The 113,918-nt window shown below is 61.4% G+C and carries 111 protein-coding genes (2 of these 111 cut by a window edge); 89 read left to right on the plus strand and 22 right to left on the minus strand.

From position 1 onward, the window contains the following. The 44 genes from flgJ to M2400_RS15660 form a co-directional block, all read left to right on the plus strand. Positions 1-115, plus strand: partial view of a flagellar assembly peptidoglycan hydrolase FlgJ gene (gene flgJ / locus M2400_RS15445; RefSeq protein WP_177043022.1) — the 3' end only. It extends 1,145 nt beyond the left edge of the window; only the last 115 of its 1,260 coding nucleotides appear in the window; the start codon falls outside the window, past its left edge; the stop codon is at positions 113-115. A 10-nt stretch (positions 116-125) separates the two neighbouring features. Next, positions 126-2,159, plus strand: coding sequence for a flagellar hook-associated protein FlgK (flgK, locus tag M2400_RS15450; RefSeq protein ID WP_259195959.1), 2,034 nt, complete (start codon positions 126-128; stop codon positions 2,157-2,159). 14 nt (positions 2,160-2,173) lie between these two features. After that, entirely contained in the window at positions 2,174-3,757 is a 1,584-nt protein-coding gene (locus tag M2400_RS15455; protein WP_259195958.1) for a flagellar hook-associated protein 3, read from the plus strand. A gap of 303 nt (positions 3,758-4,060) precedes the next feature. Continuing rightward, on the plus strand, positions 4,061-4,990 hold the full coding sequence (locus M2400_RS15460; RefSeq protein WP_259195957.1) for a ketoacyl-ACP synthase III: 930 nt from the start codon (positions 4,061-4,063) through the stop codon (positions 4,988-4,990). 268 nt (positions 4,991-5,258) lie between these two features. Next, on the plus strand, positions 5,259-6,707 hold the full coding sequence (locus tag M2400_RS15465; RefSeq protein ID WP_259195956.1) for a flagellin: 1,449 nt from the start codon (positions 5,259-5,261) through the stop codon (positions 6,705-6,707). A 75-nt stretch (positions 6,708-6,782) separates the two neighbouring features. Continuing rightward, positions 6,783-7,145: a flagellar protein FlaG gene (locus tag M2400_RS15470; protein WP_259195955.1), complete on the plus strand. Its 363-nt coding sequence runs from the start codon at positions 6,783-6,785 to the stop codon at positions 7,143-7,145. Positions 7,146-7,225: 80 nt separating this feature from the next. Continuing rightward, on the plus strand, positions 7,226-8,623 hold the full coding sequence (gene fliD, locus M2400_RS15475) for a flagellar filament capping protein FliD (protein ID WP_259195954.1): 1,398 nt from the start codon (positions 7,226-7,228) through the stop codon (positions 8,621-8,623). Positions 8,624-8,766: 143 nt separating this feature from the next. Then, positions 8,767-9,156, plus strand: coding sequence for a flagellar export chaperone FliS (gene fliS / locus M2400_RS15480; RefSeq protein ID WP_026077955.1), 390 nt, complete (start codon positions 8,767-8,769; stop codon positions 9,154-9,156). Positions 9,157-9,180: 24 nt separating this feature from the next. Continuing rightward, complete coding sequence (locus M2400_RS15485; RefSeq protein ID WP_259195953.1) at positions 9,181-9,477, plus strand: flagellar protein FliT; 297 nt, start codon at positions 9,181-9,183, stop codon at positions 9,475-9,477. A 171-nt stretch (positions 9,478-9,648) separates the two neighbouring features. After that, the gene (locus tag M2400_RS15490; protein ID WP_177043028.1) at positions 9,649-11,124 is read left to right on the plus strand and encodes a sigma-54 dependent transcriptional regulator; all 1,476 of its coding nucleotides are present in this window, start codon (positions 9,649-9,651) and stop codon (positions 11,122-11,124) included. Positions 11,125-11,234: 110 nt separating this feature from the next. Continuing rightward, positions 11,235-12,446: a PAS domain-containing sensor histidine kinase gene (locus M2400_RS15495; protein ID WP_259196046.1), complete on the plus strand. Its 1,212-nt coding sequence runs from the start codon at positions 11,235-11,237 to the stop codon at positions 12,444-12,446. 6 nt (positions 12,447-12,452) lie between these two features. Next, on the plus strand, positions 12,453-13,835 hold the full coding sequence (locus M2400_RS15500) for a sigma-54 dependent transcriptional regulator (protein ID WP_177131595.1): 1,383 nt from the start codon (positions 12,453-12,455) through the stop codon (positions 13,833-13,835). Positions 13,836-13,964: 129 nt separating this feature from the next. Continuing rightward, entirely contained in the window at positions 13,965-14,297 is a 333-nt protein-coding gene (gene fliE / locus M2400_RS15505) for a flagellar hook-basal body complex protein FliE (protein ID WP_010166049.1), read from the plus strand. Between the two features lie 14 nt (positions 14,298-14,311). Further along, positions 14,312-16,087, plus strand: coding sequence for a flagellar basal-body MS-ring/collar protein FliF (gene fliF / locus M2400_RS15510; RefSeq protein ID WP_010166051.1), 1,776 nt, complete (start codon positions 14,312-14,314; stop codon positions 16,085-16,087). Further along, positions 16,080-17,099, plus strand: coding sequence for a flagellar motor switch protein FliG (gene fliG / locus M2400_RS15515; RefSeq protein WP_177043031.1), 1,020 nt, complete (start codon positions 16,080-16,082; stop codon positions 17,097-17,099). Before fliF ends, fliG begins: the two co-directional genes overlap by 8 nt. Before the next feature lie 10 nt (positions 17,100-17,109). Then, entirely contained in the window at positions 17,110-17,874 is a 765-nt protein-coding gene (gene fliH / locus M2400_RS15520; RefSeq protein WP_259195952.1) for a flagellar assembly protein FliH, read from the plus strand. Continuing rightward, the gene (gene fliI / locus M2400_RS15525) at positions 17,864-19,222 is read left to right on the plus strand and encodes a flagellar protein export ATPase FliI (protein ID WP_087694334.1); all 1,359 of its coding nucleotides are present in this window, start codon (positions 17,864-17,866) and stop codon (positions 19,220-19,222) included. Before fliH ends, fliI begins: the two co-directional genes overlap by 11 nt. A gap of 3 nt (positions 19,223-19,225) precedes the next feature. Beyond that, positions 19,226-19,675, plus strand: a complete 450-nt coding sequence (gene fliJ / locus M2400_RS15530) for a flagellar export protein FliJ (RefSeq protein ID WP_008434833.1) — start codon at positions 19,226-19,228, stop codon at positions 19,673-19,675. A gap of 88 nt (positions 19,676-19,763) precedes the next feature. Further along, positions 19,764-20,069, plus strand: coding sequence for an STAS domain-containing protein (locus tag M2400_RS15535; protein ID WP_177043034.1), 306 nt, complete (start codon positions 19,764-19,766; stop codon positions 20,067-20,069). Continuing rightward, on the plus strand, positions 20,066-21,784 hold the full coding sequence (locus M2400_RS15540) for a fused response regulator/phosphatase (protein ID WP_259195950.1): 1,719 nt from the start codon (positions 20,066-20,068) through the stop codon (positions 21,782-21,784). The genes M2400_RS15535 and M2400_RS15540 overlap by 4 nt, the downstream gene beginning before the upstream one ends. Before the next feature lie 30 nt (positions 21,785-21,814). Further along, the gene (locus M2400_RS15545) at positions 21,815-22,162 is read left to right on the plus strand and encodes an Hpt domain-containing protein (RefSeq protein WP_177077272.1); all 348 of its coding nucleotides are present in this window, start codon (positions 21,815-21,817) and stop codon (positions 22,160-22,162) included. Between the two features lie 455 nt (positions 22,163-22,617). After that, positions 22,618-24,000 (plus strand): flagellar hook-length control protein FliK, encoded by a 1,383-nt coding sequence (locus M2400_RS15550; RefSeq protein ID WP_259195949.1) that lies wholly within the window; start codon positions 22,618-22,620, stop codon positions 23,998-24,000. Positions 24,001-24,255: 255 nt separating this feature from the next. After that, positions 24,256-24,756, plus strand: a complete 501-nt coding sequence (gene fliL, locus M2400_RS15555; RefSeq protein WP_177043038.1) for a flagellar basal body-associated protein FliL — start codon at positions 24,256-24,258, stop codon at positions 24,754-24,756. Between the two features lie 9 nt (positions 24,757-24,765). Further along, positions 24,766-25,734, plus strand: coding sequence for a flagellar motor switch protein FliM (fliM, locus tag M2400_RS15560; RefSeq protein ID WP_010166091.1), 969 nt, complete (start codon positions 24,766-24,768; stop codon positions 25,732-25,734). A gap of 34 nt (positions 25,735-25,768) precedes the next feature. Further along, the gene (fliN, locus tag M2400_RS15565; RefSeq protein ID WP_010166093.1) at positions 25,769-26,236 is read left to right on the plus strand and encodes a flagellar motor switch protein FliN; all 468 of its coding nucleotides are present in this window, start codon (positions 25,769-25,771) and stop codon (positions 26,234-26,236) included. 1 nt (position 26,237) lies between these two features. Further along, the gene (gene fliO, locus M2400_RS15570; protein ID WP_177077266.1) at positions 26,238-26,672 is read left to right on the plus strand and encodes a flagellar biosynthetic protein FliO; all 435 of its coding nucleotides are present in this window, start codon (positions 26,238-26,240) and stop codon (positions 26,670-26,672) included. Then, a complete protein-coding gene (fliP, locus tag M2400_RS15575; protein WP_003214554.1) occupies positions 26,672-27,415 on the plus strand; it encodes a flagellar type III secretion system pore protein FliP in 744 nt (247 codons plus the stop codon). Before fliO ends, fliP begins: the two co-directional genes overlap by 1 nt. Before the next feature lie 3 nt (positions 27,416-27,418). Further along, entirely contained in the window at positions 27,419-27,688 is a 270-nt protein-coding gene (gene fliQ / locus M2400_RS15580; protein WP_003214552.1) for a flagellar biosynthesis protein FliQ, read from the plus strand. Positions 27,689-27,701: 13 nt separating this feature from the next. Continuing rightward, positions 27,702-28,478, plus strand: coding sequence for a flagellar biosynthetic protein FliR (gene fliR, locus M2400_RS15585; protein ID WP_177113804.1), 777 nt, complete (start codon positions 27,702-27,704; stop codon positions 28,476-28,478). Positions 28,479-28,481: 3 nt separating this feature from the next. Further along, complete coding sequence (flhB, locus tag M2400_RS15590; protein ID WP_177043040.1) at positions 28,482-29,618, plus strand: flagellar biosynthesis protein FlhB; 1,137 nt, start codon at positions 28,482-28,484, stop codon at positions 29,616-29,618. Between the two features lie 536 nt (positions 29,619-30,154). Beyond that, on the plus strand, positions 30,155-32,269 hold the full coding sequence (gene flhA, locus M2400_RS15595) for a flagellar biosynthesis protein FlhA (protein WP_218170939.1): 2,115 nt from the start codon (positions 30,155-30,157) through the stop codon (positions 32,267-32,269). Between the two features lie 11 nt (positions 32,270-32,280). Next, positions 32,281-33,597: a flagellar biosynthesis protein FlhF gene (gene flhF / locus M2400_RS15600; RefSeq protein WP_177043042.1), complete on the plus strand. Its 1,317-nt coding sequence runs from the start codon at positions 32,281-32,283 to the stop codon at positions 33,595-33,597. A 106-nt stretch (positions 33,598-33,703) separates the two neighbouring features. Continuing rightward, positions 33,704-34,537, plus strand: coding sequence for a flagellar synthesis regulator FleN (gene fleN, locus M2400_RS15605; RefSeq protein WP_003192912.1), 834 nt, complete (start codon positions 33,704-33,706; stop codon positions 34,535-34,537). Then, complete coding sequence (gene fliA, locus M2400_RS15610; RefSeq protein WP_010166121.1) at positions 34,534-35,274, plus strand: RNA polymerase sigma factor FliA; 741 nt, start codon at positions 34,534-34,536, stop codon at positions 35,272-35,274. Before fleN ends, fliA begins: the two co-directional genes overlap by 4 nt. 170 nt (positions 35,275-35,444) lie before the next feature. Continuing rightward, complete coding sequence (locus M2400_RS15615; RefSeq protein WP_005790040.1) at positions 35,445-35,819, plus strand: chemotaxis response regulator CheY; 375 nt, start codon at positions 35,445-35,447, stop codon at positions 35,817-35,819. 18 nt (positions 35,820-35,837) lie between these two features. Continuing rightward, a complete protein-coding gene (locus M2400_RS15620) occupies positions 35,838-36,626 on the plus strand; it encodes a protein phosphatase CheZ (protein ID WP_177043043.1) in 789 nt (262 codons plus the stop codon). Positions 36,627-36,637: 11 nt separating this feature from the next. Next, complete coding sequence (locus M2400_RS15625; protein ID WP_259195947.1) at positions 36,638-38,863, plus strand: chemotaxis protein CheA; 2,226 nt, start codon at positions 36,638-36,640, stop codon at positions 38,861-38,863. Positions 38,864-38,912: 49 nt separating this feature from the next. Next, entirely contained in the window at positions 38,913-40,034 is a 1,122-nt protein-coding gene (locus M2400_RS15630; protein ID WP_177043045.1) for a chemotaxis response regulator protein-glutamate methylesterase, read from the plus strand. After that, positions 40,034-40,774: a flagellar motor protein gene (locus M2400_RS15635; protein ID WP_010166125.1), complete on the plus strand. Its 741-nt coding sequence runs from the start codon at positions 40,034-40,036 to the stop codon at positions 40,772-40,774. The genes M2400_RS15630 and M2400_RS15635 overlap by 1 nt, the downstream gene beginning before the upstream one ends. A gap of 208 nt (positions 40,775-40,982) precedes the next feature. Further along, positions 40,983-41,870, plus strand: coding sequence for a flagellar motor protein MotD (gene motD, locus M2400_RS15640; protein WP_177077260.1), 888 nt, complete (start codon positions 40,983-40,985; stop codon positions 41,868-41,870). Positions 41,871-41,921: 51 nt separating this feature from the next. Further along, a complete protein-coding gene (locus M2400_RS15645) occupies positions 41,922-42,710 on the plus strand; it encodes a ParA family protein (protein ID WP_003210643.1) in 789 nt (262 codons plus the stop codon). Positions 42,711-42,861: 151 nt separating this feature from the next. Then, entirely contained in the window at positions 42,862-43,674 is an 813-nt protein-coding gene (locus tag M2400_RS15650) for a CheW domain-containing protein (protein WP_177113612.1), read from the plus strand. Between the two features lie 72 nt (positions 43,675-43,746). After that, positions 43,747-44,232 carry a chemotaxis protein CheW gene (locus M2400_RS15655; RefSeq protein WP_003210641.1) on the plus strand — a complete coding sequence of 162 codons (486 nt, stop codon included), beginning with the start codon at positions 43,747-43,749 and terminating at the stop codon, positions 44,230-44,232. After that, positions 44,233-44,628: a DUF2802 domain-containing protein gene (locus tag M2400_RS15660; protein WP_177043048.1), complete on the plus strand. Its 396-nt coding sequence runs from the start codon at positions 44,233-44,235 to the stop codon at positions 44,626-44,628. It begins immediately after the preceding gene. 33 nt (positions 44,629-44,661) lie between these two features. On the opposite strand, the gene M2400_RS15665 is transcribed toward M2400_RS15660, so the two are convergent. After that, complete coding sequence (locus tag M2400_RS15665) at positions 44,662-45,825, minus strand: hypothetical protein (protein WP_177043049.1); 1,164 nt, start codon at positions 45,823-45,825, stop codon at positions 44,662-44,664. 82 nt (positions 45,826-45,907) lie between these two features. Next, on the minus strand, positions 45,908-46,291 hold the full coding sequence (locus M2400_RS15670) for a Rap1a/Tai family immunity protein (protein ID WP_259195945.1): 384 nt from the start codon (positions 46,289-46,291) through the stop codon (positions 45,908-45,910). Positions 46,292-46,538: 247 nt separating this feature from the next. Here M2400_RS15670 and M2400_RS15675 point away from each other — a divergent pair, with 247 nt between their 5' ends. Next, positions 46,539-46,808 (plus strand): hypothetical protein, encoded by a 270-nt coding sequence (locus tag M2400_RS15675; RefSeq protein ID WP_259195944.1) that lies wholly within the window; start codon positions 46,539-46,541, stop codon positions 46,806-46,808. Here the strand turns inward: M2400_RS15675 and M2400_RS15680 are convergent. Continuing rightward, positions 46,802-47,131 (minus strand): EscU/YscU/HrcU family type III secretion system export apparatus switch protein, encoded by a 330-nt coding sequence (locus M2400_RS15680; protein ID WP_259195943.1) that lies wholly within the window; start codon positions 47,129-47,131, stop codon positions 46,802-46,804. The two genes, M2400_RS15675 and M2400_RS15680, sit on opposite strands and share 7 nt — an antisense overlap. Further along, positions 47,128-48,711 carry a flagellar hook-length control protein FliK gene (locus M2400_RS15685; protein ID WP_259195941.1) on the minus strand — a complete coding sequence of 528 codons (1,584 nt, stop codon included), beginning with the start codon at positions 48,709-48,711 and terminating at the stop codon, positions 47,128-47,130. The genes M2400_RS15680 and M2400_RS15685 overlap by 4 nt, the downstream gene beginning before the upstream one ends. A gap of 198 nt (positions 48,712-48,909) precedes the next feature. Between M2400_RS15685 and ccmA the strand changes: the two genes are divergently transcribed. The 10 genes from ccmA (at position 48,910) to M2400_RS15735 (ending at position 56,262) form a co-directional block, all read left to right on the plus strand. Further along, on the plus strand, positions 48,910-49,545 hold the full coding sequence (gene ccmA, locus M2400_RS15690; protein WP_177043052.1) for a cytochrome c biogenesis heme-transporting ATPase CcmA: 636 nt from the start codon (positions 48,910-48,912) through the stop codon (positions 49,543-49,545). Beyond that, positions 49,542-50,210 (plus strand): heme exporter protein CcmB, encoded by a 669-nt coding sequence (gene ccmB, locus M2400_RS15695; RefSeq protein ID WP_003210635.1) that lies wholly within the window; start codon positions 49,542-49,544, stop codon positions 50,208-50,210. Before ccmA ends, ccmB begins: the two co-directional genes overlap by 4 nt. 82 nt (positions 50,211-50,292) lie before the next feature. After that, positions 50,293-51,048, plus strand: a complete 756-nt coding sequence (locus tag M2400_RS15700; RefSeq protein ID WP_008434790.1) for a heme ABC transporter permease — start codon at positions 50,293-50,295, stop codon at positions 51,046-51,048. Further along, positions 51,045-51,221, plus strand: coding sequence for a heme exporter protein CcmD (gene ccmD, locus M2400_RS15705; protein ID WP_008434788.1), 177 nt, complete (start codon positions 51,045-51,047; stop codon positions 51,219-51,221). Before M2400_RS15700 ends, ccmD begins: the two co-directional genes overlap by 4 nt. Continuing rightward, positions 51,218-51,673, plus strand: coding sequence for a cytochrome c maturation protein CcmE (gene ccmE, locus M2400_RS15710; RefSeq protein ID WP_008434786.1), 456 nt, complete (start codon positions 51,218-51,220; stop codon positions 51,671-51,673). The genes ccmD and ccmE overlap by 4 nt, the downstream gene beginning before the upstream one ends. 3 nt (positions 51,674-51,676) lie before the next feature. Beyond that, positions 51,677-53,665, plus strand: a complete 1,989-nt coding sequence (locus M2400_RS15715; RefSeq protein WP_177043053.1) for a heme lyase CcmF/NrfE family subunit — start codon at positions 51,677-51,679, stop codon at positions 53,663-53,665. Then, complete coding sequence (locus M2400_RS15720) at positions 53,662-54,198, plus strand: DsbE family thiol:disulfide interchange protein (protein ID WP_177043054.1); 537 nt, start codon at positions 53,662-53,664, stop codon at positions 54,196-54,198. Before M2400_RS15715 ends, M2400_RS15720 begins: the two co-directional genes overlap by 4 nt. Continuing rightward, positions 54,195-54,668 carry a cytochrome c-type biogenesis protein gene (locus M2400_RS15725; protein ID WP_177043055.1) on the plus strand — a complete coding sequence of 158 codons (474 nt, stop codon included), beginning with the start codon at positions 54,195-54,197 and terminating at the stop codon, positions 54,666-54,668. Before M2400_RS15720 ends, M2400_RS15725 begins: the two co-directional genes overlap by 4 nt. Beyond that, positions 54,661-55,854, plus strand: a complete 1,194-nt coding sequence (gene ccmI / locus M2400_RS15730) for a c-type cytochrome biogenesis protein CcmI (RefSeq protein ID WP_259195939.1) — start codon at positions 54,661-54,663, stop codon at positions 55,852-55,854. Before M2400_RS15725 ends, ccmI begins: the two co-directional genes overlap by 8 nt. A 15-nt stretch (positions 55,855-55,869) precedes the next feature. Next, complete coding sequence (locus tag M2400_RS15735; RefSeq protein ID WP_177043057.1) at positions 55,870-56,262, plus strand: hypothetical protein; 393 nt, start codon at positions 55,870-55,872, stop codon at positions 56,260-56,262. 195 nt (positions 56,263-56,457) lie between these two features. Here the strand turns inward: M2400_RS15735 and M2400_RS15740 are convergent, their stop codons facing one another. After that, positions 56,458-56,793, minus strand: a complete 336-nt coding sequence (locus M2400_RS15740) for a DUF6124 family protein (protein ID WP_259195936.1) — start codon at positions 56,791-56,793, stop codon at positions 56,458-56,460. Positions 56,794-57,727: 934 nt separating this feature from the next. Between M2400_RS15740 and phnC the strand changes: the two genes are divergently transcribed. The 16 genes from phnC (at position 57,728) to M2400_RS15820 (ending at position 74,187) form a co-directional block, all read left to right on the plus strand. Continuing rightward, a complete protein-coding gene (phnC, locus tag M2400_RS15745) occupies positions 57,728-58,561 on the plus strand; it encodes a phosphonate ABC transporter ATP-binding protein (RefSeq protein WP_259195934.1) in 834 nt (277 codons plus the stop codon). 32 nt (positions 58,562-58,593) lie between these two features. After that, a complete protein-coding gene (gene phnD / locus M2400_RS15750) occupies positions 58,594-59,595 on the plus strand; it encodes a phosphonate ABC transporter substrate-binding protein (protein WP_069552269.1) in 1,002 nt (333 codons plus the stop codon). A gap of 144 nt (positions 59,596-59,739) precedes the next feature. Then, positions 59,740-60,522 (plus strand): phosphonate ABC transporter, permease protein PhnE, encoded by a 783-nt coding sequence (gene phnE / locus M2400_RS15755; RefSeq protein ID WP_003210621.1) that lies wholly within the window; start codon positions 59,740-59,742, stop codon positions 60,520-60,522. Between the two features lie 36 nt (positions 60,523-60,558). Then, positions 60,559-61,263 carry a phosphonate metabolism transcriptional regulator PhnF gene (phnF, locus tag M2400_RS15760; protein ID WP_073636930.1) on the plus strand — a complete coding sequence of 235 codons (705 nt, stop codon included), beginning with the start codon at positions 60,559-60,561 and terminating at the stop codon, positions 61,261-61,263. A gap of 11 nt (positions 61,264-61,274) precedes the next feature. Further along, positions 61,275-61,712, plus strand: coding sequence for a phosphonate C-P lyase system protein PhnG (gene phnG, locus M2400_RS15765; RefSeq protein ID WP_053255197.1), 438 nt, complete (start codon positions 61,275-61,277; stop codon positions 61,710-61,712). Next, the gene (gene phnH, locus M2400_RS15770; RefSeq protein WP_177043062.1) at positions 61,712-62,302 is read left to right on the plus strand and encodes a phosphonate C-P lyase system protein PhnH; all 591 of its coding nucleotides are present in this window, start codon (positions 61,712-61,714) and stop codon (positions 62,300-62,302) included. The genes phnG and phnH overlap by 1 nt, the downstream gene beginning before the upstream one ends. Beyond that, positions 62,302-63,378: a carbon-phosphorus lyase complex subunit PhnI gene (locus tag M2400_RS15775; protein ID WP_259195932.1), complete on the plus strand. Its 1,077-nt coding sequence runs from the start codon at positions 62,302-62,304 to the stop codon at positions 63,376-63,378. Before phnH ends, M2400_RS15775 begins: the two co-directional genes overlap by 1 nt. After that, a complete protein-coding gene (locus M2400_RS15780; RefSeq protein WP_259195931.1) occupies positions 63,371-64,237 on the plus strand; it encodes an alpha-D-ribose 1-methylphosphonate 5-phosphate C-P-lyase PhnJ in 867 nt (288 codons plus the stop codon). The genes M2400_RS15775 and M2400_RS15780 overlap by 8 nt, the downstream gene beginning before the upstream one ends. Then, positions 64,234-65,046, plus strand: coding sequence for a phosphonate C-P lyase system protein PhnK (gene phnK / locus M2400_RS15785; protein WP_177043063.1), 813 nt, complete (start codon positions 64,234-64,236; stop codon positions 65,044-65,046). The genes M2400_RS15780 and phnK overlap by 4 nt, the downstream gene beginning before the upstream one ends. Continuing rightward, a complete protein-coding gene (gene phnL, locus M2400_RS15790; RefSeq protein ID WP_053255202.1) occupies positions 65,046-65,765 on the plus strand; it encodes a phosphonate C-P lyase system protein PhnL in 720 nt (239 codons plus the stop codon). Before phnK ends, phnL begins: the two co-directional genes overlap by 1 nt. After that, positions 65,755-66,903 carry an alpha-D-ribose 1-methylphosphonate 5-triphosphate diphosphatase gene (locus M2400_RS15795; RefSeq protein WP_177043064.1) on the plus strand — a complete coding sequence of 383 codons (1,149 nt, stop codon included), beginning with the start codon at positions 65,755-65,757 and terminating at the stop codon, positions 66,901-66,903. The genes phnL and M2400_RS15795 overlap by 11 nt, the downstream gene beginning before the upstream one ends. Continuing rightward, on the plus strand, positions 66,903-67,466 hold the full coding sequence (gene phnN / locus M2400_RS15800; protein WP_259195929.1) for a phosphonate metabolism protein/1,5-bisphosphokinase (PRPP-forming) PhnN: 564 nt from the start codon (positions 66,903-66,905) through the stop codon (positions 67,464-67,466). The genes M2400_RS15795 and phnN overlap by 1 nt, the downstream gene beginning before the upstream one ends. Then, positions 67,457-68,206: a phosphonate metabolism protein PhnP gene (phnP, locus tag M2400_RS15805; protein ID WP_177077232.1), complete on the plus strand. Its 750-nt coding sequence runs from the start codon at positions 67,457-67,459 to the stop codon at positions 68,204-68,206. Before phnN ends, phnP begins: the two co-directional genes overlap by 10 nt. Before the next feature lie 468 nt (positions 68,207-68,674). Continuing rightward, complete coding sequence (locus M2400_RS15810; protein WP_259195928.1) at positions 68,675-71,509, plus strand: M10 family metallopeptidase C-terminal domain-containing protein; 2,835 nt, start codon at positions 68,675-68,677, stop codon at positions 71,507-71,509. Positions 71,510-71,748: 239 nt separating this feature from the next. Then, positions 71,749-72,522 (plus strand): M10 family metallopeptidase C-terminal domain-containing protein, encoded by a 774-nt coding sequence (locus M2400_RS15815; protein ID WP_259195927.1) that lies wholly within the window; start codon positions 71,749-71,751, stop codon positions 72,520-72,522. Positions 72,523-72,699: 177 nt separating this feature from the next. Continuing rightward, on the plus strand, positions 72,700-74,187 hold the full coding sequence (locus tag M2400_RS15820) for a M57 family metalloprotease (RefSeq protein ID WP_259195926.1): 1,488 nt from the start codon (positions 72,700-72,702) through the stop codon (positions 74,185-74,187). A gap of 6 nt (positions 74,188-74,193) precedes the next feature. On the opposite strand, the gene M2400_RS15825 is transcribed toward M2400_RS15820, so the two are convergent. Beyond that, on the minus strand, positions 74,194-74,883 hold the full coding sequence (locus M2400_RS15825; RefSeq protein ID WP_259195925.1) for a helix-turn-helix transcriptional regulator: 690 nt from the start codon (positions 74,881-74,883) through the stop codon (positions 74,194-74,196). Between the two features lie 74 nt (positions 74,884-74,957). Here M2400_RS15825 and M2400_RS15830 point away from each other — a divergent pair, with 74 nt between their 5' ends. Continuing rightward, positions 74,958-76,067, plus strand: coding sequence for a cytochrome P450 (locus M2400_RS15830; RefSeq protein ID WP_259195924.1), 1,110 nt, complete (start codon positions 74,958-74,960; stop codon positions 76,065-76,067). Between the two features lie 3 nt (positions 76,068-76,070). Here the strand turns inward: M2400_RS15830 and M2400_RS15835 are convergent, their stop codons facing one another. Next, complete coding sequence (locus M2400_RS15835; RefSeq protein WP_259195923.1) at positions 76,071-76,949, minus strand: LysR family transcriptional regulator; 879 nt, start codon at positions 76,947-76,949, stop codon at positions 76,071-76,073. A gap of 217 nt (positions 76,950-77,166) precedes the next feature. Here M2400_RS15835 and M2400_RS15840 point away from each other — a divergent pair, with 217 nt between their 5' ends. Further along, a complete protein-coding gene (locus M2400_RS15840; protein ID WP_177087582.1) occupies positions 77,167-77,355 on the plus strand; it encodes a type II toxin-antitoxin system HicA family toxin in 189 nt (62 codons plus the stop codon). Positions 77,356-77,376: 21 nt separating this feature from the next. After that, entirely contained in the window at positions 77,377-77,781 is a 405-nt protein-coding gene (locus M2400_RS15845; protein ID WP_010166194.1) for a type II toxin-antitoxin system HicB family antitoxin, read from the plus strand. A 6-nt stretch (positions 77,782-77,787) separates the two neighbouring features. Here M2400_RS15845 and M2400_RS15850 read toward each other — a convergent pair whose 3' ends face one another. After that, a complete protein-coding gene (locus tag M2400_RS15850; RefSeq protein WP_169385930.1) occupies positions 77,788-78,984 on the minus strand; it encodes an MFS transporter in 1,197 nt (398 codons plus the stop codon). 177 nt (positions 78,985-79,161) lie between these two features. Between M2400_RS15850 and M2400_RS15855 the strand changes: the two genes are divergently transcribed. Next, positions 79,162-79,776 carry a DUF5666 domain-containing protein gene (locus tag M2400_RS15855; RefSeq protein WP_259195920.1) on the plus strand — a complete coding sequence of 205 codons (615 nt, stop codon included), beginning with the start codon at positions 79,162-79,164 and terminating at the stop codon, positions 79,774-79,776. Positions 79,777-79,946: 170 nt separating this feature from the next. Here the strand turns inward: M2400_RS15855 and M2400_RS15860 are convergent, their stop codons facing one another. The 8 genes from M2400_RS15860 to gcl form a co-directional block, all read right to left on the minus strand. Continuing rightward, positions 79,947-80,951: a sulfate ABC transporter substrate-binding protein gene (locus tag M2400_RS15860; RefSeq protein ID WP_063028168.1), complete on the minus strand. Its 1,005-nt coding sequence runs from the start codon at positions 80,949-80,951 to the stop codon at positions 79,947-79,949. 105 nt (positions 80,952-81,056) lie between these two features. Beyond that, positions 81,057-81,881: an ion transporter gene (locus M2400_RS15865; protein ID WP_177043074.1), complete on the minus strand. Its 825-nt coding sequence runs from the start codon at positions 81,879-81,881 to the stop codon at positions 81,057-81,059. Between the two features lie 31 nt (positions 81,882-81,912). Then, positions 81,913-82,788 carry an urea transporter gene (locus M2400_RS15870; protein ID WP_259199459.1) on the minus strand — a complete coding sequence of 292 codons (876 nt, stop codon included), beginning with the start codon at positions 82,786-82,788 and terminating at the stop codon, positions 81,913-81,915. A 121-nt stretch (positions 82,789-82,909) separates the two neighbouring features. Further along, positions 82,910-84,325, minus strand: coding sequence for a pyruvate kinase (gene pyk, locus M2400_RS15875; RefSeq protein WP_177043076.1), 1,416 nt, complete (start codon positions 84,323-84,325; stop codon positions 82,910-82,912). Next, complete coding sequence (locus M2400_RS15880; protein ID WP_259199433.1) at positions 84,315-85,610, minus strand: glycerate kinase; 1,296 nt, start codon at positions 85,608-85,610, stop codon at positions 84,315-84,317. The genes pyk and M2400_RS15880 overlap by 11 nt, the downstream gene beginning before the upstream one ends. 188 nt (positions 85,611-85,798) lie before the next feature. Further along, positions 85,799-86,689, minus strand: coding sequence for a 2-hydroxy-3-oxopropionate reductase (locus M2400_RS15885; protein WP_003210595.1), 891 nt, complete (start codon positions 86,687-86,689; stop codon positions 85,799-85,801). 164 nt (positions 86,690-86,853) lie between these two features. After that, positions 86,854-87,636 carry a hydroxypyruvate isomerase gene (hyi, locus tag M2400_RS15890; protein WP_177043078.1) on the minus strand — a complete coding sequence of 261 codons (783 nt, stop codon included), beginning with the start codon at positions 87,634-87,636 and terminating at the stop codon, positions 86,854-86,856. A 10-nt stretch (positions 87,637-87,646) separates the two neighbouring features. After that, positions 87,647-89,422 carry a glyoxylate carboligase gene (gene gcl, locus M2400_RS15895; protein ID WP_063028181.1) on the minus strand — a complete coding sequence of 592 codons (1,776 nt, stop codon included), beginning with the start codon at positions 89,420-89,422 and terminating at the stop codon, positions 87,647-87,649. Between the two features lie 267 nt (positions 89,423-89,689). On the opposite strand from gcl, the gene M2400_RS15900 reads away from it, so the two are divergent. Then, entirely contained in the window at positions 89,690-90,130 is a 441-nt protein-coding gene (locus M2400_RS15900) for a heme-binding protein (protein ID WP_177043080.1), read from the plus strand. Between the two features lie 115 nt (positions 90,131-90,245). On the opposite strand, the gene M2400_RS15905 is transcribed toward M2400_RS15900, so the two are convergent. Beyond that, complete coding sequence (locus M2400_RS15905; protein ID WP_177043081.1) at positions 90,246-90,704, minus strand: REP-associated tyrosine transposase; 459 nt, start codon at positions 90,702-90,704, stop codon at positions 90,246-90,248. A gap of 194 nt (positions 90,705-90,898) precedes the next feature. Then, a complete protein-coding gene (locus M2400_RS15910) occupies positions 90,899-91,504 on the minus strand; it encodes a TetR/AcrR family transcriptional regulator (protein ID WP_259199402.1) in 606 nt (201 codons plus the stop codon). A gap of 241 nt (positions 91,505-91,745) precedes the next feature. Between M2400_RS15910 and M2400_RS15915 the strand changes: the two genes are divergently transcribed. The 6 genes from M2400_RS15915 to M2400_RS15940 all read left to right on the plus strand — a co-directional run bounded on the left by M2400_RS15915 (position 91,746) and on the right by M2400_RS15940 (position 102,489). Continuing rightward, complete coding sequence (locus M2400_RS15915) at positions 91,746-92,873, plus strand: efflux RND transporter periplasmic adaptor subunit (RefSeq protein WP_177113573.1); 1,128 nt, start codon at positions 91,746-91,748, stop codon at positions 92,871-92,873. A 13-nt stretch (positions 92,874-92,886) separates the two neighbouring features. After that, a complete protein-coding gene (locus M2400_RS15920) occupies positions 92,887-95,949 on the plus strand; it encodes an efflux RND transporter permease subunit (protein ID WP_259199399.1) in 3,063 nt (1,020 codons plus the stop codon). A 5-nt stretch (positions 95,950-95,954) separates the two neighbouring features. Then, entirely contained in the window at positions 95,955-99,080 is a 3,126-nt protein-coding gene (locus M2400_RS15925) for an efflux RND transporter permease subunit (RefSeq protein WP_259199466.1), read from the plus strand. Further along, positions 99,077-100,498, plus strand: a complete 1,422-nt coding sequence (locus tag M2400_RS15930; RefSeq protein WP_259199397.1) for an efflux transporter outer membrane subunit — start codon at positions 99,077-99,079, stop codon at positions 100,496-100,498. The genes M2400_RS15925 and M2400_RS15930 overlap by 4 nt, the downstream gene beginning before the upstream one ends. A 67-nt stretch (positions 100,499-100,565) precedes the next feature. After that, positions 100,566-101,471, plus strand: coding sequence for a DUF808 domain-containing protein (locus tag M2400_RS15935; RefSeq protein ID WP_177043086.1), 906 nt, complete (start codon positions 100,566-100,568; stop codon positions 101,469-101,471). Between the two features lie 34 nt (positions 101,472-101,505). Continuing rightward, the gene (locus M2400_RS15940; RefSeq protein ID WP_259199382.1) at positions 101,506-102,489 is read left to right on the plus strand and encodes a GlxA family transcriptional regulator; all 984 of its coding nucleotides are present in this window, start codon (positions 101,506-101,508) and stop codon (positions 102,487-102,489) included. Positions 102,490-102,549: 60 nt separating this feature from the next. Here M2400_RS15940 and M2400_RS15945 read toward each other — a convergent pair whose 3' ends face one another. Further along, complete coding sequence (locus M2400_RS15945; protein ID WP_003210582.1) at positions 102,550-103,338, minus strand: VacJ family lipoprotein; 789 nt, start codon at positions 103,336-103,338, stop codon at positions 102,550-102,552. Further along, entirely contained in the window at positions 103,331-104,629 is a 1,299-nt protein-coding gene (locus M2400_RS15950) for a serine protein kinase PrkA (protein WP_010166231.1), read from the minus strand. Before M2400_RS15950 ends, M2400_RS15945 begins: the two co-directional genes overlap by 8 nt. A gap of 236 nt (positions 104,630-104,865) precedes the next feature. On the opposite strand from M2400_RS15950, the gene M2400_RS15955 reads away from it, so the two are divergent. Further along, positions 104,866-105,234, plus strand: coding sequence for a hypothetical protein (locus M2400_RS15955; RefSeq protein ID WP_259199378.1), 369 nt, complete (start codon positions 104,866-104,868; stop codon positions 105,232-105,234). An 88-nt stretch (positions 105,235-105,322) separates the two neighbouring features. Here the strand turns inward: M2400_RS15955 and M2400_RS15960 are convergent, their stop codons facing one another. Beyond that, positions 105,323-106,876, minus strand: a complete 1,554-nt coding sequence (locus M2400_RS15960) for a glycosyl hydrolase family 17 protein (RefSeq protein ID WP_259199375.1) — start codon at positions 106,874-106,876, stop codon at positions 105,323-105,325. Between the two features lie 331 nt (positions 106,877-107,207). On the opposite strand from M2400_RS15960, the gene M2400_RS15965 reads away from it, so the two are divergent. The 3 genes from M2400_RS15965 to M2400_RS15975 all read left to right on the plus strand — a co-directional run bounded on the left by M2400_RS15965 (position 107,208) and on the right by M2400_RS15975 (position 110,265). Beyond that, a complete protein-coding gene (locus tag M2400_RS15965; protein ID WP_177043089.1) occupies positions 107,208-108,059 on the plus strand; it encodes a glycine betaine ABC transporter substrate-binding protein in 852 nt (283 codons plus the stop codon). Between the two features lie 239 nt (positions 108,060-108,298). After that, on the plus strand, positions 108,299-108,610 hold the full coding sequence (locus M2400_RS15970; protein WP_076015221.1) for a DUF485 domain-containing protein: 312 nt from the start codon (positions 108,299-108,301) through the stop codon (positions 108,608-108,610). Next, complete coding sequence (locus M2400_RS15975) at positions 108,607-110,265, plus strand: cation acetate symporter (RefSeq protein ID WP_177043090.1); 1,659 nt, start codon at positions 108,607-108,609, stop codon at positions 110,263-110,265. The genes M2400_RS15970 and M2400_RS15975 overlap by 4 nt, the downstream gene beginning before the upstream one ends. Positions 110,266-110,426: 161 nt before the next feature. Here the strand turns inward: M2400_RS15975 and gltA are convergent, their stop codons facing one another. Then, positions 110,427-111,716, minus strand: a complete 1,290-nt coding sequence (gltA, locus tag M2400_RS15980) for a citrate synthase (RefSeq protein WP_003210575.1) — start codon at positions 111,714-111,716, stop codon at positions 110,427-110,429. Positions 111,717-112,079: 363 nt separating this feature from the next. Between gltA and sdhC the strand changes: the two genes are divergently transcribed. The 3 genes in view from sdhC to sdhA are tightly spaced (at most 3 nt apart) and all read left to right on the plus strand, a layout consistent with a single transcriptional unit that may run on beyond the window. Further along, positions 112,080-112,454, plus strand: coding sequence for a succinate dehydrogenase, cytochrome b556 subunit (gene sdhC / locus M2400_RS15985; RefSeq protein WP_008433998.1), 375 nt, complete (start codon positions 112,080-112,082; stop codon positions 112,452-112,454). After that, positions 112,448-112,816 carry a succinate dehydrogenase, hydrophobic membrane anchor protein gene (gene sdhD, locus M2400_RS15990; RefSeq protein WP_003210573.1) on the plus strand — a complete coding sequence of 123 codons (369 nt, stop codon included), beginning with the start codon at positions 112,448-112,450 and terminating at the stop codon, positions 112,814-112,816. The genes sdhC and sdhD overlap by 7 nt, the downstream gene beginning before the upstream one ends. Before the next feature lie 3 nt (positions 112,817-112,819). After that, positions 112,820-113,918: the 5' portion of a succinate dehydrogenase flavoprotein subunit gene (gene sdhA / locus M2400_RS15995; protein WP_063028200.1), read on the plus strand. Its footprint extends 677 nt past the window's final position; only the first 1,099 of its 1,776 coding nucleotides appear in the window; its start codon is at positions 112,820-112,822; its stop codon lies beyond the right edge, outside the window.

A 113,918-nucleotide genomic window follows, 5' to 3' on the forward strand; every position in this document is an offset into this window, starting at 1 on the left:
GCAAAAAGCCGGTTATGCAACCGACCCGGATTACGCCAGCAAGATTTCGCAGATTGCAAAAACGATGAACAGCTACCAGAACTACGCTGCCGCGGGCGCTTCCACTCATTTATAAGGTCTGAATCATGAGTTTGCTCAATATCGGGATGTCGGGGCTCAATGCCGCCCAAGGATCGTTGTCGGTCTTAAGTAACAACATCGCCAACGTCAACACCCCGGGATACTCGCGTCAGCAGACCACCCAGAACGCCAGTGCGTCGAATGCGTTCGGCGGCGTCTTCATCGGCACCGGTACAACCCTGGCGGATGTGCGCCGGGTGTACAACGACTACCTGAACACCGCTTACCAGAACAGCACCGCACTCAACAGTGATGCCAACGCCTACCTGGGCCAGGCCAGTGCGATCGACAAGACCCTGTCGGACAAGAGCACCGGCATGTCGGCCGTGCTCAGCGCCTTTTTTGCGTCTGTGCAGACCGCTGCGGCCACCCCAAGTGATGTGTCGGCCCGGCAACTGCTGGTGACCAGCGCCCAGACCTTGAGCAACCGTTTCAACGCGATTTCCTCGCAGTTGAACCAGCAGAAAGAAAGCATCAACGGCCAATTGAGCACCATGAGTGATCAGGTCAACAAACTGACCTCCTCGATTGCGTCCCTGAACAAACAGATCGCCCAGGCCCAGGGCACGGCGAGCGCCGCGCCTGCCAACCTGTTGGATGCGCGCACCGAAGCGGTCCGCTCGCTCAATGAGCTGATCGGTGTCACGGCCACTGAAAAGAACGGCCAGCTCAGTGTGACCACCGGTACCGGGCAATCACTGGTCGAAGGTGATATAGCCAACACCATTTCGGCAGTGCCGAGCAAGACCGACAACAGCCAGTACACCATCCAGATCAACATGGGCAGCACGTCCATGGACATCGGTTCGGTGGTGAGCGGTGGCAGCATTGGCGGCCTGATGCGCTATCGCAGCGATGTGCTGATGCCGGCCATCAATGACTTGGGTCGCCTGGCCATTGTCGCCTCCGATACCATCAACAACCAGTTGGGCCAGGGCCTGGACCTCAACGGTGATTTTGGGTCCTCGCTGTTCACCGATATCAACAGCGCCGCCGCCATTGCCCAGCGTAGCCAGGGCGCGGCGGGTAACAGCGCCGGCTCCGGCAACCTGAATGTGTCGATTGCCGACAGCAGCAAGCTGACCACCTACGACTACAAGGTCACGTTTACCAGTGGCAACCTGTACAACGTGACCCGGTCCGACGGCCAGTCCATGGGCTCGTTCGACACCAACACCACCCCGCCGCCGGTGATTGACGGTTTTACCCTGGCATTGAATGGCAATGGGCCGATGGCGGCCGGTGACAGCTTCAAGGTCAGCCCGACCAGTAATGGCGCCAGCGGAATCGGTGTTGATCTGACAGACCCGAATAAACTCGCGTTTGCCGCGCCATTGGCAGGTGTTGCCGGCAAGAACAGCGGTACCGGCACGTTCACGCCGCCGCAGTTGACTGTGCCGTTGGATATCCACGGCGGTGCCGATACCGCCCAATTGCGCACCGGGATCGAAAACTCGATGCCGGTGAAAATGGTGTTCGGCGATAAGGCCGCGGACGGCACCCAGCCGTACACCGTCAGCGATGCCCAGGGTAACCCGATCGGCAGCGGCAGCATCATCCCGGGCCAGGGCAACAAGATCACCATCAACGTGCCGATGCGCGATGCCACCGGCGCCGTGATCCCGGGCAAGAGCTTCAGTTTTGATACCACCGTTGGCGGCTCACCTGCCAAGGACGACAGCACCACGTTCTCCTTCAACAGTGGCGCGACCTCCGACGGCCGTAACGCCCAGTCGCTGCTGGACCTGCAAACCAAGTCAACCGTTGGCGTGACGGACGGCAACGGGGGCGTGAGCCTGGTCAGTGCCAACAGCCGCCTGGTGTCCCAAGTGGGTTCCAAGGCCGCCCAGGCCACTACCGACAGCACCGCTACCGGCGCGCTGCTGACCGCAAACAAGGCGGCTGCCAACTCGGTGTCCCAGGTCAACCTGGATGAAGAGGCGGGCGACATGATCAAATTCCAGCAGTACTACACCGCCTCGTCGCAGATCATCAAGGCGGCGCAGGAAACCTTCAGCACACTGATCAACGCACTTTAAGGGAGTCTGGGACGATGCGTATTTCGACACAGCAGTATTACGACACCAGCTCCAGCAAGTATCAGGATAACTATTCGAGCGTGGTGAAGGCCCAGGACCAGGCGAGTTCCGGGGTTCGGGTGCAGACGGCCGCGGATGATCCGGTGGCCGCCGCCCAGTTGCTGATGTTGCAACAGCAGAAAGACATGCTGGGGCAGTACAACACCAACATCACTACCTTGAATAACTCGCTGACCAACGAAGAAAGTGTGCTGCAAAGCATCAATACCGCTCTGCAGACAGCCCAGGGGTTGGCGCAGCAGGCCGGTAACATCGGCAAGAGCGATGACGATCGCAAGGCGCTTGCCGCCCAGGTCGGCGCGCTTGAGGACCAGGTGCTGGGGTTGCTCAACTCCAAGGACTCCAGCGGCAACTACATGTTCTCCGGTGCCAAGACCGATACGCCGCCGTACACTCGCAACAACGATGGCACCTACAGCTACCAGGGTGACGAGACGCCCCTGAGCCTGCAGATTTCGAACAACCTGTCGATCTCCATGGGCGATACCGGCAAGGCGCTGCTTGAGAGTTCATCCAACACCGGTCGCACCCAGGCCACGTTGCTGCCGCCTGCCGTGAATGACGGCACGGTGGGCATCTCGGCGGGCCTGATCACCTCCAGTACGGCGTTTGCCAAGAGCTTTTCCGATGGCCAGCCGTATAAGCTGACCTTCGCCAGCAGCACCCAGTACAGCGTGACCGACAAGGACGGCAACGATGTCACGTCGGAGATCACCGGCAACGGTACGTTCGACTCCACCAAGGAGGGCTCCTCCAGCATCAGCCTGCGGGGCGTCACGTTCGACATTCGGCTGAACCTCGGCAAGGACGTTGCGCCGGGCGCGGCTTCTGATGCGCTGGTAGCGGGCAAGGAATTCAGCCTGGCAACCAAGCCGGACAGCTTCAGTGTCTCGCGCACGGCCAGCAATGCGTCCACCGCGCAACTGACCGGTGGCAGCGTCACGGACCAGGCGGCGTATACCAACACCTTTCCCAACTCGGGAGCGGTGATCCGGTTCACCAGCGGCACCGATTACCAGGTGTTCGCCCAGCCGTACAGCGCCAACAGCAAGGCCATTGCCTCCGGGACCATGGCGGCCGGCGCGACGTCGATCACCACGGCCGGCGTGACTTTTGGGGTGAGCGGCACGCCGGGCGCCGGCGACCAGTTCTCGGTCGGTGCCACCAGCAACAAGAACATGAATGCCCTGGACACCTTGAGCCAGTTGCGCAAGGCCCTGGAAACCCCGGCAGACGGCAACCCGGTCGCCTTGAACAACCTCAAGGACGTGGTCGCCACCAGCATTGGCAACCTGGGCAACGCTTCGGCGCAGATCGACCAGGTGCGCGGCTCCATTGGTGCGCGCCAGAATGCGATAGATATACAGGACACGGAAAACACCAGCCTGGGCCTGGCCAACACCTCCACCATGTCGTCGCTGGCGAACGTTGATATGGGGCAGGCTGCCATTGACCTGACCTTGCAGCAGACCATGCTGCAGGCCTCGCAACTGGCGTTCGTGAAAATCTCCCAGTTGAGCCTGTTCAGCAAGATGTGATTTCTGCGGTTGCAAACCGGCGGCTCACCCTGGAAACGGGGTGGGCCGTTGTTGTTTTTGGCGCTTGTATGTCCCCGTGTTTCGCACAAAGCGCAGAAAATTGAGTGACCTGTGAGTCATAAAGCGCATCTTCACTGTATCGTGTGAAAAGGATAGGTCGTCGCCAGGTCTCTGCGAGGGCCTGCCGCCAAGGTATAAAGGCGGTTTTCGGCGAGTTTTTTGCGGGGTTATCCCCATTATTGTCAGCACCCGGCGACGTGTCTCGCGGGGTGTTCTCCAGCTATTTAGTATTGGGAAGCCACAATGATTGGCATAAAAAGCATCGCCAGTTACGTGCCGGCAGACGGGATTGATAACTACGCCCAGGGTGCCAAATTCGCCAAGGATGAAGAATTCATCATTGGCAAGATCGGGTCGGCGTTCCTGCCGCGCAAGGATGCCGCGCAGGAAACCTCCGACCTGTGCGTCGAGGCGGTCAACGCCTTGTTTGCCAACAACCCCGATTTGAAGCGCGAATCCATCGACGCGCTGATCGTCGTTACCCAGAACGGCGACGAAGAGGGTTTGCCTCACACCGCGGCCATCGTCCAGGACAAACTGGGCCTGCCGACGCACGTGGCGGCCTTTGATATTTCCCTGGGTTGCTCGGGCTACGTCTACGGCATCTATGCGATGAAGGGCTTCATGGAAGCCACCGGCCTGAAAAACGGCCTGTTGGTGACTGCCGACCCGTACTCGAAGATCGTCGACCCGGAAGACCGCAACACCACCATGCTGTTCGGCGATGCGGCTACCGCCACCTGGATGGGTGAAGATGCGCCGTGGCAGTTGGGCAAGTCCAAGTTCGGCACTGACGGTTCCGGTGCGCCGCACTTGAAGGTCAGCGATGGCGTGTTCTTCATGAACGGCCGCCAGGTGTTCAACTTCGCCTTGCTCAAGGTGCCGGCGCATTTGCACGAGCTGCTCAACGAATCGGATCTTGCGGCTGACGAGATTGACGCATTCTGCATTCACCAGGGCAGCGCGGCGATTGTCGACGCCGTGGCCCGGCGTTTTGAAGATGCACCGGTGGACAAGTTCATCAAGGACATGGTCGAGACCGGCAACACCGTGTCGTCGAGCATTCCGCTGCTGCTGGAAAAGCACATGCTCGACTCCACTTGGAAGCGCGTAGCCATCAGTGGTTTTGGTGTGGGCTTGTCCTGGGGTTCGGCGATTCTGCACCGCCCTTGAAGCTTTAAAGGCGCTGCACACAAAAACGCCCATGATCGAAAGATCATGGGCGTTTTTTATTTGGCGCCAGAAAACCCAGCATTTGCTGGGGTTTGGGCTATCGTAAATGCTTGAATTAAAAGGGGTGGCACGGTGCTAGTAAAAAAAATCAAAAAAGTCCTCAAGCAACCTGCTTTCACGACGATAACTATTACGAAGGTTCTCTAGGCCACACCCGGCGGTTGCCAGGGCCGGAAGCCGCAGTAAACAACCCCACGAGGATTTCGTCATGGCTTTAACAGTAAACACTAACCTTGCTTCGTTGAACGTTCAGAACAACCTGAACAAGGCTTCCGGCGCCCTGCAAACCTCCATGCAGCGTCTGTCCTCCGGCCTGCGTATCAACAGCGCCAAAGACGATGCGGCCGGCCTGCAAATCTCCAACCGTCTGACCAGCCAGATCAACGGCCTGGGCGTTGCAATCAAAAACGCCAACGACGGCAGCTCGATTGCTCAGACCGCTGAAGGCGCCATGCAGCAGTCCACCAACATCCTGCAAAGCATGCGTACCCTGGCTCTGCAATCCGCCAACGGCTCGCCAAGCGCTGAAGACCGTAAGTCGAACCAGGCTCAATACGCAGCACTGACTGCTGAATTGACCCGTATCGCTACCACCACCACCTTCGGTGGCAAGAACCTGCTGGACGGTTCTTTCGGTACCACTTCGTTCCAGGTCGGCGCCAACGCCAACCAGACCATCGACATGAGCATCGGTAACGTTGCAGCCAACAACATTGGTTCGCAGCAGCTGAAATCGGTAGGCGTTCCGCCAAGCGCTGCTGGCGTTGTTGGCGGCCCGATCACCGTTACCGGTGGCGGCCAGAGCACCACCGTAACCATCGCTCCTAGTGCTTCTGCCAAGCAGATTGCTGCTCAAATGAACGGCGCTGTCGGTGGCCTGGCTGCAACTGCCAGCACCATTGCCCAGTTCACCGTTGACGACGCTGCCATTGCTGCTGCAACGCCTGCCAGCGCCAACTTCACCCTGAAAGTAGGCTCCGGTACTGCGGTCCAGTTCACTGGCGTGACCAGTGCTTCCGACCTGGCTGACCAACTGAAGTCCAACGCTGCCAAGCTGGGCATCACCGTTAACTACGATTCGACCACTCAAGCCCTGTCGGTCAAGTCCGATACCGGTGAGAACCTGACCTTCAACGCTGGCGACGCCGGTGCTGTTGCCGGTATCAAGGTTGCGACCCTGGATGGTAGCGGTGTTGCCGGTACTGCCGTTGCTCTGGACGCTGGTCCGATCATCGCCACTGGTGCAGTTTCGCTGAACTCCTCCAGCAGCTACTCGCTGAGCGGCACTGGTGTGGCTGGTATCTTCGCAGCAACCGGTACCAACGCTGCCAACTCCACCAAAACCACCGTCAACAACACTGACATCACCACTGCTGCCAACGCACAGAACTCGATCGACGTGATCACCCAGGCGATCTCGGACATCGACTCCCAGCGTGCCGGCCTCGGTGCTGTACAAAACCGTTTCGACAACACCGTTGCCAACCTGCAGAGCATCTCGGACAACTCCAGCGCCGCTCGCGGTCAGATCCAGGACGTTGACTACGCTGCTGAAACTGCTCAGTTGACCAAGCAACAAACCCTGCAACAGGCTTCCACTGCGATCCTGTCCCAGGCCAACCAACTGCCATCCGCTGTACTGAAGCTGCTTCAGTAATAGCCATCGGTAGATGAATGACGGAAGGGCGCGTTTACGTGCCCTTTTGTCTTTTGCGTGATGAGGAGATTGGACATGGACATGAGCGTCAAGTTGAACCTGTCTTATCCTGCTGCCCCAACGCCACAGAGTGCGCCTGCGCCTGTGACTGCCGACGCGCAGACCCCCAAGGTCGACGCAACCGTCGCAGCAGTAAAGCCCAAGCAGGAAACGAAACCGGATGACCTGGAAAAGGCCGTCAAGGATATTCGCGAATTCGTCCAGGCTGCCCAGCGCAAACTGGATTTCACCATCGATGACTCCACCCATCAGGTGGTGGTCAAAGTCATTGCGACCGAAAGCGGCGAAGTCATTCGCCAGATCCCTTCGGAAACCGCATTGAAACTCGCACAAAGTCTTCACGACGCCAGCAGCTTGTTGTTTGACGCCAAAGTCTGAGCTGGCATGAATTTTGTTGCTGTAGCTGCTTGAGGCGCCGTCCGTCAAGAAAGCGCCAGCCCCGTATCAGGAGAAACATCATGGGTGATATATCCGTCAGCGGCCCGGTCACGGGCATTGACACCCAGTCTATCGTTACGGCCTTGGTGAACGCTGAGCAGGCGCCCAAGCAGTCGCAGATCAACAAGCAGACGCAGACGCAGACCGCCCAGTTGTCCTCGATTGGCAAGATTCAAGCGGCTCTGGATGCGTTCCGCGGTGCCATGGACACCATGGCCAAGGACGCCAGTATCGGCGGCCTGACGGCAGCGACCTCGGATGCCAGTGTTTCCACCGTCACTTTGGGCGCGGGTGCCTCCACGGGTAGCTACCAATTGGTGGTCACTCAATTGGCAACGGCCTCGAAGATTGCTACCACGACGTTCGCGGGTGGGGCCAATAGCGTCGTCAATAAAGGTTCTACCGCGACGACCCTGGAGATTTCCCAGTCGGGTCAGAGTTATGGGGTCAGCGTTGCACCGGGCGCGACGTTGCAACAAGTGCGTGACTCGATCAACGCGCAATACAGCAGCGCAGGCCTGAGTGCCAACATCCTGACTGACGCCACCGGTTCGCGCCTGGTCGTGACGTCGTCCAATACCGGCGCCGGCACGGACATTACCCTTGGCGGTAATACCGGCCTGGAAACCGGCACTACGGTCGTCAACGGCCCACCGGTCAATGCGAAATACACCATCGACGGTACCGCCCAGGAATCCAAGAGCAATACCCTGACCGAAGCGATCAGTGGCGTGAGTATCAAGTTGACTGCCGTGTCGCCTTTGCCCACGGGGCAGACAGGAGACGCCAATCGGACAGCCTCGACCATCAGCGTCACGCGCAGCACCGACACCCTCAAGAGTTCGGTAAAGGGTTTTGTCGACACCTATAACGCCTTGATCACCGCGATGAACACGGAGACCGCCGTCACCACCAACGCGGACGGTTCCACCACGGCGGCTGCGCTGACCGGCGATTCCACGCTGCGCGGCCTGCAGACCGCCGTGCGTACTCAGTTGAACGCATTGGCGGGCACTGGCACGCTGAAGTCCCTGGCCCAGTTTGGTGTGAACACTGACCAGACAACCGGCAAGCTGAGCATCGACGACAAGCTGTTCGGTGCGGCTATCTTGACCAACCCCACCGACATCGGCGGTATCTTCAACGGTGACAATGGCCTGCTGGCGCGTATGAAAACCGCGACCGACAGCTATGCAGTGACCAACACCGGCGTCCTGGCTACACGTTCTTCGACTCTGTCGGCAAACCTCAAGGACCTGCAAAACCAGCAGGACACCCTGACCGCGCGCATGGCCGCCCTGAAGACCAGCCTGACGGCCAAATACACCACGATGAACAGCCTGGTGGCACAGCTCACCGCTCAACGCTCCAGCGTAATGACCACCCTCGACGCGCTGAACAATCCCAAGACCACCTGATCCTCGGTGAGGTCGCCCGCTGAAGTGAAGGCTTTAGCGGGCGCGACCTCCAGCAGACCGCCGGCTTAAAGTTTTTTGCGACGCCGTCGACATATTGGTCAGAGCCCATTCTTTTTAGCTGTTGCCTGTCACGAGGTAGAAACATGAATCCCATGAGAGCCCTTCGCCAATACCAGAAGGTCAATTCCCATGCCCAGGTCTCCGAGGCTAGCCCGCACCGTCTGGTTCAAATGCTGATGGAAGGCGCGCTGGACCGCATGGCCCAGGCCAAGGGCGCCATGGCTCGTGGCGATATCGCGCAAAAGGGCCTGTTGCTGGGCAAGGCGATCGATATTTTGATTGGTTTGCGTGACGGCCTGAACCCGGAAAAAACCGATGATCCGGCCGCCTTGCAGCAATTGGATAACCTGTACGCCTACATGACCACGCGTTTGCTCGAAGCCAATACCAAGAGCGATGTCGCGATGATCGACGAAGTAGCCGGCTTGATGATTACACTCAAGGAAGGCTGGGACGGTATTGCAACACTGTAGGCCTGCTGGCCTGAGGAAGATGTTATGAGTCACGCCCTGCAACGGATTGACGAGACCCGCGAAGCCTTGATGGACGCATTGGCCGCACGTAACTGGGACGCCATTGGCGAACTGGACCTGGGGTGTCGTGCAGTGATTGATGAGGCGCTGGTGAACGCGCCGGTGGACGAGGATGCCCTGCGGGAAAAACTTGAGAGCCTGCTGGCGGTGTATCAGCAGCTGCTTGAGGTGACGACCGGGGAGCGTCAGGCGATTTTCGAGGAGATGTCGCAGATCAACCGAGCGGAAAGCGCGTCAAAGGTTTACCATCTGTTCGGCTGAAGGCTCAGTTAATCCGAACAAAGCGCGTCATAAATTTGACTGTGCACGATTTTTTGACTTAACTAGTGCTATTTTCAGACGTCAGAAAGCTGTAGCGCAGAAAATGCCTACAGCTCTTCTAGATTGCCCCAGCTCGAGGGCATTAAGTTTTACTAGGGAAGTTGCTATTGCATGTGGCGTGAAACCAAAATTCTGCTGATCGATGACGATAGCGTTCGGCGCCGCGATCTGGCGGTGATCCTGAATTTTCTTGGCGAAGAAAATCTACCCTGCGGCAGCCATGACTGGCAGCAGGCGGTCAGCTCTTTGTCGTCGAGCCGTGAAGTCATTTGTGTGCTGATCGGGACGGTAAACGCTCCTGGCGCATTGCTGGGCTTGTTAAAGACACTGTCAACCTGGGATGAGTTCCTTCCGGTGTTGCTGATGGGCGATATTTCTTCTGTGGACCTTCCGGAAGATCAGCGCCGCCGTGTTCTTTCCACCCTCGAAATGCCCCCCAGCTACAGCAAATTGCTCGACTCCCTGCACCGTGCCCAGGTCTACCGCGAGATGTATGACCAGGCCCGCGAGCGCGGTCGTCACCGCGAACCCAACCTGTTCCGCAGCCTCGTCGGCACCAGCCGTGCCATCCAGCACGTGCGCCAGATGATGCAGCAAGTGGCCGACACCGACGCCAGCGTGCTGATCCTCGGCGAGTCCGGTACCGGCAAGGAAGTGGTCGCGCGCAACCTGCATTACCATTCCAAGCGTCGCGACGGGCCCTTTGTGCCGGTCAACTGCGGGGCGATCCCGGCAGAGCTTTTGGAAAGCGAATTGTTCGGCCACGAGAAGGGCGCCTTTACCGGGGCGATCACCAGCCGTGCCGGGCGCTTTGAGCTGGCCAACGGCGGCACCCTGTTCCTCGACGAAATCGGCGACATGCCACTGCCGATGCAGGTCAAGCTGCTGCGAGTCCTGCAGGAGCGTACCTTCGAGCGTGTGGGCAGCAACAAGACCCAAAGCGTTGACGTGCGCATCATTGCTGCCACCCACAAAAACCTCGAAAGCATGATCGAGGTCGGCAGCTTCCGCGAAGACCTGTACTACCGCCTCAATGTATTCCCGATCGAAATGGCGCCCCTGCGTGAGCGCGTCGAAGACATCCCGCTGCTGATGAACGAACTGATCTCGCGCATGGAACACGAAAAGCGCGGCTCGATCCGTTTCAACTCGGCGGCGATCATGTCCCTGTGCCGCCACGGCTGGCCGGGCAACGTCCGTGAGCTGGCCAACCTGGTGGAGCGCATGGCGATCATGCACCCGTACGGGGTGATTGGCGTGGTCGAGCTGCCGAAGAAATTCCGCTACGTCGACGACGAAGACGAGCAGTTGGTGGACAGCCTGCGCAGCGACCTGGAAGAGCGCGTGGCCATCAACGGCCATACGCCGGACTTCGGTTCAACCGCCATGCTGCCGCCGGAAGGCCTGGACTTGAAGGACTACCTCGGCAGTCTCGAGCAAGGCCTGATCCAGCAGGCGCTCGACGACGCCAATGGCATCGTCGCCCGTGCCGCCGAACGCCTGCGCATCCGCCGTACCACCCTGGTGGAAAAGATGCGCAAGTACGGCATGAGCCGAAAAGAAGGTGATGAACAGGCGGATGATTGACGCCTGTTTTTCAAGCCGCTGAATTTTCAGCGGTTTTTTTTCGGCACGGGTATTGCTACAGCACTCGCAACGTTCCGTTTAACTGACGGTCAGCCAAGCGAGAGAGCATGATGCCCCACGCCGCCCAACTATCTTCGGTCCCCGACACTCAGGGGCCCGCCCCCTCCGTGGAACAGATCAGCCGCCTTGGACTTGAGCAGGCGTTTTCCCTGTTCAACCAGATGTCCAGCCAGTTGACTGACTCCTACAGCCTGTTGGAAGCGCGGGTGTCCGAGCTTAAAGGCGAGTTGGCGGTGGTCAGCGCCCAGCGCATGGAAGAGCTGGCCGAAAAAGAGCGCCTGGCCAACCGTCTGCAAAACCTCCTCGACCTGTTGCCCGGTGGCGTCATCGTCATCGACGACCAGGGCCGTGTGCGCGAAGCCAACCCGGCAGCCTGCGACATGCTGGGCCTGCCGCTGGAAGGCGAGTTGTGGCGTGAGGTCATCACCCGCTGCTTCGCGCCGCGAGAAGACGACGGCCACGAAATCTCCCTCAAGGACGGGCGCCGCCTGTCCATCGCCACCCGCTCCCTGGATGCCGAGCCCGGCCAGTTGGTGCTGCTCAACGACCTGACCGAAACCCGTCACCTGCAAGACCAACTGGCACGCCATGAGCGCTTGTCATCGCTGGGGCGGATGGTTGCTTCTCTGGCGCATCAGATTCGTACGCCGTTGTCCGCCGCGCTGATTTACGCCAGTCATTTGACTGATGAGCAATTGCCGGTCGCCACTCACCAGCGTTTTGCCGGTCGCCTCAAGGAGCGCCTGCATGAACTGGAGCACCAGGTTCGCGACATGCTGGTGTTTGCCCGTGGCGAATTGCCGCTGACCGACCGCGTCACCCCGGCCGCGTTGATGCAATCGCTGCAAGCTGCTGCCGCCACCCACATCCAGGAAGCGTCAGTCCGTTGGCAGTGCGACAGCCATCACGGCGAGTTGCTGTGCAACCGCGACACCCTGGTGGGCGCGCTGCTCAACCTGATCGAAAACGCGACCCAGGCCAGTGGCCCCGGGGCGCGGCTCAAAGTGCACCTGTATAACCGCGGCGACACCCTGCGCCTGGGTATCAGCGACAGCGGTAGCGGGATTGATCCGGTGGTGCTGCAACGCCTGGGCGAGCCTTTTTTCACCACCAAAACCAACGGTACCGGCCTGGGCCTGACCGTGGTCAAGGCCGTCGCCCGTGCACATCAGGGAGAATTGCAGCTGCGTTCCCGGTTGGGTCGCGGCACGTGCGCGATGATCACGCTGCCGCTGTTTTCATGCGCTGTCGGCGCGGAGTAAAAGGTCATGGCTATCAAGGTTCTATTGGTTGAAGACGATCGCGCCCTGCGTGAAGCATTGGCTGACACGCTGTTGCTGGCGGGCCATGACTACCGGGCGGTCGGTTCTGCCGAAGAGGCCTTGGACGCGGTAGAGCAGGAGTCCTTCAGCCTGGTGGTCAGTGACGTGAACATGCCGGGCATGGACGGCCACCAGTTGCTCGGCCTGTTGCGTGCACGCCAGCCGCAGTTGCCGGTGCTGTTGATGACCGCCCACGGTGCGGTGGAGCGTGCCGTCGACGCGATGCGCCAGGGCGCGGCGGATTACCTGGTCAAACCCTTCGAGCCCAAAGCCTTGATCGAACTGGTTGCCCGGCATGCCCTGGGCACCCTGGGCGTTGCCGACGGCGAAGGCCCGATCGCCTTCGAACCGGCCAGTGCGCAACTGTTGGAGCTGGCGGCCCGTGTTGCCCGCAGCGATTCCACGGTGTTGATCTCCGGCGAATCCGGCACCGGCAAGGAAGTGCTGGCGCGCTACATTCACCAGCAATCCCACCGTGCCAGCCAGCCGTTCATTGCGATCAACTGCGCGGCCATCCCCGACAACATGCTCGAAGCCACCTTGTTCGGCCATGAGAAAGGCTCGTTCACCGGTGCCATCGCAGCCCAGGCCGGCAAGTTCGAACAGGCGGACGGCGGTACCATCCTGCTGGACGAAATTTCCGAAATGCCCCTGGGCCTGCAAGCCAAATTGCTGCGGGTATTGCAGGAGCGCGAAGTGGAGCGGGTGGGCGCGCGCAAGCCGATCCAGCTGGACATCCGCGTGGTCGCCACCACCAACCGCGACCTGGCGGGCGAAGTGGCGGCGGGGCGCTTCCGTGAGGATCTGTTCTACCGGCTCTCGGTATTCCCGCTGGCCTGGCGCCCGTTGCGCGAGCGCCCGGCCGACATCATCCCGCTGGCCGAGCGCCTGCTGAGCAAACACGTCAATAAAATGAAGCATGCCCAGGCGCGCCTGTCGGCCGACGCTCAGGCCTGCCTGATCAGCTACCCATGGCCCGGCAACGTGCGGGAACTGGACAATGCGATCCAGCGGGCGTTGATTTTGCAGCAGGGCGGTTTGATCCAGCCTCAGGATTTCTGCCTGGCCATGGGCACAGGCGGCGCGCCGCTCCCCACGCTGGCGACCGCGCCGCACGCTGAAGCCGTGCCTGCCGAGTCCGCCGGTGCCTTGGGCGACGACCTGCGCCGCCGCGAATTCCAGATGATCATCGACACCCTGCGCTCCGAGCGCGGCCGCCGCAAAGAGGCCGCCGAGCGCCTGGGCATCAGCCCGCGCACCTTGCGCTACAAGCTGGCACAGATGCGCGATGCCGGGATGGACGTGGAAGCCTACCTCTACGCCACTTGAGAATTCTCGAAGCCGACAGGGTTAGTCGCCTTTTCTTACGAATTGCCACGGAGCTGGCACCCTTGTTGCTACCACCCCAGTAACCGTTGCGTAGTGTCAAAAAATTGCGGGTCGTCGGAGAGAACGTTCATGAGCCAAGGTGTTGAATTCAATCGGTTGATGTTGGATATGCGGTCCATGCAAATGGATGCCATGTCTCAACCGAAATCCGCCGCGCAAGCCGTACCGGAATTGGGCCAGAGCAGCTTTGCCGACATGCTCGGCCAGGCCATCAACAAGGTCAGCGATACCCAGCAGGCTTCCAATCAGTTGGCGACTGCCTTCGAGATCGGCAAAAGCGGCGTGGACCTCACCGACGTGATGGTCGCCTCGCAAAAAGCCAGCGTTTCATTCCAGGCCTTGACCCAGGTGCGCAACAAGCTGGTTCAAGCCTATCAAGACATCATGCAGATGCCGGTTTAAGGACGATTTGAGTCATGGCAGAAGCAGTCGTGGATAACGCACCCGCCAAGGCAGACGGCAAGCCGCCGCTGTTTGGCCTGTCGTTCCTGGAAAACCTCTCCGAGATGACCATGCTGCGTCAGGTGGGCCTGATGGTCGGCCTGGCTGCCAGCGTGGCGATTGGTTTTGCCGTGGTGCTGTGGTCCCAGCAACCGGATTACCGCCCGTTGTACGGTAGCCTGGCGGGCATGGATTCCAAGCAGATCATGGAAACCCTGGCGGCAGCAGATATTGCCTACACCGTCGAACCGAATTCCGGCGCCTTGTTGGTCAAGGCTGATGACGTGGCTCGGGCGCGGATGAAACTGGCGGCAGCCGGTGTCACCCCGTCCGACGCCAATATCGGCTTTGAGATCCTCGACAAGGACCAGGGCCTGGGCACCAGCCAGTTCATGGAAGCCACCCGCTACCGTCGTGGCCTGGAAGGCGAACTGGCGCGCACTATTTCCGCGTTGAACAACGTCAAGGGTGCCCGCGTGCACCTGGCGATTCCGAAAAGCTCGGTGTTTGTGCGCGACGAGCGCAAGCCCAGCGCCTCGGTACTGGTGGAACTGTTTGCCGGCCGCTCCCTGGAGCCTGGCCAGGTATTGGCGATCATCAACCTGGTGGCCACCAGCGTTCCCGAATTGAGCAAGTCGCAAATCACCGTGGTCGACCAGAAGGGCAACCTGTTGTCCGACATGGCAGAGAACTCCTCGCTGACCATGGCCGGCAAGCAGTTCGACTACAGCCGTCGCATGGAAAGCATGCTGACCCAGCGCGTGCACAACATCCTGCAACCGGTGTTGGGTAATGATCGCTACAAGGCTGAAGTGTCGGCCGACGTGGATTTCAGCGCGGTCGAATCGACCTCCGAGCAGTTCAACCCGGACCAGCCGGCCCTGCGCAGCGAGCAGTCGACCACCGAACAACGCACCGCCAGCAATGGCCCGCAAGGCGTGCCGGGTGCCCTGAGCAACCAGCCGCCAACCCCGGCTACCGCCCCGCAAACCACCGGTGGCGCTGCCGCTACCGCAGGCGCAGTGCAACCTGGCCAGCCGCTGCTGGACGCCAACGGCCAGCAGATCATGGACCCGGCCACCGGCCAGCCGATGCTGGCGCCGTACCCGGCCGACAAGCGTCAACAATCCACCAAGAACTTCGAACTTGACCGTTCCATCAGCCACACCAAACAGCAGCAGGGCCGGATCAATCGCCTGTCGGTGTCGGTGGTGGTGGATGACCAGGTCAAGGTCAACGCCGCTGACGGCGCCGTCACCCGTGCACCGTGGAGCGCCGATGAATTGGCGCGCTTCACTCGCCTGGTACAGGACGCGGTGGGCTTCGATGCCAGCCGTGGCGACAGCGTCAGCGTGATCAACATGCCGTTCTCCGCCGAGCGTGGCGAAGTCATCGCCGAGGCAGCGTTCTATACTCAGCCGTGGTTCTGGGACATCGTCAAGCAAGTGCTGGGTGTGCTGTTTATCCTGGTGCTGGTGTTCGGCGTGCTGCGTCCGGTACTCAACAACATCACCGGCCATGGCAAAAAACAGCTGGCCCTGGCCGGTGGCGACGTCGAGTTGGGTGGCATGGGCGGTCTCGATGGCGAACTGGCCAACGACCGCGTGAGCCTTGGTGGCCCGCAAAGCATTCTGTTGCCGAGCCCGAGCGAGGGTTATGACGCTCAGTTGAACGCAATCAAGAGCCTGGTGGCCGAAGACCCGGGTCGTGTGGCCCAGGTCGTGAAAGAGTGGATTAACGCAGATGAGTGATGCTCGAGTCGCCGTAGCCAAACTCTCCCGGGTCGACAAAGCCGCCGTGCTGTTGCTGTCCCTTGGGGAAACCGATGCAGCCCAAGTGCTGCGCCACATGGGCCCCAAAGAGGTTCAGCGGGTGGGCGTGGCCATGGCGCAGATGCGCAATGTGCACCGCGAGCAGGTCGAGCAGGTGATGAGTGAGTTCGTCGAGATCGTCGGCGACCAGACCAGCCTGGGCGTCGGCTCCGACAGCTACATTCGCAAGATGCTCACCTCGGCCCTTGGCGAAGACAAGGCCAACGGCCTGATCGACCGCATCCTGCTGGGTGGCAACACCAGCGGCCTCGACAGCCTCAAATGGATGGAACCGCGGGCCGTGGCCGACGTGATCCGCTACGAACACCCACAGATCCAGGCGATCGTGGTGGCGTATCTCGACCCCGACCAGGCCGGTGAAGTGCTTGGCCATTTCGACCACAAGGTGCGCCTGGACATCATCCTGCGCGTTTCGTCGCTGAACACTGTGCAGCCGGCGGCCTTGAAAGAATTGAACACGATTCTCGAGAAGCAGTTCTCGGGCAATTCCAACGCTTCGCGTACCACGTTGGGCGGCATCAAGCGTGCGGCCGACATCATGAACTTCCTCGACAGTTCGGTAGAAGGCCAGTTGATGGACTCGATCCGCGAGATCGACGACAGCCTGTCGGTGCAGATCGAAGACCTGATGTTCGTGTTCAACAACCTCTCCGATGTCGACGACCGTGGCATCCAGGCGTTGCTGCGCGAGGTCTCCTCCGACGTGCTGGTGCTGGCCCTCAAAGGCTCCGACGAAGGCGTCAAGGAAAAGATCTTCAAGAACATGTCCAAGCGGGCTTCCGAACTGCTGCGCGACGACCTCGAGGCCAAGGGCCCAGTGCGCGTCAGCGACGTGGAAACCGCGCAGAAAGAAATCCTCACCATTGCCCGCCGTATGGCCGAAGCCGGAGAAATCGTTCTCGGCGGGAAGGGCGGCGAAGAAATGATTTAAGGCGCCGCGTATGTCGAACAAAGATGAGACGCCCAGCGATCTGATTCGCGCACGGGACGTCGGAGGGTTCGACGTCTGGTCGCTGCCCAGTTTCGACCCGCATCGCCCGGAGCCTGAGCCCGAGCCGGTAGAAGAGCCCCCGGCCGAGATGGAAGAGGTGCCGCTGGAAGAAGTCCAGCCACTGACCCTGGAAGAGCTGGAAAGCATTCGCCAGGAAGCCTACAACGAAGGCTTTTCCACCGGCGAGAAAGACGGTTTTCGCAGCACCACGCTGAAGGTTCGCCAGGAAGCCGAGGCGGCGCTCAGCGTCAAGCTCGCCAGCCTGGAAACCCTGATGGGCAGCCTGTTCGATCCGATTGCCGAGCAGGATTCGCAGATCGAAAAAGCCATGGTCGGGCTGGTGGAGCACATCACCCGCCAGGTGATCCAGCGCGAGCTGGCCCTGGACTCCACGCAAATCGAAGGTGTGATGCGCGAAGCGCTCAAGCTGCTGCCCCTGGGCGTCGGCAACGTGCGGCTGTACATCAACCCCCAGGATTTCGAACAGGTCAAAGCCCTGCGCGAGCGCCATGAAGAAACCTGGCGCATCGTCGAAGACGCCGCGCTGCTGCCCGGTGGTTGCCGGGTGGAGACCGAACACAGCCGCATCGACGCCACGGTAGAGACGCGCATCACCCAGATCATGGCCAAGCTGTTCGACCAGTTGCACGAGCAGGCACTGCACCCCGCAGAGCCGGACTTGCGCGTCGAACTGGACGCCCCCGATGCGCCTTGATCGCACCAGCTTCGCCAAGCGCCTGGGTGGCTATGCCGAAGTCACCGAGTTGCCGGGCCAGCCGATCCTGGAGGGCCGCCTGCTGCGCATGGTCGGCCTGACCCTGGAAGCCGAAGGCCTGCGCGCCGCCATGGGCAGCCGCTGCATGGTGATCAACGACGACAGCTACCACCCGGTGCAGGTCGAAGCCGAAGTGATGGGCTTCTCCGGCAGCAAAGTATTCCTGATGCCCGTCGGCAGTGTTGCCGGGATTGCCCCCGGTGCCCGTGTGGTGCCACTGGCCGACACCGGCCGCCTGCCCATGGGCATGAGCATGCTCGGCCGCGTGCTGGATGGCGCCGGTCGCGCCCTCGACGGCAAGGGCGGGATGAAGGCCGAAGACTGGGTGCCCATGGACGGCCCGACCATCAACCCGCTCAAGCGCAACCCTATCAGCGTGCCGCTGGACGTGGGCATTCGCAGCATCAACGGTTTATTGACGGTGGGTCGCGGCCAGCGCCTGGGCCTGTTCGCCGGTACCGGCGTGGGTAAGTCAGTGTTGCTGGGCATGATGACGCGCTTTACCGAGGCCGACATCATCGTGGTAGGGCTGATCGGCGAGCGGGGCCGCGAGGTGAAGGAATTCATCGAGCACAGCCTGGGCGAAGAAGGCCTCAAGCGTTCCGTCGTGGTCGCCTCACCGGCGGATGATGCGCCGCTGATGCGCCTGCGTGCCGCGATGTACTGCACACGCATCGCCGAATATTTTCGCGACAAGGGCAAGAACGTCCTGTTGCTGATGGACTCCCTGACCCGTTTCGCCCAGGCCCAGCGGGAAATCGCCCTGGCCATCGGCGAGCCGCCGGCCACCAAGGGCTATCCGCCGTCGGTGTTCGCCAAGCTGCCCAAGCTGGTGGAACGGGCCGGTAATGCCGAGGCCGGTGGGGGTTCGATCACCGCGTTCTACACCGTGCTGTCGGAAGGCGATGACCAGCAAGACCCGATTGCCGACTCGGCGCGGGGCGTACTCGACGGGCACATCGTGCTGTCCCGACGCTTGGCCGAGGAGGGGCACTACCCGGCCATCGACATCGAAGCCTCCATCAGCCGGGTGATGCCGTCGGTGGTCACCCCTGAGCACATGATGCGCGCGCAGCAGTTCAAGCAGCTGTGGTCGCGCTATCAACAGAGCCGCGACCTGATCAGCGTGGGCGCCTACGTGGCCGGCGGTGATCGCGAGACTGATCTTGCGATCGCCTTGCAACCGCAACTGGTGACCTACCTGCGCCAGGGCCTCAACGACAAGATCAGCATGGGTGAAAGCGAGGCGCACCTGGGCACCATTTTCGCGCCGGCGCCGGGCGGATAAGCCATGGCCAACACCCGCGCCGCACGCCTTGCCCCGGTGGTGGACATGGCCGAAAAAGCCGAAAAGACCGCCGTCCAGCGCCTGGGTTACTTCCAGGGCCAGGTTCGCCTGGCGGAAAGCAAGCTGGGTGACCTGGAGCGCTTTCGCGGCGAGTATCAGCAGCAGTGGATCGAGCGCGGCAGCAAGGGCGTCTCCGGTCAATGGCTGATGGGTTACCAGGGCTTTCTCAACCAGCTTGAGACCGCCGTGGGCCAGCAGCGCCAGAGCCTGGCCTGGCACCAGGCCAACGTCGACAAGGCCCGCGACAGCTGGCAACAGGCCTATGCCCGGGTCGAGGGCCTGCGCAAACTGGTGCAGCGCTACATCGACGAAGCCCGGGCGCTGGAAGACAAGCGCGAGCAGAAGTTGCTCGATGAGCTGTCCCAGCGTCTTCCTCGCCAAAACCCCTATTAACCACGCCGCCGCTCCTACATGGATTTGCCCACTGCGCCATCACCTGCTAAACCTTGTTGCACATTGCCAATGACAAGGAAGCAGTCGTATGTCAGTCGAATCAGAAGTGTCCCTGGACGGGACGAAGTTGACGATCACCGTCAGGGGGCGATTTGATTTCGGTAGCCACCAGGCCTTTCGTGATGCCTACGAGCGGTTCTACAAGGTGCCCGAGATCTACGTGGTGGACTTGAAGGAAACCACCTACATGGACAGCTCGGCCCTGGGCATGCTCCTGCTGTTGCGTGACCATGCCGGTGGCGACAATGCCGAAGTGCAGGTGATCAACAGCAACTCCGATGTGCGCAAGATCCTCGCCATTTCCAACTTCGACAAACTGTTCGACCTCACTTGAGCGTCCTGGCCCCGGTCCTTGAGGCGCTGACGGTATTGATCGCCGAAGACAGCGCCGCCGACCTGCTGTTGCTGTCGACCATCGTGCGCCGCCAGGGCCACCAGGTGATCACCGCCAGCAACGGTGAAGAGGCGGTGGCGGTGTTCATCCGCGAGCGGCCGCAGTTGGTGCTGATGGACGCGCTGATGCCGGTGATGGACGGCTTCGAGGCGGCCCGGCAAATCAAGCAACTGGCGGGGGAGGCGCTGGTGCCGATCATCTTTCTCACTTCCCTGCGCGAGAGCGAAGCCCTGGCCCAGTGCCTGGATGCCGGCGGCGACGACTTCCTGGCCAAGCCCTACAGCCAGGTGATCCTGGCGGCGAAGATCAACGCCATGGACCGCCTGCGTCGCCTGCAGGCCACGGTGTTGCAGCAACGCGACCTGATCGCCCGGCATCATGACTACCTGCTGCAGGAACAGCGGGTGGCCAAGGCGGTGTTCGACAAGGTGGCCCACTCCGGCTGCATCAATGCCGCGCCGAATATTCGCTACGTGCAATCACCCTATGCGCTGTTCAACGGCGATCTGCTGCTGGCCGCCTACACGCCGTCGGGGGATATGCATGTGCTGCTGGGGGATTTTACCGGCCACGGTTTGCCGGCGGCGGTCGGCGCCATGCCGCTGGCGGAAGTGTTCTACGGCATGACCGCCAAGGGCTACGGCCTGGCGCAGACGCTGCGGGAGATGAACGCCAAGCTCAAGCGCATCCTGCCGGTGGACATGTTCTGTTGCGCCACCTTGCTGTGCCTCAGCGCCCAGCGCCGGGCGGTGGAAGTGTGGAACGGCGGGATGCCCGAGGGCTACGTGCATGAAGTCACCACGGGCAAGCGCACGCCGCTGGTGTCGCGGCATTTGCCATTGGGTGTGCTGGCGGCCGAGGCGTTCGATGACCGCACGGAAGTCTGGCCGATGGCGTTGGGCGACCGGGTGTTCTTGCTGTCGGATGGCGTGCTGGATACGGCCGACGCCCATGAACAGTTGTTTGGCGCCGAGCGCTTGCAGGGGGTGTTTGCCGCCAACCGCGAGCCGGATCGGTTGTTTGAAGAGATCGAACAGGCGCTGGCCGGTTTTCGTGGCGAGGTGCGCGATGACATCAGCATGGTGGAGATCAGCCTGCAGGTGGGGGAGGTTTTGCGTTCGCCGTCGGTGGTGTATTCCGACAGCGGCCAGTCTTCTCCGCTGGATTGGTCGGTCAGCTTTGAATTTCGGGCTGAGACGCTTAAGTCCTACAACCCTTTGCCCTATTTACTGCAACTGTTGTTGGAGATTCATGGGCTGCGGGAGCAAAGCGGTGCGTTGTATAGCGTGATGGCGGAGTTGTATTCCAATGCCCTGGAGCATGGCGTGTTGGGGCTGGATTCGCGGCTCAAGCGCGATGCCCAGGGGTTTGCCGCCTATTACCGCGAGCGCAATGAGCGGCTGGCGCAGTTGAACAGCGGGTATGTGCGGGTGCACCTGAATGTGGTGCCGACCGGGGAGGGCGGTTGCCTGACGCTGCGAATCGAGGACAGTGGGGCGGGGTTTGATGTGGATAAGGTGCTGGCCAGGCCGCTGGATGTTGACCGTCTGTCTGGTAGGGGGTTGAGCCTGGTGCGGCAGTTGAGCAGCGATGTAGGCTGGTCCGACGGCGGGCGGTGTGTGTGCGTGGAGTTTTCATGGAAGGCTCTGGCATAATCCGCCGATTCTTGATCAAGGAGCGAACAAGTGGCAGAGATTCATCTGGACCCCGATGTGCTGACCGGTTTGCAGGAGGTCATGGAGGGCGAGTATCCGAAGTTGCTCGACACCTTTCTCGATGACTCGCAAAAGCGGGTAGAGGCGCTGCGCAGGGCTCGGGATGATGCCAAGGCCCTGGGGCGGATTGCGCATAGCTTTAAAGGCAGCAGCGGTAACCTTGGGGCTGTGCGGTTGGCTGAGCTTTGTCAGTTGCTTGAAGATAAGTCGGCCAAGCCTGTGGTTGCGGATTTGGGGCAGTTGGTGGATGAAATTGACCATGAATTCGCGCTGGTCAGGCCGTTGTATGAGCATGAGCGGGAGCGGTTTGGGCTCTGACGCTGTTGGTGGGTATATCCGTTATTTAGGTAACGGCTACTTATGGTTTCGCTCTTACAGCGGGTCATTTTTGAAAAGCCGGAATGCCGGCCCAGTCAAAAGCAACCAAAACGCTCTGCCCGGTATGACTCACCCCACGCACATAGGTAACAGTTTTTTTAACTGGCACGGTCAACTGTGGGAGCTGGCTTGCCTGCGATGGCATCACCTTGGTGTGTCTGATGTACCGAGTTGTCTGCATCGCAGGCAAGCCAGCTCCCACAGAAAAGCAGCTCTGCTTTGGCTTTTGATCTGGCTTCTAACACTCAAGCCGGCCGGCAGGCCGGTGTAAGCGCGGAACCCATATCAGCAACAACGAAATAACGGATATACACCCCAAAACCAAAACCTGGCCCAACTCTTGCTCTACCTCCAGTAACCGCACCCTCGACCCCTGTGCGGCGGAGACTCTATATATGGCAATCACCCCGAACTCGCTCCTTCAGGCGGCCCCTGCGGCCAAGCCTCAAGCGCCCGCTGCCAATCCACTGGTAGCGGCTGCGGACCCGCGGGACAAGGCCCCGGGCTTCGCTCAGGTGTTCGCCAACCAGGCTTCCGCGCCGGCGCCAAAACCTGCCGACAACACCACCAGGTCGACCCGCGACAAGCCGGCGGACAACAGCGCCAAGCCCGTCGCCACCAATGATAAGCCTGCCGCCGGCACCCCATCGGTTGCCGATAACGGCAAGACTTTGCCTTCCACCCCGCCGGCCAAGTCCGACACCCCGGACACCACCGCCAAGACCGACGACGCAGCCCCGGCAGACGACCCAGCCCTGGCCCAGCAACCCCCGGCCGACCCTGCCGTCGACCCGGCGCTGATGGCCGCGGTTGTCCCGGTTCCGGTCCCTGTAACGCCGGCGCCCGTCGAAACCCCGGCCCCGGCCGCAACCGCGACGAAAGACGACAAGTCCCAGCCTGTCGTGGCCCCACCGGTTGCCGCGACCGACGACGCCAAGCCCGCCTTCGACCCCGAAGCCGACCCGCTGGACGCGATGCCCGCCGTGCGCCTGGCCATGGAGCAGGGCGGACACGTTTCCGCCAGCAGTCAGAGCACCGCAAAAAATGCCCCGGTGCAGGCCTCGACCGACGATCAGCCCACCCTCGCGCAAAACTTTGCCACTGGCCTGGCCAATATGGTCGATCAGCAAGCGTCCAAGGACAGCACCGACCAGGGCGGCGACAAAGCCTTCGGCAGCCTGATCGACGGCGGCCTCAAGGACCTGAAGAACGCCAGCAGCGACACCCGTGTCGATGACTTCGCCAACCGCCTCGCCGCGCTGACCCAGGCCGCCACGCCGAAAACCGCGAATGCCCTGCCACCGGTGGCCAATGCGCCCCTGGCGATGCACCAGAGCGGCTGGACCGACGAGGTAGTGAACCGCGTCATGTACCTGTCCAGCGCCAACCTCAAATCGGCCGAAATCCAGTTGCAGCCTGCTGAACTGGGCCGCCTGGACATCAGCGTGAAAATGTCCGCCGACCAACAGGCCCAGGTCACTTTCATGAGCGGCCACGCGGTGGTCCGTGAAGCCCTGGAAAGCCAGTCGGGCCGCCTGCGGGAGATGTTTGCCCAGCAGGGCATGGGCCAGGTCGACGTCAACGTATCCGACCAGTCCCGTGGCTGGCAGGGTCAGCAGGGCCAGGACCAGCAACAGCAGAACCAGGCACGCGGCGTCAGTGGCAATGGCGGGCGGGGTGATGGGGCTGATGGCGGCGGTATCGGTGAAGTGGCTGAAGTTGCGGCGCCGGTTGTGCAGTCCGTGGTCGGCTCCAGCGCGGTGGACTACTACGCCTGACCTGAGGTTGGCAAACATCCTGTGGCGAGGGAGCTTGCTCCCGTTGGAGGGCGAAGCCCTCCCAGGCTTTTCGCCGCCGCACACCTGTTTAAACCTTGCTCTCTGATTTGGGGCTGCTTCGCAGCCCAGCGGGAGCAAGCTCCCTCGCCACAGGGGTCGTCCCTGTTTCGTCAGTCTTCGTGACAACTCTGGCATAACACTTGCTCTTGCCTTTCCCCAGAACTATGAATCCCCGAATAGTGACGGATTATTGGCATGGCGAAGAGCGACGACGCAGCAAAAGCACCCGCAGGCAAGGGCAAGCTCAAGCTTATCCTGCTGATCGTACTGGGCCTGTTCCTGGCGATCGGCGTGTCCGTGGGGGCTACCTGGTACTTCATGCACAGTGCCTCAAGCAAACCGGCAGCGACTGCCGAGATCAACCCCAACGTCAAGCAACCGGCAATCTTCGAGCCGATGCTTCCGGCGTTTGTCGCCAACTTCAATCAGAACGGCCGTCAACGCTACCTGCAGGTGAGCATTACCCTGCTGGCGCGTAACCAGGCAGACCTGGATGCCCTCAAGGTGCACATGCCAGTGATCCGCAACAACCTGGTGATGCTGTTCTCCGCCCAGCCCTTCGACACCCTCGCCACCCCGGTGGGCCAGGAAATGCTGCGCCAGAAGGTCACTGCCAGCGTGCAGGAAGTGGCCCAGAAGGAAGTCGGCAAACCTGTGATCGAGCAGGTGCTCTTCACTAATTTCGTATTGCAGTAGGATCACGACATGGCCGTGCAGGACCTGCTGTCCCAGGATGAAATCGATGCGCTGCTCCATGGCGTCGACGATGGTCTGGTACAGACCGAAATGGCTGCCGAGCCCGGCAGCGTCAAAAGCTACGACCTGACCAGCCAGGATCGCATCGTCCGTGGACGCATGCCGACCCTGGAAATGATCAACGAACGGTTCGCCCGTTACACCCGCATCAGCATGTTCAACATGCTGCGCCGCTCGGCGGACGTGGCGGTGGGCGGCGTGCAGGTGATGAAGTTCGGTGAGTACGTGCACTCGCTGTACGTGCCCACCAGCCTCAACCTGGTGAAGATCAAGCCGCTGCGCGGTACGGCGCTGTTCATCCTCGACGCCAAGCTGGTGTTCAAGCTGGTGGACAACTTCTTCGGCGGTGACGGCCGTCACGCCAAGATCGAAGGCCGTGAATTCACCCCCACCGAATTGCGCGTGGTGCGCATGGTGCTGGAGCAGGCCTTCATCGACTTGAAGGAAGCCTGGCAGGCGATCATGGAAGTCAACTTCGAGTACATCAACTCGGAAGTGAACCCGGCCATGGCCAACATCGTCGGCCCCAGCGAAGCCATTGTGGTCTCCACCTTCCACATCGAACTCGATGGCGGTGGCGGCGACCTGCACGTGACCATGCCGTACTCGATGATCGAGCCGGTGCGCGAAATGCTCGATGCGGGCTTCCAGTCCGACCTCGACGACCAGGACGAACGCTGGGTCAAGGCCCTGCGCGAAGACCTGCTGGACGTCGACGTGCCTCTGAGCGCCACCGTGGCCCGTCGCCAGCTGCGTTTGCGGGATATTTTGCACATGCAGCCGGGGGACGTGATTCCCGTCGAACTGCCGGAAGAACTGATCATGCGCGCCAACGGCGTGCCGTCGTTCAAGGTCAAGCTCGGCTCTCACAAAGGCAACCTGGCGTTGCAAGTGATTGAACCGATCAACCGTCGCTGATCCACACTAATTTCTGCTCCGCCGAGGACATGTAATGGCTACTGAACACGAAAACACTTCCGCCGAAGACCAGGCCCTGGCTGACGAGTGGGCGGCTGCCCTGGAAGAAACCGGCGATGTCGGCCAGGACGATATCGACGCGCTGCTGGCGGCCGATGCGGCCACCGCTCCGGTCGGTAATCGCATTCCCATGGAAGAGTTCGGCAGCGTGCCGAAGAACAACGAGCCGGTGACCCTGGATGGTCCGAACCTGGACGTGATCCTCGACATCCCGGTGTCGATCTCCATGGAAGTCGGCAGTACCGAAATCAACATCCGCAACCTGCTGCAACTCAACCAGGGTTCGGTGATCGAGCTCGACCGCCTGGCCGGCGAGCCGCTGGACGTGCTGGTCAACGGCACGCTGATCGCCCATGGCGAAGTGGTGGTGGTCAACGAGAAGTTCGGCATTCGCCTGACCGACGTGATCAGCCCGAGCGAACGCATCAAGAAGTTGCGTTGATATGAAGCGCTCACTGGTAGGACTGTTATCGGCGCTGCCCTTGAGCGTAATGGCAGCAGAGCCGGTCGCCCAGGCGGCCGCGCCGGCGCTGGGCAGTGGCGTGGGCGGGCAACTGACCCAGCTGGTGCTGGGTTTGTTGCTGGTGGTGGGGCTGATCTTCGTGCTCGCCTGGGTGTTGCGCCGCGTACAGCGCATCGGCCCGGGAAATGCCCAGGTCATCGAGCTGGTAGGTTCGCGTGCCCTTGGCCCGCGGGACCGGCTGGTGCTGGTGCAAGTGGGCGACGAGCAGATTCTGCTGGGCATCACCCCCGGCCGCATCACCCCGTTGCACGTGCTCAAGACGCCTGTGGAAGTGGCCCAGACTCAAGCGGCCACGCCGGAATTCGCCCAACGCCTCATGGAGTTGCTGGGCAAGGATCAGAAGGATAAGAAGTAATGCGCGTTTTATTGACGCTCATGCTGTTGCTCGCGGCGCCGCTGGCGTACGCGGCGGACCCGTTGTCGATCCCGGCGATCACCCTGGGTACCAATGCGGCGGGCGCGCAGGAGTATTCGGTCAGCCTGCAGATCCTGCTGATCATGACCGCGCTGAGCTTCATCCCCGCGTTCGTGATGCTGATGACCAGCTTCACGCGCATCATCATCGTGTTCTCGATCCTGCGTCAGGCCCTCGGCCTGCAACAGACGCCGTCGAACCAGATCCTCACCGGCATGGCGCTGTTCCTGACGCTGTTCATAATGGCGCCGGTGTTCGACAAGGTGAACCAGCAAGCCCTGCAACCGTATCTGGCGGAGAAAATGACCGCCCAGGATGCGATCGACAAGGCGCAAGGCCCGATCAAGGATTTCATGCTGTCGCAGACCCGTTCCAGCGACCTTGAGTTGTTCGTGCGGCTGTCCAAGCGTACCGACATCGCCAGCCCCGACATGGCGCCGTTGACCATCCTGGTGCCGGCGTTCGTGACCTCGGAGCTGAAGACCGCGTTCCAGATCGGCTTCATGATCTTCATCCCGTTCCTGATCATCGACCTCGTCGTGGCGAGTGTGCTGATGGCCATGGGTATGATGATGCTCTCGCCGTTGATCATTTCGTTGCCGTTCAAGATCATGTTGTTCGTGTTGGTGGACGGGTGGGCGCTGATTATCGGCACCCTGGCCGGCAGTTTCGGTGGGGTTTAGCGCATGACGCCAGAAGTAGCGGTCGACCTGTTTCGCGAAGCCCTGTGGCTGACCACCATGATGGTTGCCGTGCTGGTGGTGCCCAGTTTGTTGGTGGGCCTGCTGGTGGCGATGTTCCAGGCCGCGACCCAGATCAACGAACAGACCTTGAGCTTCCTGCCGCGCCTGCTGGTGATGCTGATCACCCTGATCGTCGCCGGCCCGTGGCTGGTGCAAACCTTCATGGAATACATCCTGCAGTTGTACGGCAGTATTCCGCAGTTGATCGGCTGACCCCGTGAATTCAATGCTGGCGTTGACCGACACCCAGATCAGCACCTGGGTGGCGTCGTTCATCCTGCCGCTGTTCCGAGTCACGGCCGTGCTGATGACCATGCCGGTGTTCGGTACCACCCTGGTACCGCGGCGCATTCGGCTGTACTTCGCGGTGGCGATCACCGTGGTCATCGTCCCGGGCTTGCCGCCGATGCCGCCGGTGAATGCCCTGGACCTCAGCGCACTGATGCTGATCGCCGAGCAAATCATTATCGGCGCCTTGCTGGGCTTCTCCCTGACGCTGTTCTTCCAGGCCTTCGTGATCGCCGGGCAAATCATCTCGATCCAGATGGGCATGGGCTTCGCGTCCATGGTCGACCCCACCAACGGCGTGTCGGTGGCGGTGATCGGGCAGTTCCTGACCATGCTGGTGACCTTGCTGTTCCTGGCCATGAACGGTCATCTGGTGGTGTTCGAGGTGATGACCGAAAGCTTTACCACCTTGCCGGTGGGCAGCGCCCTGGTGGTCAATCATTTCTGGGAACTGGTGGGGCGCATGAGCTGGGTGCTGGGTGCCTCGTTGTTGCTGGTATTGCCGGCGATCACCGCGCTGCTGGTGGTTAACATCGCCTTTGGCGTGATGACCCGGGCGGCGCCGCAACTGAACATCTTCTCCATCGGTTTCCCGTTGACCCTGGTGCTGGGCATGGGGATTTTCTGGGTCGGCATGGCTGACATTCTCAATCAGTATCAGCCGCTGGCCACCGACGCCTTGCAGTTTTTACGTGACTTGGCGCGGGCGCGGTAAGCCATGGCCGAGAGCGAGAGTGGCCAGGACAAAACAGAAGACCCCACGGAGAAACGAAAAAAGGACTCCCGGGAAAAGGGCGAGATTGCTCGCTCCAAAGAGCTCAACACCCTGGCGATCATGCTCGCAGGCTCCGGTGGCCTGCTGATCTATGGCGGTGGTTTGGCCCTGGACCTGATGGAGTTGATGCGCCTGAATTTTTCCCTGCCCCGTGACGTGCTGCTGAGCCCGGGTGCCATGGGCCTGTACCTGCTGCATTCGGGCAAGATCGCGATCCTGGCGGTACAGCCGATCCTGATCACCTTGCTGCTGGCGGCCTTGATCGGCCCGATCTCCCTCGGCGGCTGGCTGTTTGCTGCTGGCAGCATGGCGCCCAAGTTCAGCCGCATGAACCCGGGCCCCGGGCTCAAACGGATGTTTTCCACCAAGGCCCTGGTGGAGCTGCTCAAGGCGTTGGCCAAGTTCATTCTTATCCTGTTTGTGGCGTTGACCGTGTTGTCATCCGACATCGACGACCTGCTGCGCATCGCCCATGAGCCGATCGAGCTGGCGATCATCCACAGCGTGCAAGTGGTGGGCTGGAGTTCGCTGTGGATGGCCTGCGGGCTGATCATCATTGCTGCGGTTGATGCGCCGATCCAGCTATGGGAGAGCCACAAGAAACTGCTGATGACCAAGCAGGAAGTGCGCGACGAGCACAAGGACCAGGAAGGTCGCCCCGAGGTCAAACAGCGGATTCGCCAACTGCAGCGCGAGATGTCCCAGCGCAAGATGATGGCGTCGGTGCCCGACGCCGACGTGGTCATCACCAACCCGACCCACTACGCCGTGGCGCTCAAATACGACCCGGAGAAGGGTGGGGCGCCGATGTTGCTGGCCAAGGGCAGCGACTTCACGGCGTTGAAAATCCGTGAGATTGCCGTGGCCAACGACATTTTGCTGCTGGAGTCGCCGGAGTTGGCACGGTCGATCTTCTACTCCACCGATCTGGACCAGGAGATCCCGGCCGGGTTGTATCTGGCGGTGGCGCAGGTGTTGGCGTACGTCTACCAGATCCGCCAGTACCGCGCGGGCAAGGGCAAGCGGCCGGATCCGCTCAAGGATCTGCCGATTCCGCCGGATTTGCGTCGGGATTCCTGATCTTGTAGCGCCGCCCCCGGCCTCATCGCGGGCAAGCCCGGCTCCTACATGTTGACCGCGTTCTCCCAGCCAACTCGCTCAACTGTGGGAGTCGGGCTTGCCCGCGATGGCGTCCGCCCAGGCAACAAAAATCTCCTGAGCGCTCCCGCAATTGCATCTGGCAACGTTTAAGTCGCAGCCGAGGACGCTCGACGCCCGCCCGCTGCGTACCTGTCGGACGTTTCGCCATCACCCGCGAACGAGCGTGTGTGGCGAGGGAGCTTGCTCCCGCTGGGGTGCGAAGCGCCCCCAATGAAGCTATCGCGGTTATTCAGGCAAAACGCGTAAGCCGTTCTGGGGCTGCTGCGCAGCCCAACGGGAGCAAGCTCCCTCGCCACAGGTGATGCGCGTACGGCGGTAGCTCTTTGCTGTCCGTGGGACCGATCCGCCTCCCCAAGCAAAAGTTGGAAGGCTTCTTGCAGTAGCGCCTCCAGGACGCCTCCCGGCGTCAAAAGTTTGCTTCAAGGACACGAGGAATACCGGTGGATCGCTCTCAAATGCTCAGCACGGCCCGTGGCACCCTGACTGACCTCTCGCGAGGCAATCTGGGTGTGCCGTTGTTGTTGCTGGTGATGCTGGCAATGATGATGTTGCCGATGCCGCCGTTCCTGCTGGACGTGTTTTTCACCTTCAACATCGCCCTGTCCGTCGTGGTGCTGCTGGTGTGCGTATACGCCCTGCGACCGCTGGATTTCGCGGTGTTCCCGACGATTCTGCTGATTGCCACCCTGTTGCGGCTGGCGCTTAACGTGGCCTCCACCCGGGTGGTGATGCTCCACGGCCAGGACGGCCACGCCGCCGCGGGCAAGGTGATCCAGGCCTTCGGTGAGGTGGTGATCGGCGGTAACTACGTGGTCGGTATCGTAGTTTTCGCCATCTTGATGATCATCAACTTCGTGGTGGTGACCAAGGGCGCCGGGCGGATTTCCGAGGTGAGCGCGCGTTTCACCCTCGACGCGATGCCCGGCAAACAGATGGCCATCGACGCCGACCTCAACGCCGGCCTGATCGACCAGAACCAAGCCAAGACCCGCCGTCTTGAAGTCGCCCAGGAAGCCGAGTTCTACGGTTCCATGGACGGTGCCAGCAAATTCGTGCGCGGCGACGCCATCGCCGGCCTGCTGATTCTGTTTATCAACCTGATCGGCGGCATGGCAGTCGGTATTTTCCAGCACGGCATGACCTTCGGCGATGCGGGCAAGGTTTACGCCCTGCTGACCATCGGTGACGGTTTAGTGGCGCAATTGCCATCACTGTTGTTATCTACAGCTGCGGCGATCATGGTGACCCGTGCTTCGGGCTCCGAAGACATGGGCAAGCAGATCAGCCGGCAGATGTTTGCCTCGCCCAAGGCGCTGGCCGTGGCGGCGGGCATCATGGCGATCATGGGGATCGTGCCGGGCATGCCCCATGTGTCGTTCCTGAGCATGGCCGCCATGGCCGCCGGTGGTGCCTACCTGTTCTGGAAAAAGCAAAACAACATCAAAGTGATTGCCCAGCAGGAAGTGGCGCGCCAGCAGGAACTGCTGCCATCGCCGGCCCGGGCCCAGGAAACCAAGGAGTTGGGCTGGGACGACGTAACCCCGATCGACATGATCGGCCTGGAAGTCGGCTACCGCCTGATTCCCCTGGTGGATCGCAACCAGGGCGGTCAATTGCTGGCGCGGATCAAGGGCGTGCGCAAGAAGCTGTCCCAGGACCTGGGCTTCCTGATGCCCACCGTGCACATCCGCGACAACCTGGATTTGGCCCCGAGCGCCTATCGCCTGACCCTGATGGGGGTGATCCTGGCCGAAGCCGAGATCTACCCGGACCGCGAACTGGCGATCAACCCTGGCCAGGTATTCGGCAGCCTCAACGGGATTACCGCCAAAGATCCGGCTTTTGGCCTGGACGCGGTATGGATCGAAATCAGCCAGCGCAGCCAGGCGCAGTCGCTGGGCTACACCGTGGTAGACGCCAGCACCGTGGTTGCCACCCACCTCAACCAGATTCTGTACAAGCACTCTCACGAGTTGATCGGCCACGAAGAAGTCCAGCAACTCTTGCAATTGCTGGCCAAGGCCTCGCCAAAGCTGGCCGAAGAGCTGGTGCCTGGGGTGTTGTCCACCTCGCAACTGCTCAAGGTGCTGCAGGCGCTGCTGGCCGAGCAGGTGCCGGTGCGGGACATTCGCAGCATTGCCGAGGCTATCGCCAACAATGCCGCCAAGAGTCAAGATACTGCCGCGCTGGTGGCCGCGGTGCGCGTCGGATTGTCGCGTGCAATCGTCCAAAGCATTGTAGGGCTTGACTCCGAGCTGCCTGTGATCACCTTGGAACCAAGGTTGGAACAAATATTGCTCAATAGTATTCAGAAGGCAGGGCAGGGCGCTGATGAAGGCGTGTTGCTGGAGCCAAGCATGGCCGAGAAGCTGCAGCGTTCACTGATTGACGCCGCCCAACGCCAGGAAATGGAAGGTCATCCGGTGATCCTGCTGGTAGCAGGGCCGGTGCGGGCGATGTTGTCGCGGTTTGGACGCCTGGCTATTCCGAATTTGCATGTATTGGCTTACCAGGAAATTCCTGACAATAAGCAAGTGACTATCGTCGCGACAGTAGGGCCCAACGGCTGAGGTAGTGGGATATGCAAGTGAAGCGTTTTTTCGCCGCCGATATGCGTCAGGCCATGAAACTGGTACGTGATGAATTGGGCGCCGACGCTGCGATTATCGGTAACCGTCGTATTGCCGGCGGCGTCGAGCTGACGGCTGCCCTGGATTACAAGCCCTCGGCCCTGGCGCCGCGTGTGCCGAACATGGAACTGGAAGACGAGCTGCGCAAGACCGCTTCGCGCATTGTCTCGGCCCAGGCTGAACTGAGCATGCGTGGCGACAGCGATGCCACCACCAATCGCCAGCTGTTTGCCGGCCTGCCGCTGACGGCGTCCGAGCCTCTGGTAGAGCCGACCTTCGTTGAACCGCCGCGTCCTGCTGCGCCCGCCCCGGCGCCGACGGTGGACCAGCGTGTGTTCGACTCGATGCGTTTTGAGCTCAACGGCCTGCGTGAATTGCTGGAAGTGCAGTTGGGCTCCCTGGCCTGGAACCAGTTGCAGGGCAGCCAGCCGCAACAGGCCAACCTGTGGCGTCGCCTGCAACGCATCGGCCTGTCTGGCCCGTTGTCCCGCGACCTGCTGCAACTGACCACCCAGATTGAAGACCCCAAGCAGGCCTGGCGCATGCTCCTGGCTCACCTGGCGCGGATGATCGTGACCCCGGAAATCGAACCCCTGGAAGAAGGCGGCGTGATTGCCATGGTCGGTCCTGCCGGCATGGGCAAGACCACCACCCTGGCCAAGCTGGCGGCGCGTTATGTGCTCAAGTACGGCGCGCAGAATATCGCCCTGGTGAGCATGGACAGCTACCGCATCGGCGCCCAGGAGCAGCTCAAGACCCTGGGCCGTATCCTCAATGTGCCGGTGACCCATGTCGACCCGGGCCAGTCCCTGGCCAATGCCCTCGACCCGCTGCTGCGCAAGCGCGTGGTACTGATCGACACCGCCGGCCTGCAAGCCAGCGACCCGGCCCTGCGCATGCAGCTGGAAAGCCTCGCCGGGCGCGGGATCAAATCCAGAAACTATTTGGTACTTGCCACCACCAGCCAGAAGCAGGTATTGACCGCCGCGTACCACAGCTACAAGCGCTGCGGGCTGGCGGGCTGCATCCTGACTAAACTGGATGAAACGGCGAGCCTGGGTGAAGTATTGAGCCTGGCTATCAGTCATGAATTACCGGTCGCCTACCTGACCGACGGGCCGCGGATCCCGGATGATTTGCATCTGCCGCGCCGTCATCAGTTGGTCAGCCGGGCTGTCAGCGTGCAAATGCAGGAAGAACCCAGTGAGGAAGCGATGGCCGACATGTTCGCTGACCTCTACCACAGCCCGAACAAACGAGTCGGCTGAGGTCAACATGAACACAGTGCAAAGTATCTACATCGATGGTCTGCCAGCAGTTCCCGCGGCCAACTTATGTAGCCTGCGTCTAAGCAAGACAAGGTAAAGAAATAAAATGGGCAGCATGCATCCCGTACAGGTGATCGCGGTGACCGGCGGCAAAGGTGGCGTCGGGAAAACTAACGTGTCAGTGAATTTGTCCCTGGCCCTGGCAGAGCTTGGCCGTCGGGTCATGCTGCTGGATGCTGACCTGGGTCTGGCGAACGTCGACGTTCTGCTGGGACTGACGCCCAAACATACCCTGGCCGATGTGATCGAAGGCCGCTGTGAGCTGCGCGACGTGCTGTTGCAGGGCCCCGGCGGGATTCGTATCGTGCCGGCTGCCAGCGGCACCCAGAGCATGGTGCACCTGAGCCCGGCGCAACACGCCGGCCTGATTCAGGCGTTCAGCGACATCGGCGACAACCTCGACGTGCTGGTGATCGACACCGCCGCCGGGATCGGCGAGTCCGTGGTCAGCTTCGTGCGCGCAGCCCAGGAAGTGCTGCTGGTGGTGTGCGATGAACCCACCTCGATCACCGACGCCTACGCCCTGATCAAACTGCTCAACCGTGACTACGGCATGAACCGCTTCCGCGTACTGGCCAACATGGCTCAAAGCCCGCAAGAGGGGCGCAATCTGTTCGCCAAGTTGACCAAGGTCACGGATCGCTTCCTCGATGTCGCCTTACAATACGTCGGCGCAGTTCCCTACGACGAGTGCGTACGCAAGGCCGTGCAAAAGCAGCGTGCGGTCTATGAAGCGTTCCCGCGTTCGAAGTGCGCATTGGCGTTCAAGGCTATTGCCCAGAAGGTCGATACCTGGCCGTTGCCCGCCAATCCCCGGGGGCATCTGGAGTTTTTCGTCGAGCGTTTGGTGCATCAGACGAGCGCAGGACCGGTGCTATGACAGCCAGCGGCTACAACCTTTACAAGAAGTCGGCACGTGACAGTCAGGTCGAGTTGATCGAGCGCTACGCGCCTCTGGTCAAGCGCATTGCCTATCACTTGCTGGCACGCCTGCCAGCCAGCGTCCAGGTCGAGGACTTGATCCAGGCCGGGATGATCGGCTTGCTCGAAGTGTCGACCAAGTACGACGCGAGCAAGGGCGCAAGTTTCGAGACATACGCGGGTATCCGTATCCGTGGGGCCATGCTCGATGAAGTGCGTAAAGGTGATTGGGCGCCGCGTTCCGTGCACCGCAATACGCGGATGGTGAGTGACGCAATTCGCTCAATTGAAGCAAAAACCGGTCGCGACGCTAAAGATCACGAAGTTGCGGCCGAACTCCAATTGAGTCTCGACGATTACTACGGGATTTTGAACGATACCTTGGGCAGCCGCCTGTTCAGTTTCGACGACCTTTTACAGGACGGCGAACATGAAGGGTTGCACGAGGACGGCGCGAGTGCCCATCTCGAACCGTCGCGCGATCTGGAAGATGAACGCTTCCAGACTGCGCTGGCGGACGCGATTGCCAATTTGCCGGAGCGTGAGCGACTGGTGTTGGCGCTGTACTACGACGAAGAGCTGAACCTCAAGGAAATCGGTGAGGTCCTGGGAGTCAGCGAATCGCGGGTCAGCCAGTTACACAGCCAGTGCGCAGCCCGCTTGCGGGGGCGTTTGGGAGAGTGGCGAGCGCGCTGACAGGCAGTGTGGGGACACTGCGAACGATACCGTCCAGGCCTTGCGCCCGGACGGGCTTGGCCCGTGGTGCGCCCCCGGTAGTCCTTTTTGTGTAACGCCTGTTGATTGATATGGCGCGCCCAGGTGCTGGGCGCGTTTAAGACTGCTTGGAGGTCGAATTGGACAAGAACATGAAAATCCTCATCGTTGATGACTTCTCAACGATGCGGCGGATCATAAAAAACCTGTTGCGTGACCTTGGGTTCACTAACACGGTCGAGGCGGATGACGGCATTACGGCGATTCCGATCCTCAACAGCGGGAGCATCGACTTTCTGGTAACGGACTGGAACATGCCGGGCATGACCGGTATCGATCTGCTGCGCCACGTGCGCGCTGATGAAAAACTGCGCAGCCTGCCTGTGCTGATGGTGACCGCTGAAGCCAAGCGTGAACAGATCATCGAAGCCGCCCAGGCCGGGGTCAACGGCTACGTGGTCAAGCCATTCACTGCACTGGCCTTGAAAGAGAAGATCGAAAAAATCTTCGAACGCATCGGTCATTGATGCTGCCACGGGGGAGCTATGGAGCATAAAGAATCATCGCAGGCCGACTTCGAGTCGACCCTGAAAAAACATGCTCATCAACTCGTCGAAAGCCTTGAGAAAGGCCAGTTCGGTGACGCGGTGCAGTTAATCCATGAGCTCAACCAGACCCGTGACCGCGGCCTGTACCAGGAAGTGGGCAAGCTCACCCGTGAGTTGCACAGTGCGATCGTCAATTTCCAGATTGACCCGCACATGCCCCAGGCCGAAGAAATCTCGCAGATCACTGATGCCACCGAACGCCTGTCCTATGTGGTCAGGCTGACTGAGGCGGCGGCCAACCGCACCATGGACCTGGTGGAAAACGCCACGCCTCTGGTCAACGGCATGGCCAGTGAAGCCAAGGCCCTGAGCAACGATTGGGGCCGGTTCATGCGTCGGGAAGTGGGCGCTGAAGAGTTTCGTGAACTGGCGCGTCGGGTCGAGGGCTTTTTGTCCCGCAGCGAGCAGGAAAACCGCACGGTTTCCAGCAACCTCAATGACATTCTGCTGGCCCAGGATTACCAGGACCTCACCGGTCAGGTGATCAAGCGCGTGACCCAATTGGTCACCGAAGTGGAAAGCAACCTGCTCAAACTGGTGTTGATGGCGGGTCAGGTTGACCGGTTTGCCGGCATCGAACATGACCGCGAAGCGATCCTTTCTGAAAAAGATCCACAAAAACACCTCGCCAAGGGTGAAGGTCCGCAGATTCATGCCGATAAACGTGAAGACGTTGTATCCGGGCAAGACGACGTAGACGATTTGCTGTCCAGTTTAGGCTTCTAAGGAGCACACCCATGAGCTTCGGCGCCGATGAAGAAATCCTTCAGGATTTCCTTGTAGAGGCCGGCGAAATTTTAGAGCAACTGTCCGAACAACTGGTCGAGCTGGAAAGCCGACCGGATGATGCGAACCTGCTCAATGCAATTTTTCGCGGTTTTCACACTGTAAAAGGGGGCGCCGGCTTCCTCCAGCTCCACGAGCTGGTGGAGTGCTGTCACATCGCCGAGAACGTGTTCGACATCCTGCGCAAGGGTGAGCGGCACGTCGACTCGGAACTGATGGACGTGATTCTGGAAGCGCTGGATGCGGTCAACGGCATGTTCAGTGAAGTGCGCGAACGTGCACCCATCACTGCGGCCACGCCGGAACTGCTGGCCGCCCTGGCGCGCCTGGCGGAACCTGCGGCCAACGCGCCGGTGGTGGAAGCGGTGGCTGAACCGGTCGCCGAGCCTGCGGGCGACGTGACCGACAGCGAATTTGAACAACTGCTGGACTCGCTGAACGCCGTCAAGGCCGAAGCCGAAGCGCCCGCAGCCAGTGCGCCGGCCATGGTGCCGACCACTGAAGACATTACCGACGCCGAGTTCGAGTCGTTGCTCGACCAGTTGCACGGCAAGGGCCAGTTTGCCCCCGACGCGGTGGCCGCTGCGCCAGCGCCGACGCAAGCCGCGGCGCCTGCCAGCAATGAAATCACCGACGACGAATTTGAAGCGCTGCTGGACCAGTTGCACGGCAAAGGCTCGTTTGCCGCCGATGCGCTGCCGGAAGTTGCCGCGACTGCAACCGCTGCCGCACCGGTTGCCGCTGCCGTTGCCGCCGCGCCGGCCGCCGATGGACTGATCTCCGATCACGAATTCGAAGCCTTGCTGGATGAGCTGCACGGCAAGGGCAAGTTCACGGAAGTGGCCGGTGCTGCTGCACCGGCTGTCAGTGCCGCCGCTGCGGTGGCAACGCCGGCTCCGGTGGCCGCCAAGGCCGCTGCTGCGCCGGTGGCTGCCAAACCTGCCCCGGCTCCCGCGCCTGCGCGTGCCGCCGCTGCCCCGGCTCCCGACAAGCAACCGGCCAGTGAAGCCGAAACCACCGTGCGGGTTGATACCGCACGCCTGGACGACATCATGAACATGGTCGGCGAACTGGTGCTGGTGCGTAACCGCCTGGTGCGCCTGGGCCTGAACAGCGCCGACGAGGCCATGCAGAAGGCCGTGTCGAACCTCGACGTGGTCACTGCCGACCTACAGACCGCGGTGATGAAGACCCGGATGCAGCCGATCAAGAAAGTCTTCGGCCGCTTCCCGCGCCTGGTTCGCGACCTGGCACGCCAGCTCAAGAAAGAAATCAACCTGGAACTGGTGGGTGAAGAAACCGACCTCGACAAAAACCTTGTCGAGGCCCTGGCCGACCCGCTGGTCCACTTGGTGCGCAACGCCGTCGACCACGGCGTCGAAACGCCTGAAGAGCGCGAAGCCTCGGGCAAGAGTCGCCAGGGCAAAGTGATCCTGGCGGCCGAACAGGAAGGCGACCATATCCTGCTGTCGATCACCGATGACGGCAAAGGCATGGACCCGGCGGTACTGCGCAACATCGCGGTCAAGCGTGGCGTGATGGACAAGGACGCCGCCGACCGTCTCACCGACACCGAGTGCTACAACCTGATCTTCGCCCCGGGCTTCTCCACCAAGACCGAGATTTCCGACGTGTCGGGCCGTGGCGTGGGCATGGACGTGGTGAAGACCAAGATCAGCCAGCTCAACGGCTCGATCAACATCTACTCCACCAAGGGCCAGGGCTCGAAGATCGTCATCAAGGTGCCGTTGACCCTGGCGATCATGCCGACCCTGATGGTGATGCTGGGCAACCAGGCCTTTGCCTTCCCGCTGGTCAACGTCAACGAAATCTTCCACCTCGACCTGTCGCGCACCAACGTGGTGGACGGCCAGGAAGTGGTGATCGTGCGCGACAAGGCGTTGCCACTGTTCTACCTCAAGCGTTGGCTGGTGGCTTCGGCCAAGCATGAAGAGCAGCGCGAAGGCCATGTGGTGATTCTTTCCGTGGGCACCCAGCGTATCGGCTTTGTGGTCGATCAACTGGTGGGCCAGGAAGAAGTGGTCATCAAGCCTTTGGGCAAAATGCTGCAGGGAACCCCGGGCATGTCGGGTGCGACCATTACCGGTGACGGTCGGATCGCGCTGATTCTCGATGTTCCGAGCATGCTCAAGCGTTACGCCGCACGGCGTATTTGATTCGGCCCGGGCAGGGCGGTTGTCCCTCGCCCTGCCTAACGGAGTGTTTATGGTAGTCAAGGTCCTGGTGGTGGACGATTCAGGTTTCTTCCGCCGCCGCGTCTCGGAAATTCTTTCATCGGATTCCAATATCCAGGTGGTCGGCACGGCCACCAACGGCAAAGAGGCGATCGATCAGGCCCTGGCCCTCAAGCCGGACGTGATCACCATGGACTACGAGATGCCGATGATGGACGGCATCACGGCGGTGCGGCACATCATGCAGCGCTGCCCGACCCCGGTGTTGATGTTCTCCTCGCTCACTCACGAAGGCGCCCGGGTCACCCTGGATGCGCTGGACGCGGGCGCGGTGGACTTCCTGCCGAAGAATTTCGAAGACATCTCGCGCAACCCCGAGAAGGTCAAGCAGATGCTCTGCGAGAAGGTGCACAGCATCTCCCGCAGCAACCGTCGCAGCCTGTTCAGTGCGCCGGCGCCAGCGCCTGTTACGCCACCACCGTCAGCCCCGAGCACCTTTGGGCGCCCGGCACCTGCGCCGGTTGCGCGTCCGGCTGTGGCTCCTGTGCGTGCAACTGCGCCCACCGCGCATTCGCCGGCACCCAAGCGCAAAGCCTACAAGCTGGTGGCCATCGGTACGTCCACGGGCGGCCCGGTTGCCTTGCAGCGGGTGTTGACCCAACTGCCGGCCAACTTCCCGGCGCCGATCGTGTTGATTCAGCACATGCCGGCTGCGTTCACCAAGGCTTTCGCCGAGCGCCTGGACAAGCTGTGCCGCATCAGCGTCAAGGAGGCCGAGGATGGCGACATCCTGCGTCCGGGCCTGGCGCTGCTGGCCCCTGGCGGCAAGCAGATGATGGTCGACGGCCGTGGCGCGATCAAAATCCTGCCGGGTGACGAACGCCTGAACTACAAACCGTGTGTGGATATCACCTTCGGTTCGGCGGCCAAGTCCTACGGCGACAAAGTTCTGGCGGTGGTGTTGACCGGCATGGGCGCCGACGGCCGTGAAGGTGCACGCCTGCTCAAGCAGGGCGGCAGCGCGATCTGGGCCCAGGATGAAGCCAGCTGCGTGATCTATGGCATGCCCATGGCCATCGTCAAGGCCGACCTGGCCGACGCCGTCTACAGCCTGGACGACATCGGCAAGCATCTGGTGGAGGCCTGCCTCTAATGGATGTATTGAGCCTGATTGGCATCATCATGGCGTTTGTCGCGATTATCGGCGGCAACTACCTCGAAGGCGGCCACCTGGGTGCCCTGGCCAACGGCCCGGCGGCGTTGATCGTGATCGGCGGCACCGTGGGCGCGGCGTTGCTGCAGTCGCCCATGAGCTCGTTCAAGCGCGCGATGCAGATCCTCATCTGGATCATCTTCCCGCCACGGGTCGACCTGCCGGGTGGCATCGACCGCGTGGTCAACTGGAGCCTCACGGCGCGCAAGGAAGGCCTGCTGGGCCTGGAAGGCGTGGCCGATGCCGAGCCCGACAGCTACGCGCGCAAAGGCCTGCAATTGCTGGTGGACGGTGCCGAGCCGGAAGCGATCCGCAGCATCCTGGAAGTGGATTTCTACACCCAGGAAAGCCGCGACATCAACGCTGCCAAAGTCTTTGAAAGCATGGGCGGCTACGCGCCGACCATCGGCATCATCGGTGCGGTGATGGGCTTGATCCACGTGATGGGCAACCTGGCCGACCCGTCGCAGCTGGGCAGCGGGATTGCCGTGGCGTTCGTCGCCACCATCTACGGCGTGGCCAGTGCCAACCTGGTGTTGTTGCCGGTGGCCAGCAAGCTCAAGTCCATCGCCATGCGCCAGTCGCGTTATCGCGAGATGTTGCTCGAAGGCATCCTCTCGATTGCCGAGGGTGAAAACCCGCGCTCCATCGAATTGAAGCTCCAGGGCTTCATGGATTGATGATGGATATCGATACGGCTTCCCGCTGGCGAACGGGCTTTTTGTGGCGAGCGAGCTTGCTCGCGTCGGGTTGCGCAGCAGCCCCAACACGGGCTACTCGGCTTCGGCAGGAGAGCAGCGGTGAGCTTGTTGGGGCCGCTTCGCGCCCCAGCGCGAGCAAGCTCGCTCGCCACGGTGAGCCCTATACCCAAAAACTCGGGGAGGTTCTATGAGCCGTCGCCGCCGCGAGCCTGAAGAACACGTCAACCATGAACGCTGGCTGGTGTCCTACGCCGACTTCATTACGCTGCTGTTCGCGTTTTTTGTGGTGATGTACTCCATTTCCTCGATCAACGAAGGCAAGTACAAAGTCATTTCCCAGGCGCTGATCGGCGTGTTCAACGACGCCGACCGCGCGCTCAAGCCGATTCCCATCGGCGAAGAACGCCCCAAGACCGTGACCCCGGCCAAGCCGCTGGTCAACGACAGCGATGAAACCGCCGCCGGCATCGGTGGCACCAGCGACCCGCTGAAAAGCATCGCCGATGACATCAGCGCAGCCTTTGGTGATTTGATCGCTTCCAACCAGATGACCGTACGTGGCAACGAGTTGTGGGTGGAAATCGAGCTGAATTCCAGCCTGCTGTTCGCCAGCGCCGATGCGATGCCCAGCGACCAGGCATTCACCATCATCGACAAGGTGGCGGCGATCCTCAAACCGTTTGAAAACCCGGTCCACGTGGAAGGCTTCACCGATAACCTGCCCATCAGCACCGCGCAATACCCGACCAACTGGGAGCTGTCTTCGGCCCGCGCGGCGAGCATTGTGCGCATGCTCGCGATGCAGGGCGTGAACCCCGGGCGCCTGGCGTCGGTGGGCTACGGCGAGTTCCAGCCGGTGGCCAATAACGCTACCGCTGAAGGCCGTGCACGCAACCGTCGGGTGGTGCTGGTGGTGTCGCGCAACCTGGATGTGCGCCGCAGCCTGACCGGTACCGGCACGGCCAATGCAACACCGGATGCCGCCTTGAAGCGGGCTGGCACACAAACTGCACCAGCGCCCGTAAAGGCGCCGGTTCGCGGGAGTGCCGTCAATTCTCCGTCACCGGCTCTATAACCCCATGCAATTTCTCGGTCGAGCCTGTGCCTGCCGGGAGGAACAATCCGAATGAGAGTCTGGGCAGTTGCCAATCAAAAGGGTGGTGTCGGTAAAACCACCACGTCCATCGCCTTGGCCGGCTTGCTGGCCGAGGCCGGCAAGCGTGTGGTCGTGGTCGACCTGGACCCCCACGGCTCCATGACCAGCTATTTCGGCTACGACCCGGATGCGCTGGAACACAGTTGCTACGACCTGTTCCTGCACAAGGGCAGCGTGCCGGCCGATTTGCCGGGCCAACTGTTGCTGCCTACCAGCAATGAAAAAATCTCGTTGTTGCCCTCCAGCACCGCCCTGGCCACCCTTGAGCGCCAGTCGCCGGGGCAAAGCGGCCTGGGCCTGGTGATCGCCAAGACCCTGGCGCAGCTGTGGCAGGACTTCGACTACGCCATCATCGACAGCCCGCCGTTGCTGGGCGTGCTGATGGTCAACGCCCTGGCCGCCAGCCAACAGTTGGTGATCCCGGTGCAGACCGAGCACCTGGCCGTCAAGGGCCTGGAGCGCATGGTCAGCACCCTGGCAATGATCAACCGCTCGCGCAAACAGGCGCTGCCGTTCAGCATCGTGCCGACCCTGTTTGACCGCCGCACCCAGGCCTCCCTCGGCACCTTGCGCGTATTGCGCGATGCCTATCCGGACACCATCTGGCAGGGCTACATCCCGGTGGACACGCGCCTGCGGGATGCGAGTCGGGCCGGGCTTACGCCGTCGCAATTCGATGGCAAGAGCCGTGGTGTGCTGGCGTACCGGGCGTTGCTCAAGCACCTGTTGTCCCAACAACTTGTGGCGCAGGTGGCGTGATGACCCTAAACATCCCTGTAGGAGCCTGGCTTGCCAGCGATGCAGACGCCGCGGTTTTCCTGGCAAAACCGGCTCCCGATTCAAGTCCGGACACCCACAGGCCGATAACCTCTGAATACAGGGTTGATGGGGCTTGCGCGTGGGCATACAGATGAACCGTCCCGTTGATTTCAAGACCCGGCCGCAACTGGCGCTGGAGTCCTACCTGGACGCCTTGCTCCAGGACGCCACCGAGGAAATGCCGGAACCGATCCTGATCCTCGATGAGGTTATCGAGCCTGAGCCAGCGGTTCTGGACGAGTTTCAATTGGCGGTCCTGGAAGAACAGGCCCGTGATGCGTTGGTGGTTCCCGTAGCCGTCCCGGTTGCCGTACCCGTGCCCGTGCCTGTTGAGCCTGTGGCGGTGATTGCGCCCGTGGTGGTGGAGCCGGTGGTTGAGGTTCACCTGCCGCCGAGCATCACCCCGCCGCCGGTGCAGGGCGATGGTCGCCCGGCGTGGGCCGCCGAGCCGTTCGAATGTTTGCTGTTCGACGTCGCCGGGCTGACCCTGGCGGTGCCGCTGGTGTGCCTGGGGTCGATCTACTCCCTGGAAGGCCAGGAGTTGACGCCGTTGTTCGGCCAGCCGGAATGGTTCCTCGGGATCCTGCCGAGCCAGCAGGGCAACCTGAAGGTACTGGACACTGCGCGTTGGGTGATGCCCGATCGCTACCGGGATGATTTCCGCCAGGGCCTGCAATACGTTATTTCGGTCCAGGGCTACGAATGGGGGCTGGCGGTGCATCAAGTCAGCCGCTCGTTGCGCCTGGACCCCAACGAAATCAAATGGCGCAGCCACCGCGGGCAGCGACCATGGCTGGCGGGCACTGTGATCGAGCACATGTGCGCGCTGCTGGATGTCGCCGAACTGGCGGAGCTGATTGCCAGTGGCGCGGTGAAGGATATGCCGCTTAACAAACGCACTTGATAACAAGCGCAGCGCCCAGGCGCTGCCCAAGAACACACACCGTAACCAACGGTATTTGAAGGGGTCTGGAGTATGAACAAGTCAGTGTCCGCACAAGGTCTGGTGGATGATCCAATCCTGCAATGGGTCACCTTCAAGCTGGATAACGAGTCCTACGGCATCAACGTGATGCGCGTGCAGGAAGTCCTGCGCTACACCGAAATCGCTCCGGTTCCGGGTGCCCCAAGCTACGTGCTGGGCATCATCAACCTGCGCGGCAACGTGGTGACCGTGATCGACACCCGCCAGCGTTTTGGCCTGGTGCCGACCGAAGTCAACGACAACACCCGTATCGTGATCATCGAAGCCGACAAGCAAGTGGTCGGGATCATGGTCGACAGCGTGGCGGAAGTCGTTTACTTGCGCCAATCTGAAGTCGAGACCGCGCCGAACGTCGGTAACGAAGAATCGGCCAAGTTCATCCAGGGTGTCTGCAACAAGAACGGCGAACTGCTGATTCTGGTTGAGCTGGACAAGATGATGAGCGAAGAAGAGTGGCAGGACCTGGAGAATATCTGATTGTTCCTTGAGGTAGCGGTGATCGTCCTGGCCATCCTATGGGCCGGGACCCTGGGCTTCCTGCTGCGCTATGTGCGCCAGCAACGGGAATTGGCCTCTCGACAGGTCGAGCGCGACGCTGTGCGCGACCGGCGGATCCTGGAGCTGGCCAAGCGGGTCGACAACTTCCAGCAGAGCGCTGTGCGTGTGGGCGATGAAGTGCACGAGCTGCGTGCGGTGCTTGCGCCGTTGCCGGACAAACTGTCGGCACTGGAGCAGCGCGACCCGTCGAGCCTGTCGTTCGCCCAGGCGGCGAAGCTGGTGGGCATGGGCGCCACGGTAGATGAGCTGACCCAGTCCTGCGGGTTGACCCAGGCCGAGGCGCAGTTGATGAGCAAGTTGCACAAGAGCAACTGAAGGTTACGGGCTGCAAGCGGGGTTGCTTGCAGCTTATAGCTGATGCCGGTTGCTCAGCCATTCGGCCATGGTCGAGTCCTCCAGGGCGTATTCGCCACGGTTGGCTTTCCAGACCAACTCCTTCTCCCGCAACACTTCCAGGGCTTTCTGAACGTTTGGCGTGCTGGCGTTTGGCTCAGCCTGGGCCAGTTCCAATTTGCTGTTTATATCCTGGAAGGTTTTTTCCGCAAAAGGCGAGAACGCTTGCTTGCCCAGGGTTCGTTCGCCCATCACTTCCAGCACTGCTTGTTGCAAGGGTGACAGGTCGTTGTAGGCGCTCTCGTAGTCGCTCCAGATTCCGGCCTGGTGATTGAGTGCCCCGGTCCTCAGCAATTCGCCCAGGTTGCTGGCTTCGCCAAGGCCCACGCTGACTTCGGTCAACAGTTTGTTGAGCATTTCGGGGCGTCGGCCGACGAGCTGGAATGCGTAGTCCATATCCTCAAGGTTGAACTGGTTGGTCGCGGCCAGGCGCTGGTTCCACAGGTCCGTCACGAACTCCACGAAGTCGCGGCTCAGCAACGGGAATGGCGTGATGTGGGCGCCGAAAAACGGTTGTTTGCTCTTGAGTACCAGGTTGGCCAGCTTGTCCCGGCTGGACCCGGTGAAGACCAGTCGCAGGCCGTCTGCCGTGCTGCCGCCGTTGAGATGGTCCCGTGCCGCCTTGAGCGCGAACATGGCGTTCACGCCATTTTCGCTGTTGAGGGCATGCTGGGCCTCGTCCACGATCAGCACGATCATTTGCCCCGAGATTTGGTGCAGCACGTCCAGGGCATGGGCGAGCGTGGTGCCGGCGGGCAGTTGAGGTTTGGTGAAATCCCAACTCAAGGTGCGCAGCAAGCTGATCTTCTCGATACCTGCCTTCTTGGCCGCTTTGCTCACCGCGCTTTCGAACTCGCCCAGGGCTTTGCCGATGGCGCCGGAAATCAGCTCGGCGGGGTCGATTTCGCGATTCATCCAAAGGTCCACGTAAACCGGCAGCCAGCCGCGAGCCCGGCATTCGGGGATCAGGTCGTTGCGCAGGAACGTACTCTTGCCGGTACGGCGCGGGGCCGCGAGGAACATGCCGGAGCTGTAATCGGCAAATGACTCGCCCGCCAAATCACGGGCGAGCGCTTCGGCGAGTAGCTTTCGACTGAGAATCGGGCGGGTAGGGCTCATGGGTTTATCCTGAACTATCGGGTTCGGGATAATCTATACCTTGAAAGATATAATTGCTATACATCGCCCACTGTAGCGTTTGCTAGAGGGTGTCCTTGTCTTTTTTCAAGCAGGGATAGCGCTCGGCAATTGCGCCCCTCACCAGTCGAGCCGTACCAAATCGCCCTGCCGCAGGGTGCTTCTCACTGTATGCCAGAACGATATCGACCAGGCTCCCCGGCTCCAGACGTTCCGGCATGCAGAGTCGGCGGTTTCGGGGGGTGAATTCGTCCATGTATTTTAAGGTGTCGAACACACCTGTTGTGATGCCGAGGCAATAGGCGGCCTTGTAGGAGGGTGGTGCATCCAGGGTCAGCTTCCTGCCTTCGCGACAGGCTGCGAGGTAGTCAGCAGCCTCGTCGCTGGCTGTTGCCGTCAGGGAAAACACACAAAGGTTCAGGGCTATCAGGATTGAAGTCCGTTTCAACTGCCGCGCTCCAGGGTCAAGGGTCGGCGGCAGGTTAATGCACCGTTGTTACGGTTTGGTAATCGTAACCTCTGTCCGTCATATACAGTTCTATAACCCCTTAGTATGAGTTGCTTTAACGGTGGCTGATACTGTAATAGTTGACAGTTTTTTTTTACTATCGACGGGCGTTTAATGAGGGTGACCCATGTAGCGAGGGTAAGAGGCTGAGTTATTCATTCACTGTTATATACAAAGGGGATTTGTGATGGAGATTAATGTTGATCGCCAGTTTGGCAATATAGAACATCTTGTGCCTGACACCGATTGGATCCCAGTTAATCGCTTTATCGGATATGTAGGCTATTCAGGTAGGCACTTGTACTTCACCTATCGCGATTTTTTGAATCCGGTACTCAACCCTTCCAAAACGGATCCTTTCATAGGAATGCGGGTTTCATTTTTACCTACTGGGGGGAGTCCCGGCAGCCCATCAGGCTATGTCGCCGCGGAAATTAGTCCGGTGCTCGCTCAGTAATCTTCACCGCGCTCCGTCACATCCCGCTCCACCGGCCCCGCATCCGGGTCATATCCCACCGGGAACTTGCCCTTCAACGTCCAGGCAAACGCAATGATCTCGGCGATGGTGCGGTACAACTCTTCCGGGATGCTGTCGCCCAATTCCATGCGCGCCAGTAATTTGACCAGCTCGGCGTTTTCATAAATCGGTACTTCGTTTTCACGGGCCAGCTTCAGGATGGCTTCGGCCAGGGCGTCGTCGCCCTTGGCGGTCAGGGTCGGCGCTTGCTGCCCGTCGTATTTGAGGGCGATGGCCTGGCGCGGCGGGTTGGGGTTTTTCATGCGGTTTCATCCACCCAGCGTTGTTCCAGCCCGGTTTTTGGGCCCCGTGGTGGTGTGCCGAGGTGGCAGTCCAGGTCGCCGACGTTGAGCCCCGACGATACCAGGCGCTCGCGCAGGCTGCCCAGGTGGCTTTCGATCAGGCTGGCAGTGTAGGGCCGGGTGGCCCACAGTTGGCTCGACAGTTTGCCTTGGCTCAGTTGGGCCTGGACTTGCAACGGGCCCAGGGGCTCCATGTCGAGGGCCATCTCCACGCGCCAGAGCATCTGCTTGGGATCCTTGCTGTCCTTGCGTTCTGGCTGCTCCTTGTCGGGGGCCGGTTCTTCACGCTGGAATTTGACCTGCAATGGCACGATGTCCTGCAAGGTACGCATGGGGATTTCCAGCTGCCAGGTGGTCAGGAGCTTGCCGTCGGCGGTGGTGCCGGTTTGTTCCAGGCTCGACAGTTGATGGCTTTGCAGGCGCGAAATGGCCCCGGCGGCGAGGCGCAGCAGGTTCTCCAGGTCGCTCTCACCCTCCAGGCGTTGCATCAGCCGATCCGGCAGGGGGAAGCCTGCGGGGGCTTGGCGGGCGCCCACCTGGCCGAGGGTACCCAACGGGCTGCGCACAAAGCTTGGGAGCATCTGCGCCAGGGTGTTGGCCGCCAGGACCGCCGTGAGGTTGGTGCTGGCGGGCAGGGCAGGCATCAGGTCGGCGACGAGGCGCAGCAGGGCGCCTTTCATGTCCAGTGGCGGTATTTGCGGGTTTTGTCCTGCCAGCAATTTGGCTTCGAGAAAGGTCCCGCTGTTCTGGATGATTTGCGCCAGTACCTTGGGATTGCTCACCTGGGCCAGGTCGGGCAGGGCCGCCAGCAAACGCGCGGCGGCGGCGCGCAGGTCGACCGAGGTGCTGTCGCTGCTGGTGGCGGGCAGGCTTTGCAGCGCGGTGAACACCACGTCCAGCGAGCCCTGGCGGCTTTGTTGGGTGGAGAGTTGCTGGGCCACGGCCAGTTGGTCCTTGAGACCGCTCAGCGGCACAAAACTCAGGGTTTGTGCACTTTGCACCACGGCACTGAGCAGGCTGCCGATACGCAACGGTTGCGGGCTTTCGACGGTCAGGGTCGCGCCGCTGAGGACGCTGTTGAGCACCGACACCAGCGAGCGATACACCACCGGTTGGTTGGCGCCCTGGGGCAGCGCCTGGGTGGTCAGCACCTTGCCTTGCAGCAGGGTGCCCACCGGCAATTGGTTGGTGTCGATACGCGTCAGCGCGGCAACGCTGGAACTCAACGCCTGCTGCAGGCTGATGGACAAGTTGCCCGACGGCGTCTGGCTGACCTCCACCTGGGTGCCCAGGGGAAGCGGTTGGCTGCTGCTGGCCTGCACCAGGGTTTGCCGGCCACCTTCCAGGGTCAGCTTGAGCAGCAACTGAAACGCATCACCACCTTGTTTAAGCGCCAGCACCTCGGCGTTTACGGTTTTCCCGGGGTCAATCAGGCCGATCTGCGGCTCCAGCAGTTTCAGCAGTTCACCCGTCGGCGGCGCGGGCGCAGGGCCGGCCGGCAGCGTCGGGGGAAGGGTCGGAAGATTGATCTCACCGGTCATCGTGCGCGTCGTCTCAAGGGAAATTGCCCTCTTTAGAGTAGGGCATCACATGTATAATGCCGCCCGTCTTCAAAGAGAGCGGTATAAACATCACAACTATTTGATCCAGCTCTCTAAAATCGGTCGCCAAAGCAGTTAATGTGCACCTCTTTAACGGCCGTTCCACCGCCGACTTGAACCGTAAAGGCCCGCGATCTCTTGACCAGCCCTCTTCTAGAAGCCGTAGCGCTCGCCTGTGAACGTGACCTGCGGATGCTGTTCGAACACCTCGAACTGCGTCTGGCGGGCGGCGACATGGTGCAGGTCAGCGGGCCCAACGGCAGCGGCAAGACCAGCCTGTTGCGCCTGCTGGCCGGCCTGATGCAGCCGACGGCGGGCGAAGTGCGGCTCAACGGCAAACCGCTGCACGAGCAGCGCACGGAGCTGGCCCGCAACCTGATCTGGATCGGCCATGCCGCCGGGATCAAGGATGTGCTCACCGCCGAAGAAAACCTCAGCTGGCTCAGCGCCCTGCATCACCCCGCGAGCCGCGACGCCATCTGGCAGGCTCTCGCCGCCGTTGGCCTGAAAGGTTTCGAAGACGTTCCCTGCCACACCCTGTCCGCCGGCCAGCAGCGCCGCGTAGCCCTGGCCCGTTTGTATCTGGACGGCCCGCCGCTGTGGATTCTCGACGAACCCTTCACCGCACTCGACAAACAAGGCGTCGCCCAGCTGGAAGAACACCTGGCGGCGCACTGCGAGCAGGGCGGCATGGTCGTCCTCACCACCCACCACACGCTGGCGCGCATGCCCGCCGGTTACCGCGACCTTGATCTGGGCCGGTGGTCGGTATGAGCGTATTTGCCCTGTTGGTGGCCCGCGAAGCACGGTTACTCTGTCGCCGCCCGGCCGAACTGGCCAACCCGCTGGTGTTCTTTGCAATTGTGATCGCGCTGTTCCCGTTGGCGGTCGGCCCCGAGACTAAACTGTTGCAAACCTTGTCTCCGGGACTGGTCTGGGTAGCGGCGCTTTTGTCGGTCCTGCTCTCGCTGGACGGGCTGTTTCGCAGTGATTTTGAAGACGGTTCCCTCGAACAGTGGGTCCTTTCGTCGCACCCCCTGCCACTTCTGGTATTGGCCAAGGTACTGGCACACTGGGCGTTTTCCGGCCTGGCGCTGGTATTGCTCGCGCCGTTGCTGGCAATGATGCTGGGATTGCCTACCGAGTGCCTGCCGGTGTTGCTCCTTTCCTTGTTGCTTGGCACGCCGGTTCTCAGTCTACTGGGCGCCGTGGGTGCGGCGCTGACGGTGGGTTTGAAGCGCGGCGGCCTGTTGCTGGCGCTGCTGATTTTGCCTTTGTATATCCCGGTGTTGATCCTGGGCAGCGGCGCGTTGCAAGCCGCGCTCCAGGGCATGCCGGCGACCGGTTACCTCCTGTGGCTTGGCAGCCTGGCCGCCCTGGCGGTAACCCTGACACCCTTTGCTATAGCGGCTGGCCTGAAGATCAGCGTCGGCGAATAATGAGGTCTGACCAAGCGTTGTCTTAGTCAGTAAAGACCCTAAGCTCCTCGCAATGACGAGAAGCAACCGTGATGGAAACAGCATGAACTGGACCTGGTTTCACAAGCTCGGCTCGCCCAAATGGTTTTACGGCATCAGTGGCAAACTGCTGCCGTGGTTGAGCATCGCCGCTGTATTGCTGATCGGCATCGGCCTGGTCTGGGGCCTGGCCTTCGCACCGCCCGACTACCAGCAAGGCAACAGCTTTCGCATCATCTATATCCACGTTCCTGCGGCGATGCTGGCCCAGTCCTGCTACGTGATGCTGGCGGTGTGCGGCATCGTTGGCCTGGTGTGGAAGATGAAACTGGCGGACGTGGCCCTGCAATGCGCCGCGCCCATCGGTGCCTGGATGACTGCAGTGGCGCTGGTCACCGGCGCGATCTGGGGCAAGCCGACCTGGGGGTCGTGGTGGGTCTGGGACGCGCGCCTCACCTCGATGCTGATCCTGCTGTTCCTGTATTTCGGCCTGATTGCCCTGGGCAACGCCATCAGCAACCGCGACAGCGCCGCCAAGGCCTGCGCGGTGCTGGCGATTGTCGGCGTGATCAACATCCCGATCATCAAATACTCGGTGGAGTGGTGGAACACCCTGCACCAGGGCGCCACCTTCACCCTCACCGAAAAGCCGGCCATGCCCGTGGAAATGTGGGCGCCGCTGCTGCTGATGGTGCTGGGGTTCTACTGCTTCTTCGGCGCGGTGCTGCTGATGCGCATGCGCCTCGAAGTGCTCAAGCGTGAAGCCCGCACCAGTTGGGTCAAGGCCGAAGTGCAAAACAGCCTGGGAGCCCGTGGATGAGCTTCAACTCTTTCAGTGATTTTCTCGCCATGGGCCATCACGCCCTGTACGTCTGGACGGCCTATGGCATTTGCCTGGCGGTGCTGGCCCTCAACGTCGCCGCGCCGATCCTGGCCCGCAAGCGTTACCTGCAACAAGAGGCGCGTCGTTTGCGCCGGGAGACCGAAAAGTGAATCCGCTGCGTAGAAAGCGTCTGTTGATCATCCTGGCCATCATGGCCGGTGTCGGCATTGCCGTGACCCTGGCCCTGAGCGCCCTGCGGGAGAACATCAACCTGTTCTACACCCCGACCCAGATCGCCAACGGCGAAGCCCCGCTGGATACACGAATCCGTGCCGGTGGCATGGTCGAGAAGGGCTCGCTGCAACGTTCCGGGGATTCCCTGGACGTGAAATTCATCGTCACCGACTTCAACAAATCCGTGACCATCACCTACCGCGGCATCCTTCCGGACCTGTTCCGCGAAGGGCAGGGCATCGTCGCCCTCGGCAAGCTCAACGCCGACGGCGTGGTGGTGGCCGACGAAGTGCTGGCCAAGCACGATGAAAAATACATGCCGCCGGAAGTCACCAAGGCCCTCAAAGACAGCGGCCAATCCGCCCCGACCCCCGCCAAGGAGGGCTAAGTCATGACGTCCGCATTGTTTATTCCCGAGTTGGGCCAGTTGGCGATGATCCTCGCCCTGTGCTTTGCCATCGTCCAGGCCGTGGTCCCGTTGCTGGGCGCCTGGCGCGGTGATCGCCTGTGGATGAGCCTGGCCCAGCCGGCCGCGTGGGGCCAGTTCGCGTTTCTGGTGTTCGCCTTCGGTTGCCTGACCTACGCCTTCATGACTGACGACTTTTCTGTCGCCTATGTCGCCAACAACTCCAACAGCGCCTTGCCCTGGTACTACAAGTTCAGCGCCGTGTGGGGCGCCCACGAAGGTTCGTTGCTGCTGTGGGCATTGATCCTCGGCGGCTGGACCTTTGCCGTATCGATCTTCTCCCGCCAGTTGCCGCAGGTGATGCTGGCCCGGGTGCTGGCGGTGATGGGCATGATCAGCATCGGCTTCCTGCTGTTTTTGATCATGACCTCCAACCCGTTCACCCGCATCCTGCCGCAGATCCCGGTAGACGGCCACGACCTCAACCCGCTGCTGCAAGACATCGGCCTGATCGTGCACCCGCCGATGCTCTATATGGGGTACGTCGGTTTCTCGGTAGCCTTCGCGTTTGCCATCGCCGCCTTGCTCGGCGGGCGTCTTGATGCTGCCTGGGCGCGCTGGTCGCGGCCATGGACCATCGTCGCCTGGGCGTTCCTCGGTATCGGCATCACCTTGGGCTCGTGGTGGGCCTACTACGAACTCGGCTGGGGCGGCTGGTGGTTCTGGGACCCGGTGGAAAACGCCTCCTTCATGCCATGGCTGGTGGGCACGGCGCTGATTCACTCGCTGGCGGTCACGGAAAAACGTGGCGTGTTCAAGAGCTGGACCGTGTTGCTGGCCATCGCTGCGTTTTCCCTGAGCCTGCTGGGTACCTTCCTGGTGCGTTCCGGCGTGCTGACCTCGGTGCACGCGTTTGCCTCCGACCCGGAGCGCGGCGTCTTTATCCTGATCTTCCTGCTGTTCGTGGTCGGCGGCTCGTTGACGTTGTTTGCGTTGCGCGCGCCCGTGGTCAAGAGCCATGTGGGCTTCAACCTCTGGTCCCGGGAAACCCTGCTGCTGGGCAATAACCTGGTGCTGGTGGTGGCAGCCTCGATGATCCTGCTCGGCACCCTGTACCCGCTGGTGCTGGATGCCCTGAGCGGCGCCAAACTGTCCGTCGGCCCGCCGTACTTCAACGCACTGTTCATCCCGTTGATGGCGCTGTTGATGGTGGTGATGGCGGTCGGCGTACTGGTGCGCTGGAAAGACACCCCGGTGAAGTGGCTGGTGGGCATGCTCACCCCGGTACTGCTGGGCAGCGCCGCGCTGGCGGTGATCGCCGGGATTGCCTACGGCGACTTCAACTGGGCGGTGCTCGCCACCTTTATGCTTGCCGCCTGGGTGTTGCTGGCCGGCGTACGCGACCTGATCGACAAGACCCGCCACAAAGGCCTGATCAAGGGCCTGCCGACCATGACCCGCAGCTACTGGGGCATGCAGGTCGCGCATATCGGCATCGCCGTGTGTGCCCTCGGCGTGGTGTTGTCCAGCCAGAACAGCGCCGAGCGCGACCTGCGCCTGGCGCCGGGCGAGTCCATGGACCTGGCCGGTTACCACTTCATTTTCGAAGGTGCCAAGCACTTCGAAGGCCCCAATTTCACCTCCGACAAAGGCACCGTACGCGTGGTGCGCAATGGCAAGGAGATCGCGGTGCTGCACCCGGAAAAACGCCTGTACACCGTGCAAAGCTCGATGATGACCGAAGCCGGGATCGACGCCGGTTTCACCCGCGACCTCTACGTCGCCCTGGGTGAACCGCTGGGCGATGGCGCCTGGGCCGTGCGGGTCCACGTCAAACCGTTTGTGCGCTGGATCTGGTTCGGCGGCCTGCTGACCGGCTTCGGTGGTTTGCTGGCCGCGACGGACCGGCGTTACCGGGTCAAGGTCAAGAGCCGGGTGCGTGAAGCCCTCGGCCTGCAAGGAGCGCCAGTATGAAGCGTTGGTTGATGGTGTTGCCGCTGGCGGCGTTCCTGGTGGTGGCAGTGTTCCTGTATCGCGGGCTGTACCTGGACCCGGCCGAGTTGCCGTCGGCGATGATCGGCAAACAGTTCCCGGCGTTCTCGCTGCCGACCGTTCAGGGTGACAAGACCCTGACTCAAGCGGATTTGCAGGGCAAACCGGCGTTGGTCAACGTGTGGGGCACCTGGTGCATTTCCTGCCGCGTCGAGCACCCGGTGCTGAACAAGCTGGCGGAGCAGGGCGTGGTGATCTACGGCATCAACTACAAGGACGACAACGCTGCCGCCTTGAAGTGGCTGGCAGAATTCCACAACCCCTACCAGCTGGATATCCGTGACGAAGACGGCAACCTTGGCCTGAACCTCGGCGTGTATGGCGCCCCGGAAACCTTCTTCATCGACGCCAAGGGTGTGATCCGCGACAAGTACGTGGGCGTGATCGACGAAGTGGTGTGGCGCGAGCAACTGGCCGCCAAGTACCAGGCGCTGGTGGACGAGGCCAAGCCATGAAGCGTTGGTTAGCCGCTGCTGTATTGGGCTTGAGCATGGTCGGCGTGGCCCACGCCGCCATCGACACCTACGAATTTGCCAAGGACGGTGACCGCGAGCGTTTTCGCGAGCTGACCAAGGAACTGCGCTGCCCCAAGTGCCAGAACCAGGACATCGCCGACTCCAACGCGCCGATCGCTGCCGACCTGCGCAAAGAGATTTTCCGCATGCTCGGCGAGGGCAAGGACAATCAGCAGATCATCGACTTCATGGTCGACCGCTACGGTGACTTCGTGCGCTACAAGCCGGCGCTCACCGGCAAGACCGCGCTGCTGTGGTTCGGCCCCGCCGGGCTGTTGCTCGCAGGCTTAGTGGTAATGGCGGTGATCGTGCGCCGTCGTCGTGTCGCCCCGGCCGATGGCTCGGACTCGCTTTCTGTCGATGAGCGTCAACGCCTCGACCAACTGCTGGACAAAAAAACTGATGATTGATTTCTGGCTCGCAGCGGGTCTGCTGCTTCTGATTGCCTTGAGTTTCCTGCTGATCCCGGTGTTACGCGGCCGCCGTGCCCAGCGTGAAGAAGATCGCACCGCGCTGAACGTGGCGCTGTATCAAGAACGCGTGGCCGAACTGCAAACCCAGCAGTCCGAAGGCGTGCTGGATGCGGCCCAACTGGACAGCGGTCGCGCTGAAGCGGCGCGTGAGTTGCTGGCCGACACCGAGGGTGTGGAAAAGCCCCGGGAATCGCGCCTCGGCAAACCGTTGCCGTTGCTCGCGGCCTTTCTGGTGCCGGTGCTGGGCGTGGCGCTGTACCTGCACTATGGCGCCAGCGACAAGGTCGAACTGACCCGCGAATTCTCCCAGCCGCCGGTGTCCATGGAAGACATGACCCGCCGCCTGGAGCGCGCCGCTGCGGCCCAGCCGGACTCGCCGGAAGGGCTGTACTTCCTCGGTCGCGCCTACATGGCCCAGGACCGCTCGGCCGATGCGGCCAAAGTCTTCGAGCGCACCGTGGCCCTGGCCGGTCGCCAGCCGGAGTTGCTCGGGCAGTGGGCTCAGGCCCAGTACTTTGCCGACAACAAGCAATGGTCGCCCAAGGTCCAGGCCCTGACCGACGAAGCGCTGAAACTCGACCCGAAAGAAGTCACCAGCCTCGGCCTGCTGGGCATTGCCGCTTTTGAAGGCCAGCGTTACCAGGAAGCGATCGACTACTGGAACCGTCTGCTGGCGCAACTGCCACCGGACGACAACTCCCGGGCCGCGCTGCAAGGCGGGATCGACCGCGCCGCCGAGAAGCTCAAAGAGAGCGGCGGCAGCGTGGCGCCGGTGAAGGCACACAAGCAGATGCAAGTACGCGTGGACCTGGCCCCGGACGTGAAGGCCAAAGCCTTGCCGACCGACAGCGTGTTCATCTTCGCCCGCGCGGTCAAAGGCCCGCCGGCACCGCTGGCCGCCAAGCGCGTGAGCGTGGCCGACCTGCCGATCACCGTCGAACTGGGCGACAGCGACGCGATGATGCCGCAGTTGAAACTGTCCAACTTTCCCGAAGTCCAACTGGTTGCGCGCATATCCCGGGCAGGTGTTCCGACAGCTGGCGAGTGGATCGGCCGCAGCCAACCCTTGGCCAGCAGCACCACTGCGCTGCAGCAGCTGACCATCGACAGTCCGGACCACTAATTCGAGGAAATGCCCATGACCGCCATCGCGCGTATCACCCTGCTCAGCCTGGTACTGGGGCTGAGTGCTTGTGCGGTCCATCGGCCACCGTCGCCTACCGGGCCGACCATCCCGCCCACCGGGCCGTCGACCCAGCCGAGCACCCAGCCTTCCGGGCCAGTGATCAAACCGTCGAAGCCGGTGCCGAGCTCTTCGCCAACCTTCGCACCGCCACCGGGTGCGGCCAGCCACTGGGACGGGAAGATGCAGGTGTACGTGCTGGACGAACAGGCCGATACGTTTTACCGCCAGCGCACCTACTACCGTTGGAGTAACGGCTGGAGCCGCTCCATCAGCCCGAACGGGCCTTGGGAAGAGACCGACGTCCATGGCGTACCGCCGGGGTTGAGCAAGCAATACGCGCAATAAGAAAAGGCGACCTTCGGGTCGCTTTTTTATTTGTCGGTTTCAAATGCAATCCACCTTACAACACAGTTCAAATGTGGGAGCTGGCTTGCCTGCGATAGCGGTTTATCAGGTTAGAAAATGTTGCTGATACACCGCTATCGCGGGCAAGCCCGCTCCCACATTAGATTTATGTTGCCAGTTGGATTTCGGTTTTGATCAGGCCACCGGGCACTCCCGATCCAGCGCCTCATCCACCAATAACTGCGCCATCTCCACTAATTGCACCACCGCCAACACTTGCTTGCGGCTGGCCCCATCAAGATGCTCGGCACAGTCATAGGCGCTGACAGCCGCCGACTCAAGAATCTCGCTGGCGTTGCACAAGGCGACTTCAGTGCTGAGACCCGCACGTACGGCGAAGAGTTTGTCGCAGGGCGGGGGCGAAGCGGCAGGTTCTGAATTCAAGTCGTAGTGCTTGAATGCGCGCTGGGCAGCGTCGCGGAATTTCTGGTCGTTCAAGTAATACGGCGGGTTGGGCGTGACTTTTTTCATACGGTTGCTCCTGGAGTAAAGGGAGCCGCCACAATCACTTCCACATGATGGGTGGCGACTGTACGCAGGTGTGGAAGACCGGACTCCAGGACCCCGGCGCACCCGAAAGTGCCCCGCGCACAGCCGCCATAACACATAAATAGCGGACATGAAAAAAGCGCCCGCTAAAGGCTATGGGCGCTTATACGCCTGGAGAGTTCGGGCTTCCACACCCGTTCGCTGATTTTGCAGCGACCCGCGAAGGTTAGCGGTGAGACGGACCGCAAGCAACCCTAAATGACAATCGGTTTTGAGTGTTTTGCCGGAGTGGCACGCTGTGCACGGGGTGGTAGGCCGGTCATAGAAAACCGGCAGGGCCAAGGCCCTCCCGTGCACAGCACGCCATAAAGCGAGCGCTATAAGTAACTGCAAGGTCACCTCGACTGTCAGTCGAGAAAGTTTTAGCAAAAGTTGCGTAAAGGATAGGTGGTGAGCCGTACGCAGGTTGGTCGACCGGGGAATGGAAACCCGGTAGGGGCACGCCCTCCTGCGTACAACTCGGTCGACATAATGGGGAAGAGTTCAATGACTGGCCGTAGGGAAAGTCTTGTTCAGAGCACGTCAGAAACGAGCTTTTCAACATTTCCAATGCCGGGCGAAGACCTTGTGGCGAGGGAGCTTGCTCCCGCTGGACTGCGCAGCAGGCCCAAGTCAGCCACCTCGGTACATCTGACAGACCGTGTCGCCCGGGTTTGGGGCCGCTGCGCAGCCCAGCGGGAGCAAGCTCCCTCGCCACAGGTAGGGTATTCAGCGTCAGTTCCAACCTTTCATCAAACCTTCATCAAACGGTTTTACTCCAGTCATGTGCAAGTCATAGGGCTGACACAGCCCGCGCCTACTGTCGTTTGAACTCAAACGCAGCCACGGACGGCTGTTCAACCAGACAGAGAAGCCCATGACTCCAGCTATCCATGTCGATCATCTGAACAAGACCTTTGCGAAGAAATCCGCATTGATCGACCTCGAACTTACCGTTGCCACCGGTGAGATGGTCGCGCTGATTGGCGCTTCCGGCTCCGGCAAGTCGACCTTGCTGCGTCACCTCGCGGGCCTGGCCTGTTGCGACAAGAACAATGGCGGCAGCGTCAAGGTGCTGGGCCGGGAAGTGCAGGCCAGCGGCCGGTTGAACAGCAAGGTGCGGCGCCTGCGCTCCGACATCGGCTACATCTTCCAACAGTTCAATCTGGTCAATCGCCTGAGCGTGCTCGACAACGTGCTGCTCGGTTGCCTGGGCCGCATGCCGCGCTGGCGTGGCAACCTCGGCCTGTTCAATGCCGAGGAAAAACAGTTCGCCATGGAGTCCCTGGCCCGCGTCGGCCTGGCGGACCTGGCCGCGCAACGTGCTTCCACCTTGTCCGGCGGCCAGCAGCAACGCGTGGCGATTGCCCGGGCCCTGACCCAGCGCGCCGAAGTGATCCTGGCTGATGAACCCATCGCTTCGCTGGACCCGGAGTCGGCCCGCAAGGTCATGGAGATCCTCGCCGACATCAACGGCCGCGACGGCAAGACCGTGGTGGTCACCCTGCACCAAGTCGATTACGCCATGCGTTATTGCCCCCGAGCCGTGGCGCTCAAGGGCGGCCGAATTCACTTCGATGGCCACGCCAGCGAGCTGAGCAGCCAGTTCCTCAACGATTTGTACGGTGCCGATGTCGACACCAGCCTGATGTTTTCCGACCAGACCCGCTCCACCGTCGTCCCCGCACGGTTGGCCCTGGCTCGCGCTTGAAACCCCAATAACGACCCACAGGAATCCTCTCCATGTTGAACCGTATCGGTCATGTGTTTCTGTCTGCCGTGCTGCTCGCCAGCGTGGCCATGGGCAATGCCCAGGCCGCCGACAAGGCGATCAATTTCGGCATCATGTCCACCGAGTCTTCGCAGAACCTCAAGAGCATCTGGCAGCCATTTCTGGATGACATGCACAAGAAGACCGGCCTCACCATCAACGCCACCTTCGCCTCCGACTACGCCGGCCTGATCCAGGGCATGCGCTTCAACAAGGTCGACGTGGCCTGGCTGGGCAACAAGGCCGCGATGGAAGCGGTGGACCGGTCCAACGGCGAAATCTTCGCCCAGACCGCCGCCGCCAACGGGGCCGCTGGTTACTGGAGTGTGCTGATCGTGCGCAAGGACAGCCCGATCAACAACGTCGATGACATGCTCAAGAACGCCAAGAACCTGACCTTCGGCAACGGTGACCCGAACTCCACCTCGGGCTACCTGGTACCGGGCTACTACGTGTTCGCCAAGAACCACGTTGATGCCGCCACCGCCTTCAAGCGCACCCTCAACTCCAGCCATGAAGTCAACGCATTGAGCGTGGCCAAGGGGCAGTTGGACGTCGCCACCTTCAACACCGAAAGCTGGGACCGCCTGGAAGTCACCCAGCCGGACAAGGCCGCCCTGCTCAAGGTGATCTGGAAGTCGCCGCTGATCCCCGCCGACCCGATGGTGTGGAGCAAGGCCCTGAGCGACAGCGAGAAAACCAAGATCCGCGATTTCTTCGCCAACTACGGTGACACCGACGAAGAGAAGGCCGTGCTGAAGAACATGCAACTGGGCAAGTTCCTCAAGTCCAGCGACGACCAACTGCTGCCGATCCGCCAACTGGAACTGTTCAAGCAGCGCACCACCATCAGCGCCGACGACAAGCTGGAAGCCGCCGACAAGGCCAAGAAGCTCGCCGACATCGACGCCGACCTGGCCAAGCTGCAAGAGCGCATTACCGAGCTGGACAAAAAAACCGCGGCAAACGGCTAACCCCCTGTAGGCCCGGGCTTGTGTGGGAGCCGGGCTTGCCCGCGATACAGGCAACTCGATCTGACAGTAAAACCGAGTCGATCCTATCGCGGGCAAGCCCGGCTCCCACATAAGCCTTGCCCACACACTTATTGAGAGTGACCCATGACTACCTTGCATGCTGAAGCAGTGGGCAAAAGGACTTGGCCGCAATACCTGGGCTGGGGCCTGTTCCTGATCCTGCTGGCCTGGGCCTGGCACGGCGCCGAAATGAACCCGCTGGCGCTGTACCGCGACTCCGGAAACATGGCGACCTTCGCCGCCGACTTCTTCCCGCCGGACTTCCACGAATGGCGCTCCTACCTCAAGGAGATGATCGTCACCGTGCAAATCGCCCTCTGGGGCACGGTGCTGGCGATTGTCTGCTCGGTGCCGCTGGGCATCCTGTGCGCCGACAACATCACTCCATGGTGGATCCACCAGCCGCTGCGCCGGGTGATGGATGCCTTCCGTTCGATCAACGAAATGGTCTTCGCCATGTTGTTCGTGGTGGCGGTGGGCCTCGGTCCTTTCGCCGGCGTCCTGGCCTTGTGGATCAGCACCACCGGCGTGCTCGCCAAGCTGTTCGCCGAAGCCGTCGAAGCCATCGACCCGGGCCCGGTTGAAGGCGTCAGAGCCACCGGCGCCAGTGCCCTGCAAGAGGTGATCTACGGCGTGATCCCGCAAGTGATGCCGCTGTGGGTGTCCTACGCGCTCTACCGTTTTGAAGCCAATGTGCGCTCGGCGACGGTGGTGGGGATGGTCGGTGCCGGCGGGATCGGCGTGATCCTGTGGGAGAACATCCGCGCCTTCCAGTTCGTGCAGACCTGCGCGGTGCTGCTGGTGATCATCGTGGTGGTGAGTTGTATCGACGTGCTGTCCCAACGCCTGCGCAAGCAGTTCATCTGACGACGGAGGGGTGCCCCTGGGCGCTTTTTTTTAAGCATGCAGTTGTCTAGACAAGATGAGCCGGTGTACCGCGAACTCGCCGATATCCTGCGCCGCGAACTAAGCAGCTATCAGGCCGGCGACTTCCTGCCGGGCGAGGTGCAGCTGGCCGAACGCTTCGGCGTCAACCGCCACACCCTGCGCCGGGCCATCGATGAGCTGGTGTTCGAAGGCAGCCTGTTGCGCCGCCAGGGCAAGGGCACCCAGGTGCTCGACCGCCCGCTGATTTACCCGATGGGCGCCGAGACCTCCTACAGCCAATCGCTGTCGGCCCAGGGCGTGGGCGTGGAAGCGCTGCTGCTCAAGCGCCGCTACTGCTTCGCCAGCCGCGAAGAGGCGCAGCAACTGGGCATCGCCGAGATGGCGCCGATGATCGAGCTGCAAACCTTGCGCAAGCTCAATCACCAGCCGGTCAGCCTGATCCGCCACCGCTACTGCGCCAGCCGTGCGCCGTTGCTGGCGGACTACAACGGCGGCTCCCTGCGCCATTACCTGCGCGAGCGCGACCTGCCGTTGACCCGCACCCACAGCCTGATCGGCGCGCGCTTGCCCAACCGCGACGAAGCCGCGCTGCTGATGATGCCCCGGCACTTGCCGGCGCTGACGGTATTCACCCTTTCCCGCGATCGCGACGGCCGCCCGGTGGAGCTGGCGCAGTCCACCAGCCGTTCGGATCGCTTCCAGTACCAAGTGGTGACCTGATGGAGACCTTGATGAACCTGTCCCCGCGTCAACACTGGATCGGCGTGCTTGCCCGCGCCTTTCGCAGTGAATTGCTGCCCCATGAAGACGCCCTGCGCGACGTGGATTACCAACTGATCCGCGCCCCGGAAATCGGCATGACCCTGGTGCGCGGCCGCATGGGCGGCAACGGTGCACCGTTCAACGTCGGCGAAATGAGCGTGACCCGCTGCGTGGTGCGCCTGGCCGACGGCCGCACCGGCTACAGCTACCTGGCCGGGCGCGACAAGGTTCACGCCGAGCTGGCGGCTCTGGCGGATGCGCATTTGCAGGGCGCGCACCCGAGCATCTGGCTCAGCGATTTGATCCGCTCACTGGCCAACGCCCAGGCCGAACGCCGGGCGCAGAAAGAGGCCGACACCGCCGCCACCAAGGTCGAGTTCTTCACCCTGGTTCGAGGAGAAAACTGATGAATGCCCAACTCTTGCAACCGGCGTTCGTAGACCCGGTGCTGGATGCCCAGCGCGGTTTTCGCGGCGCCCTCAAGGCCCTCGCCGAGCCCGGTTTGATCCAGTCCTTGCCCGCGGCGCCAAGCCTTGAAGGCCTGGCGCCGGCCACCTACGCGCTGTGCCTGGCACTGCTGGATACGGACACGCCGCTGTGGCTGGCACCGAGCTTCGACACACCGCTGATTCGCGCCAACCTGGCGTTCCACTGCGGCTGCCCGCTGACTACACGCCGGGAAGAGGCCGCGTTCGCCTTGCTCGGCGAACAGGACTTGCTCGACCTCGGCGGCTTCGACCACGGCAACGACCGCTACCCCGATCAGTCCTGCACCTTGCTGGTTCAGTTGACCGACCTGGAAGCCGGTCGAGCCTTGAACTGGCAAGGCCCGGGGATCAAGACCCAGCGTCAGGTCAACCTGCCGGTGCCTCAAGCGTTCTGGCTGGAACGCCAACGCCGCGAAACCTTTCCCCGTGGCCTGGACGTGTTGTTCGCCGCCGGCCATCACCTGATCGGCCTGCCACGCAGTACCCGAATTGCACAGGAGCGTGCCTGATGTACGTAGCCGTCAAGGGTGGCGAACAGGCCATCGACAATGCCCACCGCCTGCTGGCGAAAAAACGCCGGGGCGATACCTCCATTCCTGAACTGAGCGTGAAGCAGATCCGCGAGCAACTGCCGCTGGCGGTCGCCCGGGTGATGAGCGAAGGCTCGTTGTACGACACGGAGCTTGCCGCACTGGCGATCAAGCAAGCGGCGGGGGATCTGGTGGAAGCGATCTTCCTGCTGCGGGCCTACCGCACCACGTTGCCGCGCTTCAGCCCGAGCCTGCCGATCGACACCGCGCAGATGTCGTTGAGCCGACGTTTGTCAGCGACGTTCAAGGACGTGCCGGGCGGCCAACTGCTGGGCCCGACCTTCGACTACACCCATCGCCTGCTGGATTTTGCGCTGCTGGCCGAAGGTGAATACCCGGGCCCGCAAACCGCACCAGATGCGACTCTGGAAGCGTGCCCGCGGGTGCTTGGCTTGCTGGCCAAGGAAGGCCTGATCAAGAACGAATCCGACGACACCGGCAGCGTCGCCGACATCACCCGCGACCCACTGGAATACCCGGCCAACCGTGCCCAGCGCCTGCAAGCCCTGGCCCGTGGCGATGAGGGTTTCCTGCTCGCGCTGGGTTACTCCACCCAGCGCGGCTACGGCCGTAACCACCCGTTCGCCGGCGAGATTCGCATCGGTGATGTCGAGGTGTGGATCGACCCGGAGGAGCTGGGTTTCCCGGTCTGCCTGGGCAGCATCGAAGTCACCGAGTGCGAGATGGTCAACCAGTTCGTCGGCTCGGCCACCGAGCTGGCGCAGTTTACCCGCGGCTACGGTCTGGCGTTCGGGCATGCCGAGCGCAAGGCCATGGGCATGGCCCTGGTGGACCGCTCGCTGCGGGCCAGCGAGTTCAACGAAGAGATCGTCTCGCCGGCCCAGCAGGAAGAATTCGTACTGTCCCACTGCGACAACGTCGAGGCGGCGGGCTTTGTATCTCACCTCAAGTTGCCTCACTACGTGGACTTCCAGTCCGAGCTGGAACTGATCCGCAAACTGCGCCAACCGGCCGAGGGCACCCGCCATGAATGACCTGACTCAAACGCCTGCGCGTGACCCGGCGTACAACTTCGCCTACCTCGACGAGCAGACCAAACGCATGATCCGCCGCGCCTTGCTCAAGGCCGTGGCGATCCCCGGTTACCAGGTGCCGTTCGGTGGCCGCGAGATGCCGCTGCCTTACGGCTGGGGCACCGGCGGCATGCAATTGACTGCCGCGATTCTGGGGGCCGATGACGTGCTCAAGGTGATCGACCAGGGCGCCGACGACACCACCAACGCCGTGTCGATCCGCCGCTTTTTCGCGCGCACCGCGGGTGTTGCCACCACCGAAAGCACCCCGGACGCCACGGTGATCCAGACCCGCCACCGCATCCCGGAAACTCCGTTGCAGGCCGACCAGATCATGGTTTACCAGGTGCCTATCCCGGAGCCGCTGCGCTTTATCGAGCCGTCGGAAACCGAGACCCGCACCATGCACGCCCTCAATGATTACGGGGTGATGCACGTAAAACTCTACGAAGACATCGCCACCTTCGGCCATATCGCCACCAGCTACGCCTACCCGGTGATGGTGGACGAGCGCTACGTGATGGACCCCTCGCCGATCCCGAAATTCGACAACCCGAAACTCGACATGAGCCCGGCGCTGATGCTGTTCGGTGCCGGTCGCGAAAAGCGCCTGTACGCGCTGCCGCCGTACACCCAGGTCAACAGCCTGGACTTTGAAGACCATCCCTTCGAGGTGCAGAAGTGGGAGCACGCCTGCGCCATCTGCGGCAGCCATGATTCGTTCCTCGACGAGCTGATTCTGGATGACGCCGGCACCCAGAGTTTTGTGTGCTCCGACACCTGGTACTGCGCCCAACGGGTGAAGGAGAGCAACCAATGATCCAGGCCCTGATGAAACAACCACCGCTGAGCGTGCCCGCCGAACCCTTGTTGCAAGTGCGCGACCTGTCGCTGCTGTACGGCCCGGAAAAGGGTTGCCAGGGCGTGAGCTTCGACCTGTACCCCGGCGAAGTGCTGGGGATTGTCGGCGAGTCGGGCTCGGGCAAATCCACCTTGCTATCGCTGCTCAGCGGGCGCCTGCCGCCCCAGGCCGGCAACATCGGCTATCGCGGCAAGGACGGCGAATGGCTGGACCTGTACAGCGCCAGCGAAGCCGAGCGCCGCACCTTGCTGCGCACCGAATGGGGCTTTGTCGAGCAGAACCCACGGGACGGTTTGCGCATGGGCGTCTCGGCCGGCGCCAACATTGGCGAGCGCCTGATGGCCCAGGGCGTGCGTAATTATCAGCAGCTGCGCGGCGCGGGTCTGGACTGGCTGAGCCAGGTGGAAATCGACCCGCAGCGCATCGACGACTTGCCCCGCACCTTCTCCGGCGGCATGCAACAGCGCCTGCAAATCGCCCGCAACCTCGTCTCCAGCCCGCGTCTTGTCTTCATGGACGAACCCACCGGCGGCCTGGACGTGTCGGTGCAAGCACGCCTGCTCGACCTGCTGCGTGGCCTGGTGCGCGAGCTGGACCTGGCCGTGGTGATCGTGACCCACGACCTCGCCGTAGCACGCTTGCTGGCCGACCGCCTGATGGTGATGCGCCGTTCGCGGGTGGTGGAAACCGGGCTGACGGACCAGATCCTCGACGATCCACAGCACCCTTACTCTCAACTGCTGGTGTCTTCGGTATTGCAGCCATGATGAATGCCTTGATCGAGGTCCGTGACCTCTCGAAAACCTTCACCTTGCACCAGCAACACGGCGTGGTGCTGAACGTGCTGCGCGGGGTGGAGTTCAGCGTGAAAGGCGGCGAGTGCCTGGTGCTGCACGGCCAGTCCGGCGCCGGTAAAAGCACCTTGCTGCGCACCTTGTACGGCAACTACCTGCCGGCGGGCGGCAGCATTCGCGTGCAGCACCTCGGCGAATGGCTGGAGCTGGTGGGTGCCGAGCCCCGTGAGGTGTTGCAAGTGCGCCAGCAGACCCTCGGCTATGTCAGCCAGTTTCTGCGGGTGATCCCGCGTGTGGCCTGCCTGGACGTGGTGATGGAGCCGGCCCTGGCCCGCGGCTGGTCCCGGGACCTGGCGCGTTCCCGTGCCGAGCTCCTGCTCAGCCGCCTGAACATTCCCCAGCGCCTGTGGCAGCTGGCGCCCGGTACTTTCTCCGGTGGCGAACAACAGCGGGTCAACATCGCTCGCGGCTTCATGGTGGCCTGGCCAGTGATGCTGCTGGACGAACCCACCGCGTCCCTCGACGACAGCAATCGCCAGGTGGTGCTGGAACTGATGAACGAAGCCAAGGCAGCCGGTGCCGCCTTGATCGGCATCTTCCACGACCGCGCCGCCCGTGAAGCGGTCGCCGACCGCCATTTCGACATGACCCCCGCGCCTGTTGCCCAAGAGGAATACGCCCATGCCCGCTGAACAGATCCTCAGTAATGCCCAGGTCGTCACCGCTGACCGTGTGTTTCTTGGCTCGGTGGTGCTGCGCGACGGGCTGATCGTCGACATCGCCGAAGGCCGCAGCCAGTTGCCCCAGGCCCAGGACCTGGACGGTGATTGCCTGCTGCCGGGCCTCGTGGAGTTGCACACCGACAACCTGGAAAAACACATGACCCCGCGCCCCGGCGTGGACTGGCCGTCCACCTCGGCGGTGCTCAGCCATGACGCGCAGATCATCGCGGCCGGCATCACCACGGTGTTCGACGCGGTGTCCATCGGCGATGTGAACCCCAAGGGCAACCGCATGCAGAAACTGCCGGCGATGCTCAACGCCATTGCCGCGGCCGAAAGCGCCGGCCTGACCCGCGCCGAACACCACCTGCACCTGCGCTGCGAGCTGTGCCACCCGGACACGTTGAGCGTGTTTCGCGACCTGGTGGAAAACCCGCTGGTGCGCCTGGTGTCGGTGATGGACCACTCGCCGGGCCAGCGCCAGTTCGTGCTCGAATCCAAGTACCGTGAGTACTACATGGGCAAGTACCACCTGAACGACGAGACCATGGACGCGTTCATCAAGCTGCAAATGGCCAACTCGAAGGAATACAGCGACCGCTACCGCGCCGCGATCGTCGAGCATTGCCTGACGCGCGGGCTGTCGGTGGCCAGCCATGACGATGCAACCCTGGCACATGTCGAGGAGTCGGCGCGCTACGGCATGACCATCGCCGAATTCCCCACCACCCTGGAAGCGGCGCGGGGCTGCCAGGAACTGAACATGAAAGTGCTGATGGGCGCGCCGAACGTGGTGCGTGGCGGGTCCCACTCGGGTAATGTGGCCGCCGCCGGCCTGGCGGCCGAGGGCTTGCTGGATATACTTTCCAGTGACTACTACCCGGCCAGCCTGCTGCAGGCGGCGTTCGTGCTGGCCGATCAGCAGGACGGCGGCGATCTTTCCCGGGCGGTGAAGATGATCAGCCTGGCGCCGGCACACGCTGCGGGCCTGAGTGATCGCGGCGAAATCGCCGTGGGCCTGCGGGCCGATCTTGTGCAAGCGAAAAAAAGCCGCGACGGACTGCCAGTGGTCCAACAAGTCTGGCGACAAGCGAAGAGGGTGTTTTGATGGCGGGCAGGTTGATCTATCTCATCGGACCATCGGGTTCGGGCAAGGACAGCCTGCTGGATGCTGCACGACCGCGTTTGGCCGAGCGTGGCTGCCGCATTGTGCGGCGGGTCATCACCCGCTCGGCGGAAGCGGTGGGCGAGGCCGCGCAGGGTGTGAGCCCGGCGCAGTTTGCCGCGATGGAGGCCGAGGGCGCGTTTGCCCTCAGCTGGCACGCCAATGGGCTGGCCTATGGCATCCCCCGGGAGATCGATGAATGGCTGGCGGCGGGGCACGACGTGCTGGTCAACGGCTCCCGGGGCCATCTGGCGCAAACCCGGCTGCGTTATCCGAACCTGCTGGTGGTGTTGCTGACGGTGGACCAGGCGGTGTTGCGCCAGCGCTTGCTGGCGCGGGGCCGCGAATCCCTGGCGGACATTGATCTGCGGCTGGCGCGCAATGCCCGGTTCGCCGACAGCTTGAGCACGGCAGCAGACGTGTTCCTGCTCGACAATTCCGGCCAACTGCAACACACGGTCGAGCGCTTGCTGGTCTGCCTCGACGGGCAACCGGCATGCGCCTGACACTGCTGGGCACCGGTGACGCGCGGCAAGTCCCGGTGTATGGCTGCGAGTGCGCCGCCTGTGGTCTGGCCCGCAGCGACGAAAGCCTGCGACGCCGCCCATGCAGCGCGTTGATCGAGTGCGGCGACCAGCGCTGGTTGATCGACAGCGGGTTGCCCGACCTCACCGAACGCTTCCCGCCGCGCAGCTTCAACGGGATTTTCCAGACGCACTACCATGCCGATCACGCCCAGGGCCTGCTGCATTTGCGCTGGGGCCAGGGGCTGGTGATTCCGGTGCATGGGCCGGTGGATCCGGAAGGTTTGTCCGACCTGTACAAGCACCCCGGCGTCCTGGATTTCAGCCAGCCGTTTGCCGAGTTTGAAACCCGCCGGTTTGGCGAGCTGAGTGTCACGGCGTTACCGCTGCTGCATTCCAAACCCACCTTGGGTTACCTGCTGGAAGGCGAGGGGCGGCGCATCGCCTACCTCACCGACACCGTTGGCCTGCCACCCGCCACCCGCGACTGGCTGCAACGCGAGCCGCTGGATGTGCTGGTGCTCGACTGCTCCATGCCGCCGCAGCCGCAGGCACCGCGTAACCACAATGATTTGACGCTGGCGTTGCAGTGCATTGAGGAGGTCGGCGCCGAATTGGGCGTGCTGACTCATGTGGGGCATACGCTGGATGCGTGGTTGTTGCAGCATCGGCGGGAGTTGCCGCGCAACGTCACCGTAGGCTGGGATGGGCGGGTGTTGTAGTGGGCTCGGCTTGGCCTGTTTGAAGATTCCGGCATGAAAGCCGTAGGACGAGCGTTTAGTTAAGAGTAAGAGTGTATTAAGTTCTAATGAAGTACTTTGCAGCGTTTGCGAGGAGGGCTAATTGTTTGGGTGGGATTTGTGAGTGGTGATTAGTGTGAGTGTAACTTTTTGCTTTGTTGAACGGTTCCAATTGTCTGGCGTCTTTTGATTTTCATTAAATTTCCATATATAAAACAATTGGTTGGGCGGGCGCGGTGAGTTGTTTTTGGGGCGAGTTTGTAAAGGTTGATGGCATTGCCAGGTAACTTGATACATGGTTTTTAGTGTGGCTGTTTTGAAATAAAGTGGCATTTGGAATATTGCCTTTTTCTATGGAAACTTAACCGGGTTTCGACGGCTAAATCGTCGAAATTATGACTCGCATTTTGCGGGTTGGTTACTTTTAGTAGTGAGAGGCCTATTTGGTTTATGAATTCTTTAGTTGCTCCATCCTTCACCTGTTACGCAAGAAACTCCGATATTCAATCGCTGGCCGTCCTTCCTGAAAAGCCAGATCATGAGGTCTCCGGTGCGGCGGCGAAAAAGCCATCCTTCACGACGGATCAAGCGGCCGCGCACATCACCCGAACGGGTTACAAGTTTCACGATCGAAATAACGATAAAAAAATAATCATCTCTTACAACTTTGCTGGTGGGTTTACCCCGCAACAAAAAGAGCGTGCCCGATTAGCGTTACAGTCATGGGCGGACTTGGCCAATATCACTTTCAAGGAAGGTGCCGCGAATGCGGATGGTTCAATGACCATTAAAGATATACCTGGTTTTAGTGGTGGGTGGGCGTCACTTCCGACTGAAGACATCTACGATGTTTCGGCCAATATTGGTACGGCGGATGCTGACGGTACTCAACCGCTGGGCAGTTACTTCCCGTTTGTGACTGTGCATGAGCTGGGACATGCCATCGGTCTTGAGCACCCCGGTGGCTACAATGGCGGGGGCAGCTATGACAGTAAAGCCGATTACGCGGAAGATACCAGGGCCCGCAGTGCCATGAGTTACTGGTCTGAGCGTAATCAGCCGGGGCATGATTTCAACTCGCGGATGCCTTCCGCTCCGATGATTGATGATATCGCGGCGATTCAGCGTGTTTATGGCGTGAATACTCAAACCCGGAATACCAACACCACCTACGGTTTTAATTCCAACACCGATCGAGACTTTTACAGCCTGAAAGACGGCACCGAGAAACCGATTTTTTCGGTGTGGGATGGCGGTGGCATCGATACGCTGGACTTCTCGGGGTTTGCACAGAATCAGACGATCAACCTCAATGCTGAGGCGTTCTCCGACATCGGCGGGCTCAAGGGAAACGTTTCGGTTGCGAAGGGCGTGGTGGTAGAGAACGCCATTGGTGGTTCGGGTAAAGACACCTTGGTGGGCAACCAGGTTGCCAATCGCCTGAAGGGCGGTGGAGGGGCAGATGAGCTGCTGGGCGGTGGTGGCGGGGACACCTTCATTTACGATCGGGCGAGTGACTCCACCCCCGAGAGCCCTGATCTGATCAAGGACTTTACCAGCGGTTCCGACAGGATTGACGTCTCTGGCGCGCTTAAGTCTGCCGGTATCAAGGCGCTTACCTTCGGTGCCTTGACGGGGCGGCCAGGCGATGCGGTCTTGAGCTTCGACCACAACACCGGAGAGGGAAGCCTGGCCATCGATTTTTCGGGAAATGGCAAGGCGGATCTCTATGTAAAAAGCAAAGGAGAGATCAAGCGTGGGGATGTCCTTGAACAAGGGGGCGAGCCGGATGATCCCAATCCCAATCCTGACCCCAAACCGGATCCGAAGCCCGACCCAAAACCTCGCAACACGGACACCACTTACGGTTTCAACTCCAATAGTGGTGATCCCGCCACTAGCCTCACCTCCTCCAGTGATAAACCCCGTTTCACGGTAAAGGACGCCGAGGGTATCGATACGCTCGACTTCTCGGGGTTCAACCAGAACCAGATCATCGACCTTCATTCCGGATCGGCTTCTGACGTGGGTGGCATGAAAGCTAACGTCTCGATCGACGCTTCCAGCATCATTGAAAATGCCATTGGTGGTGCGGGCAATGATCTGTTGATCGGAAATCACGTGAGTAACCGACTCAAAGGCGGGGGTGGTTCGGACAAGTTGTGGGGCGGCGGTGGCGCTGACACGTTTGTGTATGAACAGATCAGTGATTCAACGCCTGAGGCGCCTGACCTGCTGATGGATTTCATCAGCGGCACCGACAAGATTGATGTGTCGAAACTCATGAGTGCTGCCGGCATCCGTAAACTGGATTTCGTCAGTGTGTTGACGGGCAAGGCGGGTCAAGCCGTTTTGAACTACGACTCGCAGTTCGACACAGCCAGTCTGGCCATTGATCTCAAGGGCGATGGCAAGGTTGATCTGTTGGTGAAAAGTATCGGCGAGATCAAGGCCGGTGATGTCCTGGTTAGTGACGGGGGGGATCCAAAGCCGGATCCGAAGCCAGACCCTAAACCGGATCCGAATCCGAATCCGAATCCGAATCCAGACCCAAAGCCGGATCCGAAGCCGGATCCGAAGCCGGATCCGAAGCCAGACCCAAAGCCGGATCCAAAGCCAGATCCAAGACGAGAAGAGAAGGACGACACGATCTACGGCTTCAACTCCAACACGGGCAAGCCTCATATGACCCTGACGTCCGCCGCCGACAAGCCGGACTTCACCGTCCATGACAAGAGCGGTAACGATACCTTTGATTTTTCCGGCTTCACCCAGAGTCAGGTCATCAGCTTGAACGGGGGAACCCATTCCAGTGTGGGTGGGTTGAAAGATAATGTGTTTATCACCGAGAAAACCGTCATCGAGAATGCCATTGGTGGCGGTGGCGACGACAGGATGAGTGGCAATGAGGCAGACAACATCCTGATTGGCGGCGCGGGAGCCGATAACCTGACCGGTGGCGGCGGCTGGAACATCTTCAAATACAACGCAGCCTCCGACTCGACCCGCGAGCGTGCGGACCTGTTGATGGATTTCACCACCGGCAAGGACAAAATCGATTTGTCGCAGATGAGCAAGAGCGCGGGTGTCGATTTGAACTTTGTGGACAAGTACACCAGCAAGGCGGGCGATACGATCATCAAGTTCAATACGGTAACCGGGCGTTACTTGTTGGCAGTCGATTTGACCGGTGGAGGCAAAACGGAGTTTCTGATTAAAAGTACACGGATAATAAGCCCGGAGGATGTTATAGGCCTGACACTGAAGCCTGATACGTATCTTTGACGGCCTGGAACGTACACGGCGCTTTCTTGGGGTCCGAGAGGGCAGTTAATACAATCAGTGTCGGATACCGTGTTGATTGTGTGACTGTTATTGTTTAAGTACTTCTTCGGAAATAATATCGGGGTTGGTGAGTTGTACTTTCATATGGCAACTTATTGGTCCCGGTAAATAGGATTTCCGGGGCTTGTGGGCCGTGTATGGAAAGGCCCGTTATTTGGTCTTGTAAAGGATGTCATCACGTGATAACTGCCTCTCCCGTTTTTAATTTTTATGTACAAAACCCGGCAGTGCCGGCAACGCCGGGCAATCGTTATGCCGATAAGAGTGCCAGTACCGTGATTGGCCGGCCGGAACCCGAGCCGGGTGTTTCGGATACGGTCTACGGTTTTAACTCCAATACCGGCAACCGATCCATGAGCCTGCACTCTCTTAGTGGTGCGCCAAGGTTCACCGTACAGGACCGACGCGGAAACGATACCCTGGACTTTTCCGGGTTCAGCCAAAACCAGACGATTGATCTGCGTGATGGCGCGGCTTCCAGCGTGGGCGGCCTGCGTAATAACGTCTCGATAGGTAAAGGTGTGACAGTGGAGAATGCCGTAGGCGGCGCAGGCCACGACGTGTTGATTGGCAATAACGTCGACAATGTGTTGACCGGCGGTGCGGGCGGCGACGTTCTTTGGGGATTGGGGGGGACAAATACATTCCGCTATGAAAAAGCCAGTGATTCTCCCTATTACAACGCGGACCTGATCATGGATTTTGTCAGTGGCAGAGACAAGATTGATCTGACGCAAATGATGAACGAGATCAATACGCCCTTGCGATTGGTTGACCACTACACGGGGCGTATTGGCGATACGGTGGTGAAGTTTAATCCGCAGAGTGGCCGCTACTTTGTGGGGGTAGACCTCACCGGGCGTTGTGAATCGAACTTCCTTATTAAAAGTGCCCGATTGGTAAGGCCTTCGGATTTGGTGGGTCCTGTTGTTGAGCGGCAACGTCCGGTGTAAGACTGTTTGCTGAGGCGCGTACAGTCTAAAGGTTGATTGCACTATGCATCCGCTCTGCAGATGTCCGCGCCTTGGTGTTTTTTGGATTGCTTAAAGTATGGGCATAAGTTTTCCTGGTTTACGGTATTCAGAGATATTGGGGTGTTTAGCTATTAGTTAAAAGGAGCGTGCTGTTTTATGAGAAGTTCTTATCCTGGGGCTATTGAATTGTCGCCCTACAACTTGCCGGTGTCTGACCCTGGGCCGTTCGGGGTGGGTGCCAATAACAAGCCGTCGTATACGACGGACCAGGCAGCCAAACACATCACCCGGGAAAACATGGCGTTCCGGGACCGCAACGGTGACCAGAAAGTTGACCTGGCCTACACCGTAGACAAGCGTTTCACCCCCCAACAGCAACAGCGCGTGCGCCAGGCCGTGCAGTCCTGGCAGGACGTCGCCAACATCAACTTCAAGGAACAGACCGGTGGCGCTGATGGCACCGTCAACATAAGAAGCAATCCAGGAGGCGACGGCGGCGTCGCCACGTTTCCATCGCGCTCCACCACCAGCACCACGGCCACGGTTGGCACGCGCAGTGCCGGTACTGCGCCGGCCCTGGGCAGTCATTTTTCGGTGACCACCGTGCATGAAATCGGCCATGCCATCGGCCTGCAACACCCCGGTAACTACAACGGTGGAGGCTCAACCTATCAAAGCGGCGCGGTGTACGCCGGAGACACAAAGGCCCGCAGTGTGATGAGTTACTGGTCGGAGAAAAACCAGCCCGGCCATGACTTCCAGTCACAGAACCCGTCGGCGCCGATGATGGATGACATTGCGGCTGCGCAGCGGCTTTACGGCGCGAACCACCAAACCCGCAATACCGACACCACCTATGGGTTCAACTCCAATACCGAGCGCGAAGCGATGACCCTCAAGAGCGCCAGGGACAAACCCGTTTTTTGCGTATGGGACGGCGGCGGTGAGGACACGTTGGACTTTTCCGGGTTCTCCCAGGACCAGAAGATCGACCTCAATGCCGAGTCGTTCTCCGATGTGGGCGGCCTGAAGGGTAACGTTTCGATTGCCAAGGGCTGTGTGGTGGAAAACGCGATTGGCGGTGCCGGCCGCGACACCCTGATCGGTAATCAGGCCAACAACCGGCTCCAAGGCGGGGCGGGGGCGGACACGTTGCGCGGTGGTGGCGGGGCGGACACGTTCGTGTACGACAAGGCCAGCGACTCCACACCCCAGAGTCCCGACGTGATCGAGGATTTTACCAGCGGCACCGACCGGATTGACGTCTCGGGGGCCTTGAAAGAGGCGGGCGTCAGCGCGCTGGTGTTTACCGACCGATTCAGTGGCCGGGCAGGCGAGGCGATGCTCACCCACGATGCGGCGACGGGTCGCTCCAGCCTGGCGATCGACTTGAAGGGCCGCGGCAGCGCCGACCTGCTGGTCAAGAGCAACGGCGCCATCAAGCCCGGGGATGTGATTTGGGACGGTCGAAAACCTGAGGTTCAGCCAATGCCGAGGGTCCAACCTACCCCCTTGGTGCAGCCGACGCCGACCCCATCGCCGCCCGTTGATTCGACGATAGGCACACTGGCCGCGTTAGGCGAGATGATCACGAAGACACTCTCACTGTTGTTGCAGTTATTGGGCACCGCGGCCAGGCCTTGATGGCGGCTACAGGTCATCCATGCCAAATCGCTCAGCCAACGCCTTGCGCCCCTTTGGCGTCAATCCCAGTGCCCGGCTGTCAAGGTCCTGGGTCACCCATTGGCGCCGGATGAGACTCTGCAGCAAAGCAGCTCCCAGTGCGCCGGCCAGGTGAGGACGGCGCATGCTCCAGTCCAGGCACGAGCAGGCGAAACGACGCCGTTGGGTTCGCAGGGTGTCGACATCAACCCCTAATTCGGACATGGCTTTTTCGCCACCCGCCGTTAGCTGATAGGCATCAGCGCCTACCAGCCAGCCGGCCTCGATAAAGTGATCATGCAGGCGCACTGCCAACGTCCCGGCCATATGGTCGTAGCAGGTGCGGGCGAACTGCAATCGGCTGGGTGTGGTTGCAATGAACGCTATCGCGGTGTTTTGGCTGATCACCATCAACGCTTCAAGCACCTGGGCGATATGCGGGCCCGCAAGGCTGTAATAGCGATGCCTTCCCTGAGTATGCAGTTTAACCAGACTGTCTTCCTTGAGCCGTGCCAGGTGGGCGCTGGCGGTGGAGGCGCTGACCTCGGCGATGATTGCCATTTCGGTGCTGGTGCGCGCATGGCCGTCCATCAGTGCGCAAAGCATTTTGGTCCGTGCAGGTTCCGCAATCGCGCCGGCGACCCGGGAGAGGGCGGAGTCATCGTGGTGGGCATTCATATTTCGTTCCTGAACGAATCGTTGCCGTGTGCGGTGGCAGATAGTAGCGGTTCTTTAGGCACAGGATGTACTGAATGACCCCGCTGGAAGCTGCGACACACAACAACGCTTATGAGTATTACGCAGGCTTGAGGCTCAACGGCGAACTGCTGTTTGATGAAGGTCTCGGGCTATGGATCGCCAGCACTGCCAGGACGGTCGAGGCCGTGCTGACGCATCCCGATTGCCGGGTGCGACCACTGCATGAGCCGGTGCCTGCGGCCATTGCGCAAGGTGCGGCGGGGCAGGTGTTTGCGTCATTGATGCGCATGAATGAAGGCACACGCCATCGGTGCCCCAGGGCGGTCATCGAGCCGGCGTTGGCCTCATTGGCTACCGAAGATGTCGTGACTCGCATCGGTCCCCCAGCGGCTGATCTGAACGAATTCATGTTCACGTTTCCCTTGTCGGTGGTCGCGCATTGGTTGGGTTTTCCAGGCGATCAGTTGCGGGAAGTCGTCCAGCGGACTCGTGATTTTGTCGCCTGCCTTTCACCGTTGAGCAGCGAGGCTCAGCTGCGCGATGCGCACGCCGGGGCGAGCCGGCTAAGGGAAATGTTCAGCGGGTTGCTGGCGCAATCAGGGTTGCGGGAGCACATCCTTCGCAACTACGAAGCCAGTACCTGGGAAGACCCCGACGCATTGATCGCCAATCTGATCGGGCTGCTGTCACAGACCTGCGAAGCCAGTGCAGGTCTTATCGGCAACACCTTGGTCACACTGCATCGGTGCCCCGATCTGCTGGAACTCGTCCAGCGTACGCCGACCCTCACCATTGCGTTGGTCGAGGAGGTCGCCCGCTACGATTCTCCGGTGCAGAACACCCGACGATTCGTGGGCAGCCGCTGCACCATTGGCGACCGGACTCTGGAGGCTGGAGACACCGTGCTGGTGTTGCTGGCGTCGGCCAATCGGGATCCTGCGGCGAACCCGGAACCCGACCGATTTTTACTCGAGCGCCAGCAACGACGAACCTTCAGTTTCGGCTTGGGAAGGCATCAGTGTCCGGGTCAAAAAATCGCGGTCAGCATTGCCGCGCAGGCGATCCAGGATTTACAGCGTCGTCAGCAACGTGTGCTGAGCAGCCCGTGTGCGTTCAGTTACTGGCCGTCGCTGAATGGGCGTATCCCGCGCTTTCACGGGTAAGGATCAGCGCAACACGCCCTCCACGAACTCGATAAACGCCCGGGCCTTGGCACTGATCATCCGGCCTGTCGGCAACACGGCCCACAAGTCCCGGGGCGGCAGTTCCCAGTCGGTGAGGACTGCCTTGACCTCGCCACTGGCGATCTCCGGCAGGAACATCCATTCGGCGGTCATCGCCACACCCTGGTGAGACAGCACCCCTGCGCGGATGCCTTCGGAGGACGTGACGCGCAGGCGCCCGTGAGCGACCACCGGGTATTGATGGGCACCTTGAGTGAAGATCCAGCAGGTGCTTTCGCTCAAGCTATAGATCACCGCCTGGTGGTGCAGGAGGTCTGCCGGGGAGCGGGGTTCGCCATGGCGTTCAAAGTAGGCGGGCGTGCCGAAAATCCGGCAGGGGCTTTGGCCAATCTTGCGGGCCGTCAGGCCGGAGTCACTCAGGTTGCCGATGCGCATTGCGACGTCGATACCTTCTTCCACCAGATTGAGCAGGCGGTCGTCGAGTACGACGTCGACGTTCAGGCCGGGGTGTTGCTCAAGGAAAGGGCCCAGGTTGGGGATGATCTGCAAGCGGGAAAAAGTCACGCCCGCGCTGACGCGCAGGGTACCCGACAGTCCGTGGCTGGCGCCTCGGGCGGCGTCGTCGGCATCGTTGGCCTCGTCGATCGCGCGCTTTGCCTTCTCAAAAAACGCCAGGCCCGCCTCGGTGGGCGTCAGTCCCCGGGTGGAACGCATCAGCAACCTGACCGCCAGCCGGGCTTCCAGTTGGGCAATGCCTTTGGACACGGCGGGCTGGCCAATGCCCATGCGTTTGGCAGCAGAGGAAAACGAGCCTGTCTCCACGACGTGAACGAAGGTTTCCATGGCGGTGAGGCGGTCCATCGGGATGTCCTTTTGGCGGTGGCGTTTCGGGAATCATGGGGCCTTTGGGATAAGGGGGGGAAGTCAGTCGGTTGGCATAGAATTCATTCCCTAAGGGCATGAATTGATGGGTTTCCAACATCCAGTAAAACAGCCACCAGTCAGACTGACGAATTCTGTGCTTGAGTAAAGATAACTCTAGAGTTACTTTTATTCAGGCCGGAGCAAGGAGGCTGTGGTGCAAAGCAGGCTATTGATCAAAGAGCTGCAAGAGGCAGGTTGGGTGCTGGATCGGGTGACGGGCAGCCATCATCTTTTCACCCATCGCTATAACCCGTACACGATACCGGTGCCCCATCCCAAGAAGGATCTGCCCCTGGGCACCGTGCGAAGTATCAGGAAACGTGCCGGGCTGTTTTCGTTTTAGGACGGTTTAAGGAGATTTTCCATGCAATACCCAATCTGTATCGAATGGGGCGATGACTTTGTCGCCACCGGTATTCAGATCCCCGATATTCCGGGCGCTGTGACCGCCGGGGACAGCTTTGAAGAGGCGTACAACGCCGCCGTCGAGGTGGCGCACATCATGCTGCAGGAGATCGCGGCAGAAGGTCGGGTGATTCCGATGCCAACGTCGGTGGCCGCCCATCATGACAATGAGGAATACGCGGGGATGGGCTGGGGGATGTTGGAACTCGACATTTCGCCCTATCTGGGCAAGACCGAGAAGGTCAACGTGACCTTGCCCGGCTATGTGATCCAGCGTATCGACCGCTATGTGCGCGAGCACAAAGTAAAAAGCCGCTCGTCATTTCTGGCGGATGCGGCTTTGGAGAAGTTGGTGCGGTTGTAAGTTTGACTAGGCGGTGGCCACCGCCCCTTGCCGCGATGCACTCAAGAAGCGCAGCAAGGCCACCAGCGGGAACGCGCTGCCCACCAGCATCACCCCCAGCCAGCCGCCGTGTTCGTACACGCTGCTGGCAATCGCCGACCCGAAGGCGCCGCCGATGAAGATGCTGGTCATGTACAGCGCGTTCAGCCGGCTGCGGCTGTTGGCGTCGAGGGCGTAGATGGCGCGTTGGCCGAGGACCATGTTCATCTGCACGCAGAAGTCCAGGACCACGCCGGTTACCGCCAGGCCAATCACGCTGTACAGCGGGTGTACGAAGGCGGGCAGGAAGCTCAACGCGGCAAACAGCATCGCCAGCAGTGAGGCGCGGTGGGTGTGGCCGGCATCCGCCAGGCGCCCGGCGATGGGCGCGGCGATGGCGCCGAGGGCACCCACCAGGGCGAACAGGGCGATCTGGCTTTGGCTCAGGCCATGGTTGCGGGACAGTTCCAGTGGGGCGGCGGTCCAGAACAGGCTGAAGGTAGCGAACATGCAGCCCTGGTAAAACGCCCGCTGGCGCAGCACCGGCTGGCGGCGCAGCAAGGTGCCCAGCGAGCCCAGCAACTGGCCGTAGCTGGCGGCGTGATCGGGTTGGCGCTTGGGGATGGTCAGCATCAGCACCACGCTGATAAACGCCATCAGGGCCGCGGCAGCCATGAACATGGCGCGCCAGCCGAAGTGGTCGGCCACCACGCTGGACACAGGCCGGGCCAGCAGGATGCCCAGCAGCAAGCCGCCCATGATGCTGCCGACCACCCGGCCACGGGATTCAGCCGGTGCCAGGTGCGCCGCCAGGGGAATCAGGATTTGCACCGACACCGAGCTGAAGCCGATCAGCAGCGACACCAGCAGGAACAGGTTCGGCTGTTCGGTGAAGGCTGCGCCCAGGAGGCTGGCGATGGCCACCACGGTGGTGATGATCATCAGCCGGCGGTTTTCCAGCAGGTCGCCCAGCGGCACCAGGAAGAACAGGCCCAGGGCATAGCCGATCTGGGTCAGGGACACGATCAGGCTGGCCATGGCCGGCGTGAGGCCGATGTCCGGGGCAATCAGCTCGATGATCGGTTGGGCGTAGTAGATGTTGGCGACGATGGCGCCGCAACAGAACGCAAACAGCATCACCATGCCTCGGGTCATGGTGCTTGTAGCGTGGGGCGTAGCGTTCATGGCGTTCTCATAAAAGCGAAGAAAGAGGCGAGCGAGATTAAAGACTGGCCCGGGGCGGGAGTAGCCCGTTTGGGGTGATAACACTTATGCCGGGCATTAATGACTGAAACGTTAACTTTCGGGCTGAAGGTCGATGATACATTCAGTCACAACTGCATAAACAGGAAATCGACTGCCATGAAGATGACATTTAACCAGATGCTCCTGGCCTCAAGCCTGGCCGCGCTGATGACCGTGGGGGCTGCCCAGGCCCAGGATGCGCCGCGTGTCGGCGTGCGAGGTGCGATAACCGCGCTGGACGGCGATGCGATGCAGGTCAAGGTCAACAGCGGTGAAGACGTCACCGTGCACCTGACCAAGGACACACTGGTGCGCGCCGTTACCCTGGCGAAGATTGAAGATATCAAGCCCGGCAGTTACATCGGTTCGGCGGCCATGCCCAACGCGGATGGCACCCTGACGGCGCTGGAAGTCCACGTATTCCCGCCGGCCATGGCAGGCACAGGTGACGGGCATCGTGCGTTCGACCTGAAGGAAGGCAGCAGCATGACCAACGGCACCGTGGGTGACCTGGTGGTGAGCCATGGCCGGACGTTGACCGTGAAGTACAAGGGCGGCGAGCAGAAGATCGTGGTGCCGGATGATGTGCCGATCGTCAACCTGGAGCCGGGTGATCGCAGCTTGCTGAAGCCGGGTGTGAAGGTGGTGATGTTTGCGGCGAAGGGTGCGGATGGGAGTGTGACGGCCCAGGCGATTTCTGCGGGCAAGGATGGCGTGACGCCGCCGATGTAACGGCTGAACACGGAAACAAATGTGGGAGCGGGCTTGTGTGGGAGCCGGGCTTGCCCGCGATGCAGGCACCTCGGTCTATCAGACAAACCGAGGTGAGGCTATCGCGGGCAAGCCCGGCTCCCACAAAAGCCAGCTCCCACACTGGACTGCATTTTTTCAGTCAGAGCGGATTACTGCCCGCTGTAGATCTGGTCAAAAACCCCACCATCATTGAAGTGGGTCTTTTGCACGGTACGCCAGTCACCAAAGGTCTTCTCGACCGACAGGAAGTCGACTTTCGGGAAACGGTCGGTGTACTTGGCCAGCACTTTGGGGTCACGTGGACGCAGGTAGTTGTTGGCAGCAATTTCCTGGCCTTCCGGCGACCACAGGTACTTCAGGTATTCCTCGGCAGCCACTTTGGTGCCTTTCTTCTCGACCACTTTGTCGACGATCGACACCGGCGGCTCAGCTTCAGCGGAAACGCTTGGGTAGATCACTTCGAACTGATCACGGCCAAATTCACGGGCGATCATTTCGGCTTCGTTCTCAAACGTCACCAGCACGTCGCCGATCTGGTTGGTCATGAACGTGGTGGTCGCCGCACGGCCACCGGTGTCCAGCACGGGCGCGTGTTTGAACAGGTCGCCGACAAACTTCTTGGCCTTTTCCTCGTCGCCGCCGTTCTTCAGCACATAACCCCAGGCCGACAGGTAGGTGTAGCGGCCATTACCGGAGGTCTTCGGGTTAGGCACGATGACTTGCACGCCATCCTTGAGCAGGTCCGGCCAGTCTTTCAGGGCTTTCGGGTTGCCTTTACGCACGATGAACACCGTGGCCGAGGTGAACGGCGCGCTGTTGTTCGGCAGGCGGGTGACCCAGTTGTCGGGTACCAGTTTGCCGTTGTCTGCCAGGGCGTTGATGTCGGTGGCCATGTTCATGGTGATCACGTCAGCCGGCAGGCCGTCGATCACCGAGCGCGCTTGTTTGCTCGAACCACCGAAGGACATCTGCAGGGTCAGCTTGTCGTCCGGGTGCTCGGCTGCCCAGTGTTTCTGGAAGGCGGCGTTGTAGTCCTTGTAGAAGTCGCGCATCACGTCATAGGAGACGTTGAGCAGGGTGACCGGGGCGGCCTGGACGACGCCAGCCAGTGCGAGGCCGGCGGCCAGGAGAGAGGCACTAACGAGTTTTTTCACTGCTCATTCCTTGTTGTTCGAGAAGGTTTTGGGACACATAGGGGCAATATGCCAGCGACTATAGCCGGGGGTGCATAGTCGCTTAAAGATTAAAAAGAACTTTGCTTATTCCACTTTCTTGAAAAGCGCGCTGCCACACCGTGAGCAAAACGCTGCATTGGGCTCATGGCTGTTTTTCTTGCACACCGGGCAATCGGTTTGCAGCTGTTCGCCGCGCATCGCGTTGGCCAGTTCGGCGGTGAAGATCCCGGTGGGCACCGCGATGATCGAGTAACCGGTGATCATCACCAGCGACGAGATCACCTGGCCCAGCGGGGTCTTCGGCACGATATCGCCAAAGCCCACGGTGGTGAGGGTCACGATCGCCCAATAGATGCCTTTGGGAATGCTGGTAAAGCCGTGTTCCGGGCCTTCGATCACGTACATCAGGGTGCCGAACACCGTGACCAGGGTGCAGACGCTGACCAGGAACACCACGATCTTCTGCTTGCTGCCCCGCAGCGCCGACATCAGGTAGTTGGCCTGCTTGAGGTACGGGCCAAGCTTGAGCACGCGGAAGATCCGCAGCATCCGGATGATGCGGATGATCAACAGGTACTGCGCATCGCTGTAATACAGCGCCAGGATCCCGGGCACGATGGCCAGCAAATCCACCAGCCCATAAAAGCTGAAGGCGTAGCGCAACGGCTTGGGCGAGCAATACAGCCGCAGGCCGTACTCGATGGCGAAGATGATGGTGAAGCCCCACTCGATATACGCCAGCACGTTGGCGTAGTTGTCGTGGACCGCCTGGATGCTGTCGAGGATCACGATCACAAGGCTGGCGAGGATGATCAGCAGCAGGGTGCTGTCGAAGCGTCGGCCGGCCGGGGTGTCGCTTTGAAAAACCATGACGTAGAGACGTTCACGCCAGTGTTTGTTGCTGTCCATTGAAGTCGCCTGAATCGAAGATCAGCGAAGCCTAGGGGGATTCGAAGGGGCTGTCCATGCGGGTTTTCTGCATCACCCGGTGACTGGCGCGCACCAGCCAGGTGGCGAGGATAAACGGTGCGGTCAGCGCGGGCAGGTTGAGGCCGGTGAAGCCAGGTGTAAGGATAATCGCCAGGAAGACACCGACCAGCGGCAACCAGGGTTGGCGCCGATACTGGCTGAGGGCCAGGGCGACCAGCGCCGGGTTATAGCTGTGCAGGCCGAGCAGGGCGTCGGCGGGTTCGTCCATCAACAGGGCGAGCAGCACGCCGAGACTCGCGCCGATCAGCGCCCACACGGCGGCGCGGCGGCTGGCGATTAAAAGGCCGAGGGCGATCAACAGGCCAGCCAGGGGCTGGTCCAGCAGGATGACTTGGGCAAGGCCATTAAACGGCGCGCAGAGCAGGGCCCAGGTGCCGGGTTCGCTGGCGGCGAATGCGGCGGGCGCCGTGGTGCCCAGCAGCAGCCAGCCGAGCACCACAAACGGTGCGGTATAGGCGGGCAGGTCGTCGGGGTTGGCGGCGCGTTTGAGCCATTGTCGGGTGAGGATGGCACTGAGGCCGCCGCAGGCGAGGATCAACGGCGGCAAGAGTGCCGACCAGGTGAAGTGCTGGCTGATCAGCAAGCCCAGCAGCACACCGTTGTAGCTATAGAGGCCGGCTTGGCGCTCGGCCTTGGGATAGCCGCGGCGCTGGGCGGTCAGCAGGCCGGCGACACCGCCCAGCAGTGCGCCGCCGAGCAGGGCCGGGGCGCCGATCAGGATTGCCAGCAGGCAGAGCAGGCCGCACAGCGGGTGGCGCTGGAGGAAAATCTGGCTGAAGCCGTTGAGCAGGGCTTCGGCCCAGTCGGGGCAGGGTTGGTTGGGCATGGTGGGTGAGTCTGAGGGACCGAGTTGCCCCCATCGCAGGCAAGCCAGCTCCCACATTTGAACGGGTTCACAAATCAAAATGTGGGAGCCGGGCTTGCCCGCGATGAGGCCCTTACAGGCGCTAGATCAACGTCTCTATCCGTAGCGAGTTGGTCGACCCCGGCTGCCCGAACGGCACCCCCGCGGTAATCACCAACGTGTCCCCACGCTGCGCCATACCCTGTGCCTGGGCAATCTCCAGCGCCGTGGAACACACCTCATCCACCTGCCGCAATCGGTCATTCACCACCGAGTGCACGCCCCACGCCACGCTTAACCGACGCGCCGTGGACAGGTTCGGCGTCAGGTTCAGGATCGGCACCGCCGGCCGTTCCCGCGCCGCCCGCAGGCTGGAGCTGCCCGACTCGCTGTAGTTCACCAGCACCGCCACCGGCAGGATGCTGCTGATACGCCGAATCGCGCAGCTGATGGCGTCCGATACCGTGGCATCGGCCTTGGGCCGGCTGACGTCCAGCTGGGTCTGGTAGTCCGGGCCGTTTTCCACCTGGCGAATGATCTTGCTCATCATCAGCACGGCCTCCAGCGGGTATTCGCCGGAAGCGGTTTCCGCCGAGAGCATCACCGCATCCGCGCCTTCCGCCACTGCGTTGGCCACGTCCGTGACCTCGGCACGGGTCGGTGCCGGTGAGAAGCGCATCGACTCAAGCATCTGCGTGGCCACCACCACCGGCTTACCCAACTGACGGCACACACCAATGATGTCCTTCTGGATTTGCGGCACGCTTTCTGCCGGCACTTCCACCCCCAGGTCCCCTCTGGCGACCATGATCGCGTCGCTCAGCGCGGCGATTTCCTGCAGGTGCTGCACCGCCGATGGCTTCTCGATCTTGGCCATCAGGAACGCCTTGTCGCCGATCAATTCCCGGGCTTCGCGGATGTCTTCCGGGCGTTGCACAAACGACAGCGCCACCCAGTCCACCCCCAGTTCCAGGCCGAAACTCAGGTCGCGGCGGTCTTTGGCGGTCAGCGGGCTGAGTTCGAGCAATGCCTGGGGCACGTTCACGCCTTTGCGGTCCGACAGTTCACCGCCATTGAGTACGGTGGTGTCGATGGCATCCACGTGCTTGGTGATCACCCGCAGGCGCAGCTTGCCGTCGTCCAGCAGCAGGTCCATGCCGGGCTTCAGGGCCGCGATGATTTCCGGGTGCGGCAGGTTGACCCGCCGCTGGTCACCGGGTGTCGGGTCCAGGTCCAGGCGCAGGGCCTGGCCGCGAATCAGTTGCACCTTGCCTTCGGCAAAACGCCCGACCCGCAGTTTCGGGCCTTGCAGGTCCATGAGGATGCCGAGGGGATAATTGAGCTGGCGCTCCACCTGGCGAATCCACTGGTAGCGCTGGGCATGATCGGCGTGATCACCGTGGCTGAAATTCAGACGGAAGATGTTCACCCCGGCTTCCACCAGTTCGCGGATGTCATCGATGCTGTCGGTGGCCGGGCCCAGCGTGGCGAGGATTTTGACCTTCTTGTCAGGCGTCATGTTCAGGGGACTCTCTTTCAGGGCTTTCAAGAATCAGAATGGCGCGAAAATCGTTGACGTTGGTGCGGGTCGGCTCGGTGATGATCAGGCCGTCGAGGGCCGCGAAGTAACCGTAGCCATTGTTGTTGTCCAGTTCATCGCTGGCGCTCAGGCCCAGGGCTTCGGCGCGGGCGTAACTGGTGGGCGTCATGATCGCGCCGGCGTTGTCTTCGGAGCCGTCGATGCCGTCGGTGTCACCCGCCAGGGCGTAGACGCCGGGCAGGCCCTTGAGGCTGTCGGTGAGGCTCAGCAGGAATTCGGCATTGCGCCCGCCACGGCCATTGCCGCGCACGGTCACGGTGGTTTCACCGCCGGAAAGGATCACGCAAGGCGCTGCCAGCGGCTGGCCATGCTGGATGATTTGCCGGGCGATGCCGGCGTGTACCTTGGCCACGTCCCGCGCTTCGCCTTCCAGGTCGCCGAGGATCAACGGGCTGAAACCGGCCTGGCGGACTTTCACCGCCACCGCTTCCAGGGATTGCTGTGGGCGGGCGATCAGTTGGAAATGGCTGCGGGCGAGCACCGGGTCGCCGGGCTTGACCGTCTCCGACTCCGGGCTTTGCAGCCAGGTGCGCACCGACGCCGGGATTTCAATCTGGTAGCGCTTGAGGATCGCCAGCGCCTGCTGCGAGGTGCTGGGGTCGCCGACGGTGGGGCCGGAAGCGATGACCGTGGCCTGGTCGCCCGGCACATCGGAAATCGCGTAGGTGTAGACCGTGGCCGGCCAGCTTGCCCGGGCGAGGCGGCCGCCCTTGATTGCCGAGAGGTGCTTGCGCACGCAGTTCATCTCGCCAATGGTGGCGCCGGATTTGAGCAGGGCTTTGTTGATCGCTTGCTTGTCCGCCAGGGTGATGCCGGCGGCCGGAAGGGCGAGCAACGCAGAGCCACCGCCGGAGAGCAGGAAGATCACGCGGTCGTCTTCGCTGAGGTGGCTGATCAACTCCAGCACGCGCTTGGCCACGGCCTGGCCGGCGGCATCCGGAACCGGGTGCGCGGCTTCGACCACTTCGATTTTCTTGCAGGGTGCACCGTGGCCGTAGCGGGTGACCACCAGGCCGCAGACTTCGCCTTGCCAGCAGTTTTCCACCACCAGCGCCATGGCGGCGGCGGCTTTGCCGGCACCGATCACGATGACACGGCCGCTGCGGTCGGCGGGTAGATAGGGTTCGAGGACTTGCCGGGGGTGGGCGGCGTCGATGGCTGTGGCAAACAGCTCGCGAAGCAGGTGTTGCGGATCGACCGACATAAGCGGGCTCCCGGGGATTCTTGTTATTAGAGGTACATCAAACTCGATGTGAAACGCGGTCAAAAATGTGGGAGCTGGCTTGCCTGCGATAGCGGTGTGTCAGGCGATGAGTCAGTGTCTGAACGACCGCTATCGCAGGCAAGCCAGCTCCCACACTTGATTGCATTCCAAGGCAGGGGCGCTGTTGTTTACTTATCGCGAATCGAAAAATTCGCCATATGCTCCAGGCCCTTGATCAGCGCCGAGTGGTCCCAGTTGCCGCCACCGATGGCCGTGCAGGTGCTGAATACCTGTTGCGTACCGGCGGTGTTCGGCAGGTTGATCCCCAGCTCCTTGGCACCCGCCAGCGCCAGGTTCAAATCCTTCTGGTGCAGGTTGATGCGGAAGCCCGGGTCGAAGGTGCCCTTGATCATCCGCTCGCCATGCACTTCCAGGATCTTGGACGAAGCAAAACCACCCATCAGCGCTTCACGCACCTTGGCCGGGTCGGCACCGTTTTTCGAGGCAAACAGCAGCGCTTCGGCCACCGCCTGGATGTTCAGGGCGACGATGATCTGGTTGGCCACCTTGGCGGTCTGGCCATCGCCGTTGCCGCCCACCAGGGTGATGTTCTTGCCCATGGCCTGGAATAGCGGCAGGGCGCGTTCGAAGGTGTGCGGGTCGCCGCCGATCATGATGCTCAGGGTGCCGGCCTTGGCACCGACTTCACCACCGGACACCGGGGCGTCGAGGTAGCGCGCGCCGGTCTCGTTGATCTTCGCGGCAAAGGCTTTGGTGGCGGTGGGCGAGATCGAGCTCATGTCGATCACCACTTTGTTCGGCCCCAGGCCTGCGGCAACGCCGTCGGCGCGGAACAGCACATCGTCGACCTGCGGGGTGTCGGGCACCATGACGATGATGAACTCGGCTTCCTGAGCCACTTGCTGCGGGTTGGCCAGGGCCACCGCGCCCGCGCTGATCAGTTCAGCCGGGGCCTTGCCGTGATGCTCGGACAGGAACAGTTGGTGACCGGCCTTTTGCAGGTTGGCGGCCATGGGTTGGCCCATGATGCCGGTGCCGATAAATCCGATTTTAGCCATGACGAAAATCCTCTCTTTATTCGATGTGAGAGCTGCTTTTTGTGGGAGCTGGCTTGCCTGCGATGGCATCACCTCGGTTTAACTGAGAGACCGAGTTGCCTGCATCGCAGGCAAGCCAGCTCCCACACAAGCCCTGCTTTCACATTGGGTTTTGTGTTGTTCAGTCAGATCGCGTTGTGGCTTTTGAGCCAGCCAAGCCCGGCTTCAGTCGTGGTCAACGGCTTGTACTCACAGCCGACCCAACCCTGATAACCAATGCGGTCCAAATGTTCGAACAGGAAGCGGTAGTTGATTTCACCGGTGCCCGGCTCGTTGCGCCCCGGGTTGTCGGCCAGCTGGATGTGGTTGATCTCATCCAGGTGGTTCGCCATGGTGCGGGCGAGGTCGCCTTCCATGATTTGCATGTGATAGATGTCGTATTGCAGGAACAGGTTGGCGCTGCCCACCTGCTCGCGAATCGACAGGGCCTGCGCCGTGTTGTTCAGGTAGAAGCCCGGAATGTCGCGGGTGTTGATCATCTCCATCACAAGCTTGATGCCCACCGCTTGCAGCTTATCGGCGGCGTACTTGAGGTTGGCGACGAAGGTTTTTTCCAGGGTGGCGTCATCCACACCGGCAGGACGAATCCCCGCCAGGCAGTTGATCTGGGTATTGCCCAGCACCTGGGCGTAGGCGATGGCCAGGTTGACCCCGGCGCGGAACTCCTCGACCCGGTCCGGGTGGCACGCCAGGCCGCGTTCGCCCTTGGCCCAGTCACCGGCCGGCAGGTTGAACAGCACTTGGGTCAGGCCGTGGGCATCGAGTTGCGCCTTGATTTCAGCCGAGCTGAATTCATAGGGAAACAGGTATTCCACACCACTGAACCCCGCGTCGGCGGCGGCTTTGAAACGGGCAAGAAAGTCCTGTTCGGTAAACAGCATGGACAGGTTGGCGGCAAAACGCGGCATGGGGTTCTCCTTAATCGAGCAGTGAAATGGCAGTCGGCGCGTCGTTGCCCACCAGTGCCAGATCTTCGAATTCGTTGACGGCGTTGATCTCGGTGCCCATGGAAATATTGGTCACCCGCTCCAGAATGATCTCGACGATCACCGGCACCTTGAACTCCTCGATCATCTCCTGGGCCTTGCGCAGTGCCGGCTGGATCTGACCCGGCTCGAACACGCGCAGGGCCTTGCAACCCAGGCCTTCGGCGACGGCCACGTGGTCCACGCCATAACCGTTGAGTTCCGGCGCGTTGAGGTTGTCGAAGGACAGCTGCACGCAGTAGTCCATTTCAAACCCGCGCTGGGCCTGGCGGATCAGCCCCAGGTAGGAGTTGTTCACCACCACGTGGATGTACGGCAGCTTGAACTGCGCGCCCACGGCCAGCTCTTCGATCATGAACTGGAAGTCATAGTCGCCGGACAAGGCCACAACCTTGCGGGTCGGGTCTGCCTTGACCACGCCCAGCGCTGCCGGGATGGTCCAGCCGAGCGGGCCGGCCTGGCCGCAGTTGATCCAGTGGCGGGGTTTATAGACGTGCAGGAACTGCGCGCCGGCAATCTGTGACAAGCCGATGGTGCTGACGTAGCAGGTGTCTTTGCCGAACACCTGGTTCATCTCTTCGTACACCCGTTGCGGCTTGACCGGCACGTTGTCGAAGTGGGTCTTGCGGTGCAGGGTGGCCTTGCGCTGCTGGCAGTCGTGCAGCCAGGCGCTGCGGTCCTTGAGTTTGCCGGCGGCTTTCCACTCGCGGGCCACTTCAATGAACATGGTCAGGGCGGAACCGGCGTCGGAAACGATGCCCAGGTCCGGGGTGAACACGCGGCCGATTTGCGTCGGCTCGATGTCCACGTGAATGAACTTGCGGCCCTCGGTGTACACCTCCACCGAACCGGTGTGACGGTTGGCCCAGCGGTTACCGATGCCCAGCACCACGTCCGATTTCAACATCGTCGCGTTGCCGTAGCGGTGGGACGTTTGCAGGCCGACCATGCCCACCATCTGCGGGTGATCGTCCGGGATCGTGCCCCAGCCCATCAGGGTCGGGATTACCGGGATGCCGGTCAATTCGGCGAACTCCACCAGCAGTTCGCTGGCGTCGGCGTTGATCACGCCACCACCGCTCACCAGCAACGGGCGTTCGGCCTGGTCCAGCAGGGCCAGGGCCTTTTCCACCTGGATGCGGGTGGCCAACGGCTTGGCCAGGGGCAGCGGCTGGTAGGCATCGATGTCGAATTCGATCTCGGCCATTTGCACGTCGAACGGCAGGTCGATCAACACCGGGCCCGGGCGGCCGGAGCGCATTTCGTAGAAGGCTTTCTGGAAGGCATACGGCACCTGGCCCGGTTCCAGGACGGTGGTCGCCCACTTGGTCACCGGCTTGACGATGCTGGTGATATCCACGGCCTGGAAGTCTTCCTTGTGCATCCGTGCCCGTGGCGCCTGGCCGGTGATGCACAGGATCGGGATCGAGTCGGCCGAGGCGCTGTACAGGCCGGTGACCATGTCGGTGCCCGCCGGGCCCGAAGTGCCGATGCACACGCCGATGTTGCCGGCCTTGGTGCGGGTGTAGCCCTCGGCCATGTGCGAGGCGCCTTCAACGTGGCGAGCAAGGACGTGATCGATGCCACCGACCTTCTGCAAGGCCGAATACAGCGGGTTGATCGCGGCGCCCGGGATACCGAAGGCGGTGTCGACCCCTTCACGGCGCATCACCAGGACAGCGGCTTCGATTGCTCTCATTTTGCTCATGGTTTTGGTGCCTCTTGCGTTTTGTAATTGTATACAAGTGGTGTTGGTCCGAAGTGTATTCACGGCGAGCGGGGCAGGTCAATCCATTTTCTTGGGTGGCCTTTACGTTCGTCGGAAGGCTTCTGGACAGGAATATTTCGACGTGTGGTGCGTATGTTTCGAAATATTGTATACAAAAAATAAATCTATTGTGTTCTATTTGTTGAATCCGGCTTCTGATCAAACAGAGCCCCACGGCTTTCCCATAACAAGATAAGGACGGCACCCATGAGCGCTTTAACCTTGAAAGTCGCAGTCAGCCTGGCCAGCCATGCCATCACCGCAGGCCGCGCCATTTCGGCGGCGCCGCTGACCATTGCGGTACTCGACAGTGGCGGGCATTTGATTACGTTGCAGCGCGAGGATGGCGCGAGCCTGCTGCGCCCGCAGATCGCCATAGGCAAGGCCTGGGGCGCGATTGCCCTGGGCAAGGGCTCGCGCTTGCTGGCGCTGGATGCGCAGCAGCGGCCAGCGTTTATTGCGGCGTTGAACAGCCTGGGGCAGGGCAGCGTGGTACCGGCGCCGGGCGGGGTGTTGATTCGGGATCAGGCGGGAGTGGTGCTGGGCGCGATCGGGATCAGCGGGGATACGTCGGATATTGATGAGCAGTGTGCGATCAGTGCGATCGAGGGGGTGGGGTTGTTGGCGGATGCTGGGGTGTCTGCTTGATTTGAGGTGACTGATGGATAGTCATCGCAGGCAAGCCAGCTCCCACAGTTGAATGTATTCACAAATCAAAATGTGGGAGCGGGCTTGCCCGCGATGGCGGCGACTCGGTCTACAGTCAAACCCAGATCGCATCCCACAGAGGGTAGTCGCCAAATTTCTTCACGAGCCCCGCTCTCAGGGGATTGGCCACGATGTACCGGGCTATGCCCTCAAGGCTTTCTTCACGCCGCACGGCATGATCATGGAAGCCCGGTTGCCAAAGGCGCCCTTGACGCCCGGCAACAGCATTTACGATTCGGGTACTTTTGGATTTGACCTGGCGCATAAGGTCCGACAGCGAACCGTTTTCCAGCGAAATCAACCAGTGAAAATGATCAGGCATCACCACCCAGGCCAATGAGGTTGCCAGGCGTTGGCTTTGGGCAATTCTGAACTGCTGTACCACCAGTCTGCCCAGCTTGAAGTCGCTGAATATCGGCTCGCGATGCAGTGTGTTGCTGGTCAGAAGATAAATGCGGTTGGATTCGTTATAGCGCCCTGTGCGCAGACGACATGATGCGGGTAGATCAGGCATTCCGTTGCCCCTTTGCAGAATTGAGTTCTGAAAGGCTAGATGGGAATGTTTTAAGGGGTGTTCCAGGTTTTGGCAGGATGTGTCCGGGAGATAGCTATCGCGGGCAAGCCCGCTCCCACAGGGGACTTCTGTCGTTCATACATTCTGTGTCTGGCACAAATCCACTGTGGGAGCTGGCTTGCCTGCGATGCTCTTCAGTCCGGCTCACACCCTTTAAGCACCAACCGAATAATCGTCTGCGCCGCCGCCTCGTAATCCGCCTCATCCAGCTTGACCTTCCCGGTCACCGCCGAAATCTGCCAGTCAAAATCCGCATACGTCTGCGTTGCCGCCCAGATGCTGAACATCAGGTGATGCGGATCAATCGGCGCAATCAGCCCCCGATCCACCCAGCTCTGGATGCAGTCGATGTTGTGCTTGGCCTGGGCATTCAGCTGTTCCACCTGCTCGGCGCTCAGGTGCGGGGCGCCGTGCATGATTTCACTGGCGAACACCTTTGAGGCAAACGGCAGATCCCGGGAGATGCTGATTTTCGAGCGGATGTACCCGCTCAGCACGGCCGAAGGATCACCCTCCGGATTGAACGGCGTCGAAGCCGCCAGGATCGGCTCGATAATGCTTTCGAGCACCTCGCGGTAGAGGTTGTCCTTGGACTTGAAGTAGTAGTAGACGTTGGGCTTGGGCAGCCCGGCCTTGGCGGCGATGTCGCTGGTTTTGGTCGCGGCGAAGCCCTTGTCGGCAAACTCCTCACTGGCAGCCCGCAGGATCAGTTCTTTGTTGCGCTCGCGAATGGTGCTCATAGACCAGGTCATTCCTTGCCAAGACAGGCGGTCGGGCATGGTAGCACCGGCTTTGCGCAGGGCTCAAGAATCGTGCTGCAGCCCTTGCGTGGCGGGGCGCCCAGCTGACTTTGTCTGTCTTGATGCTGAACGCATTCACGGTCGTACAGGCACAGCCCGGGCGCGCTGCTAGAGTTCAGGCAGCGAGCGGCCATTTAGCCTGGCCGCCCCTTCCTGATTTCGGCGTTCGAGAGAGAAACCCGTGGAGAAAAGCAGACGACGTACGTTCGCCTGGGCAGTTGGCACGTTGTTACTGGTAGCGTTGTTGATTGCCCTGGGTTTGCACTTCTTTGCAGGCGGGCACAAAGGCCGGCCTCCCGCCCCCGGCGAACCGGTGGCCGTGGTGCCGGTGGTGTTGCAGGACGTGCCGGTGTATATCGACGCCCTCGGCACCGTCACCCCCACCCGCAGTGTGACCGTGGTCACCCAGGTCGATGGCATCCTCAGCAGCGTGGCGTTCAAGGAAGGCCAGCACGTCACCCAGGGCCAGGTGATTGCGCGCATCGATGACCGTGCCCTCAAGGCCCAACTGGCCGTGGCCAAGGGCACCCTGGCCCACGACCAGGCGGTATTGAGCAACGCCCAGCGCGATCTGGCGCGCTACCGCGAACTGGTCAAGGCCGGTTCCACCAGCCAGCAAACCGTCGACACCCAGGCTTCGTTGGTCCAGCAACAGTTGGGCACCGTGGCCGCCGACCAGGGCAATGTGCAGAACCTTGAAGTGCAGGTCGGTTACTGCACCATCACCTCGCCGGTCGACGGCGTGGTGGGCCTGCGCCTGGTAGACCCCGGCAACTACGTCACCACCACCAGCACCACCGGCATCGTGGTGATTACCCAGATGAACCCGGCCACCGTGGTGTTCGCCGTGCCCGAGGATGACTTGGGTGCAATCAATCAAGCCCTGGGCCGTGGCGCCGTGACGGTGCTGGCCTACGACCGCAATAAAAAAGCCTTGCTGGCCACCGGCAGCCTGTTGGCCCTGGATAACCAGGTGGATACCACCACCGGCACCATCAAGGTCAAGGCGCAGTTCGATGATTCGGGCAATGCGCTGTTCCCCAACCAATTCGTCAATGCGCGCCTGAAGGCCGACACTTTGACCCAGGTTGCCGTGGTGCCCACCCGGGCGATCCAGCATGGCAGCAAGGGTGATTTCGTGTTCGTGGTGAATGGCGACAAGGCCAGCCTGCGCAATATCAAGACCGGCCCGTCCATGGGCGATGTCTCGGCGGTGCTCGAGAATGGGGTCAAGCCGGGCGAGCAGGTGATCACCGAAGGCGCCGACAAACTGGATGACGGTTCGGCCGTGAAGGTCGTCGCCCAGTGAGGAGCTGCCGAGCATGAACATTTCGCGGCCCTTTATCGAACGTCCCGTCGCCACCACCTTGATGATGGTCGCGGTGCTGTTGCTGGGGATGCTGGGGTATCACTTGCTGTCGGTGTCGGCCTTGCCCGAAGTCGACTACCCGACCATCCAGGTCTTCACCCAATACCCCGGCGCCAGCCCGGACGTGGTCAGTTCGTCCATCACTGCGCCGCTGGAGCGCCAGCTCGGCGAAATGCCGGGCCTCAAATCCATGAACTCCACCAGCTCCGACGGCGCGTCGGTGGTGACCCTGCAATTCGACCTGTCGCTGTCCCTGGACGTCGCCGAGCAGGAAGTGCAGGCCGCGATCAACGCCGCCGGCACCTTCCTGCCGGCCAACCTGCCGTACCCGCCGGTGTACAGCAAGGTCAACCCGGCGGATGCGCCGGTGCTGACCCTGTCCCTGACCTCCGACGTGCTGCCGCTGACCAAGGTCGAAGACCTGGCCGACACACGCCTGGCGCAGAAAATCTCGCAGATCACCGGCGTGGGCCTGGTGACCATCAGCGGCGGCCAGCGCCCGGCGGTGCGGGTCGAGGCGAACACCTCGGCACTCAATAGCCTGGGCCTGTCCATCGATGACCTGCGCACCTCCCTGGGCACGGCCAACGTCAACCAGGCCAAGGGCAATATCGACGGCAAGTTCCAGGCCTATTCCATCGGCGCCAACGACCAGCTGCAATCGGCCGAGGAATACCGCGACCTGGTGATCGCCTATAAAAACGGCGCACCGATTCGCCTGTCGCAGATCGCCACTTCCACCCAGGGCCCGGAGAACCCGCGCCAGGCCGCGTGGACCAACAGCACGCCGTCGATTGTGCTGAACATCCAGCGCCAACCCGGCGCCAACGTGATCGAAGTGGTCGACCGCGTGCAGCAATTGCTGCCCAAGTTGCGGGCCAGTTTGCCGGGCACCTTGAAGGTCGCTGTGCTCACCGACCGCACCCAAACCATCCGCGCCTCGGTCACCGATGTGCAGTATGAACTGGCCATGGCCATCGGGCTGGTGGTGATCGTGATTTTCGCGTTCCTGCGCAACGTGCCGGCCACGGTCATTCCCGCCGTGACCATTCCGCTGACGTTGGTGGGCACCCTGGCGGTGGCCTATGCATTGGGCTTCTCCCTGAACAACCTGACGCTGATGGCGCTGACGATTGCCATCGGGTTTGTGGTGGATGACGCCATCGTGATGATCGAAAACATCACGCGCTACATCGAGGCGGGGGACTCGCCGCTGGAGGCGGCGCTCAAGGGTTCGGAGCAGATTGGTTTCACGATTATTTCGCTGTCGATTGCGCTGATCGCAGTGATGATCCCGCTGCTGTTCATGGGCGATGTGGTCGGGCGACTGTTCCGCGAATTTGCCATGACCGTGGCCGTGACCATCGTGATCTCGGCGTTCATCTCCCTGACCCTGACGCCGATGATGTGCGCGCGGATGCTCAAGAACAAGCACGAGGAACGCCGTGCGGATTTCTTCGACCGCATCAACACCCACTACGTGCGTGGCCTCGACTGGGTGCTGGCCCACCGCACGCTCACGCTGATCTCGGTGGTGCTCACCGCCGCGCTGACCCTGGTGACCCTGGTGATCATGCCCAAGGGCTTTTTCCCGGACCAGGACACTGGCCTGATCCAGGGCATTTCCCAGGCCGCGCCCACGGTGTCCTTCCAGCAGATGCAGACCGACCAGCAGCGCCTCGCCGCGCGAATCCTCAAGGACCCGGCGGTGCAAAGCCTGTCGTCGTTCGTTGGCATCGACCAGACCAACCCGACCATCAACCAGGGCAACCTGCTGATCAACCTCAAGCCCCGGGGCGAGCGTGACAGCGCCACCGAAGTGATCCGCCGGCTTTCGGATGCCAACGCCGACGACGCCGGCATCCGCCTGTACCTGCACTCGGTGCAGGACCTGACCCTCGATGCCACGGTGTCCACCACCAGCTACCGCCTGGGCCTGCAAGCCACCGACCCGGACGAGCTGGAACAGTGGACCACCAAGCTGCTGGCGGCGATCAAGCAAGACCCGATGTTCACCGACGTGCAAAGCCAGGCGATGCAGTTCGGCAACCAGATCCAGCTGACGTTTGACCGCGCCACCGCCTCGCGCCTGGGCATCACGCCCCAGGCGATCGACGACGTGCTGTACGACGCCTTCGGCCAGCGCCAGGTCTCGACGATTTATACCCAGCTCAACCAGTACCACGTGGTGATCGCCACCGACCATCCGCCGCGCAACTTGCAGGATTTGCTCACGGGGTTGTACGTGGACATTCCCGGTGGCGGCGTGGCGCCGCTGTCGAGCATGGCGACCATGCAGGTGGTGCGTACGCCCGTGACCATCAACCGTTTGGGTCAGTTTCCGTATGCCGACGTGTCCTTCAACCTCGCCCCGGGCCAGACCCTTGGCGCGGCGGTCACGCGGCTCAAGGACATCGAGGCCAAGGTCGGCTTGCCCTTGTCGGTGCAGGCCAACCTTGAAGGCGCAGCGGCCACGTTCGAGCAGTCGCTGTCGAACCAGGTGTTCCTGGTGGTGGCGGCGATTGTGGTGGTGTACCTGATGCTGGGGATTCTGTACGAGAGCTTCGTGCACCCGGTGACGATCCTTTCGACGCTGCTGTCGGCGGCGCTCGGGGCCTTGCTGGCGCTGCTGGTGACCGGTACGCAGTTCGACATCATCGGCTTGATCGGCATTGTGCTGCTGATCGGCATCGTGATGAAAAACGGCATCATGATGGTCGACTTTGCCTTGGAGTTACTACGTGAGGGCGGCCTGAGCCCTGTGGCGGCGATTCGTCAGGCGGCGGAGTTGCGGTTCCGGCCGATCCTGATGACCAGCATGGCCTCGCTGTTCGGCGCAGTGCCGCTGGCGCTGGGCACGGGGATTGGCTCGGAGCTGCGTCACCCGCTGGGCATCGCGATCATTGGCGGGTTGTTGCTCAGCCAGTTGCTGACGCTGTTTTCCACACCGGTGATCTTCCTCGCCATGCACGGCCTGGGGGAACGCTTCAGCCGCCGCCCGGCTGAAGCGGTCTGATGGCGATGAACGTCAGCGCGCCGTTTGTTCGCCGTCCCATTGCAACCACCTTGATGGCGGCGGGCCTCGCGCTGTTTGGCGCACTGGCCTTCATGCTGCTGCCGGTGGCGCCGCTGCCGGAGGTGGATTTCCCGACCATCAGCGTCAGCGCCTCCTTGCCCGGCGCCGACCCGACCACCGTCGCCAGTTCGGTGGCCACGCCGCTGGAGCGCGAGTTCGGGCAGATCGCCGGGGTTACGCAGATGACTTCGTCCAGCAGCCTTGGCTCGGCGCGGATCATCTTGCAGTTCGACCTGAACCGCGACATCGACGGCGCCGCCCGGGACGTGCAGGCCGCGATCAACGCTGCGCGCAGCAACCTGCCCAGCGACCTGTCCGGCAACCCGACGTACCGCAAGGTCAACCCGGCGGACTCGCCGATCCTGATCATCAGCCTGACCTCCGACAGCGCCACGCCGGGGCAGATGTATGACGTGGCCTCGACCCTGCTGGAGCAGAAGCTGTTGCAGACCACCGGGGTCGGTGACGTGACGGTGGGCGGCGGCGCGCTGCCGGCGGTGCGGGTGGAATTGAACCCCGACCGGCTCAACCAGTACGGCGTCAGCCTGGAGCAGGTACGCCAGGTGATAAACGCCTCCAACGTGAACTTGCCCAAGGGCAACGTGGCCATCGGTGACCGCAACTACGGCATTGCCGCCAACGACCAGTTGCTCGATGAAAAGGACTACGGGCCGCTGGTGGTCAAGGCCCACAACGGCGACCTGATCCATATCGCCGACCTTGGCTACGTGCGCGAAGACGTGCAGGACCTGCGCAACTTCGGCCTGTCCAACGGCAAGCCGGCGGTGCTGCTGGTGGTGTTCAAGCAGCCAGGGGCTAACGTGATCGAGACGGTGGACGCGGTGAAAGCCGCGCTGCCGTTTTTGCAAAGCTCGATCCCGGCGACGATCAAGCTCGACTTGCTGATGGACCGCACCACCACCATTCGCGCTTCGTTGCACGACGTGGAGGTGACGTTGCTGGTGTCGATCCTGTTGGTGACCCTGGTGACGTTCGGCTTCTTCCGCGACTGGCGCAGCACCCTGGTGCCGGCGATCGTGGTGCCGCTGTCGCTGCTGGGCACCTTTGGCGCGATGTACTTTCTTGGCTACAGCCTGAACAACCTGTCCCTCATGGCGCTGACCATTTCTACCGGCTTTGTGGTGGACGATGCGATCGTGGTGGTGGAAAACATCATGCGTCACCTGGAGCGCGGCAAGACCCGGGTGGAGGCCGCACTGGAAGGGGCGCGTGAAGTCGGCTTCACGGTGCTGACCATCAGCGTGTCCCTGGTGGCGGTGTTTATTCCGCTGCTGCTGATGGGCGGGATTGTCGGGCGGTTGTTCCGCGAGTTCTCGGTGTCGCTGTCGGTGGCCATCGTGATCTCGATGCTGATCTCCCTGACCGTCACGCCGATGCTCGCCAGCGTGCTGCTGCGCGCGCCGAAAGAGATTCACGCAGGCAACGAACACCCGGACTCGCGCTTTCACCGCTTCTACGATCGCACCCTGGGTTGGGTGATCGACCATACGGTGCTGATGGGCTTTGTCACGGTGCTGGTGATCGTCCTCGCCGGCGTGCTGTACGTGCTGGTGCCCAAGGGCTTCTTTCCCCAGGAAGACACCGGCCGCTTGCAGGGCAGCATCCTGGCGAACCAGAGCATTTCCTACGGGGCGATGCAGAAGGACTTCACCGAGATCAACCGCAAGGTGATGAAAAACCCGAATATCGAAACCGTCGCCGGGTTTGTCGGCGGCGGCGGGGGTGGCGGCGGGGCGGTCAACAGTGCGCAGATGTTTGTGCTGCTCAAGCCCTTGGGCGAGCGCAAGGACAACGCCACCGAGATCATCGGGCAAATCCGCCGCAGCCTCGGCGACCTGCCGGGCACCAAGCTGTATTTGCAGTCGGCTCAGGACATCACCGTGGGTGGCCGGCAAAGTGGCGCACAGTACCAATACACCCTGACCGCCGATGACCAGGAATCCCTGGATGAATGGGTGCCCAAGGTGGTGGAGGTGCTGCGCAAATTGCCGCAACTTACCGACCTGAATACCGACCAGCAGGACAACAGCCTGCTGGCCAATGTGCAGATCAACCGCGACACGGCGGCGCGCCTCGGGGTGAGTATCTCGGCGGTGGACCAGGCGCTGTACGACGCCTTTGGCCAGCGCCAGGTCGCCACCCTGTATCGCGCGGCGAACCAGTACCACGTGGTGATGGAAATCGCCCCGGAGTACTGGACCGACCCTTCGGCGCTCAAGGGCATTTATGTGCCGACCGGCACCCAGGCCACGACCACCAAAGGCACCACGGCGGCGCCCAGCCTGACCACCGAACAGACCCTGGTGCCGCTGTCGGCGCTGGCGGATAACACGGTGGCGCGCACGGCGATTTCCATCAGTCACCAGGGTACGTTCCCGGCGGTGACGGTGTCGTTCAACCTGGCGCCGGGCACGTCCATCGGCCAGGCCACGGCGATGGTGGATGATGCGGTGAAGCAACTGCGCATGCCCGCCAGTGTGGTGGGCCAGTTTGCCGGTACGGCCCAGGTGTTCCAGTCCTCGGTGGCCAGCGAACCGTTGCTGATCGTCGCCGCGTTGCTCTCGGTGTATATCGTGCTGGGCATCCTCTACGAAAACCTGATGCACCCGCTGACCATCCTCTCGACCTTGCCCTCGGCCGGTGTCGGTGCGTTGATCGCCTTGCTGCTGACCGGCACCGAGCTGTCGATCATTGCGCTGGTGGGGGTGATTCTGTTGATCGGCATCGTGAAGAAAAACGCGATCATGATGATCGACTTCGCGATCACCGAGCGGCGGGAGTTCGGCCTTACGGCCAAGGAAGCGATTCGCCGGGCGTGCCTGATCCGTTTCCGGCCGATCATGATGACCACCCTGGCGGCGATCCTTGGCGCGCTGCCGCTGGTGCTGGGCACCGGCTACGGTTCGGAACTGCGCCGGCCGTTGGGGATTTCGATTATTGGTGGCCTGCTGTTCAGCCAGGTGCTGACGCTGTACACCACCCCGGTGATCTACCTGTGGCTCGACCGGGCGTCACAGCGCCTGGGTCGGCGTAAGGAAGCAAGGTTATGAACGTGAAATACAACGTGCTTTGCATCAGCCTGCTGCTCGGCGGCTGCATGGTCGGGCCCGATTACCAGAAGCCCGCCATGGAGCTGCCGCAGACCTTCAAGGAAGGCGCCCAGTGGCAGCGCGCGGCGGCCAACCCCCAAGGGGCGATGGACAGCCAGTGGTGGCTGGCCTATCAGGACCCGGTGCTGAACGACCTGGTGGCGCGCTCGGCCAAGGCCAACCAGTCGATCATCGCGGCGGAGGCGGCGTACCGCCTGGCCCAGGCGCAGGTGGCGTCCAGCCGGGCCGGGTTGTGGCCGACGGTGGGCGTAGGGTTGTCGGGCTCACGGGGAACGGCAGGCAGCGGCAGCGGTACGTCGAGCACCGTTACCAACTCTGGCGGTATAGAGAACAGTGTCAGCGCCACCTTGACCGCCAGCTGGGAGCCGGACCTGTGGGGCCTGGTGCGGCGCGGGATAGAGTCCAGCCAGGCCACGGCCCAGCAATCCGATGCATTGCTGGCCGGGGTACGGTTGTCCATCAGCTCCAGCGTGGCGAGCAACTACCTTGCGCTGCGGCAGATGGATATCGACGTGCGCCTGTTGCAACAGCAACAGAAGATCAACCAGCAATTGCTGGACATGATCCAGGTGCAGTTCACCCAGGGCGTCGCCACCAACGACCAGTTGCTGGTGGCCCAGGACCAGCTCACCACCTCGATTGCCGACCTGCAGACCTCCCTGCGCGACCGCGAGCAATACGAACACGCACTGGCGGTGCTGGTGGGCGTGGCGCCGAGCGAGTTTGCCGTGGCAGCGCGGGATGACTACACCTTTGTGCTGCCGCGCCCGCCGCTGACCTTGCCGTCAACCCTGCTGCAACGGCGTCCCGACGTGGTGGCGGCGGAGCGCTCGGCCGCGGCGGCCAACGCGAAAATCGGCGTGGCCGAAGCCGCGTTCTTCCCGACCCTGGACCTCACCGCCGAGGCCGGTTATCGCGGCAGCGCGCTGGGCGGGTTGTTCTCCCTGCCCAACCGCATCTGGACGTTGGGCCCGGCGCTGGCGCAAACCCTGTTCGACGGCGGCGCCCGTGAGGCAGCGGTCAAGCAGGCCGAGGCCAGCTATGACCAGATCGCCGCGACCTACCGCGGCACCGTGCTCAGCGCCTTGCAGAACGTCGAAGACAACCTGTCGGCGATCAACCACCTGCAAACCCAGGCCGATGCCTTCCAGCAGGTGTACCAGCGCAACCAGCAGCTGTTCGGCAGCCAGCAAGCGCAACTGCGCGCCGGCACTGTCAGCCAGGAAGCCGTGCTGACCCAGCAGCTGGTATTGCTGCAAGCCGAGCAGAATCTTCGCGACACCCAGGGCCAACTCAGCCAGGGCAGTGTGGCGCTGATCCAGAGCCTTGGCGGTGGCTGGCACGTCGACGGACGCTGACAGGCTCGCCTGCCCGGTGTGCGCCGCGTTATTCTCGGCGCACTTTGAATCACGGGAAGCCCGAGCCATGGCAGGAAGCAGTTTGCTGGTATTGATCGACGACATCGCGGCGGTGCTCGACGATGTGGCCCTGATGACCAAGATGGCCGCGAAGAAAACCGCCGGCGTGCTGGGGGACGACCTGGCGCTGAATGCCCAGCAAGTCTCCGGGGTGCGCGCCGAGCGGGAAATCCCGGTGGTGTGGGCGGTGGCCAAGGGTTCATTCATCAACAAGCTGATCCTGGTGCCCGCTGCCTTGCTGATCAGCGCATTTGCGCCCTGGGCGGTCACGCCGTTGCTGATGCTGGGCGGCGCCTACCTGTGTTTTGAGGGCTTCGAAAAGCTCGCCCATAGCTTCTTCCACAAGCGCACCGAAGAGCAGGCGCACCTGGTGGAAGCCGTGGCGGACCCGGCGACGGACCTGGTGGCCTTCGAGAAAGACAAGATCAAGGGCGCGATCCGCACCGACTTCATTCTTTCGGCCGAAATCATCGCCATCACCCTCGGCACCGTGGCCGATGCGCCGCTGATGCAGCAAGTGATCGTGCTGTCGGGCATCGCCATCGTCATGACCATCGGCGTCTACGGCCTGGTGGCCGGCATCGTCAAGCTCGATGACCTGGGGCTGTGGCTCACCCAAAAGCCCGGGCAGGCGGCGCGCAGCATTGGCGGGGCGATCCTGCGGGCGGCGCCGTACATGATGAAAAGCCTGTCGGTGATCGGCACGGCGGCGATGTTCATGGTGGGCGGCGGCATCCTGACCCATGGCGTGCCGGTGGTACACCACTGGATCGAAACCGTGAGCCAAAGTACCGGTGGCCTGGCGTGGCTGATGCCGACGTTGCTCAATGCGGTGGCGGGGATCATTGCCGGGGCCGTGGTGTTGGCGGTGGTCAGCGTGGTGGGTAACCTCTGGAAACGTGCGAGGGCTTAGGCATTTGATCGAGCGACGGCAATTCAGCGGGGGCATGAAAGGCAAGAACCTGCGCTACTTGAATGAAAACCCCGGCGAGGTCCGTCAAACCGTGCGGGCGGGATTTGTGTTGCTCGAACATTTCTCGCTTCCGGCATTTACCCAGGCGCTGGATACGCTGATCACCACCAACCTGCTGCGGCCTGCGTCGTTTTCTACCTCGACCTATGGCTTGCAGGAAGGCGAGGTGGTCAGCGACCTGGGGCTGGTGATTCGCCCTGATGGACGGCTTGAACCTTCAGTGCTTAAAGAGCTGGACCTGTTGGTGATCTGTGGTGGCTACCGCACCGAGCTGAAGGCCAGTGAAGAATTCATCCATCTATTGAAAAGCGCCTCGGAGCAGGGGGTGAGCCTGGCCGGATTGTGGAATGGTGCGTGGTTCTTGGGGCGTGCGGGGTTGCTGGGCGGCTACCGGTGCGCCGTACACCCGGAACACCGCCCGGCCCTGGCGGAGTTCTGCAAGGCGACGCAGGTCAGCAGCGAGCCGTATGTGATTGATCGCGACCGGCTGACGGCGTCGAGCCCGTCCGGCGCGTTCCATATGGCGCTGGACTGGATCAAGGGGTTGTACGGCAAGGCGCTGGTGGAGGGCGTCGAAGACATCCTGGCGTTTGAGGAGTCGCGCTACCGGCGGGTCAAACCGACGGAAAACGTGTGCTTGAGCGCGCCGCTGCGCGAGGTGGTCAACCTGATGGACGCCAACCTCGAAGAGCCTCTGGAGATGGAACAACTGGCCATCTATGCCGGCCGCTCCCGGCGTCAATTGGAGCGCTTGTTCAAGGAACAGTTGGGCACCACGCCCCAGCGTTATTACCTGGAACTGCGCATCACCGAGGCCCGCCGCCTGCTGCAACACACCGAGCTGTCCCAGGTGGATGTGCTGGTGGCCTGCGGGTTTGTTTCACCGAGCCATTTCAGCAAGTGCTACAGCGCGTACTTTGGCTACAGGCCGTCGAAGGAAAAGCGCTTGGTCAAATAGCTGAACACGGCCAGTTCAGAAGGCACTGAAGATCAAATGTGGGAGCCGAGCCCTTACCTTTTACTCGGCGATCTGCAACTTGCGCGCCTCGGTGTACACGTAGCGCACCTTTTCATACTCGAACGGCGAGTTCATCTGACCGTAGCGGAAGCTGGTCTGGTAGCGCTTGTCGACGGCGCGCAGGGCCCAGATTTCCGGGTGGTTTTCGCTGACCTTGGACACGTTCAGGAAGTTGATCTCGGTCTCGGCGCCGTAGTCCACCAGCAGGCCGGTGGTGTCCCGCAGGTTCGACGGACCAAACAGCGGCAGCACCAGGTAGGCGCCGCCCGGTACGCCGTAGAAGCCCAGGGTCTGGCCGAAGTCTTCGCTCTGGCGCGGCAGGCCCATGGCGGTGGCCGGGTCCCACAGGCCGGCGATGCCGATGGTGGTGTTGAGCAGCAGGCGCCCGGTGGTTTCCAGGGAGCGATGGCCCTTGAGCTGCAGCAGGCTGTTCAACAGGTTGGGCACATCCCCCAGGTTGTTGAAGAAGTTGCTCACGCCGGTGCGCAGGAAGCTCGGGGTGACGTAGCGGTAACCGTCCACCACCGGCAGGAACACCCACTGGTCGAAGCGGTAGTTGAAGTGGTACACCCGGCGGTTCCACGACTCCAGCGGGTCGTAGACATTCAGGGCGTTGACCGACGAGCGCTCGAACTCACGCTGGTCCAGGCCGGGGTTGAACTTGAGGTGGCTCAGGGGCTCCTTGAAGCCGTCGGAGTCCACTACGGTCGGCGTGTGGGCCTTGCTGTTGTCGGCATTGGCCACGCCCGCGCACATCAGGGCGGCGAGCAGCAGAAGATATTTAGCCACGGAAGAACTCCAGCATGGCGTCGGCGTTGACGCGGTAGTTGAGGTTGCCGCAATGGCCGCCCAGGGGGTAGACGGTCAAGCGATCGCCGAAGGTTTTACGCAGGAAGCCAAGGTCGCCAGGGCCGAGGATCACGTCGTCGGCGTTGTGCATCACGGCAATTTTCGGGCTGTCGTGCAGGTAGTCCTTGAGGGCATACAGGCTGACCTGGTCAACCAGTTGCAACAGGCTGCCGCCGTCGGAGCGGGCGCGCCACATCGGGATCACCTGTTCGGTGAGGTAGCAGTCGAAGTCGCACTGCAGCGCACGCTTGAGGAACGGCGTGAGGCTGGTGCCTTCGCTGATCGGGTACTTGGGCGGGATGATCAGGCCGCGACGGTTGATCAGGTCCGAGGTGAAGGCAATGTCGGCCGCCGAGAAGCGGAACGAGGTGCCGATCAGCATCGCCATCTGTTCGTTGGTCAGGTGTTCCTTGGAGTTCTGGAAGTCGTAGAGCAGCGCATCGTTGAGGTCGATGTAGCCCTTTTGCTGGAAGTAGCGGGTCAGCTTGTTCAACACCAGCTCATAGAAGGTGGTGCTGTTGTTGATGCCCTTGACCTCGGTTTGCACCAGCTTGTCGAGGTTGGTGATCGAGGTGTAGAGGTTGACCGGCGGGTTCAGCAGCAGGACTTTCTTGAAGTTGAAGCTGCGGCGGGTTTCGTCCAGCTTGCTGACGAAGGCTGCGTCGAGGGCGCCGAGGCTGTAGCCGGTGAGGTAAAAGTCGGTCACGGGCAGCGTCGGGTTTTGCGCACGTACGGCCTGCATCACGCGGTACATGTCTTCGGCGTCTTCCTGGCTGATGCCGGGGGTGGCGAAGCGCGAGGCGGCGGCGATGAAGTCGAAGCTGGTGGGGGACGACAGCTGGACGACGTGGTAACCGGCCTTGTAGTAGAGCTTTTTCAGGTATTCGTTGATGGTGCTGTCAAAGCGTGCGCCGGTGCCGGCGATCAGGAAGATCAGCGGCGCGGCGCGGTCTTGCTTGGCGATGCGGTAGGTAAGTTTCTTCACCGCCCAGAAGTTGTCGGGCAGGCTGAATTCACGCTCGGGGCGCATCGTCAGGGTATAGTCGGACTGATTGATTTCATCGTCGGACGGCAGTTCCGGCCGCAGGTTCGGCGGGGTGGTGGCGATGGTCGCTTCAAACGGGTTGGTCAAAGGGTAGCCATAGCTGGCTTGGTCGATATCGACCGCCAGTGCTGACGCACTCAGAAAAAGGCTGCCCAACAGGGCCGCACAGCGCAAGGAACGGAGCATGACTAAATCCCTAAGAGGAAAACGTGCTGAAGTGGAGTTCGCAGGCTATGACCACCGCGTTGCTGCCGAAGTGCCAGCCCTCGGCACGAAAAGTCGGAAAAAACGTCGGAATCGGGGTAATAGTAGCCAGACGATACACTTTGGCACGCCTTGATGAACACTTATCTGCTTCCAAACCTTGCCAACGGCTGCCGGGCGATTAAGCTGGGCGCCGTTTTCGCCTATCGGAGTGCCCCATGTCCCGCCGTTTCCCGCTGATGCTGTTGCTTATCGCCCTGCCGCTTTGGCTGGCCGCCAGTTATGGCGCGCGTTACGGATTCATGGAGGATGGGAGTTGGGTGGGTATTTGTGCAGATGAAGCCAGCCGCTGGGAATGCCAGGTGCGTTCCAACCTGGGGTTGATGATTCACTTCAAGGTGCTGGGCTGGGCGGCGCTGGTGACGTCGGTGCTGGCGTTTTTTGTGCCGGGCCGGGCAGGGTGGGGGTTGGCGGTGTTGGCGCTGGTGTTCGGGTTTCCGGCGTTGGCGTTGTACAACACGACCTTTGGGGTGTTTGCGGTGGTGATTGCGGGGTTGCGGTTGGTCAGGGCGCCTCGGGCAACCTGAGAGGGCCTCATCGCAGGCAAGCCAGCTCCCACATTTGACCGTGTTCACCGATCCAAATGTGGGAGCTGGCTTGCCTGCGATAGCGGTCTTAAGCCTTGCGCACCCGCAAGCAACGCCACAAGGCTGCAACCATGAGCAGGCTCACCACCGCCCAACCCCACGCCTGCTGATTCATCAATCCTTCACGGTACAGCTGCGGCGCAATGCCGGCACCGATGATGAACGCCAGCAACGCGATCTCCCGACGCAGCCCGCTTACCGGACGCACCAGGTACACCAGCGCCGGCAGCACCAGCGCGGTACTCGGGAAGCTGCGATAACGCGGGTCAAACACCAGCGCCAGCATCATCACCGCCCCGGCAAATCCGGCGATCGCCACCAGCCAGCCCGCGCGCTGCTCCAGCCAGTTGAACGCGCGTTCGCGCCAACCTTCCCGTGCACTCAACGCCAGGGCGGCGTGGGCCAGGACGGCGAGGTTCAAGGCCACCAGCAATCCCGCCCACACCCACTCATCCGCGAAGCGCGCCGTTACCCGGTTCAATTCGGCCCAGGTGCCAATCGAGCAGGCCGCCACAGCGCCCAGCAACGGCAACAACAAGGCAGCACGGGTGTTGCGCACGCGACCGCCCAGCAGCAGCGTGCCCAGCAGGATAATCCCGCCAACCCCCAGCCACAGCGGCCAGTACGGCACATTGGTCACCGGGCCGGCGAGCACGCCCTTGTCCTGGCGATCGGCATCGAACAGGCCCCAGTAGCCGCCAACCGCACCTTCACTGGCGCGTTTCCACGGCTGGTCAAACGCTTCGATCAGGTTGTAGTGCCAGCCGTTGGCTTCGGCCATGGCCACGAACCCGCGCATGAACTTTGCTTCGTTGACCCGGCTCGGCACCGCGGTTTCCCGCTGGCGGCCTTCGCTCGGCCAGCCGGTCTCGCCGATCATCACGTCCTTGGGGGCGAACTTGTTGCCGAAGGTCTGGCGCACATCGCCCACATGCTTGAGCGCCTGGTCGATGCCCGACGGGTCATCTTCCCAGTAAGGCAGCAGGTGGATGGTCAGGAAATCCACCGCCGGGGCGATTTCCGGGTGTTGCAGCCAGAACTCCCATACATCGGCATAGGTGACCGGTTGCTTGATATGGCTTTTGACGTGATGGATCAGCGCCACCAACTGCTTGGCGGTGACTTCCTTGCGCAGCAAGGTTTCGTTACCCACGATCACTGACGTGATGACGTCGGGGTTGGCGTTGGCCGAGGCGATCAATGCCTCGACTTCCTTGGCAGTGGCCACCGGGTCGCTGCTGACCCACGCGCCGCTCATCAGCTTCAGGCCGTGTTTGCGCGCCAGTTCCGGCAAGGCTTCAAGGCCGGTCTGGGAATAGGTGCGGATGCACTCAAAACGGGTAGCCAGCAACGCCAGGTCAGCGTCCATGCGCTCGGGGCGCAGTTTGAACGGCTGGTCGAACGGCGATTGGTCTTTGTCGAAGGGCGTGTAGGACGCGCATTGCAGCTTGTGGCTGGCGCTGGCCACGTCTGGCAGCACCACGGGTTTGCCAAGGCCATACCAATAGCCGGCGAGGGCCAGCACACCGAGGATCAGGGCAAATAAATAGGGCAGGAGCGGGAAGCGGGCAGTCGCGGGCATGATCAGGCCGTCAGGGGAGCAAAGGCGCGCATCTTACCCGGATTTGTGCCGTCCCAGTGGGGCCGCATAATTTTGACATGCAAAGTTCGGGCGGGATCGTCGGTGAATGTCCTACAAATCATCTTGCTGGCGATGTGATGTCGTTTCTTGCTTACCTGAGGTCGCAGTCAGAGCAGGTCGGTTGTGGCAGCAGGTTGATGATCGAAGTGTCAGCCCTCCACTGATGAAGCACCCACGTGATCGATGCGCGTGAAGGGGGCGCGGTGCACCACATAACAACAGGTTGACGTCGCTCGGCATCCGCCGGGCGCAGCACTTTCGGGGAAGCACTATGAAGATGCGACGACTTTTGGGCGCAGCTGCCACTTTGGTAGTTGCGATGAGCTCCACAATGGCCAGCGCCGACAGCAAAACCCTGAGCATCGGCTATGTGGATGGCTGGTCGGACAGTGTCGCCACCACCCACGTGGCGGCAGAAGTGATCAAGCAAAAGCTCGGTTATGACGTGAAACTGCAAGCGGTCGCCACCGGGATCATGTGGCAAGGCGTGGCCACCGGCAAACTCGACGCCATGCTCTCCGCCTGGCTGCCCGTGACCCACGGTGAATACTGGGCCAAGAACAAGGACAAGGTGGTCGACTACGGCCCCAACTTCAAGGACGCCAAGATCGGCCTGATCGTGCCTGAGTACGTGAAAGCCAAATCCATCGAAGACCTCAAGACCGACACCACTTTCAAGAACAAGATCGTCGGCATTGACGCCGGTTCAGGCGTGATGCTCAAGACCGACGAAGCGATCAAGGCCTATGGCCTGGACTACAAGCTGCAAGCCAGTTCCGGCGCGGCAATGATCGCCGAGCTGACCCGTGCTGAAGACAAACAGGAATCCATTGCGGTCACCGGTTGGGTGCCACACTGGATGTTCGCCAAGTGGAAACTGCGTTTCCTGGACGACCCAAAAGGAATTTATGGTGCTGCTGAAACCGTCAACAGCATCGGCAGCAAAGGTCTGGAAAAGAAAGCCCCGGAAGTCGTGGCGTTCCTGAAGAAATTCCAGTGGGCCTCCAAGGATGAAATCGGTGAAGTCATGCTGGCGATCCAAGAGGGCGCCAAGCCTGAAGCAGCGGCCAAGGATTGGGTGGCCAAGCACCCTGAGCGTGTCGCCGAATGGACCGCTAAATAAGCCTCTTGTGGGAGCTGGCTTGCCTGCGATGCAGACGCCTCGGTGCACCTGATGTATCGAGGTGATCCCATCGCGGGCAAGCCCGGCTCCCACATTATTTCGCCCCAGCAATTATTCCTGCGCCTTCAATATCCCTCGCTACACTCCTTCTACTACTAAGGTCGTCTGGAACCTGTTCCTCAGCCGCATACAGTGGATACGTTCCAATAATAAAAAGCTGTGCTGCGAGGATAAAAACAATGAACGACAGCATTTACCTCTCGATTCAAAACAGCCCGCGTTTCAAGGAGCTGGTTAGTAAAAGGGAAAGGTTCGCCTGGATTCTCTCGGCGATCATGCTTGGGCTTTACTCCGCTTTCATTCTTCTGATTGCCTATGGGCCGCAAATACTGGGGGCCAAGATCAGCCCCGGTTCGTCCATCACCTGGGGAATCCCCATCGGGGTCGGGCTGATTGTGTCGGCCTTCATCCTCACCGGCATCTATGTACGACGCGCCAACGGCGAATTCGACGACCTGAACAATGCGATTCTCAAGGAGGCTGCGCAATGATCCGTCGTCTATTGGCTGTACTCGGCGCCTCGGCCTTTGCACCTGCCGTTTGGGCGGCGGATGCATTGACCGGCGAAGTGCATAAACAACCGCTGAATATCGCAGCGATCCTGATGTTCGTGGCCTTCGTCGGCGCGACCTTGTGCATCACCTACTGGGCGTCCAAGCGCAACAAGTCGGCGGCCGACTACTATGCGGCCGGCGGCAAGATCACCGGGTTCCAGAACGGTTTGGCGATTGCCGGTGACTATATGTCTGCAGCCTCCTTCCTGGGGATTTCCGCGCTGGTGTTTACCTCCGGCTACGACGGCCTGATCTATTCGATCGGCTTCCTGGTGGGCTGGCCGATCATTCTGTTCCTGATCGCCGAGCGCCTGCGTAACCTGGGTAAATACACGTTTGCCGACGTGGCGTCCTACCGCCTCGGGCAAACCCAGATCCGCAGCCTGTCGGCGTGCGGCTCCCTGGTGGTGGTGGCGTTCTACCTGATCGCGCAGATGGTCGGCGCGGGCAAGCTGATCCAGCTGCTGTTCGGCCTTGATTACCATGTGGCGGTGATCCTGGTGGGCATCCTGATGTGCCTCTATGTGTTGTTCGGCGGCATGCTGGCCACCACCTGGGTGCAGATCATCAAGGCAGTGCTGCTGCTGTCCGGTGCCTCGTTCATGGCGCTGATGGTGATGAAGCACGTCAACTTCGACTTCAACATGCTGTTTGCCGAGGCGATCAAGGTTCACCCTAAAGGTGAAGCGATCATGAGCCCGGGCGGCCTGGTGAAAGATCCGATTTCGGCGTTCTCCCTTGGCCTGGCACTGATGTTCGGTACCGCGGGCCTGCCGCACATCCTGATGCGCTTCTTCACCGTGAGTGACGCGAAGGAAGCGCGCAAGAGCGTGCTGTATGCCACTGGCTTCATCGGCTACTTCTATATCCTGACGTTCATCATCGGCTTCGGCGCGATCCTGCTGGTCAGCACCAACCCGGCGTTCAAGGATGCTGCAGGTGCCTTGCTCGGCGGTAACAACATGGCGGCGGTGCACCTGGCCAACGCGGTGGGCGGTAGTATCTTCCTGGGCTTCATCTCGGCCGTGGCGTTTGCCACCATCCTGGCAGTGGTTGCCGGCTTGACCCTGGCGGGTGCTTCGGCGGTGTCCCATGACCTGTACGCCAGCGTGATCAAGAAAGGCAAGGCCAACGAGAAGGATGAGATTCGAGTATCGAAGATCACCACGATCGCCCTGGCAGTGCTGGCGATTGGTCTGGGTATCCTGTTTGAAAGCCAGAACATCGCGTTCATGGTAGGCCTGGCGTTCTCCATTGCCGCCAGCTGTAACTTCCCGGTACTGCTGCTTTCCATGTACTGGAAAAACCTCACCACCCGCGGTGCGATGATTGGCGGCTGGCTGGGTCTGGTCAGTGCCGTTGGCCTGATGATCCTCGGCCCAACCATCTGGGTCTCGATCCTGCACCATGAGAAGGCGATCTTCCCTTACGAGTACCCGGCGCTGTTCTCGATGATCATTGCGTTCGTCGGTATCTGGTTCTTCTCCATCACCGACAAGTCGGCGGCGGCAGAGAAGGAGCGTGCGCTGTACTTCCCGCAGTTTGTGCGTTCGCAGACTGGCCTGGGGGCGAGTGGGGCCGTTAACCACTAAGTTGTAACGGTTACAAAAAAAAGCCCCGGTCGTGAGATCGGGGCTTTTTTTTGCCTTTATTGGTAACAGATACGACAAAACTGTTTCTCATATCCGGTACAAATAAAAACGGCCTCCCTATCAAAGGAGGCCGTTTTCGGTGTAGCCAAGTAGCGGTTGGCTTACTTGCGGTCTTCCAGCTTGGTGATGTCACGCGACTCGTAGCCGGTGTACAGCTGGCGCGGGCGGCCAATCTTGTACGGGCTGGAGAGCATTTCTTTCCAGTGGGAGATCCAGCCTACGGTGCGCGCCAGGGCGAAGATCACCGTGAACATGCTGGTTGGAATGCCGATCGCCTTGAGGATGATCCCCGAGTAGAAGTCGACGTTCGGGTACAGCGAGCGTTCGATGAAGTACGGGTCGGTCAGGGCGATCTCTTCCAGGCGCATGGCCAGTTCGAGTTGCGGATCGTTCTTGATGCCCAGTTCCTTCAACACTTCGTCGCAGGTCTTCTTCATCACGGTGGCACGTGGGTCGCGGTTCTTGTAGACCCGGTGACCGAAGCCCATCAACTTGAACGGATCGTTCTTGTCCTTGGCCTTGGCGATGAACTTGTCGATGTTCGAGACATCGCCGATTTCATCGAGCATGGTCAATACGGCTTCGTTCGCACCGCCGTGGGCAGGGCCCCACAGTGCGGCGATACCGGCGGCGATACAGGCGAACGGGTTGGCACCCGAAGAGCCCGCCAGGCGCACGGTAGAGGTGGAGGCGTTCTGTTCGTGGTCGGCGTGGAGGATGAAGATCTTGTCCATCGCGGCGGCCAGCACCGGGCTGATCGGTTTGATCTCGCACGGGGTGTTGAACATCATGTGCAGGAAGTTTTCCGCGTACGTCAGGTCGTTGCGCGGGTACATCATGGGTTGACCCATGGAGTACTTGTAAACCATCGCGGCCAGGGTCGGCATCTTGGCAACCAGGCGGATCGCGGAGATTTCGCGATGCTGCGGGTTATTGATGTCCAGGGAGTCGTGATAGAAGGCCGACAGGGCGCCGACTACGCCGCACATGACGGCCATCGGGTGGGCGTCGCGACGGAAGCCGTTGAAGAAGGTCTTCAACTGCTCGTGAACCATGGTGTGGTTCTTCACGGTGCTGACAAACTGGGCCTTTTGCTCAGCTGTTGGCAATTCGCCGTTGAGCAGCAGGTAGCAGGTTTCGAGGTAGTCCGACTGTTCAGCAAGCTGTTCGATCGGGTAGCCGCGGTGCAGCAAGATACCGTTATCACCGTCGATATAGGTGATCTTCGACTCGCATGAGGCGGTCGACATGAAGCCTGGGTCGAATGTAAAACGGCCCGTGGCCGTCAGGCCCCGTACGTCGATAACATCGGGACCAACGGTGCCGGTTAAAATGGGCAGCTCGACGGGGGCTGCGCCCTCGATGATCAACTGCGCTTTTTTGTCAGCCATGTGGCCTCCTATTTATGCTTCAAATCATCAGACAGACCCCCCACGCAGGGCCCGCACCACTATAGTGAGATAAATTCAGATGTCAATTTGCCTAAAGTCTTGCTCCAGAAGGCTTTAACCGTACTTTTTCCTCGAAATTACCTGCCATTTACGCCTTTTATGCCGCCATTGCAATGCGCTATTAGGGTGAGGAGTGCGCGTTGTCATTAGTTGCCTAACTGTCTATACTCGGCCTCCGACCGCCAGGGGCTTTTGGGCCCGTTTTGATGGGGGTCGCACTCCCTGGGTGGTGGTTACCTGACCAGTGCACTCCCCAACAACTTTGCCCTGATTGTTAGGGGCTCTTCAGTGTGAAAAAAAGCCGTGAATAGCCAACGACCTGTAAACCTAGACCTAAGGACCATCAAACTCCCCATCACCGGCGTAACGTCGTTCCTGCACCGTGTATCCGGCATCATCCTGTTTCTTGGCCTGGGCATCATGCTTTACGCATTGAGCAAATCCCTGGGTTCGGAAGAAGGGTACGCCGAGGTGAAGGCATGCTTGACCAGTCCGCTGGCCAAATTCGTCGCCTGGGGCCTCCTGTCCGCTCTGCTTTATCACCTTGTGGCCGGTATTCGCCACTTGATCATGGACATGGGTATCGGTGAGACGCTGGAAGGCGGCAAGCTGGGCTCGAAAATCGTCATCGCCATTTCCGTGGTGCTGATCGTTCTGGCGGGAGTTTGGATATGGTAACCAGCGTTACGAACCTGTCGCGTTCGGGCCTCTATGACTGGATGGCGCAACGTGTGTCTGCGGTTGTTCTCGCGGCTTATTTCATCTTCCTGATCGGGTACCTCGCGGCGAACCCTGGCATTGGCTACGCCCAATGGCACGGCCTGTTCGCTCATAACGGGATGCGCATCTTCAGTCTGCTGGCCCTTGTAGCCCTGGGCGCTCACGCCTGGGTTGGCATGTGGACCATCGCGACCGACTACCTGACGCCAATGGCGCTGGGCAAGTCCGCGACAGCAGTACGGTTTCTCTTCCAGGCAGTATGCGGCGTCGCGATGTTCGCTTACTTCGTCTGGGGTGTGCAGATTCTTTGGGGTATCTGATTCATGGCTAACACAGTTAATACGCTTTCATTCGACGCCATCATCATTGGCGGCGGCGGTGCCGGCATGCGCGCTGCGCTGCAACTGGCCCAGGGCGGTCACAAGACTGCCGTGATCACCAAGGTGTTCCCGACCCGTTCCCACACCGTTTCGGCCCAGGGTGGCATCACCTGCGCCATCGCCTCCGCCGATCCGAACGATGACTGGCGCTGGCACATGTACGATACCGTCAAGGGTTCCGACTATATCGGTGACCAGGACGCTATCGAATACATGTGCTCCGTAGGCCCGGAAGCGGTCTTCGAGCTGGAACACATGGGTCTGCCGTTCTCCCGTACCGAACAGGGCCGCATCTACCAGCGTCCGTTCGGCGGGCAGTCGAAAGACTTCGGTAAAGGTGGCCAGGCCGCCCGTACCTGCGCCGCAGCCGACCGTACCGGTCACGCGCTGCTGCACACCCTGTACCAGGCCAACCTGAAGGCCGGCACCGTATTCCTCAACGAATACTACGGCGTCGACCTGGTGAAGAACGAAGACGGTGCCTTTGTAGGCATGATCGTTATCTGCATCGAAACCGGCGAAACCTCTTACGTGCGGGCTAACGCCACCGTATTGGCGACCGGCGGTGCAGGCCGTATCTACTCGTCCACTACCAACGCCCTGATCAACACCGGTGACGGTATCGGCATGGCCCTGCGTGCAGGCGTGCCGGTACAGGACATCGAAATGTGGCAGTTCCACCCGACCGGCATCGCCGGCGCCGGTGTACTGGTTACAGAAGGTTGCCGTGGTGAAGGTGGTTACCTGATCAACAAGAACGGCGAGCGTTTCATGGAGCGTTATGCTCCGAACGCCAAAGATCTTGCCGGTCGTGACGTTGTGGCCCGTTCCATGGTTAAAGAGATCATCGCCGGTAACGGCTGTGGTCCCGATGGCGACCACGTGATGCTGAAGCTCGATCACCTCGGTGAAGAAGTTCTGCACAGCCGTCTGCCAGGCATCATGGAGCTGTCCAAGACCTTTGCCCACGTTGACCCGGCTGTTGCGCCGATCCCTGTTGTTCCAACTTGCCACTATATGATGGGCGGCGTTGCCACCAACA

Origin of the sequence: Pseudomonas sp. BIGb0558, assembly GCF_024807515.1 — a bacterium.
Classification (GTDB): domain Bacteria; phylum Pseudomonadota; class Gammaproteobacteria; order Pseudomonadales; family Pseudomonadaceae; genus Aquipseudomonas; species Aquipseudomonas yamanorum_A.

Excerpts from the sequence above, each read along its gene's own strand:
- flgK (WP_259195959.1), top strand. The coding sequence starts at position 126 with ATGAGTTTGCTCAATATCGGGATGTCGGGGCTCAATGCCGCCCAAGGA.
- M2400_RS15455 (WP_259195958.1), top strand. The coding sequence starts at position 2,174 with ATGCGTATTTCGACACAGCAGTATTACGACACCAGCTCCAGCAAGTAT.
- M2400_RS15460 (WP_259195957.1), top strand. The coding sequence starts at position 4,061 with ATGATTGGCATAAAAAGCATCGCCAGTTACGTGCCGGCAGACGGGATT.
- M2400_RS15465 (WP_259195956.1), top strand. The coding sequence starts at position 5,259 with ATGGCTTTAACAGTAAACACTAACCTTGCTTCGTTGAACGTTCAGAAC.
- M2400_RS15470 (WP_259195955.1), top strand. The coding sequence starts at position 6,783 with ATGGACATGAGCGTCAAGTTGAACCTGTCTTATCCTGCTGCCCCAACG.
- fliD (WP_259195954.1), top strand. The coding sequence starts at position 7,226 with ATGGGTGATATATCCGTCAGCGGCCCGGTCACGGGCATTGACACCCAG.
- fliS (WP_026077955.1), top strand. The coding sequence starts at position 8,767 with ATGAATCCCATGAGAGCCCTTCGCCAATACCAGAAGGTCAATTCCCAT.
- M2400_RS15485 (WP_259195953.1), top strand. The coding sequence starts at position 9,181 with ATGAGTCACGCCCTGCAACGGATTGACGAGACCCGCGAAGCCTTGATG.
- M2400_RS15490 (WP_177043028.1), top strand. The coding sequence starts at position 9,649 with ATGTGGCGTGAAACCAAAATTCTGCTGATCGATGACGATAGCGTTCGG.
- M2400_RS15495 (WP_259196046.1), top strand. The coding sequence starts at position 11,235 with ATGCCCCACGCCGCCCAACTATCTTCGGTCCCCGACACTCAGGGGCCC.
- M2400_RS15500 (WP_177131595.1), top strand. The coding sequence starts at position 12,453 with ATGGCTATCAAGGTTCTATTGGTTGAAGACGATCGCGCCCTGCGTGAA.
- fliE (WP_010166049.1), top strand. The coding sequence starts at position 13,965 with ATGAGCCAAGGTGTTGAATTCAATCGGTTGATGTTGGATATGCGGTCC.
- fliF (WP_010166051.1), top strand. The coding sequence starts at position 14,312 with ATGGCAGAAGCAGTCGTGGATAACGCACCCGCCAAGGCAGACGGCAAG.
- fliG (WP_177043031.1), top strand. The coding sequence starts at position 16,080 with ATGAGTGATGCTCGAGTCGCCGTAGCCAAACTCTCCCGGGTCGACAAA.
- fliH (WP_259195952.1), top strand. The coding sequence starts at position 17,110 with ATGTCGAACAAAGATGAGACGCCCAGCGATCTGATTCGCGCACGGGAC.
- fliI (WP_087694334.1), top strand. The coding sequence starts at position 17,864 with ATGCGCCTTGATCGCACCAGCTTCGCCAAGCGCCTGGGTGGCTATGCC.
- fliJ (WP_008434833.1), top strand. The coding sequence starts at position 19,226 with ATGGCCAACACCCGCGCCGCACGCCTTGCCCCGGTGGTGGACATGGCC.
- M2400_RS15535 (WP_177043034.1), top strand. The coding sequence starts at position 19,764 with ATGTCAGTCGAATCAGAAGTGTCCCTGGACGGGACGAAGTTGACGATC.
- M2400_RS15550 (WP_259195949.1), top strand. The coding sequence starts at position 22,618 with ATGGCAATCACCCCGAACTCGCTCCTTCAGGCGGCCCCTGCGGCCAAG.
- fliL (WP_177043038.1), top strand. The coding sequence starts at position 24,256 with ATGGCGAAGAGCGACGACGCAGCAAAAGCACCCGCAGGCAAGGGCAAG.
- fliM (WP_010166091.1), top strand. The coding sequence starts at position 24,766 with ATGGCCGTGCAGGACCTGCTGTCCCAGGATGAAATCGATGCGCTGCTC.
- fliN (WP_010166093.1), top strand. The coding sequence starts at position 25,769 with ATGGCTACTGAACACGAAAACACTTCCGCCGAAGACCAGGCCCTGGCT.
- fliO (WP_177077266.1), top strand. The coding sequence starts at position 26,238 with ATGAAGCGCTCACTGGTAGGACTGTTATCGGCGCTGCCCTTGAGCGTA.
- fliP (WP_003214554.1), top strand. The coding sequence starts at position 26,672 with ATGCGCGTTTTATTGACGCTCATGCTGTTGCTCGCGGCGCCGCTGGCG.
- fliQ (WP_003214552.1), top strand. The coding sequence starts at position 27,419 with ATGACGCCAGAAGTAGCGGTCGACCTGTTTCGCGAAGCCCTGTGGCTG.
- fliR (WP_177113804.1), top strand. The coding sequence starts at position 27,702 with ATGCTGGCGTTGACCGACACCCAGATCAGCACCTGGGTGGCGTCGTTC.
- flhB (WP_177043040.1), top strand. The coding sequence starts at position 28,482 with ATGGCCGAGAGCGAGAGTGGCCAGGACAAAACAGAAGACCCCACGGAG.
- flhA (WP_218170939.1), top strand. The coding sequence starts at position 30,155 with ATGCTCAGCACGGCCCGTGGCACCCTGACTGACCTCTCGCGAGGCAAT.
- flhF (WP_177043042.1), top strand. The coding sequence starts at position 32,281 with ATGCAAGTGAAGCGTTTTTTCGCCGCCGATATGCGTCAGGCCATGAAA.
- fleN (WP_003192912.1), top strand. The coding sequence starts at position 33,704 with ATGGGCAGCATGCATCCCGTACAGGTGATCGCGGTGACCGGCGGCAAA.
- fliA (WP_010166121.1), top strand. The coding sequence starts at position 34,534 with ATGACAGCCAGCGGCTACAACCTTTACAAGAAGTCGGCACGTGACAGT.
- M2400_RS15615 (WP_005790040.1), top strand. The coding sequence starts at position 35,445 with ATGAAAATCCTCATCGTTGATGACTTCTCAACGATGCGGCGGATCATA.
- M2400_RS15620 (WP_177043043.1), top strand. The coding sequence starts at position 35,838 with ATGGAGCATAAAGAATCATCGCAGGCCGACTTCGAGTCGACCCTGAAA.
- M2400_RS15625 (WP_259195947.1), top strand. The coding sequence starts at position 36,638 with ATGAGCTTCGGCGCCGATGAAGAAATCCTTCAGGATTTCCTTGTAGAG.
- M2400_RS15630 (WP_177043045.1), top strand. The coding sequence starts at position 38,913 with ATGGTAGTCAAGGTCCTGGTGGTGGACGATTCAGGTTTCTTCCGCCGC.
- M2400_RS15635 (WP_010166125.1), top strand. The coding sequence starts at position 40,034 with ATGGATGTATTGAGCCTGATTGGCATCATCATGGCGTTTGTCGCGATT.
- motD (WP_177077260.1), top strand. The coding sequence starts at position 40,983 with ATGAGCCGTCGCCGCCGCGAGCCTGAAGAACACGTCAACCATGAACGC.
- M2400_RS15645 (WP_003210643.1), top strand. The coding sequence starts at position 41,922 with ATGAGAGTCTGGGCAGTTGCCAATCAAAAGGGTGGTGTCGGTAAAACC.
- M2400_RS15650 (WP_177113612.1), top strand. The coding sequence starts at position 42,862 with ATGAACCGTCCCGTTGATTTCAAGACCCGGCCGCAACTGGCGCTGGAG.
- M2400_RS15655 (WP_003210641.1), top strand. The coding sequence starts at position 43,747 with ATGAACAAGTCAGTGTCCGCACAAGGTCTGGTGGATGATCCAATCCTG.
- M2400_RS15665 (WP_177043049.1), bottom strand. The coding sequence starts at position 45,825 with ATGAGCCCTACCCGCCCGATTCTCAGTCGAAAGCTACTCGCCGAAGCG.
- M2400_RS15675 (WP_259195944.1), top strand. The coding sequence starts at position 46,539 with ATGGAGATTAATGTTGATCGCCAGTTTGGCAATATAGAACATCTTGTG.
- M2400_RS15680 (WP_259195943.1), bottom strand. The coding sequence starts at position 47,131 with ATGAAAAACCCCAACCCGCCGCGCCAGGCCATCGCCCTCAAATACGAC.
- M2400_RS15685 (WP_259195941.1), bottom strand. The coding sequence starts at position 48,711 with ATGACCGGTGAGATCAATCTTCCGACCCTTCCCCCGACGCTGCCGGCC.
- ccmB (WP_003210635.1), top strand. The coding sequence starts at position 49,542 with ATGAGCGTATTTGCCCTGTTGGTGGCCCGCGAAGCACGGTTACTCTGT.
- M2400_RS15700 (WP_008434790.1), top strand. The coding sequence starts at position 50,293 with ATGAACTGGACCTGGTTTCACAAGCTCGGCTCGCCCAAATGGTTTTAC.
- ccmD (WP_008434788.1), top strand. The coding sequence starts at position 51,045 with ATGAGCTTCAACTCTTTCAGTGATTTTCTCGCCATGGGCCATCACGCC.
- M2400_RS15715 (WP_177043053.1), top strand. The coding sequence starts at position 51,677 with ATGACGTCCGCATTGTTTATTCCCGAGTTGGGCCAGTTGGCGATGATC.
- M2400_RS15720 (WP_177043054.1), top strand. The coding sequence starts at position 53,662 with ATGAAGCGTTGGTTGATGGTGTTGCCGCTGGCGGCGTTCCTGGTGGTG.
- M2400_RS15725 (WP_177043055.1), top strand. The coding sequence starts at position 54,195 with ATGAAGCGTTGGTTAGCCGCTGCTGTATTGGGCTTGAGCATGGTCGGC.
- ccmI (WP_259195939.1), top strand. The coding sequence starts at position 54,661 with ATGATTGATTTCTGGCTCGCAGCGGGTCTGCTGCTTCTGATTGCCTTG.
- M2400_RS15735 (WP_177043057.1), top strand. The coding sequence starts at position 55,870 with ATGACCGCCATCGCGCGTATCACCCTGCTCAGCCTGGTACTGGGGCTG.
- M2400_RS15740 (WP_259195936.1), bottom strand. The coding sequence starts at position 56,793 with ATGAAAAAAGTCACGCCCAACCCGCCGTATTACTTGAACGACCAGAAA.
- phnC (WP_259195934.1), top strand. The coding sequence starts at position 57,728 with ATGACTCCAGCTATCCATGTCGATCATCTGAACAAGACCTTTGCGAAG.
- phnD (WP_069552269.1), top strand. The coding sequence starts at position 58,594 with ATGTTGAACCGTATCGGTCATGTGTTTCTGTCTGCCGTGCTGCTCGCC.
- phnE (WP_003210621.1), top strand. The coding sequence starts at position 59,740 with ATGACTACCTTGCATGCTGAAGCAGTGGGCAAAAGGACTTGGCCGCAA.
- phnF (WP_073636930.1), top strand. The coding sequence starts at position 60,559 with ATGCAGTTGTCTAGACAAGATGAGCCGGTGTACCGCGAACTCGCCGAT.
- phnG (WP_053255197.1), top strand. The coding sequence starts at position 61,275 with ATGAACCTGTCCCCGCGTCAACACTGGATCGGCGTGCTTGCCCGCGCC.
- phnH (WP_177043062.1), top strand. The coding sequence starts at position 61,712 with ATGAATGCCCAACTCTTGCAACCGGCGTTCGTAGACCCGGTGCTGGAT.
- M2400_RS15775 (WP_259195932.1), top strand. The coding sequence starts at position 62,302 with ATGTACGTAGCCGTCAAGGGTGGCGAACAGGCCATCGACAATGCCCAC.
- M2400_RS15780 (WP_259195931.1), top strand. The coding sequence starts at position 63,371 with ATGAATGACCTGACTCAAACGCCTGCGCGTGACCCGGCGTACAACTTC.
- phnK (WP_177043063.1), top strand. The coding sequence starts at position 64,234 with ATGATCCAGGCCCTGATGAAACAACCACCGCTGAGCGTGCCCGCCGAA.
- phnL (WP_053255202.1), top strand. The coding sequence starts at position 65,046 with ATGAATGCCTTGATCGAGGTCCGTGACCTCTCGAAAACCTTCACCTTG.
- M2400_RS15795 (WP_177043064.1), top strand. The coding sequence starts at position 65,755 with ATGCCCGCTGAACAGATCCTCAGTAATGCCCAGGTCGTCACCGCTGAC.
- phnN (WP_259195929.1), top strand. The coding sequence starts at position 66,903 with ATGGCGGGCAGGTTGATCTATCTCATCGGACCATCGGGTTCGGGCAAG.
- phnP (WP_177077232.1), top strand. The coding sequence starts at position 67,457 with ATGCGCCTGACACTGCTGGGCACCGGTGACGCGCGGCAAGTCCCGGTG.
- M2400_RS15810 (WP_259195928.1), top strand. The coding sequence starts at position 68,675 with ATGAATTCTTTAGTTGCTCCATCCTTCACCTGTTACGCAAGAAACTCC.
- M2400_RS15820 (WP_259195926.1), top strand. The coding sequence starts at position 72,700 with ATGAGAAGTTCTTATCCTGGGGCTATTGAATTGTCGCCCTACAACTTG.
- M2400_RS15825 (WP_259195925.1), bottom strand. The coding sequence starts at position 74,883 with ATGAATGCCCACCACGATGACTCCGCCCTCTCCCGGGTCGCCGGCGCG.
- M2400_RS15830 (WP_259195924.1), top strand. The coding sequence starts at position 74,958 with ATGACCCCGCTGGAAGCTGCGACACACAACAACGCTTATGAGTATTAC.
- M2400_RS15835 (WP_259195923.1), bottom strand. The coding sequence starts at position 76,949 with ATGGACCGCCTCACCGCCATGGAAACCTTCGTTCACGTCGTGGAGACA.
- M2400_RS15845 (WP_010166194.1), top strand. The coding sequence starts at position 77,377 with ATGCAATACCCAATCTGTATCGAATGGGGCGATGACTTTGTCGCCACC.
- M2400_RS15850 (WP_169385930.1), bottom strand. The coding sequence starts at position 78,984 with ATGAACGCTACGCCCCACGCTACAAGCACCATGACCCGAGGCATGGTG.
- M2400_RS15855 (WP_259195920.1), top strand. The coding sequence starts at position 79,162 with ATGAAGATGACATTTAACCAGATGCTCCTGGCCTCAAGCCTGGCCGCG.
- M2400_RS15865 (WP_177043074.1), bottom strand. The coding sequence starts at position 81,881 with ATGGACAGCAACAAACACTGGCGTGAACGTCTCTACGTCATGGTTTTT.
- M2400_RS15870 (WP_259199459.1), bottom strand. The coding sequence starts at position 82,788 with ATGCCCAACCAACCCTGCCCCGACTGGGCCGAAGCCCTGCTCAACGGC.
- pyk (WP_177043076.1), bottom strand. The coding sequence starts at position 84,325 with ATGACGCCTGACAAGAAGGTCAAAATCCTCGCCACGCTGGGCCCGGCC.
- M2400_RS15880 (WP_259199433.1), bottom strand. The coding sequence starts at position 85,610 with ATGTCGGTCGATCCGCAACACCTGCTTCGCGAGCTGTTTGCCACAGCC.
- M2400_RS15885 (WP_003210595.1), bottom strand. The coding sequence starts at position 86,689 with ATGGCTAAAATCGGATTTATCGGCACCGGCATCATGGGCCAACCCATG.
- hyi (WP_177043078.1), bottom strand. The coding sequence starts at position 87,636 with ATGCCGCGTTTTGCCGCCAACCTGTCCATGCTGTTTACCGAACAGGAC.
- gcl (WP_063028181.1), bottom strand. The coding sequence starts at position 89,422 with ATGAGCAAAATGAGAGCAATCGAAGCCGCTGTCCTGGTGATGCGCCGT.
- M2400_RS15900 (WP_177043080.1), top strand. The coding sequence starts at position 89,690 with ATGAGCGCTTTAACCTTGAAAGTCGCAGTCAGCCTGGCCAGCCATGCC.
- M2400_RS15905 (WP_177043081.1), bottom strand. The coding sequence starts at position 90,704 with ATGCCTGATCTACCCGCATCATGTCGTCTGCGCACAGGGCGCTATAAC.
- M2400_RS15910 (WP_259199402.1), bottom strand. The coding sequence starts at position 91,504 with ATGAGCACCATTCGCGAGCGCAACAAAGAACTGATCCTGCGGGCTGCC.
- M2400_RS15920 (WP_259199399.1), top strand. The coding sequence starts at position 92,887 with ATGAACATTTCGCGGCCCTTTATCGAACGTCCCGTCGCCACCACCTTG.
- M2400_RS15925 (WP_259199466.1), top strand. The coding sequence starts at position 95,955 with ATGAACGTCAGCGCGCCGTTTGTTCGCCGTCCCATTGCAACCACCTTG.
- M2400_RS15930 (WP_259199397.1), top strand. The coding sequence starts at position 99,077 with ATGAACGTGAAATACAACGTGCTTTGCATCAGCCTGCTGCTCGGCGGC.
- M2400_RS15935 (WP_177043086.1), top strand. The coding sequence starts at position 100,566 with ATGGCAGGAAGCAGTTTGCTGGTATTGATCGACGACATCGCGGCGGTG.
- M2400_RS15940 (WP_259199382.1), top strand. The coding sequence starts at position 101,506 with ATGAAAGGCAAGAACCTGCGCTACTTGAATGAAAACCCCGGCGAGGTC.
- M2400_RS15950 (WP_010166231.1), bottom strand. The coding sequence starts at position 104,629 with ATGCTCCGTTCCTTGCGCTGTGCGGCCCTGTTGGGCAGCCTTTTTCTG.
- M2400_RS15955 (WP_259199378.1), top strand. The coding sequence starts at position 104,866 with ATGTCCCGCCGTTTCCCGCTGATGCTGTTGCTTATCGCCCTGCCGCTT.
- M2400_RS15960 (WP_259199375.1), bottom strand. The coding sequence starts at position 106,876 with ATGCCCGCGACTGCCCGCTTCCCGCTCCTGCCCTATTTATTTGCCCTG.
- M2400_RS15965 (WP_177043089.1), top strand. The coding sequence starts at position 107,208 with ATGAAGATGCGACGACTTTTGGGCGCAGCTGCCACTTTGGTAGTTGCG.
- M2400_RS15970 (WP_076015221.1), top strand. The coding sequence starts at position 108,299 with ATGAACGACAGCATTTACCTCTCGATTCAAAACAGCCCGCGTTTCAAG.
- M2400_RS15975 (WP_177043090.1), top strand. The coding sequence starts at position 108,607 with ATGATCCGTCGTCTATTGGCTGTACTCGGCGCCTCGGCCTTTGCACCT.
- gltA (WP_003210575.1), bottom strand. The coding sequence starts at position 111,716 with ATGGCTGACAAAAAAGCGCAGTTGATCATCGAGGGCGCAGCCCCCGTC.
- sdhD (WP_003210573.1), top strand. The coding sequence starts at position 112,448 with ATGGTAACCAGCGTTACGAACCTGTCGCGTTCGGGCCTCTATGACTGG.